The 106,047-nt window shown below is 66.7% G+C and carries 130 protein-coding genes, 1 tRNA gene and 2 pseudogenes (2 of these 133 running past the window's edge); 61 read left to right on the forward strand and 72 right to left on the reverse strand.

Translation table 11 applies throughout. The annotated features are described in order from the left end of the window. Together AC1RTO_RS13600 and AC1RTO_RS13605 are read left to right on the forward strand one after the other, a co-directional pair. Positions 1–112 carry the 3' end of a DUF427 domain-containing protein gene (locus AC1RTO_RS13600; RefSeq protein ID WP_493161356.1) on the forward strand. Its footprint begins 173 nt before the window's first position, so only the last 112 of its 285 coding nucleotides appear in the window; the start codon falls outside the window, past its left edge; the stop codon is at positions 110–112. 72 nt (positions 113–184) lie between these two features. Further along, positions 185–328, forward strand: coding sequence for a DUF3892 domain-containing protein (locus tag AC1RTO_RS13605; RefSeq protein WP_493161602.1), 144 nt, complete (start codon positions 185–187; stop codon positions 326–328). Positions 329–380: 52 nt separating this feature from the next. Here AC1RTO_RS13605 and thiC read toward each other — a convergent pair whose 3' ends face one another. From thiC to AC1RTO_RS13630, 5 genes are all read right to left on the reverse strand, one after another. After that, positions 381–2,279: a phosphomethylpyrimidine synthase ThiC gene (gene thiC / locus AC1RTO_RS13610; RefSeq protein ID WP_493161357.1), complete on the reverse strand. Its 1,899-nt coding sequence runs from the start codon at positions 2,277–2,279 to the stop codon at positions 381–383. A gap of 251 nt (positions 2,280–2,530) precedes the next feature. Next, positions 2,531–3,514, reverse strand: a complete 984-nt coding sequence (locus AC1RTO_RS13615) for a ferritin-like domain-containing protein (RefSeq protein WP_493161358.1) — start codon at positions 3,512–3,514, stop codon at positions 2,531–2,533. 54 nt (positions 3,515–3,568) lie between these two features. Beyond that, positions 3,569–4,684 carry a ferritin-like domain-containing protein gene (locus AC1RTO_RS13620; RefSeq protein WP_493161359.1) on the reverse strand — a complete coding sequence of 372 codons (1,116 nt, stop codon included), beginning with the start codon at positions 4,682–4,684 and terminating at the stop codon, positions 3,569–3,571. Between the two features lie 227 nt (positions 4,685–4,911). After that, positions 4,912–6,021, reverse strand: coding sequence for a ferritin-like domain-containing protein (locus AC1RTO_RS13625; protein ID WP_493161360.1), 1,110 nt, complete (start codon positions 6,019–6,021; stop codon positions 4,912–4,914). Between the two features lie 13 nt (positions 6,022–6,034). Then, entirely contained in the window at positions 6,035–7,048 is a 1,014-nt protein-coding gene (locus AC1RTO_RS13630; RefSeq protein ID WP_493161361.1) for a ferritin-like domain-containing protein, read from the reverse strand. A gap of 221 nt (positions 7,049–7,269) precedes the next feature. Here AC1RTO_RS13630 and AC1RTO_RS13635 point away from each other — a divergent pair, with 221 nt between their 5' ends. Beyond that, a complete protein-coding gene (locus tag AC1RTO_RS13635; RefSeq protein WP_493161362.1) occupies positions 7,270–7,848 on the forward strand; it encodes a sigma-70 family RNA polymerase sigma factor in 579 nt (192 codons plus the stop codon). Between the two features lie 10 nt (positions 7,849–7,858). Continuing rightward, positions 7,859–8,608, forward strand: a complete 750-nt coding sequence (locus tag AC1RTO_RS13640; protein ID WP_493161363.1) for an anti-sigma factor — start codon at positions 7,859–7,861, stop codon at positions 8,606–8,608. A gap of 80 nt (positions 8,609–8,688) precedes the next feature. Here the strand turns inward: AC1RTO_RS13640 and AC1RTO_RS13645 are convergent, their stop codons facing one another. The 4 genes from AC1RTO_RS13645 to AC1RTO_RS13660 form a co-directional block, all read right to left on the reverse strand. Then, positions 8,689–9,579, reverse strand: coding sequence for a MipA/OmpV family protein (locus AC1RTO_RS13645; protein ID WP_493161364.1), 891 nt, complete (start codon positions 9,577–9,579; stop codon positions 8,689–8,691). A 67-nt stretch (positions 9,580–9,646) separates the two neighbouring features. Next, on the reverse strand, positions 9,647–10,063 hold the full coding sequence (locus AC1RTO_RS13650; protein ID WP_493161365.1) for a DUF2141 domain-containing protein: 417 nt from the start codon (positions 10,061–10,063) through the stop codon (positions 9,647–9,649). Continuing rightward, positions 10,002–10,820, reverse strand: a complete 819-nt coding sequence (locus AC1RTO_RS13655) for a sterol desaturase family protein (protein ID WP_493161366.1) — start codon at positions 10,818–10,820, stop codon at positions 10,002–10,004. Before AC1RTO_RS13655 ends, AC1RTO_RS13650 begins: the two co-directional genes overlap by 62 nt. 52 nt (positions 10,821–10,872) lie before the next feature. Beyond that, positions 10,873–11,379, reverse strand: coding sequence for a GNAT family N-acetyltransferase (locus AC1RTO_RS13660; RefSeq protein WP_493161367.1), 507 nt, complete (start codon positions 11,377–11,379; stop codon positions 10,873–10,875). A gap of 78 nt (positions 11,380–11,457) precedes the next feature. Between AC1RTO_RS13660 and crtY the strand changes: the two genes are divergently transcribed. The 6 genes and pseudogenes from crtY (at position 11,458) to AC1RTO_RS13690 (ending at position 16,718) form a co-directional block, all read left to right on the forward strand. Further along, complete coding sequence (gene crtY, locus AC1RTO_RS13665) at positions 11,458–12,624, forward strand: lycopene beta-cyclase CrtY (RefSeq protein ID WP_493161368.1); 1,167 nt, start codon at positions 11,458–11,460, stop codon at positions 12,622–12,624. 25 nt (positions 12,625–12,649) lie between these two features. Then, the gene (locus tag AC1RTO_RS13670; RefSeq protein ID WP_493161369.1) at positions 12,650–14,125 is read left to right on the forward strand and encodes a phytoene desaturase; all 1,476 of its coding nucleotides are present in this window, start codon (positions 12,650–12,652) and stop codon (positions 14,123–14,125) included. 95 nt (positions 14,126–14,220) lie between these two features. Then, positions 14,221–14,466: pseudogene (locus AC1RTO_RS13675) on the forward strand (endonuclease domain-containing protein); the annotation flags it as partial. A gap of 126 nt (positions 14,467–14,592) precedes the next feature. Next, entirely contained in the window at positions 14,593–15,153 is a 561-nt protein-coding gene (locus AC1RTO_RS13680; protein WP_493161603.1) for a septal ring lytic transglycosylase RlpA family protein, read from the forward strand. Between the two features lie 52 nt (positions 15,154–15,205). Further along, positions 15,206–15,787, forward strand: a complete 582-nt coding sequence (locus AC1RTO_RS13685; protein ID WP_493161370.1) for an LOG family protein — start codon at positions 15,206–15,208, stop codon at positions 15,785–15,787. Then, entirely contained in the window at positions 15,777–16,718 is a 942-nt protein-coding gene (locus AC1RTO_RS13690; RefSeq protein WP_493161604.1) for a phytoene/squalene synthase family protein, read from the forward strand. Before AC1RTO_RS13685 ends, AC1RTO_RS13690 begins: the two co-directional genes overlap by 11 nt. Before the next feature lie 8 nt (positions 16,719–16,726). Here AC1RTO_RS13690 and AC1RTO_RS13695 read toward each other — a convergent pair whose 3' ends face one another. Further along, positions 16,727–16,957, reverse strand: coding sequence for a hypothetical protein (locus AC1RTO_RS13695; RefSeq protein WP_493161371.1), 231 nt, complete (start codon positions 16,955–16,957; stop codon positions 16,727–16,729). A gap of 96 nt (positions 16,958–17,053) precedes the next feature. On the opposite strand from AC1RTO_RS13695, the gene AC1RTO_RS13700 reads away from it, so the two are divergent. After that, on the forward strand, positions 17,054–18,910 hold the full coding sequence (locus AC1RTO_RS13700; RefSeq protein ID WP_493161372.1) for an ABCB family ABC transporter ATP-binding protein/permease: 1,857 nt from the start codon (positions 17,054–17,056) through the stop codon (positions 18,908–18,910). Positions 18,911–18,919: 9 nt separating this feature from the next. Here AC1RTO_RS13700 and AC1RTO_RS13705 read toward each other — a convergent pair whose 3' ends face one another. Continuing rightward, the gene (locus AC1RTO_RS13705) at positions 18,920–19,849 is read right to left on the reverse strand and encodes a hypothetical protein (RefSeq protein WP_493161373.1); all 930 of its coding nucleotides are present in this window, start codon (positions 19,847–19,849) and stop codon (positions 18,920–18,922) included. A 149-nt stretch (positions 19,850–19,998) separates the two neighbouring features. On the opposite strand from AC1RTO_RS13705, the gene recQ reads away from it, so the two are divergent. The 3 genes from recQ (at position 19,999) to AC1RTO_RS13720 (ending at position 22,725) form a co-directional block, all read left to right on the forward strand. Then, positions 19,999–21,768: a DNA helicase RecQ gene (recQ, locus tag AC1RTO_RS13710; protein WP_493161374.1), complete on the forward strand. Its 1,770-nt coding sequence runs from the start codon at positions 19,999–20,001 to the stop codon at positions 21,766–21,768. An 86-nt stretch (positions 21,769–21,854) separates the two neighbouring features. Further along, positions 21,855–22,289, forward strand: coding sequence for a protein tyrosine phosphatase family protein (locus AC1RTO_RS13715; protein ID WP_493161375.1), 435 nt, complete (start codon positions 21,855–21,857; stop codon positions 22,287–22,289). A 7-nt stretch (positions 22,290–22,296) separates the two neighbouring features. Further along, entirely contained in the window at positions 22,297–22,725 is a 429-nt protein-coding gene (locus AC1RTO_RS13720; protein ID WP_493161376.1) for a hypothetical protein, read from the forward strand. Positions 22,726–22,763: 38 nt separating this feature from the next. Here the strand turns inward: AC1RTO_RS13720 and AC1RTO_RS13725 are convergent, their stop codons facing one another. Beyond that, positions 22,764–23,837, reverse strand: a complete 1,074-nt coding sequence (locus AC1RTO_RS13725; RefSeq protein ID WP_493161377.1) for an alkene reductase — start codon at positions 23,835–23,837, stop codon at positions 22,764–22,766. 52 nt (positions 23,838–23,889) lie between these two features. Between AC1RTO_RS13725 and AC1RTO_RS13730 the strand changes: the two genes are divergently transcribed. The 6 genes from AC1RTO_RS13730 (at position 23,890) to AC1RTO_RS13755 (ending at position 29,910) form a co-directional block, all read left to right on the forward strand. Beyond that, positions 23,890–24,840, forward strand: a complete 951-nt coding sequence (locus tag AC1RTO_RS13730) for a DMT family transporter (protein ID WP_493161378.1) — start codon at positions 23,890–23,892, stop codon at positions 24,838–24,840. Further along, positions 24,837–25,490 carry a COQ9 family protein gene (locus AC1RTO_RS13735; protein ID WP_493161379.1) on the forward strand — a complete coding sequence of 218 codons (654 nt, stop codon included), beginning with the start codon at positions 24,837–24,839 and terminating at the stop codon, positions 25,488–25,490. Before AC1RTO_RS13730 ends, AC1RTO_RS13735 begins: the two co-directional genes overlap by 4 nt. A 77-nt stretch (positions 25,491–25,567) precedes the next feature. Further along, positions 25,568–25,858: a FeoA family protein gene (locus AC1RTO_RS13740; protein ID WP_293875966.1), complete on the forward strand. Its 291-nt coding sequence runs from the start codon at positions 25,568–25,570 to the stop codon at positions 25,856–25,858. 3 nt (positions 25,859–25,861) lie between these two features. Next, positions 25,862–27,721, forward strand: a complete 1,860-nt coding sequence (gene feoB, locus AC1RTO_RS13745; protein WP_493161380.1) for a ferrous iron transporter B — start codon at positions 25,862–25,864, stop codon at positions 27,719–27,721. A gap of 18 nt (positions 27,722–27,739) precedes the next feature. Continuing rightward, positions 27,740–28,318 (forward strand): single-stranded DNA-binding protein, encoded by a 579-nt coding sequence (ssb, locus tag AC1RTO_RS13750; RefSeq protein ID WP_493161381.1) that lies wholly within the window; start codon positions 27,740–27,742, stop codon positions 28,316–28,318. Between the two features lie 20 nt (positions 28,319–28,338). Continuing rightward, positions 28,339–29,910, forward strand: coding sequence for a sensor histidine kinase (locus AC1RTO_RS13755; protein ID WP_493161382.1), 1,572 nt, complete (start codon positions 28,339–28,341; stop codon positions 29,908–29,910). Positions 29,911–29,916: 6 nt separating this feature from the next. Here AC1RTO_RS13755 and AC1RTO_RS13760 read toward each other — a convergent pair whose 3' ends face one another. The 4 genes from AC1RTO_RS13760 to metX form a co-directional block, all read right to left on the reverse strand. After that, entirely contained in the window at positions 29,917–30,324 is a 408-nt protein-coding gene (locus AC1RTO_RS13760) for a response regulator (protein WP_493161383.1), read from the reverse strand. Positions 30,325–30,418: 94 nt separating this feature from the next. Next, a complete protein-coding gene (gene metW / locus AC1RTO_RS13765) occupies positions 30,419–31,009 on the reverse strand; it encodes a methionine biosynthesis protein MetW (protein WP_293875962.1) in 591 nt (196 codons plus the stop codon). Beyond that, a complete protein-coding gene (locus tag AC1RTO_RS13770; RefSeq protein ID WP_493161384.1) occupies positions 31,006–31,449 on the reverse strand; it encodes a GNAT family N-acetyltransferase in 444 nt (147 codons plus the stop codon). The genes metW and AC1RTO_RS13770 overlap by 4 nt, the downstream gene beginning before the upstream one ends. Further along, complete coding sequence (gene metX / locus AC1RTO_RS13775; protein ID WP_493161385.1) at positions 31,446–32,561, reverse strand: homoserine O-acetyltransferase MetX; 1,116 nt, start codon at positions 32,559–32,561, stop codon at positions 31,446–31,448. Before metX ends, AC1RTO_RS13770 begins: the two co-directional genes overlap by 4 nt. Positions 32,562–32,622: 61 nt before the next feature. Here metX and hisC point away from each other — a divergent pair, with 61 nt between their 5' ends. Both hisC and AC1RTO_RS13785 read left to right on the forward strand, forming a co-directional pair. After that, positions 32,623–33,717: a histidinol-phosphate transaminase gene (gene hisC, locus AC1RTO_RS13780; protein WP_493161386.1), complete on the forward strand. Its 1,095-nt coding sequence runs from the start codon at positions 32,623–32,625 to the stop codon at positions 33,715–33,717. Beyond that, positions 33,717–34,622 (forward strand): prephenate/arogenate dehydrogenase family protein, encoded by a 906-nt coding sequence (locus AC1RTO_RS13785; RefSeq protein ID WP_493161387.1) that lies wholly within the window; start codon positions 33,717–33,719, stop codon positions 34,620–34,622. Before hisC ends, AC1RTO_RS13785 begins: the two co-directional genes overlap by 1 nt. 20 nt (positions 34,623–34,642) lie before the next feature. Here AC1RTO_RS13785 and AC1RTO_RS13790 read toward each other — a convergent pair whose 3' ends face one another. The 4 genes from AC1RTO_RS13790 to ftsE all read right to left on the reverse strand — a co-directional run bounded on the left by AC1RTO_RS13790 (position 34,643) and on the right by ftsE (position 37,455). Continuing rightward, complete coding sequence (locus tag AC1RTO_RS13790; RefSeq protein WP_493161388.1) at positions 34,643–35,329, reverse strand: lysophospholipid acyltransferase family protein; 687 nt, start codon at positions 35,327–35,329, stop codon at positions 34,643–34,645. Beyond that, positions 35,326–35,862, reverse strand: a complete 537-nt coding sequence (locus tag AC1RTO_RS13795) for a YdcF family protein (protein WP_493161389.1) — start codon at positions 35,860–35,862, stop codon at positions 35,326–35,328. The genes AC1RTO_RS13790 and AC1RTO_RS13795 overlap by 4 nt, the downstream gene beginning before the upstream one ends. Continuing rightward, the gene (locus AC1RTO_RS13800; protein ID WP_493161605.1) at positions 35,859–36,677 is read right to left on the reverse strand and encodes a cell division protein FtsX; all 819 of its coding nucleotides are present in this window, start codon (positions 36,675–36,677) and stop codon (positions 35,859–35,861) included. The genes AC1RTO_RS13795 and AC1RTO_RS13800 overlap by 4 nt, the downstream gene beginning before the upstream one ends. Positions 36,678–36,744: 67 nt before the next feature. Next, positions 36,745–37,455, reverse strand: a complete 711-nt coding sequence (ftsE, locus tag AC1RTO_RS13805; protein WP_293875955.1) for a cell division ATP-binding protein FtsE — start codon at positions 37,453–37,455, stop codon at positions 36,745–36,747. A gap of 172 nt (positions 37,456–37,627) precedes the next feature. Here ftsE and AC1RTO_RS13810 point away from each other — a divergent pair, with 172 nt between their 5' ends. Beyond that, on the forward strand, positions 37,628–38,377 hold the full coding sequence (locus AC1RTO_RS13810) for an MJ0042-type zinc finger domain-containing protein (protein ID WP_493161390.1): 750 nt from the start codon (positions 37,628–37,630) through the stop codon (positions 38,375–38,377). On the opposite strand, the gene AC1RTO_RS13815 is transcribed toward AC1RTO_RS13810, so the two are convergent. Next, positions 38,349–39,716: an MATE family efflux transporter gene (locus AC1RTO_RS13815; protein WP_493161391.1), complete on the reverse strand. Its 1,368-nt coding sequence runs from the start codon at positions 39,714–39,716 to the stop codon at positions 38,349–38,351. The two genes, AC1RTO_RS13810 and AC1RTO_RS13815, sit on opposite strands and share 29 nt — an antisense overlap. Positions 39,717–39,847: 131 nt before the next feature. Between AC1RTO_RS13815 and AC1RTO_RS13820 the strand changes: the two genes are divergently transcribed. Together AC1RTO_RS13820 and AC1RTO_RS13825 are read left to right on the forward strand one after the other, a co-directional pair. After that, positions 39,848–39,934: transfer RNA gene (locus AC1RTO_RS13820), tRNA-Leu, on the forward strand. Between the two features lie 185 nt (positions 39,935–40,119). Continuing rightward, on the forward strand, positions 40,120–40,584 hold the full coding sequence (locus AC1RTO_RS13825) for a hypothetical protein (RefSeq protein WP_493161392.1): 465 nt from the start codon (positions 40,120–40,122) through the stop codon (positions 40,582–40,584). A 432-nt stretch (positions 40,585–41,016) separates the two neighbouring features. Here the strand turns inward: AC1RTO_RS13825 and AC1RTO_RS13830 are convergent, their stop codons facing one another. Further along, a complete protein-coding gene (locus AC1RTO_RS13830) occupies positions 41,017–41,346 on the reverse strand; it encodes a hypothetical protein (protein WP_493161393.1) in 330 nt (109 codons plus the stop codon). Positions 41,347–41,483: 137 nt separating this feature from the next. Between AC1RTO_RS13830 and AC1RTO_RS13835 the strand changes: the two genes are divergently transcribed. The 3 genes from AC1RTO_RS13835 to AC1RTO_RS13845 all read left to right on the forward strand — a co-directional run bounded on the left by AC1RTO_RS13835 (position 41,484) and on the right by AC1RTO_RS13845 (position 44,538). Next, positions 41,484–42,230 (forward strand): DUF3800 domain-containing protein, encoded by a 747-nt coding sequence (locus tag AC1RTO_RS13835; protein ID WP_493161394.1) that lies wholly within the window; start codon positions 41,484–41,486, stop codon positions 42,228–42,230. Beyond that, positions 42,230–42,724 (forward strand): hypothetical protein, encoded by a 495-nt coding sequence (locus tag AC1RTO_RS13840; protein WP_493161395.1) that lies wholly within the window; start codon positions 42,230–42,232, stop codon positions 42,722–42,724. The genes AC1RTO_RS13835 and AC1RTO_RS13840 overlap by 1 nt, the downstream gene beginning before the upstream one ends. A gap of 338 nt (positions 42,725–43,062) precedes the next feature. Then, positions 43,063–44,538 carry a hypothetical protein gene (locus AC1RTO_RS13845; RefSeq protein WP_493161396.1) on the forward strand — a complete coding sequence of 492 codons (1,476 nt, stop codon included), beginning with the start codon at positions 43,063–43,065 and terminating at the stop codon, positions 44,536–44,538. Here the strand turns inward: AC1RTO_RS13845 and AC1RTO_RS13850 are convergent. From AC1RTO_RS13850 to AC1RTO_RS13885, 8 genes are all read right to left on the reverse strand, one after another. After that, on the reverse strand, positions 44,419–44,931 hold the full coding sequence (locus AC1RTO_RS13850; RefSeq protein WP_493161397.1) for a hypothetical protein: 513 nt from the start codon (positions 44,929–44,931) through the stop codon (positions 44,419–44,421). The genes AC1RTO_RS13845 and AC1RTO_RS13850 overlap by 120 nt on opposite strands. Positions 44,932–44,998: 67 nt before the next feature. Beyond that, positions 44,999–45,355 (reverse strand): hypothetical protein, encoded by a 357-nt coding sequence (locus AC1RTO_RS13855; RefSeq protein WP_493161398.1) that lies wholly within the window; start codon positions 45,353–45,355, stop codon positions 44,999–45,001. Positions 45,356–45,357: 2 nt separating this feature from the next. Continuing rightward, positions 45,358–45,594, reverse strand: coding sequence for a hypothetical protein (locus tag AC1RTO_RS13860; protein WP_493161399.1), 237 nt, complete (start codon positions 45,592–45,594; stop codon positions 45,358–45,360). Between the two features lies 1 nt (position 45,595). Next, entirely contained in the window at positions 45,596–45,841 is a 246-nt protein-coding gene (locus AC1RTO_RS13865; RefSeq protein WP_493161400.1) for a hypothetical protein, read from the reverse strand. A gap of 2 nt (positions 45,842–45,843) precedes the next feature. After that, the gene (locus AC1RTO_RS13870) at positions 45,844–46,548 is read right to left on the reverse strand and encodes a hypothetical protein (protein WP_493161401.1); all 705 of its coding nucleotides are present in this window, start codon (positions 46,546–46,548) and stop codon (positions 45,844–45,846) included. Next, positions 46,545–46,985: a hypothetical protein gene (locus tag AC1RTO_RS13875; RefSeq protein WP_493161402.1), complete on the reverse strand. Its 441-nt coding sequence runs from the start codon at positions 46,983–46,985 to the stop codon at positions 46,545–46,547. The genes AC1RTO_RS13870 and AC1RTO_RS13875 overlap by 4 nt, the downstream gene beginning before the upstream one ends. Before the next feature lie 4 nt (positions 46,986–46,989). Beyond that, positions 46,990–47,628 carry a hypothetical protein gene (locus AC1RTO_RS13880; protein ID WP_493161403.1) on the reverse strand — a complete coding sequence of 213 codons (639 nt, stop codon included), beginning with the start codon at positions 47,626–47,628 and terminating at the stop codon, positions 46,990–46,992. 3 nt (positions 47,629–47,631) lie between these two features. Continuing rightward, positions 47,632–47,907 (reverse strand): hypothetical protein, encoded by a 276-nt coding sequence (locus AC1RTO_RS13885; RefSeq protein WP_493161616.1) that lies wholly within the window; start codon positions 47,905–47,907, stop codon positions 47,632–47,634. 159 nt (positions 47,908–48,066) lie between these two features. Here AC1RTO_RS13885 and AC1RTO_RS13890 point away from each other — a divergent pair, with 159 nt between their 5' ends. Continuing rightward, positions 48,067–48,327, forward strand: coding sequence for an XRE family transcriptional regulator (locus AC1RTO_RS13890; protein ID WP_493161404.1), 261 nt, complete (start codon positions 48,067–48,069; stop codon positions 48,325–48,327). A 640-nt stretch (positions 48,328–48,967) separates the two neighbouring features. Next, on the forward strand, positions 48,968–50,029 hold the full coding sequence (locus tag AC1RTO_RS13895; protein ID WP_493161405.1) for a hypothetical protein: 1,062 nt from the start codon (positions 48,968–48,970) through the stop codon (positions 50,027–50,029). Between the two features lie 87 nt (positions 50,030–50,116). Here the strand turns inward: AC1RTO_RS13895 and AC1RTO_RS13900 are convergent, their stop codons facing one another. Beyond that, the gene (locus tag AC1RTO_RS13900; protein ID WP_493161406.1) at positions 50,117–50,425 is read right to left on the reverse strand and encodes a thermonuclease family protein; all 309 of its coding nucleotides are present in this window, start codon (positions 50,423–50,425) and stop codon (positions 50,117–50,119) included. On the opposite strand from AC1RTO_RS13900, the gene AC1RTO_RS13905 reads away from it, so the two are divergent. Then, on the forward strand, positions 50,394–50,579 hold the full coding sequence (locus AC1RTO_RS13905) for a hypothetical protein (RefSeq protein WP_493161407.1): 186 nt from the start codon (positions 50,394–50,396) through the stop codon (positions 50,577–50,579). The two genes, AC1RTO_RS13900 and AC1RTO_RS13905, sit on opposite strands and share 32 nt — an antisense overlap. Before the next feature lie 45 nt (positions 50,580–50,624). Here AC1RTO_RS13905 and AC1RTO_RS13910 read toward each other — a convergent pair whose 3' ends face one another. Further along, positions 50,625–51,566 carry a hypothetical protein gene (locus AC1RTO_RS13910; RefSeq protein ID WP_493161408.1) on the reverse strand — a complete coding sequence of 314 codons (942 nt, stop codon included), beginning with the start codon at positions 51,564–51,566 and terminating at the stop codon, positions 50,625–50,627. A 940-nt stretch (positions 51,567–52,506) separates the two neighbouring features. On the opposite strand from AC1RTO_RS13910, the gene AC1RTO_RS13915 reads away from it, so the two are divergent. Further along, positions 52,507–52,857 (forward strand): HIRAN domain-containing protein, encoded by a 351-nt coding sequence (locus tag AC1RTO_RS13915; RefSeq protein WP_493161409.1) that lies wholly within the window; start codon positions 52,507–52,509, stop codon positions 52,855–52,857. Positions 52,858–52,888: 31 nt separating this feature from the next. On the opposite strand, the gene AC1RTO_RS13920 is transcribed toward AC1RTO_RS13915, so the two are convergent. Genes AC1RTO_RS13920 through AC1RTO_RS13935 form a run of 4 tightly spaced genes read right to left on the reverse strand, consistent with a single transcriptional unit; the run spans position 52,889 to position 53,864 of the window. After that, positions 52,889–53,083: a DUF6961 family protein gene (locus AC1RTO_RS13920; protein ID WP_493161606.1), complete on the reverse strand. Its 195-nt coding sequence runs from the start codon at positions 53,081–53,083 to the stop codon at positions 52,889–52,891. Positions 53,084–53,098: 15 nt separating this feature from the next. After that, positions 53,099–53,317 (reverse strand): hypothetical protein, encoded by a 219-nt coding sequence (locus AC1RTO_RS13925; protein ID WP_493161410.1) that lies wholly within the window; start codon positions 53,315–53,317, stop codon positions 53,099–53,101. A 14-nt stretch (positions 53,318–53,331) separates the two neighbouring features. Beyond that, a complete protein-coding gene (locus AC1RTO_RS13930) occupies positions 53,332–53,595 on the reverse strand; it encodes a hypothetical protein (protein WP_493161411.1) in 264 nt (87 codons plus the stop codon). A 44-nt stretch (positions 53,596–53,639) separates the two neighbouring features. Beyond that, positions 53,640–53,864, reverse strand: a complete 225-nt coding sequence (locus AC1RTO_RS13935) for a hypothetical protein (protein WP_493161412.1) — start codon at positions 53,862–53,864, stop codon at positions 53,640–53,642. A 275-nt stretch (positions 53,865–54,139) separates the two neighbouring features. Here AC1RTO_RS13935 and AC1RTO_RS13940 point away from each other — a divergent pair, with 275 nt between their 5' ends. From AC1RTO_RS13940 to AC1RTO_RS13960, 5 genes are all read left to right on the forward strand, one after another. Beyond that, positions 54,140–54,922, forward strand: a complete 783-nt coding sequence (locus AC1RTO_RS13940; protein ID WP_493161413.1) for a hypothetical protein — start codon at positions 54,140–54,142, stop codon at positions 54,920–54,922. A gap of 5 nt (positions 54,923–54,927) precedes the next feature. After that, positions 54,928–58,350 (forward strand): hypothetical protein, encoded by a 3,423-nt coding sequence (locus AC1RTO_RS13945; RefSeq protein WP_493161414.1) that lies wholly within the window; start codon positions 54,928–54,930, stop codon positions 58,348–58,350. Between the two features lie 19 nt (positions 58,351–58,369). After that, positions 58,370–58,642, forward strand: coding sequence for a hypothetical protein (locus AC1RTO_RS13950; protein ID WP_493161415.1), 273 nt, complete (start codon positions 58,370–58,372; stop codon positions 58,640–58,642). A gap of 45 nt (positions 58,643–58,687) precedes the next feature. Further along, the gene (locus AC1RTO_RS13955) at positions 58,688–59,209 is read left to right on the forward strand and encodes a hypothetical protein (protein WP_493161416.1); all 522 of its coding nucleotides are present in this window, start codon (positions 58,688–58,690) and stop codon (positions 59,207–59,209) included. Between the two features lie 334 nt (positions 59,210–59,543). After that, positions 59,544–59,693, forward strand: coding sequence for a hypothetical protein (locus AC1RTO_RS13960; protein WP_493161417.1), 150 nt, complete (start codon positions 59,544–59,546; stop codon positions 59,691–59,693). A gap of 583 nt (positions 59,694–60,276) precedes the next feature. On the opposite strand, the gene AC1RTO_RS13965 is transcribed toward AC1RTO_RS13960, so the two are convergent. After that, positions 60,277–60,603 carry a hypothetical protein gene (locus AC1RTO_RS13965; protein ID WP_493161418.1) on the reverse strand — a complete coding sequence of 109 codons (327 nt, stop codon included), beginning with the start codon at positions 60,601–60,603 and terminating at the stop codon, positions 60,277–60,279. Positions 60,604–60,865: 262 nt separating this feature from the next. On the opposite strand from AC1RTO_RS13965, the pseudogene AC1RTO_RS13970 reads away from it, so the two are divergent. Then, positions 60,866–62,241 (forward strand): annotated as a pseudogene (locus tag AC1RTO_RS13970) (transposase). Positions 62,242–62,390: 149 nt separating this feature from the next. On the opposite strand, the gene AC1RTO_RS13975 reads toward AC1RTO_RS13970, so the two are convergent. From AC1RTO_RS13975 to AC1RTO_RS14055, 17 genes are all read right to left on the reverse strand, one after another. After that, positions 62,391–62,852, reverse strand: a complete 462-nt coding sequence (locus tag AC1RTO_RS13975) for a hypothetical protein (RefSeq protein ID WP_493161419.1) — start codon at positions 62,850–62,852, stop codon at positions 62,391–62,393. Positions 62,853–62,868: 16 nt separating this feature from the next. Beyond that, a complete protein-coding gene (locus tag AC1RTO_RS13980) occupies positions 62,869–63,048 on the reverse strand; it encodes a hypothetical protein (protein WP_493161420.1) in 180 nt (59 codons plus the stop codon). A gap of 9 nt (positions 63,049–63,057) precedes the next feature. Beyond that, positions 63,058–63,291: a hypothetical protein gene (locus AC1RTO_RS13985; RefSeq protein WP_493161421.1), complete on the reverse strand. Its 234-nt coding sequence runs from the start codon at positions 63,289–63,291 to the stop codon at positions 63,058–63,060. After that, entirely contained in the window at positions 63,288–63,509 is a 222-nt protein-coding gene (locus AC1RTO_RS13990; protein WP_493161422.1) for a hypothetical protein, read from the reverse strand. Before AC1RTO_RS13990 ends, AC1RTO_RS13985 begins: the two co-directional genes overlap by 4 nt. Beyond that, on the reverse strand, positions 63,506–63,727 hold the full coding sequence (locus AC1RTO_RS13995; RefSeq protein WP_493161423.1) for a hypothetical protein: 222 nt from the start codon (positions 63,725–63,727) through the stop codon (positions 63,506–63,508). The genes AC1RTO_RS13990 and AC1RTO_RS13995 overlap by 4 nt, the downstream gene beginning before the upstream one ends. A gap of 48 nt (positions 63,728–63,775) precedes the next feature. Next, entirely contained in the window at positions 63,776–64,159 is a 384-nt protein-coding gene (locus tag AC1RTO_RS14000) for a DUF5681 domain-containing protein (RefSeq protein WP_493161424.1), read from the reverse strand. Between the two features lie 250 nt (positions 64,160–64,409). Further along, on the reverse strand, positions 64,410–64,862 hold the full coding sequence (locus tag AC1RTO_RS14005; protein ID WP_493161425.1) for a hypothetical protein: 453 nt from the start codon (positions 64,860–64,862) through the stop codon (positions 64,410–64,412). Then, entirely contained in the window at positions 64,855–66,309 is a 1,455-nt protein-coding gene (locus tag AC1RTO_RS14010; RefSeq protein ID WP_493161426.1) for a DUF3987 domain-containing protein, read from the reverse strand. Before AC1RTO_RS14010 ends, AC1RTO_RS14005 begins: the two co-directional genes overlap by 8 nt. A 113-nt stretch (positions 66,310–66,422) precedes the next feature. Next, entirely contained in the window at positions 66,423–67,409 is a 987-nt protein-coding gene (locus AC1RTO_RS14015) for a DUF7146 domain-containing protein (RefSeq protein ID WP_493161427.1), read from the reverse strand. Further along, positions 67,406–67,888 (reverse strand): hypothetical protein, encoded by a 483-nt coding sequence (locus AC1RTO_RS14020; RefSeq protein WP_493161428.1) that lies wholly within the window; start codon positions 67,886–67,888, stop codon positions 67,406–67,408. Before AC1RTO_RS14020 ends, AC1RTO_RS14015 begins: the two co-directional genes overlap by 4 nt. After that, a complete protein-coding gene (locus AC1RTO_RS14025; RefSeq protein ID WP_493161429.1) occupies positions 67,885–68,115 on the reverse strand; it encodes a hypothetical protein in 231 nt (76 codons plus the stop codon). Before AC1RTO_RS14025 ends, AC1RTO_RS14020 begins: the two co-directional genes overlap by 4 nt. Beyond that, positions 68,112–68,429, reverse strand: a complete 318-nt coding sequence (locus tag AC1RTO_RS14030; protein WP_493161430.1) for a hypothetical protein — start codon at positions 68,427–68,429, stop codon at positions 68,112–68,114. Before AC1RTO_RS14030 ends, AC1RTO_RS14025 begins: the two co-directional genes overlap by 4 nt. Continuing rightward, positions 68,426–68,626, reverse strand: a complete 201-nt coding sequence (locus AC1RTO_RS14035; protein WP_493161431.1) for a hypothetical protein — start codon at positions 68,624–68,626, stop codon at positions 68,426–68,428. Before AC1RTO_RS14035 ends, AC1RTO_RS14030 begins: the two co-directional genes overlap by 4 nt. Positions 68,627–68,834: 208 nt before the next feature. Next, positions 68,835–69,002 (reverse strand): helix-turn-helix domain-containing protein, encoded by a 168-nt coding sequence (locus AC1RTO_RS14040; RefSeq protein ID WP_493161432.1) that lies wholly within the window; start codon positions 69,000–69,002, stop codon positions 68,835–68,837. Positions 69,003–69,125: 123 nt separating this feature from the next. Continuing rightward, a complete protein-coding gene (locus AC1RTO_RS14045; RefSeq protein ID WP_493161433.1) occupies positions 69,126–69,830 on the reverse strand; it encodes a hypothetical protein in 705 nt (234 codons plus the stop codon). Further along, a complete protein-coding gene (locus AC1RTO_RS14050; RefSeq protein WP_493161434.1) occupies positions 69,827–71,182 on the reverse strand; it encodes a tyrosine-type recombinase/integrase in 1,356 nt (451 codons plus the stop codon). Before AC1RTO_RS14050 ends, AC1RTO_RS14045 begins: the two co-directional genes overlap by 4 nt. Before the next feature lie 101 nt (positions 71,183–71,283). Continuing rightward, on the reverse strand, positions 71,284–71,751 hold the full coding sequence (locus AC1RTO_RS14055) for a hypothetical protein (protein WP_493161435.1): 468 nt from the start codon (positions 71,749–71,751) through the stop codon (positions 71,284–71,286). 233 nt (positions 71,752–71,984) lie between these two features. On the opposite strand from AC1RTO_RS14055, the gene AC1RTO_RS14060 reads away from it, so the two are divergent. The 5 genes from AC1RTO_RS14060 to AC1RTO_RS14080 all read left to right on the forward strand — a co-directional run bounded on the left by AC1RTO_RS14060 (position 71,985) and on the right by AC1RTO_RS14080 (position 77,545). Continuing rightward, positions 71,985–73,052, forward strand: a complete 1,068-nt coding sequence (locus AC1RTO_RS14060) for a type III polyketide synthase (RefSeq protein ID WP_493161607.1) — start codon at positions 71,985–71,987, stop codon at positions 73,050–73,052. Further along, positions 73,049–73,738 (forward strand): methyltransferase domain-containing protein, encoded by a 690-nt coding sequence (locus tag AC1RTO_RS14065; protein ID WP_493161436.1) that lies wholly within the window; start codon positions 73,049–73,051, stop codon positions 73,736–73,738. Before AC1RTO_RS14060 ends, AC1RTO_RS14065 begins: the two co-directional genes overlap by 4 nt. Next, on the forward strand, positions 73,717–74,799 hold the full coding sequence (locus AC1RTO_RS14070) for an NAD(P)/FAD-dependent oxidoreductase (RefSeq protein ID WP_493161437.1): 1,083 nt from the start codon (positions 73,717–73,719) through the stop codon (positions 74,797–74,799). Before AC1RTO_RS14065 ends, AC1RTO_RS14070 begins: the two co-directional genes overlap by 22 nt. Positions 74,800–74,837: 38 nt before the next feature. Next, positions 74,838–75,233 carry a peptide-methionine (R)-S-oxide reductase MsrB gene (msrB, locus tag AC1RTO_RS14075; protein WP_293875949.1) on the forward strand — a complete coding sequence of 132 codons (396 nt, stop codon included), beginning with the start codon at positions 74,838–74,840 and terminating at the stop codon, positions 75,231–75,233. A gap of 125 nt (positions 75,234–75,358) precedes the next feature. Beyond that, positions 75,359–77,545 (forward strand): transglycosylase domain-containing protein, encoded by a 2,187-nt coding sequence (locus AC1RTO_RS14080; protein WP_493161438.1) that lies wholly within the window; start codon positions 75,359–75,361, stop codon positions 77,543–77,545. On the opposite strand, the gene AC1RTO_RS14085 is transcribed toward AC1RTO_RS14080, so the two are convergent. The 3 genes from AC1RTO_RS14085 to AC1RTO_RS14095 are packed head-to-tail and all read right to left on the reverse strand — an operon-like array spanning position 77,521 to position 79,226. Beyond that, entirely contained in the window at positions 77,521–78,195 is a 675-nt protein-coding gene (locus tag AC1RTO_RS14085; RefSeq protein WP_493161439.1) for a M48 family metallopeptidase, read from the reverse strand. The two genes, AC1RTO_RS14080 and AC1RTO_RS14085, sit on opposite strands and share 25 nt — an antisense overlap. Next, positions 78,192–78,620 carry a YcgN family cysteine cluster protein gene (locus tag AC1RTO_RS14090; RefSeq protein ID WP_493161440.1) on the reverse strand — a complete coding sequence of 143 codons (429 nt, stop codon included), beginning with the start codon at positions 78,618–78,620 and terminating at the stop codon, positions 78,192–78,194. Before AC1RTO_RS14090 ends, AC1RTO_RS14085 begins: the two co-directional genes overlap by 4 nt. Positions 78,621–78,629: 9 nt before the next feature. After that, positions 78,630–79,226: an SCO family protein gene (locus tag AC1RTO_RS14095; RefSeq protein WP_493161441.1), complete on the reverse strand. Its 597-nt coding sequence runs from the start codon at positions 79,224–79,226 to the stop codon at positions 78,630–78,632. Positions 79,227–79,288: 62 nt separating this feature from the next. Here AC1RTO_RS14095 and AC1RTO_RS14100 point away from each other — a divergent pair, with 62 nt between their 5' ends. Next, complete coding sequence (locus tag AC1RTO_RS14100) at positions 79,289–79,885, forward strand: ankyrin repeat domain-containing protein (protein ID WP_493161442.1); 597 nt, start codon at positions 79,289–79,291, stop codon at positions 79,883–79,885. Positions 79,886–79,910: 25 nt separating this feature from the next. On the opposite strand, the gene AC1RTO_RS14105 is transcribed toward AC1RTO_RS14100, so the two are convergent. Both AC1RTO_RS14105 and AC1RTO_RS14110 read right to left on the reverse strand, forming a co-directional pair. After that, entirely contained in the window at positions 79,911–80,576 is a 666-nt protein-coding gene (locus tag AC1RTO_RS14105) for an HAD family hydrolase (protein WP_493161443.1), read from the reverse strand. After that, positions 80,573–81,241, reverse strand: coding sequence for a YggS family pyridoxal phosphate-dependent enzyme (locus AC1RTO_RS14110; RefSeq protein WP_493161444.1), 669 nt, complete (start codon positions 81,239–81,241; stop codon positions 80,573–80,575). Before AC1RTO_RS14110 ends, AC1RTO_RS14105 begins: the two co-directional genes overlap by 4 nt. A gap of 21 nt (positions 81,242–81,262) precedes the next feature. Here AC1RTO_RS14110 and AC1RTO_RS14115 point away from each other — a divergent pair, with 21 nt between their 5' ends. Beyond that, positions 81,263–81,787, forward strand: a complete 525-nt coding sequence (locus AC1RTO_RS14115; RefSeq protein ID WP_493161445.1) for a thiamine phosphate synthase — start codon at positions 81,263–81,265, stop codon at positions 81,785–81,787. 164 nt (positions 81,788–81,951) lie between these two features. On the opposite strand, the gene AC1RTO_RS14120 is transcribed toward AC1RTO_RS14115, so the two are convergent. After that, complete coding sequence (locus AC1RTO_RS14120) at positions 81,952–82,632, reverse strand: hypothetical protein (protein WP_493161608.1); 681 nt, start codon at positions 82,630–82,632, stop codon at positions 81,952–81,954. A 261-nt stretch (positions 82,633–82,893) separates the two neighbouring features. Here AC1RTO_RS14120 and AC1RTO_RS14125 point away from each other — a divergent pair, with 261 nt between their 5' ends. From AC1RTO_RS14125 to holA, 4 genes are read left to right on the forward strand one after another with little or no spacing between them, the layout of a single operon-like run. Beyond that, positions 82,894–83,337: a DUF3576 domain-containing protein gene (locus AC1RTO_RS14125; protein WP_254288074.1), complete on the forward strand. Its 444-nt coding sequence runs from the start codon at positions 82,894–82,896 to the stop codon at positions 83,335–83,337. Positions 83,338–83,345: 8 nt separating this feature from the next. Further along, positions 83,346–85,859, forward strand: coding sequence for a leucine--tRNA ligase (leuS, locus tag AC1RTO_RS14130; protein ID WP_493161446.1), 2,514 nt, complete (start codon positions 83,346–83,348; stop codon positions 85,857–85,859). Further along, entirely contained in the window at positions 85,856–86,359 is a 504-nt protein-coding gene (lptE, locus tag AC1RTO_RS14135; RefSeq protein WP_493161447.1) for an LPS assembly lipoprotein LptE, read from the forward strand. Before leuS ends, lptE begins: the two co-directional genes overlap by 4 nt. After that, the gene (gene holA, locus AC1RTO_RS14140) at positions 86,356–87,375 is read left to right on the forward strand and encodes a DNA polymerase III subunit delta (RefSeq protein WP_493161448.1); all 1,020 of its coding nucleotides are present in this window, start codon (positions 86,356–86,358) and stop codon (positions 87,373–87,375) included. Before lptE ends, holA begins: the two co-directional genes overlap by 4 nt. 2 nt (positions 87,376–87,377) lie before the next feature. Here the strand turns inward: holA and AC1RTO_RS14145 are convergent, their stop codons facing one another. From AC1RTO_RS14145 to AC1RTO_RS14175, 7 genes are read right to left on the reverse strand one after another with little or no spacing between them, the layout of a single operon-like run. Beyond that, complete coding sequence (locus AC1RTO_RS14145; RefSeq protein WP_493161449.1) at positions 87,378–88,124, reverse strand: dienelactone hydrolase family protein; 747 nt, start codon at positions 88,122–88,124, stop codon at positions 87,378–87,380. Next, a complete protein-coding gene (locus AC1RTO_RS14150; RefSeq protein ID WP_493161450.1) occupies positions 88,124–89,035 on the reverse strand; it encodes a ParB/RepB/Spo0J family partition protein in 912 nt (303 codons plus the stop codon). The genes AC1RTO_RS14145 and AC1RTO_RS14150 overlap by 1 nt, the downstream gene beginning before the upstream one ends. Next, entirely contained in the window at positions 89,032–89,814 is a 783-nt protein-coding gene (locus AC1RTO_RS14155) for a ParA family protein (RefSeq protein WP_293875935.1), read from the reverse strand. The genes AC1RTO_RS14150 and AC1RTO_RS14155 overlap by 4 nt, the downstream gene beginning before the upstream one ends. Next, a complete protein-coding gene (rsmG, locus tag AC1RTO_RS14160; RefSeq protein WP_493161451.1) occupies positions 89,811–90,428 on the reverse strand; it encodes a 16S rRNA (guanine(527)-N(7))-methyltransferase RsmG in 618 nt (205 codons plus the stop codon). The genes AC1RTO_RS14155 and rsmG overlap by 4 nt, the downstream gene beginning before the upstream one ends. Beyond that, positions 90,425–92,260 carry a tRNA uridine-5-carboxymethylaminomethyl(34) synthesis enzyme MnmG gene (mnmG, locus tag AC1RTO_RS14165; protein WP_493161452.1) on the reverse strand — a complete coding sequence of 612 codons (1,836 nt, stop codon included), beginning with the start codon at positions 92,258–92,260 and terminating at the stop codon, positions 90,425–90,427. The genes rsmG and mnmG overlap by 4 nt, the downstream gene beginning before the upstream one ends. Before the next feature lie 54 nt (positions 92,261–92,314). Continuing rightward, complete coding sequence (gene mnmE, locus AC1RTO_RS14170; RefSeq protein ID WP_493161453.1) at positions 92,315–93,589, reverse strand: tRNA uridine-5-carboxymethylaminomethyl(34) synthesis GTPase MnmE; 1,275 nt, start codon at positions 93,587–93,589, stop codon at positions 92,315–92,317. Next, positions 93,589–93,822, reverse strand: a complete 234-nt coding sequence (locus tag AC1RTO_RS14175; RefSeq protein WP_493161454.1) for a DUF6489 family protein — start codon at positions 93,820–93,822, stop codon at positions 93,589–93,591. Before AC1RTO_RS14175 ends, mnmE begins: the two co-directional genes overlap by 1 nt. 71 nt (positions 93,823–93,893) lie before the next feature. Between AC1RTO_RS14175 and AC1RTO_RS14180 the strand changes: the two genes are divergently transcribed. Further along, a complete protein-coding gene (locus AC1RTO_RS14180; RefSeq protein WP_493161455.1) occupies positions 93,894–94,616 on the forward strand; it encodes a dienelactone hydrolase family protein in 723 nt (240 codons plus the stop codon). A 42-nt stretch (positions 94,617–94,658) separates the two neighbouring features. Here the strand turns inward: AC1RTO_RS14180 and AC1RTO_RS14185 are convergent, their stop codons facing one another. The 4 genes from AC1RTO_RS14185 to hemE all read right to left on the reverse strand — a co-directional run bounded on the left by AC1RTO_RS14185 (position 94,659) and on the right by hemE (position 98,444). Next, on the reverse strand, positions 94,659–95,363 hold the full coding sequence (locus tag AC1RTO_RS14185) for a TerC family protein (RefSeq protein ID WP_493161609.1): 705 nt from the start codon (positions 95,361–95,363) through the stop codon (positions 94,659–94,661). A gap of 179 nt (positions 95,364–95,542) precedes the next feature. Beyond that, the gene (gene rho, locus AC1RTO_RS14190) at positions 95,543–96,799 is read right to left on the reverse strand and encodes a transcription termination factor Rho (protein WP_293875928.1); all 1,257 of its coding nucleotides are present in this window, start codon (positions 96,797–96,799) and stop codon (positions 95,543–95,545) included. 179 nt (positions 96,800–96,978) lie between these two features. Continuing rightward, a complete protein-coding gene (locus AC1RTO_RS14195) occupies positions 96,979–97,425 on the reverse strand; it encodes a CopD family protein (RefSeq protein ID WP_493161456.1) in 447 nt (148 codons plus the stop codon). Continuing rightward, on the reverse strand, positions 97,425–98,444 hold the full coding sequence (hemE, locus tag AC1RTO_RS14200) for a uroporphyrinogen decarboxylase (protein WP_493161457.1): 1,020 nt from the start codon (positions 98,442–98,444) through the stop codon (positions 97,425–97,427). The genes AC1RTO_RS14195 and hemE overlap by 1 nt, the downstream gene beginning before the upstream one ends. Positions 98,445–98,809: 365 nt before the next feature. Here hemE and AC1RTO_RS14205 point away from each other — a divergent pair, with 365 nt between their 5' ends. The 11 genes from AC1RTO_RS14205 to AC1RTO_RS14255 all read left to right on the forward strand — a co-directional run bounded on the left by AC1RTO_RS14205 (position 98,810) and on the right by AC1RTO_RS14255 (position 105,835). After that, entirely contained in the window at positions 98,810–99,628 is an 819-nt protein-coding gene (locus AC1RTO_RS14205) for a pyruvate, water dikinase regulatory protein (protein ID WP_293875925.1), read from the forward strand. A 130-nt stretch (positions 99,629–99,758) separates the two neighbouring features. Next, positions 99,759–100,352, forward strand: a complete 594-nt coding sequence (locus AC1RTO_RS14210; protein ID WP_493161458.1) for a Maf family protein — start codon at positions 99,759–99,761, stop codon at positions 100,350–100,352. Then, positions 100,349–101,161 carry a shikimate dehydrogenase family protein gene (locus tag AC1RTO_RS14215; protein WP_493161459.1) on the forward strand — a complete coding sequence of 271 codons (813 nt, stop codon included), beginning with the start codon at positions 100,349–100,351 and terminating at the stop codon, positions 101,159–101,161. Before AC1RTO_RS14210 ends, AC1RTO_RS14215 begins: the two co-directional genes overlap by 4 nt. Next, on the forward strand, positions 101,158–101,763 hold the full coding sequence (gene coaE, locus AC1RTO_RS14220; RefSeq protein WP_493161460.1) for a dephospho-CoA kinase: 606 nt from the start codon (positions 101,158–101,160) through the stop codon (positions 101,761–101,763). The genes AC1RTO_RS14215 and coaE overlap by 4 nt, the downstream gene beginning before the upstream one ends. 7 nt (positions 101,764–101,770) lie before the next feature. Further along, positions 101,771–102,463: a DNA polymerase III subunit epsilon gene (dnaQ, locus tag AC1RTO_RS14225; protein WP_493161461.1), complete on the forward strand. Its 693-nt coding sequence runs from the start codon at positions 101,771–101,773 to the stop codon at positions 102,461–102,463. A 50-nt stretch (positions 102,464–102,513) separates the two neighbouring features. Beyond that, a complete protein-coding gene (gene hpf, locus AC1RTO_RS14230; RefSeq protein WP_493161462.1) occupies positions 102,514–103,125 on the forward strand; it encodes a ribosome hibernation-promoting factor, HPF/YfiA family in 612 nt (203 codons plus the stop codon). 69 nt (positions 103,126–103,194) lie between these two features. Next, positions 103,195–103,659, forward strand: coding sequence for a PTS sugar transporter subunit IIA (locus tag AC1RTO_RS14235; protein WP_493161463.1), 465 nt, complete (start codon positions 103,195–103,197; stop codon positions 103,657–103,659). Further along, the gene (locus AC1RTO_RS14240) at positions 103,649–104,104 is read left to right on the forward strand and encodes a PaaI family thioesterase (protein WP_493161464.1); all 456 of its coding nucleotides are present in this window, start codon (positions 103,649–103,651) and stop codon (positions 104,102–104,104) included. The genes AC1RTO_RS14235 and AC1RTO_RS14240 overlap by 11 nt, the downstream gene beginning before the upstream one ends. 7 nt (positions 104,105–104,111) lie before the next feature. Next, a complete protein-coding gene (locus AC1RTO_RS14245) occupies positions 104,112–104,438 on the forward strand; it encodes a DUF1491 family protein (protein WP_493161465.1) in 327 nt (108 codons plus the stop codon). A gap of 153 nt (positions 104,439–104,591) precedes the next feature. Next, on the forward strand, positions 104,592–105,275 hold the full coding sequence (locus AC1RTO_RS14250) for a cell wall hydrolase (protein WP_493161466.1): 684 nt from the start codon (positions 104,592–104,594) through the stop codon (positions 105,273–105,275). A 62-nt stretch (positions 105,276–105,337) separates the two neighbouring features. After that, positions 105,338–105,835, forward strand: coding sequence for an MmcB family DNA repair protein (locus AC1RTO_RS14255; RefSeq protein ID WP_493161467.1), 498 nt, complete (start codon positions 105,338–105,340; stop codon positions 105,833–105,835). Positions 105,836–105,851: 16 nt separating this feature from the next. On the opposite strand, the gene ribA is transcribed toward AC1RTO_RS14255, so the two are convergent. Continuing rightward, on the reverse strand, positions 105,852–106,047 hold the final stretch of the coding sequence (gene ribA, locus AC1RTO_RS14260; protein ID WP_493161468.1) for a GTP cyclohydrolase II. It continues 863 nt past the right edge of the window; the window shows 196 of its 1,059 coding nt (coding positions 864–1,059); its start codon lies beyond the right edge, outside the window — the gene reads right to left on this strand; its stop codon occupies positions 105,852–105,854.

Genomic DNA, 106,047 nt, shown 5'->3' on the forward strand with positions numbered 1-106,047 from the left:
GGACGGCGCGGAGAACCGCGACGCGGCGTGGTATTATCCGGCACCGAAGGACGCGGCGCGGGAAATTACCGGGCGGGTGGCGTTCTGGAAGGGCGTCGACGTGCGGGGCTGATACGCCGATTCTATAAGGGCGCATCCGGGGCGGCCATACCTTTGAGGGTAGCGCCTCTTGGTATTGGTCGGATTGCTGAACACCTCTCCGGCATGCTTCCATGGCAATACCGTTCAGGTAATTGTAGCGCGTAGCGTGTCGGGCAACAAATATCTCAAGACGCAGAACGACGGAGAGCAGCCTAACAATCTGCTCAGCCTGCCGGAATGCCCATAATAAACGATCGATTGCCAAAGCGGCCCCGTCTTCACGACGGGGCCGCAAAGCGTCACTCCGCCGCAGGCAGGTAAACCTCGCTGCCCTTCTCGCGGAACCGCTCGCTCATCTGCGCCATGCCGGCTTCGGCATCCGCCACCGAGCCCGTGCCATTCGCAAACAGCGCGCGGTCCGCGTCAGCCTCGTCGGCCGCGAGGAACGTATCCGCCGGGGCGTTCTGCTTCGCAGCGAAGTCGCGGACTTCCTGCGTGATCTTCATCGAGCAGAATTTGGGGCCGCACATCGAACAGAAATGCGCGGTCTTGGCGCCTTCTGCCGGCAGGGTCTGGTCATGGTAGGATTCGGCCGTATCGGGGTCGAGGCTCAGGTTGAACTGGTCGCGCCAGCGGAAGTCGAAGCGGGCGCGGGACAGCGCGTCGTCGCGCATCTGTGCGGCGGGGTGGCCCTTGGCGAGATCGGCGGCATGGGCGGCGAGCTTGTAGGTGACGACTCCGACCTTGACGTCGTCGCGGTCCGGCAGGCCGAGATGCTCCTTGGGGGTGACGTAACACAGCATCGCGGTGCCGTACCAGCCGATCATCGCGGCGCCGATGCCGCTGGTGATATGGTCATAACCCGGCGCGATGTCGGTGGTGAGCGGCCCGAGCGTGTAGAAGGGTGCCTCGCCGCACACTTCCAGCTGCTTTTCCATGTTCTGCTTGATCTTGTGCATCGGCACGTGGCCGGGCCCTTCGATCATGACCTGCACGTCCTGCGCCCAGGCGCGGTGGGTCAGTTCGCCGAGCGTGTAGAGCTCGCTGAACTGCGCCTCGTCGTTGGCATCGGCGATTGATCCCGGGCGCAGGCCGTCGCCGAGGCTGTAGGCGATGTCATAGGCCTTCATGATCTCGGTGATCTCGTCGAAGCGCTCGTAAAGGAACGATTCCTTGTGATGCGCGAGGCACCATTTCGCCATGATGCTGCCGCCGCGCGACACGATGCCGGTAACGCGTTTCGCCGTCATCGGGATGTAGGGCAGGCGGACGCCGGCGTGGATCGTGAAATAGTCGACGCCCTGTTCGGCCTGTTCGATCAGCGTGTCGCGGAAGATCTCCCACGTCAGATCCTCGGCAATGCCGCCGACCTTTTCGAGCGCCTGATAGATGGGGACGGTGCCGATCGGCACGGGGCTGTTGCGGATGATCCATTCGCGCGTGTCGTGGATGTTGCGCCCGGTGGACAGGTCCATGACCGTGTCCGCGCCCCAGCGGATCGACCAGACGAGCTTGTCTACCTCTGCCGCGACGTTACTGGCGACCGCGGAATTGCCGATGTTGGCGTTGATCTTGACGAGGAAGTTGCGACCGATCGCCATCGGTTCGGATTCGGGGTGGTTGACGTTGTTGGGGATGATCGCACGGCCGCGCGCCACTTCGTCGCGGACGAATTCGGGTGTCACGTAATCGGGGATCGCCGCGCCGAAGCTTTCGCCGTCGCGCTTGTAATCCTTCAGCATCTCGCGTCCCAGATTCTCGCGGGTCGCGACATATTCCATCTCGGGCGTGATGATGCCGCGGCGGGCATAATGCATCTGGCTGAGGTTCATTCCCGCCTTCGCGCGCAGCGGGCGGCGGACGGTGTTGGGGAATTGCGGCACGCCGCCGGACCGGTCCGGGCCGAGCTGGCCGTTGTCTTCGGGGCGCAACTCGCGGCCGTCATAGGCCTCGACGTCACCGCGCGCCTCGATCCACTGCCGGCGCAGCTGCGGCAGGCCCGCCATGATGTCGATGCGGGCGTCGGGATCGGTATAGGGGCCCGAGGGGTCGTAGACGCGCAACGGTGGTTCGCCCGACGACGGGTCGAGATGGATCTCGCGCATCGCGACGCCGAGCGGACCGACATGGACCTTTTTCGATCCGCGAATGGGACCGGTGGTGACGCCGATTTCGGTGCGGGCAGGAACGTCGGCCATGTGTCGTCTCTCCAGTATCGGAGCGAGGACGGATCACGGGTGGCGACCGCTCCCTCCCTCCGCCGGTGTCAACCGGATCAGGTTCAGCGGGTCGAAGGCTGCGGCCTTCCTCTCAAGCGCGGCATCGGACCCGTCAAAGCAACAGTTTGAAGGGACCCGGTTAGCGCTCCCCCGGGGATAGCGCGGTTGTACGCGCTTCGGAGACATGCGCCAACGAAAAAGGGCCGCCCGGCGGGGCGGCCCTCGATCGCTCAGCCGCTGGCGGCGGAGGTGCGAATGTTGCCGGCGATGCCGGAGGGGAAGAACCCGCCCGCGGCGACCGCTGCCTTGTTGAGATAGACGATGTTGAGCACCTGCCCCGTCGAGCGACTGTAGGCGAGGCCGTTCGTGTCGGCGGGCACGATGTTCGCGGTCGTCGCGTCGCCGATGGCCTGATCGATGTCGCTGGCGCCGTCGAGGCTGTCGCGGGCATCGGAGATCAGGCGGGCGTTGGTGAAGATCGACGGGGCGTCGATGCCCTTGCGGTACAGCACCGAGCGGATCAGCCCGGCGTGATAGCTTTCGGTGGCAAGGATGCCGGCCGCCGCCTCGATGAAGGTCTTGTTGCCGATCAGTGGCGAGGCGCCCTTGTAGGCGGAGACACCGACATCCTCGAACAGATAGGCGCCAAGCAGGAAGTTGATGTCGTTGGCGTAGGGATTGAACACGTCGCTCGCCCCGACGACGTTGGCGGCGCGGGCCGCGGCGGTAAAGGCACCGGTCGCGTCGCCGGCGATGTTGATCGCGGGCATCGCCACTGCCGAGCCGCCGAGGACGGTCTTGAGGAAGGTGACGTGCTGCACCTCGTCGAGCGCGATCTCGCGCGCATATTGCGCGACGATCGGGTCGGAGAAGGGCACCGCCGCGCCGCCGGTGACCGTGCCGACGGTGCCGACGCCACTGGTCAGCCCTGCGGACAGCGGCTGGCCGAACGCCGCCCAGCTGTAGAATTGCGCCTCGAGATATTCGAGATTGAGCGCGAAGTTGAGGATGTCGGCATCCGCGGCGACCGACGTCGCCGTCGAACTGGGCGATGGCGTCGGCGTCGGGTCGTCACCGTCGCTGCCGCAGGCGGCGAGCAGGGCGAGGCCGCCGGCCGAGGCAGCAGCACCGCCGGCATAGCGCAGGAAGTTGCGGCGTTCGGCACGGCGGGCGGCGATCGCGTCAAGGATGGTGTCGGTCGGAAGGTCGGTCATCGGGTTCAATCCCCTGAATGCTTTGAAGAACGCAGCTGGCGGATCAGCGCCGGATCAGGAGACGGTGGCCGCCTTGATCGTGCCGTTGAGGCCGGACGGGAAGAACCCGCCCGCGCTCGTCGCCGCGGCGTTCAGATAGACGATGTTGAGCACCTGATTGGGGCTGCGGCTGTAGGCGATGCCGTTCGCGTCGGTCGGCATGATGTTCGACACCGCGAAGGTCGGCGTCGGCGTCGCGGTCGCCGTGGGCGTTGGGGTCGGTGTGGGCGTCGGCGTCGCAGTGGCGGTCGCCGTCGGCGTCGGGGTGGGCGTCACCTGGCCCGGCGCGGCGCTGGTGCCCGGCGTGATGCCCTGGTCGATCTCGGTCCCGCCGTCGAGGCTGTCGCGCGCGTCGGACACCGACTGGACCTGCGCGATCAGCGTCGATCCCGTCGCGATGCCCTTGCGGTACAATTCGGTGCGGATCGTCGCGGCGTGATACGCCTCGACCGCCAGGATGCCGGCCGCCGCCTCGATATAGGTCCTGGTCAGCAGCGGCGCCGCGCCCTTGTAGGCCGTAACGCCGACATCCTCGAAGATGAACGCGCCGAGCAGGAACGTCTCGTCGTTGAGGTAAGGATTGAACGTCTGGCCCGCGGTGATGAGCTTGGCGGCGACCGCGGCGGCGGAAAAGGCGCTGTTCGGCCCGACCGAAATGTCGATCACCGGCTGTGCGACCGCGACCGTGCTGCCGAGCGCGTTGCGCAAATAGGTGACGTGAGCGAGCTCGTCGGCGGCAATCTCTCGGGCGTAACGCGCGATTACCGGATCGCTGAACGGCACCTGCGCACCGCCGCGCACCGCGCCGGGCGTTCCCGCACCCGTCAGCAGGTTCGCGGGCAGGCCGGCGCCGGTGGTGGCATAGGCGTAATATTGCGCCTCGAGATATTCGAGGTTGAGCGCAAAGTTGAGGATGTCCGGATCGGTATAGACCGGGGTTGGCGTCGGTGTCGGCGTCGCCGTCTGCGCTCGCGCCTGATCGGCCAGCGTCAGCGCGGACGCCCCCGCGGCGGTGACCGCCATGGCGCCGATCGCGGTCTTGAAGAAATCGCGACGCTGTTCGCGACGCGCGACGCGGGCGTCGAGCGCCGCGGTCAGGATGGCGCTGTCGATATCGGTACGGGCGGTCATTACTCGGGTTCTCCCCATCGCGCGGGCGGTTTGCGCGCCGCCCAGGATAGCCCTGCCGTTCCGCATCCCGCCCGGTGCGTCAACCCCGACCGCGCCGGAATCGGCCGATCGGACGGACCAAGCGGAGGAACCGCCAACGAAAAATCCTCCCCCGACGCCCGTAAGGGCATCGAAGGAGGATCGATCATCGGCGCGCCAGGAGGGTGGCGCGCCGAAGGCGGGGACGATCAGCCGAGACCGACGGTGAAGGCCGGGTTCGGGTTGTTGGTGCCGGCAGGGAAAAAGCCGCCGCTGGTGCGGTTGGCGCCGGTGGCGTTGAGGTAGACGATATTGTGCACCTGTTGGGTGGTGCGGCTGTAGGTGAGGCCATTCACATCGGTCGGTACGATGTTCGACACGCCGGTCGCGAGGACACCGATGTTGGTGCCGCCGATCCCCTGGTCGGTATCGCCCGTACTGGCAGTGGTGCCGTCCGGCGAGGCGCTGCCCGCGGTCGGCGTGGTGCCGCCCGCCAGCGTTCCCGTGGCAGTGCCGTCGGCGGCATCGCGCAGGTTCGAGATCTGCTGCGCCTGAGTGATGAGGTCGCGGTTGGTGACCCCCCGAGCGTAGAGGATCGTGCGGACCAGACCGGCGTGATAGGCCTCCGCCGCGAGAATTCCCGCCGCCGCATCGAGATACATCGCCGAGATGACCGGCGATGCGCCCTTGTAGGCGGTGACGCCGACGTCCTCGAAGATATAGGCGGCGAGCAGGAAGTTGGTCGGGTTGAGATAGGGATCGAACGTCGCCGTCGCGCCCGAGATCACGCCCGCCGCACGCGCCGCCGCCGAGAAGGCGCCGTCCGCGGTGCCGGAGATGTTGATCGCCGGCTGCGCCACCGCCGCACTGCCGAGCGCGGTACGCAGATAGTTGACGTGCGCGATCTCGTCATAGGCGATCTCGCGCGCATATTGGCCGATCAGCGGATCGCCGCTGAAGTCGACCGCGCGCGGGAAGCCGGCACCCGAACCGGTCACCACCGACCCCTGCGTGCCGGTGCCGGTCAGCGATGCGGCCGGCAGGCCGGTGCCGAAGGCGGCATAGCTGTAGAATTGCGCTTCCAGATATTCGAGGTTGAGCGCGAAGTTGAGCACGGCGACGTCGGTGCTGACCGCCGGCGTGGGGGTCGGCGTCGGGAACGGCGTCGACATGGCATCGTCGTCACCGCATGCGGCGAGCAGCGACAGACCACCGACGGCGGCGACGCCGCCGACCGCGGTCTTCATGAAGGCTCGGCGCGCGTTGCGACGGGCGGTGGTCTTTTCGATGATCTCGAGGATCGATGTCTCGTGGGTCATAATCTCGCTCCCCTCAGTTCGCGCCGCTGGAGCGGATCGCAGTGTTGCCGTTGTTGATGCCGTTGGGGAAGAACCCGCCTGCGGTCACCGATCGGGGATTGAGGTAGACGACGTTAAGCACCTGCGCCGGGGTCCGGCTGAAGGCGAGCCCGTTGGTATCGAGCGGCACGATGTTCGACACGGTCTGGCCCGACACCGTCGTCGGCGAGATGCCTTGGTCGAGATCGGTGGTGCCGTCGACCGAATCGCGCAGGTTCGAGATCGCGTCGGGGTTGGTGCGCAACGCCGGCACGGTCAGGCCGCGCGCATAGAGCGCGGTGCGGACGATCGCGGCATGATAGGCCTCGACCGCGAGGATGCCGGCGGCCGCCTCCAGATAGGTCTTGTTGTTGATGAGCGCGCCGGCCGCACCCTTGTAGGCGGTGACGCCGACGTCCTCGAAGATGAAGGCCGCCTGCAGGAAGCTGTTGTCGTCGGCATAAGGATCGAAGCCGGTCAGCGGCGGCGTCGTGCTGGCCGCCGCGGCGGCGAAGGCGCCGCCGGCGGCGCCCGAGATGTTGATCGTCGGCTGCGCGGCGATCAGCGCGTCGCTGGTACCGGTGCCGCGGATCGCGGCGCGCAGGAAGGTGACGTGGGCGATCTCGTCCTGCGTGATCTCACGCGCATAGGCGGCGATCGCGGGATCCGTGAAATTGACGCGGCGAGCCGATCCGGCACCCGTACCGGTGACGACCGCACCCTGCGTGCCGACGCCGCCGGTGAGCAGGTTGTTGGGCAACCCCTGTCCGGTCGAGGCGTAGCTGTAGAATTGCGCCTCGAGATATTCGAGGTTGAGCGCGAAGTTGAGCACGTCGACTTCCGACGGACCGGTCGTCTGCGCCTGCGCTTCGCTGGCCAGCGACATCGCCGCGGCACCGGCGGTGGCGACCGCCGCCATGCCCATCACGTTCGTAAAGAAACCGCGGCGTTCTTCGCGCCGCCTCGCCCGGGCGTCGAACGCCTCGATGATCTGATCCGTCTGGGTCATGGTCAGCAACCTCCCTCACCTTAGTCGGTCGCACCGCCGTCGTTCCGCCACCCTGACGAGCCGATCCACGGGAAACCACCGGCAGCTACGCGCCGGATGCGGGAAAAGATGCCAGCAACAAAAAGAAAAACATTGATCTCAACACGTTGCAACGCAGCAAATATCCGGGCCCACGCGCGGATGTATTGCGACGCCGGTCAACTGCGGCTAGCCTTTCGTCCGTGCCGCACCCCGATCATCCCCGTCTTGATACCGCCCGGGCGGCATTGGTCGAGGCGTTGATCCGCACCGGCCGACACGATCGCGACGCCTTTCGCGACGTCTATGCGATGACGTCCGCGAAGCTTTTCGGGATCTGCCTGCGTATCTGCGTTGACAGGCAAGGTGCCGAGGACGTGCTGCACGACGTGTATCTTACGATCTGGAACCGGGCGGACGGCTATCAGCCGGGACGCGCGAGTCCGATTTCCTGGCTGGCGACAATCGCGCGCAACCGCGCGATCGACTGGCGCCGGCGCCAGGGCCGCGGGCGCGTCGCCCCGCTGGACGAGGCCGACAGGGTCGCCGACGGCGCGCCGCGACAGGATGATGCGCTGCTGGCCGAGGAGGCGCATGCCCGGCTGCACGAATGCCTGGAGGGGATCGAAAGCCGCCAGCGCGGCGCGATCCGCAGTGCCTTCTTCGGCGGGCTGACCTATGCCGAGCTGGCCGAGCGGCAGGCGGTGCCGCTGGGGACGATGAAATCCTGGGTGCGACGCGGCCTGCTGGCGTTGCGGGGGTGCCTCGATGCCGGCGCCTGAAGACCCAACCATGGCCGATTCCGGCATGCCCGATCCCGATATGATGGCGGCCGAACTGGCGCTGGGCGTGCTGGAGGACGACGAGCTCGCCGTCGCGCTGCGCCGGCTGGTGCACGAGCCGGCGTTCGCCGCGGAGGTCGAGCGGTGGCGCGACTGGCTGGCGGCGCTGTTCGCGGACTGGCCGGCGGTGGATACGCCCGCCGGGATGGCGGCGCGGATCGAGGCGTCGATCGACCGGTCGCAGAGCGGTGGCGTGGCCGGTGACGCGGGGGCAGGTGACGCGGGAGCGGCGAACGACAACCAGCGGCGGTGGCGGATGCTGGCGCTGGTGGCAAGCATCGCGGCCTGCCTGTTGCTGGCGGTGACGACGATGCTGGCGCTGCGGCCGGCACCCGTACCGGTGCGCATCCCCGTGCCGGTCGCAGGGCCGGCACCGCTGATCGCGGCGATGGCGCCGACCGGCGCGGGCACACCGGTCGCCGCCGCTTACGATCCCGCGAGCGGCACGGTGCGCATCGCCGGTGCGGTCGACGTGCCGGCCGGGCGCTCGGCCGAACTGTGGGTGATCCGCGGCACCGACGCGCCGCGTTCGCTGGGTGTTGTCGCGGATGCGACGCGGGCCGAGCTGACCGTACCGGCCGCCTTGCGCGACGTGATCGGGGTGGATGCGGTGCTGGCGATCTCGATCGAGCCGGCCGGTGGTTCGCCGACCGGTGCACCGACCGGACCGGTGGTGGCGGCAGGCAAGCTTAGCGGGTGACCGGACGAGCCCCGGAACGGGTCCAGGGCGTCGCGGGGTGACCGGGCGGGGCGCGTCGATCCGTCCCCGCCCCGTCGTCGTCAGAAGGTGTAGGCGAGCCCGACCGCGCCGAGCCACTGGTTCTTCGACCCGGCGATACCGACCAGCGGGCTGTCGGCGAAGTCGTTGAGCATGCGGCGATAGGTGCCGCCGGCGACGACCTTGAACCCCTTGAGCAGATTGCCGGTCAGCGAATAGGTGGCGAGGCCGCCGAGCGTATAATTCTTCCAGCCGCCGCGCGCATTGTAGCTGGGCAGGCCGCTGGCGATCGTCTGCGTCGGCGACACCGAGAAATAGGTGGTCGCATAGCCGCGGCCGGCACGCTCGGCCGTACCGAACAGCGCCACCGCCGCCTTGGTGCTGAGCGGCGTGATATAGTTGACGCTCGGCTGCCAGATGCCGCTGTCGTGTGCGTTGCTGACGTCGTGGCGATAGCTGACCGTCACCGACAATTTGTCGTACGGGCTGGTGATGACGCCGGTCTTGCCGATGCCGACATAGCCGCCCAGTTCGATTGCGGTATCGACCTTGCCGAGTGCGCGGACGCGGGGATCGTCGATGTTCTTGAGGCTGTTGCGGTTGAAGTTGACCACGCCGATCGGGCCTGCCTGCAGGTCCCAGGTCGTTCCCGGCCGATTGGGGATCAGGTCGACGCTCAGCCGGTTGCCGGCGAGCGTGAAGCTGAAGCCCTTGATCGAGCCGATCGCGGCGGGTGCGGGCGTCCAGCGATAGTCGTTCGAGCCTTCGTAATCGGTCAGGTAGACCCCGGCGGCGCCGATGGTGACCGAATCACGATCAAGGTCGAATTCGGCCGCGGTGTTCGCGACCGACCCGGTGCCGGGCGGGACGCCCTGAAGGTCCTGCGCGAACGCCGGGGCGGTAAACGTGACGGCAGCCGCGAGCGCGAGCGGCAGGAAGATCTTGGCGGACAAAGGGGAGGCTCCAAACCTGTTACGAGGCCGTAACGCGGTCAGGTCCGTTATTATCCGGTCGATTGTGTCAGAAGATGTAACGCATCGTGATCTGTTGCTGATTTGCATCACTGGTCACCGCGAAGCGGGCGGCGGCGAAGCGCGGCGGCCCGAAGCGGATCGCGGGATTGCGCGAGAAGCCGAAGCCTTCCTTGGGGATGCCGGCAAAGGTGTCCAGCTTGGCGTTGCCGTTTTCGTCGTGGATCACCGCGACCGCATAATTGCCGAGCGGCAGGCCGTCGAAGCGCATCGCATGTGCGCCGGCCGGGACCGAGCGGGTGACGGCATCGGCATCGTCAACGCAGGCGGGGAAATTGTCCGGGTCCGCAGTCAGGCAGACGCGCAGCATCCCCTTGGCCGAGCGCATGTGATCGACGCCGACGTCAAGCCGCGCGATCGGCGCCGCGCCGAGGACCAGCGCCGCCGCCGGCAGCAGCGCGGTCATCCGCAACGCCATGGTGACGGGCCGCCGCCCGGGCGTGCGTGCGTGCGAAGTCGCCGATGCCGCGATCGGTGCCGCACAAACGATCCCAGAAACGGAAGTAGAGCCCATAATTGCATCCATATTGTTCATGGTGGCGTTGGTGATGACTGGCGGTGATAAGCCATCCCCCCAATGGCCCCCGCCACATGAATCTCGGAAAAACTTCCCAGCCCATGTGATTGGTCACGCCCATAACCGTCATGACCGCCAGCACGAAGCCCAGAGCGCCGACATGGATCGGAATTACCAGCACCAGTAGCGGAATTGCCACAGCGCCGGTCACCGCCTCCAGCGGGTGAAACGCCATCGCCGCCCAGGCGGTCGGCGGGCGGCTGGCGTGATGGACGGCGTGCGCCGCCCGGAACACCGCCGGCCGGTGCATCCAGCGATGCGTCCAGTAGAACCATGTATCGTGGAGAAACAGATAGATGCCGACCGACACCGGCAGATACCAGAGCGGGAAGGCGTGGACGTCCTCATAGATCCGCGTCCAGCCGTGCGCCTTCCACCCCCAGGCGAGCACGCCGGCGGGGATGCCGTAGATCGCCGCCGAGGCGAGACTCCACGCGACCTCGCGCCGCATCTGCGCGTCGAGCCCGGTGTAGAGGCCGGGGTGGCGCACCCGCGTCGCCGCCGCGAAGGCGCCCGAGACGATCAGATAGCGCACGCCGACGATCAGCGTCATCGCCAGCGCGGACAGGGTGATCGCGATCAGCATGGCGGCGAGCTTAGCCGAGTTCGGCGCGCGGGGATACACGCTGCCCGGCGGGTCAGCGTTCGAACACCAGCGTCGGATGATCGCGATAGCGCGCTTCGCGCACCTGGACATAGCCGAGCCGCGCCGCCAGCCGGAGCGAGGGCGCATTGCCCGGATCGATGATGCAGGTGGTGCGTGCGATCCCCTGCCCCGTCGCCCAGGCGAGGATCGCGGCGAGCGCCTCCGCCGCATAGCCCTTGCCGTGCGCCGCCGGGGCCAGCGCCCAGCCCATCTCCGGCCACGCCAGCGGCGGATCGATCGCCCGGCGCGATTCGAGCAGCCCCGCCTCGCCGGCCAGCGCGCCGTCGGCATCGCGCAGCACCCAGCTGCCATAGTCGAACAGCTGCCACTGACCGACCGAGCGGAGCAGGCGCAGCCACACGTCCTCGCGCGACCGGGGCACGCCGCCGATCATCGCATAGACCGCGGGGTCGCCCCACATCGCGGTCAGATCGTCGAGGTCCCCGGGCGCGTGGCCGCGCAGGATCAAGCGGTCGGTGCGGAGCGTCGGCACGGTCATGGCCCCATGTGTAAGTCGTGCGGCGGGCATGCGAAACCCGGTTCTCGCACGGAACGCTTTGGGCTAGGCGCGACGACGATGGGTAGGACGATCCCTTGCGACGTGGCGATCGTCGGCGGCGGGCTGGCGGGCGGCCTGATCGCGCTCGCGCTGCGGGCGAAGCGCCCCGATCTCGACGTGCGGATTGTCGAGGGCGGGACGACGCTGGGCGGCGATCACGTCTGGTCGTTCTTCGGCAGCGACGTCGCCACCGCCGACCGCTGGCTGGTGTCGCCGTTGGTGGTGCATGCGTGGCGCGGCTATGACGTCGCCTTTCCGAACCTGACGCGGCAGATCGACGCGACCTATTATTCGCTGACCAGCGAGCGGTTTGACGCGGTCGTGCGCACGGCACTGCCCGCGCATGCGGTGATGACGGGCCGGAAGGTGCTGGCGGCGTCGGCGACAGCGGTGGTGCTCGCCGACGGCGACCGGATCGAGGCGAAGGGGGTGATCGACTGCCGCGGGCCGGGCGACCTGTCGGTGCTCGAACTCGGCTGGCAGAAGTTCGTTGGACAGGAACTGGCGCTGGCGCAGCCGCATGGCGAAACGGGGCCGCGGGTGATGGATGCGACCGTCGCGCAGATCGACGGCTATCGCTTCGTCTATTGCCTGCCCTTCGCCGAGGACCGCATGTTCGTCGAGGACACCTATTACAGCGACACGCCGGGGCTGGACGGGACCGCGATCGGCGGGCGGATCGCCGATTACGCGCGCAGCCGGGGCTGGCAGGTCGATGCGGTGGTGCGCGGCGAGGCGGGCGTGCTGCCGATCACTTTGGGGGGCGATTTCGAGGCCTATTGGCGCTCGACCGGCGCCAACGTCGCCAAGGCGGGGATGCGCGCCGGGCTGTTCCAGCCGGCGACCGGCTATTCGCTGCCCGACGCGGTGCGACTGGCCATCGGGCTCGCCGGCGAGGCGGATCTGTCGGGTGCGGCGCTGGCGCGCTTTACCTATGGCCATGCGCGGGCGGCGTGGCGGCGGGGGGCCTTCTATCGCATGCTCAACGCGATGATGTTCCGCTCCGGCGATCCGGCGGAACGTTGGCGCATCATCGAGCGCTTCTACCGGCTGGACCCGATGCTCATCACCCGCTTCTATGCCGGGCGGTCGAGCTTCAAGGACAAGGCGCGTATCCTGACGGGCAAGCCACCGGTGCCGGTGGCCAGCGCGATCAGGGTGTTGCGGACGACCGCGTGGCGCTGAGCCACCGACAGGGATGGAAACGAATATGAAGTCGGCGATCGTCATCGGAGCGGGATTCGGCGGATTGGCGCTGGCGATCCGGCTGCAATCGGCAGGGGTGCAGACCACCATCGTCGAATCGCGCGATAAACCGGGCGGTCGAGCCTATTATTGGGAGCGCGACGGCTTCACCTTCGACGCCGGCCCCACCGTTATCACCGATCCCGCCTGCCTGCAGGAATTGTGGTCCCTGACCGGGCGCGACATGGCCGAGGACGTGACGCTGCAACCGGTGACGCCCTTCTACCGGCTCAACTGGCCCGACGGCACCAATTTCGACTATACCAACGACGAACCGCTGCTGCAGCGCGAGATCGGCAAGCTCAACCCGGCCGACATCGCAGGCTATCACAAGTTCCTCGAATATGCCGAAGGCGTGTACCGCGAGGGCTATGAGAAGCTCGGCCATGTCGCCTTCCTCGACTTCGCGTCGATGATAAAGGCGGCGCCGGCGCTGGCGAAATACCAGGCGTGGCGCTCGGTCTATTCGATCGTGTCCAAATATGTGCAGAACGAGAAGCTGCGCGAGGCGCTGAGCTTCCATACCCTGCTGGTCGGCGGCAATCCGATGACGACCAGCGCGATCTATGCGCTGATCCACAAGCTGGAGCGCGACGGGGGCGTCTGGTTTGCCAAGGGTGGCACCAACCGGCTGGTCGCCGGGCTGGTCGCGCAGTTCCAGCGGATCGGCGGCACGCTGCGGCTCGGCGATCCGGTCACCGCGATCGAGACGCTGGGCGACCGGGTGACCGGCATCCGCTGCGCCAGCGGCTGGAGCGGCGAAGCCGATGCGGTCGCGGCGAACAGCGACATCATGCACACCTATCGCGACCTGCTGTCGACCTCGCGCAGCGCGCAGCGGACGAAGGCGCGGCTGGAGCGCAAGAGCTATTCGCCGTCGCTGTTCGTCGTCCATTTCGGCATCAAGGGCGCCTGGCCCGGCATCCCGCACCACATGATCCTGTTCGGCCCGCGCTATAAGGGGCTGCTCGAGGACATCTACGACCATGGCGTGCTGTCGGAGGATTTCTCGCTCTACCTCCACCACCCGACCGTCACCGACCCGTCGATGGCGCCCGAGGGACATTCGACCTTCTATGCGCTGGCGCCGGTGCCGCACATGGGCAAGTTCCCGGTCGACTGGAACGAGGTCGGCCCGATCCTCGAAAAGCGTATCCTCGACGAGGTCGGCCGGCGGCTGATCCCCGACATCCACGAGCGGATCGTTACCAAGTTCAGCTATGCGCCGAACGACTTCGCCACCGACCTGAAGGCGCATCTGGGCAGCGCGTTCAGCCTCGAGCCGGTGCTGACGCAGAGCGCCTATTTCCGCGTCCACAACCGCGACGATGCGATCCCGAACCTGTATTTCGTCGGTGCGGGCACGCATCCGGGCGCGGGAATTCCGGGCGTGGTGGGAAGCGCCAAGGCGACCGCGGCGCTGATGTTGGGCGGGCGGTGAGAGCCTCCCCTCCCTGACCAGGGAGGGGCCGGAGGTGGGTTGCTCTCCGCATGGCAATCGGCCAGCCTCGGGCGATGCCGCGGATCGCCCCTCGCATGACCGCCAATGCACGCGCGCTGCGTACCAACGCGACCGAGGCCGAGCGATTGATATGGCTGCGCCTCTGGTCCTTTCGCCCGCGGTTGACCCGGCAGCTTCCGGTCGGGCGCTATATCGTCGATCTCGCCTGCCGCAGCGCGAAGCTGGCGGTCGAGTTCGACGGGAGCCAGCATGCCGATCATGCAGCCGATGTGACGCGGACAGTGTTTCTGGAAGGCCTCGGCTGGCGTGTCATCCGCTTCTGGAATTCCGATATGGTGGGCAATCCGGATGGCGTGGCAGCAGCGATTCTGGCAGCCGTCGAGGCATACGGCGGGCCAACCCACCCCCGGGCCCCTCCCTTCCCGGGAGGGGAGAGGGAGGGACGCATGACGCTCAGGCATAAACTCGGCCTTCCGGCCCTCGCCCTCTCGCTCGCACTCGCGGCCTGCGGTGGCCGGTATCGGCCGGTGAGCGATTCTCCGGTCACGATCGGGCGGCCCTATACCGTCCGTGGCGTCACCTATACGCCAGCCGCCGCGCCGACGTATGACGCGCTCGGGTTGGCGGGCTGGTACGGGAACGAGTCCGGCGACCGCACCGCCAATGGCGAGAAATTCCGAGCCAAGGCGGTCACCGGTGCGCATACCACCCTTCCTCTGCCGAGCTATGTCGAGGTGACGTCGCTGGACACCGGCCGGACGATCCTCGTCCGCGTCAACGATCGCGGACCGTTCGCGCGCGGGCGGATCGTCGATCTGTCACGCGGCGCGGCCGATCTGCTCGGCATCCGTGCGGTCGGCACCGCGGCGGTGCGGGTGCGGCGGGTCGATCCGCCGGAGCGCGACCGCGCGCGGTTGCGCGACGGCAAGGCCTCCGCCGCGCGGCCCGATGCGCCGGCCGGCGAGCTCGCCGCGCTGCGCGATCGCTGGCGAACGGGCGCGCGATGAAGCGGTGCAGGCGATCTTGCCCGCGCCGATCCATCGGCGTAGCGGCAAGGGCATGAAACGCCTTGCCATCTATTGCGGCTCCGCCACGCCCGCCGACCCCGTCTATATCGAATCCGCCCGCGCGATCGGGTGCACGCTCGCCGAGCGCGGCATCGGCGTGGTCTATGGCGGTGGCCGGCTCGGCCTGATGGGCGCGATCGCCGACAGCGCGCTGGCGGCGGGCGGCGAGGTGATCGGCGTGATCCCGCAGGCGCTGGTCGATGCCGAGGTCGCGCACCGCGGCCTCACCGAACTCCACGTCGTCTCCGGGATGCACGCGCGGAAGGCGGCCTTCACCGACCTTGCCGACGGTTTCGTCACCATCCCTGGCGGCACCGGAACGATGGACGAATTGTGGGAGGCGCTGAGCTGGGCGCAGCTCGGTTACCATGCCGATCCGGTCGGCCTGCTCAACGTCGCGGGCTATTACGACCATCTGATCGCCTTCTGGGCAAAATCGGCGGAGGTAGGCTTCCTGCGGCCGCAGCATCGCGACCTGCTGATCGTCGACGACACGCTCGACGGCCTGCTGGCGAAGATGGCCGCGCACGTGCCGACCCAGCCGATCGTGCGGATGAAGACGTCTGACCTCTGAGGCGCTGCCCTCCCGCGACGCCATCGTCGCGACCGCGCACGAATCGATCGCACGCGGATCGAAGAGCTTCGCCGCGGCAAGCCTGTTGTTCGATCCCGTGACGCGCGAGCGCGCCTGGCTGCTCTATGCCTGGTGCCGCGCCTGCGACGATATCGCCGACGGGCAGGACCATGGCCACACCATGTCGGTGGTCGAAGACGCGCCGCAGCGGATCGCGGCGATGGCGACGCTGACCGATGCGGCGCTCGCGGGACGGGCGATCGGCTTGCCCGCCTTCGACGCACTGCGCATCGTCGCCGGCGAGACGCGGCTGCCGGCGCGCTACGCGCACGACCTGATCCAGGGCTTCCGGCTCGACGCGGAGGACTGGCGGCCGCGGACCGAGGACGATCTGCTCACCTATTGCTACCATGTCGCCGGCGTCGTCGGCTGCATGATGGCGGTCATCATGGGCGTCGACTCGGACGATGCGGCGGTGCTCGACCGCGCCTGCGACCTGGGACTGGCGTTCCAGCTGTCCAATATCGCCCGCGACATCGCCGAGGATGCGGCGGCGGGGCGCTGCTACCTGCCGACCGACTGGCTGGCGGAGATGGGGATCGCGCCGGACGCGATCATGGCCGATCCGGCGAAGCTGGCCGTGCTGGCGAAGCGCCTGACCGACCGATCCGCGCAATTCGAGGCGAGCGCGCGGATCGGCACGCGCGCGCTGTCGTTCCGTTCGGCCTGGGCGGTGCTCGCCGCCGCGGACATCTATGGCACGATCGGGCGCAAGGTCGCCGGTCGCGGCGCAGCGGCATGGGACCTGCGGGTGACGACGTCGAAGGCGGAAAAGCTGCGTTTCATCGCGCAGGCGTGGCGAAATGCACGGGGCCGAAAGGGACTGGCGGACGTGCCGCGCGATCCGACGCTATGGCACCGGCCGGCCTGACCCGATCGTCAGAGCTTGCGCACCTTCGCATCCGCTTTGGCGATCTGCGCGCCGGCGGTGCGGCAGGCGGCACCGATCATCGGATAGGGGACGTCGGTGTTGCGGGCGAGCTGGTCGGGCAGCGCCGCACGGCATTGCGCCATCGACTGGTAGCGGGTCGGGACGATCCGTGCCTCGCTGCACTGGACGTTGCCGTCCGCGCAGCCCATGATCGCCATGACGTAGAACAGGGGTTCCATAAGCGCCTCACTCTCACGCGGTAAAATCCGCGGGGGTGGCATTATGTTCCGCGGGCTCGCTTTCGCCGTGGGCCGGACGCGCCTACATGCAGCGCAATGCCTCCCGCCGATCCGACCAGCCACACCCGCGCCGACCAGCCGCTGCTGCCGACCCTTCGCCGCTTCCTGCCCTATCTCTGGCCCGCGGGTCAGGCGGGGCTGAAGGCGCGGATCGTCGGCGCGATGACGCTGGTGGTGATGAGCAAGCTCGTCCAGGTGTTCGGCGCCGCCTATACGCTGAAATACGCAGTCGACCGCATGGCCGTCGGCGATCGCGGGCTGGCGACGATCGTGATCCTGCTGGTGGTCGGCTATGCCGCCTCGCGCTTTGCGACGACGCTGTTCGACAACGCCCGCAACGCGGTGTTCGAGCGCGTCGGCCAGGATGCGACGCGGCGGCTGGCGGCGAACGTCTTCCGCCACCTGCATGGCCTGTCGCTGCGCTTCCATCTGGAGCGGCGCACCGGCGCGGTGACCAAGGTGGTCGAGCGCGGCACCAAGAGCATCGATACGATGCTGTATTTCCTGCTGTTCAACATCGCACCGACGGTGCTGGAACTGGCGCTGGTGCTCGGCATCTTTTGGCATAGCTTCGGCTGGCCGCTGGTCGCGGCGACGGTGGCGATGGTCGCGGTCTACATCCTGTTCACGCAGAAGGTGACCGACTGGCGCAACGCGCTGCGCGCGCGGATGAACGACCTCGACACCGGCGCGGTGGCGCATGCGGTCGATTCGCTGCTCAATTTCGAGACGGTCAAATATTTCGGCGCCGAGGAGCGCGAGGCGAAGCGCTACGATGCGGCGATCGCCGCTTATGCCGCCGCGGCGACCAAGTCGGAAAACAGCCTCGCGTGGCTCAACGTCGGGCAGGCGCTCATCACCAATGTGATGCTCGGCGGCGGCATGGCCTATGTCGCCTGGGGGTGGAGTCAGGGGCGGTTCTCCGCGGGCGACGTCGTGTTCGTGTCGACCCTGCTCGCGCAGCTGTTCCGCCCGCTCGACCTGCTCGGCATGGTCTATCGCACGATCCGGCAGGGGGTGATCGACATGGCGAGCATGTTTGCGCTGATCGACACGCCGGCCGAGGTGGTCGACGCGCCGGGCGCCGCGCCGCTGGCCGTTGGTAAGGGCCATGTCCGGTTCGAGAACGTCCGCTTCGGCTACGATCCCGGGCGCGTGATCCTGCACGGGCTCGACCTCGACATTCCTGCCGGCAGCACCGTCGCGGTGGTCGGGCCGTCGGGCGCGGGCAAGTCGACGCTCGCGCGGCTGATGTACCGTTTCTACGACGTCGGCGAAGGCCGGATCACGATCGACGGACAGGATATCCGCGACGTGCAGCAGGCATCGCTGCGCGCCGCGATCGGCATCGTGCCGCAAGACACGGTGCTGTTCAACGACACGATCGGCTACAATATCGCCTATGGCCGCGAGGGCGCCGGCCGCGCCGAGATCGAGGGCGCGGCGCAGGGCGCGGCGATCGCCGGCTTCATCGAGCGCCAGCCCGAAGGCTATGACACCCGCGTCGGCGAACGCGGCCTCAAGCTGTCGGGCGGCGAGAAGCAGCGCGTCGCGATCGCGCGGACTTTGCTCAAGAACCCGCCGATCCTGATCCTCGACGAGGCGACGAGCGCGCTCGACAGCCGGACCGAGGCGGACATCCTCGCGACGCTGCAGGCGATCGAGCGTGGCCGCACCACGATCGTCATCGCGCACCGCCTGTCGACCGTGGTCCATGCCGACCAGATCGTCGTGCTCGACGGCGGCGTCATCGCCGAACGCGGCACGCATGGCGAGCTGCTGCGGCGCGGCGGCCTCTATGCCGAGATGTGGGCGCGGCAGGCGCAGGAGCGCGACGACGACGTCCCCGGCGCGAGCGCCAATGACGAACGGGGTGCGCTGGCGGCGGAGTGAGCGGCCGCGTCAGCCGGCGCAGGTGAGGTGGACGAGGCCCGCATCGCGGTCGAACACGATCGACGAGCAATGTTGCAGCTGATCCGCGCCGAGTGAGAGCGTGTCGCGGCGCATGTCCCGCTTCTTGCCCTTTGCGGTCACCAAGATCTCGTCGGGGTCAGGGGCGGGCGCCGGCGTGTCGGCATCGCGGATCACGCTGGCGTTGCCGATATCGTCGGTGCGAACCCCGAGCGACGCGATGCGCAATGGCCCCAGTGCGAACGGTTTGCCCAGCGTCATAGTCCGCACCGGGCGCTCGATGCCGAAGAATATCTCGGTCGGCACCGCCGCCCCCGATACGCTGCCGTCGTGCAGCGCCGCGATGCGGACCGCCGCTCCCGCAGTCGCCAGCGACCGGGGGTGATGAGGATCAAAGCGCAACCGCATCGGCGCGCCGCCGACCTCGATCTCCGCATAGGTCGGACTGAAATTGCCGAACAATCCGAACGCCGCCGATTCATGACGCGCCTTGAACGTCGTCGTCGTCTCACCCGGCCGGGCTGCGCGCAGCTGAAAACGGACGACCGGATCCGCCAGTGCCGCCGGCCCGACGCTGACGTCTACTCCTGGTGCGAAGGGCCGCTTCGCCCAGCCGACGCGGCGCTCGACCTGGCCATCGCCCAGGTCGACCGGCACCTTCTGCGTGCGCGTCATCACGGACGTGCCGCCGACGACATAACCGATGCTGATCCCCCACTTGCCCTCTAGCTTCAGCTTCGCCCGCTCGGCCAGCGCAAGGTCGATCAGCGGCATCGCCGGTGCCGCCGGGTCGATGCGCACCCGCGCCGGCACGCCTGCGACCTGTCCGGCGGCGACGTCGCCGCCGCTCACCACCCGCTCGTGCGGCGGACCGGCCGCCCCTGCCAGCAGGAGGGCAGCACCGATCGTCATTCGCAGCATTGTCATTCTCCCACGTGCGAGGCGCAGGGAAGGTGAGGATCATGTCGTTTCGGTGGCGCATCAAAGGCTGATCCGCCCCCATCGCGGATAATGGTCGGCGCGGTCCGCCGGGTGGCGTCGTCGTGATCGACCGCCTACATGCCCGAACGATGATCCCCGATCCCCTGCCCACCCTGTCGCGCGTCTTCGGCTTTCCCGGTTTTCGCGGTGTGCAGGCGGACGTGGTCGAGCGGGTGCTGGCGGGCGAGCGGACGCTCGGCGTGATGCCGACCGGCGCGGGCAAGTCGCTCTGCTACCAATTGCCCTCGGTGATGCTGGAGGGGACGTGCGTCGTCGTCAGCCCGCTGATCGCGCTGATGCACGACCAGCTGCGCGCCGCCGAGGCGGTCGGCATCCGCGCCGCGACGCTGACCAGCGCCGACCAGAATCGCGCCGAATCGATCGCGCGGTTCAGGGCGGGCGAGCTCGACCTGCTCTATATCGCGCCCGAACGTGCCTCGACCGGGCATTTCCGCGAGCTGCTCGGCAGCGCGAAGCTCAGCCTGTTCGCGATCGACGAGGCGCATTGCGTCAGCGAATGGGGCCACGATTTCCGCCCCGACTATCGCCTGCTCGCGCCGCTGATGGATGCGTTTCCGGACGTGCCGCGGCTGGCGCTGACCGCGACGGCGGACGCGCATACCCGCAGCGACATCCTGCAGCAGCTCGGCATCCCGCAGGACGGGCTGATCGTCTCCGGCTTCGACCGGCCCAACATCCGCTATGCGATCACCCCCAAGGCGAACACGTCGAAGCAGATCGCCGACGTCATCGCCGCGACGCCCGGCCCCGGCATCGTCTACGCGCAGACCCGCGCTGCGACCGAGAAGCTGGCCGAGGCGCTGGCGCGGACCGGGCGACCGACGCGGGCCTATCATGCCGGGCTCGACGCGCACATTCGCCAGAAGAACCAGGCCGATTTCGTCGCGAGCGAAGACATGGTGATCTGTGCGACGGTGGCGTTCGGCATGGGGATCGACAAGCCGGACGTCCGCTTCGTCGCGCATGCCGGGCTGCCGAAATCGATCGAGGCCTATTATCAGGAGACTGGCCGCGCGGGGCGCGACGGCGATCCGGCGGTGGCGCACCTGTTCTGGGGCGCGGAGGATTTCGCCCGCGCCCGCCAGCGCATCGGCGAGGTCGAGCCCGAGCGGCAGGCCGGCGAGCGCACCCGGCTGGCGGCGCTCGGTGCGCTGGTCGAAACGGCGGGGTGCCGCCGCCGCATCCTGCTCAAGCATTTCGGCGAGGACCGGCTGGAGGATTGCGGCAATTGCGACAATTGCCTCGGCAGCCCCGATGCGGTCGACGCGACGCAGACCGCGATGAAATTCCTGTCGGCGGTGTTCCGCACCGGGCAATTGTTCGGCGCGGGCTATATCGAGCAGGTGCTGCTCGGCCAGTCGACCGAGCGCAGCGTCGATCGCGGGCATGAGGCGCTGTCGGTGTGGGGGATCGTCGAGGGCGAGGAGGCCGCGCTCGTCAAGCCGGTGGCGCGGCAGCTGCTGCTGCGCGACGCGCTGCGCACCAATGCGCATGGCGGGCTGGAGTTCGGTCCGGGCGCGCGCCCGATCCTGAAGGAGGGCGCACGGGTGACGCTGGTCGTGCCGCCGAAGCGGACGCGGTCGCGGAAGCGGGAGGCGGGCGTCGCCGCCAATCCGGCGGATAATCCGCTGTTCGAGGCGCTGCGGACCTGTCGCCGCGACCTTGCCAAGACGGCGGGCGTGCCGCCTTATGTGATCTTCCACGATTCGGTGCTGCGCGACATGGCGGCGCAGCGGCCGGCAAGCCGCGCCGAGCTGATGCACCTGTCGGGCATCGGCGCACGCAAGCTCGACGCCTATGGCGATGCCTTCCTCGACGTGATCCGCGCCATGGCGTGAGGCCGGCGCCGCACGATCTGCCGCAAACCTATCCAAAGCCGACCAAAACAGCTGACGCGCCACGGCTGATCGCGTATCGGCACCGGATGGCCGACATCCGCACCATCAACGAATCCGTAAGCGTCGCTCCGCAAATCACGGTCGACGACATCGCGGCGATCAAGGCGGCGGGGTTCGTCGCCATCGTCAACAATCGTCCCGACGAGGAAGAGGCGGGCCAGCCGGCCGGCGACGCGATCCGCGCCGCGGCGGAGGCGGCGGGGCTTGCCTATGTCGCGATCCCGATCACCCATGCGGGATTCTCGCACCCGCAGATCGATGCGATGACCCAGGCGCTGACCGCGGCCGACGGCCCGGTGCTCGCCTATTGCCGGTCCGGCACGCGAAGCTGCAACCTGTGGGCGCTGGCCGCGGCCAAGGCCGGGCGCAACCCCGACCTGCTGGTCGGCCAGGCCCGCGCCGCCGGCTACGACCTTTCGGGGATGCGGCCGACGCTGGACGCGCTGGCCGGCGGGCAGTGAGCCCCGCGTGATCGACGACATGCTCCTTATCGGCATTACAGCGGGCGTGGTCGTCACGCTGGCCGTCGTCGCAATCGCGTGGCGACTATTGCGCCGGCGCACGACGCGGATCGCGAGCCCCGAAGAGGCCGCGGAAGCGGCGGAACAGGCGCTCGCCGGCTTCGATACGCAGGGTGCGGTGGTCGGTGCCGATGGCGGCGGCGCGCTCGCGGTCGACCGTGCCGGCCGCGTCGCGGTGATGAAGCGCGACGGCAAGAGGATGGCGGTGCGCGAGGTCGCCTGGGTCGCCCTGCGCTCCACCGCCGAGGGCATTCTGATCGACACTGGCGAGCGCCGGCTGGGCGAGATCTTGGTCGCCGGCGTCGACGCGCTCGACGTCCGCCGCCTCGCCCCCGCGGACCTCAAGCGGCTCGTCCCGGAACTGCGCCGCGCCTGACCATGCCCCCTCCCGCAACGGGAGGGGGCAGGCCGCCGTTACGCCGCCTGCGTTTCGAGGGCGGGATAGTCGGTGTAGCCTTCGGGGCCGGTCGAATACCACGTCTTCATATTGTCGGTGTTGAGCGGCGCGTTGCGGCGGAAGCGTTCGACGAGGTCGGGGTTGGCAATGAACTTGCGGCCGAAGGCGATGCCGTCCGCCAGTCCCGAATCGACGTCCGCCTGCGCGGCATCGAGCCCGTAATCCTGGTTGAGGATCAGCGGCCCCTTGAACACCTTGCGGATCTCGGGGCTGAGCTTGGGCACGTCGCTGCTGCCGAAGGTGCCGTCAGGTGCCTGTTCGCGCAGCTCGAGGAAGGCGATGCCGAGCGCGTCGAGCGCGGCGGCGGCGGGGACGAAGACGCTGACGGGATCGCTGTCGTCCGCCCCCTGCGTCTCGCCGTTCGGCGACAGGCGGATGCTCGTGCGGCCCGCGCCGATCGCGTCGATGACGCGCGCCACCGCTTCGCGCATGAAGCGGATGCGGTTTTCCGGACTGCCGCCATATTCGTCGTCGCGCAGATTGGTGCCGTCGCGCAGGAACTGGTCGATCAGATAGCCATTGGCGCCGTGCAGCTGGACGCCGTCGAAGCCGGCGCGGATCGCGTTCGTCGCGGCCGAGGCATAATCGTCCTGCGCGCGCTTGATGTCGTCCAGCGTCGCCGCCTGCGCCTCGCCATAGGGGTTTTCGGGCTTGTGATAGGGGGCGCGCGTCGCCGAGGACGACAGCGGCGTCATCCCGATCACGTCGGGACGCGACAGCCGGCCCATGTGCCAGATCTGCGCGACGATCCTGCCGCCGGCCTCGTGCACCGCCGCGGTCACGGGCTTCCACGCCTCGACCTGCGCCTCGGTCCACAGGCCCGGCGCGTTGGGCCAGCCGAGCCCCTGCCGGCTGATGCCGGTGCCTTCGCTGATGATGAGCCCGGCGCCCGCACGCTGGCGGTAGTAATCGACCATGATGTCGGTCGGCACGTGATCGTCGGTGGCGCGACCGCGGGTCAGCGGCGACATGAGAATGCGATTGGCGGCGGGGATGTCGCCCAGCTGGATGGGATCGAAAAGGCTCGGCATGGTTGCTCCGTAAGTGGCCTGACGAACGGGAAATAGGGGGCTACAGGGCGGCATGCATCAGGCACGGACCCCAAGAAAAACTGTCCCGGCGGCAACCGCGACGGTTGACGTTACGGCAACCGTCGGTCTCGCGTTTCTCGCCCTGGTGATCGGCAATGTCGCGCTGGCGTTCGGACCATGGTTCGTCCGGCTCGCCGATGTCGGGCCGGTGGCGGCGGGATTCTGGCGGATCACGCTGGCGATGCCCTTGCTCGCCGCACTGGCGCTGGCGCGGGGCGCGCGGCCGGTGGCGATGACGCGCGGCATGTGGGCGATGCTGGCGATCGGCGGCGTCGCCTTCGCCGCCGATCTGGCCAGCTGGCACCTCGGCATCCTGCGCACGACGATGACCAATGCGACGCTGTTCGGCAATGCCGCCATCCTGATCTATCCGATCTACGGCTTCCTCGCCGCGCGTACCTGGCCGACGCGGACGCAGGGGATCGCACTGGGGCTCGCCGCGATCGGCGCCGGGCTGCTGATGGGGCGGTCGTATCAGGTCGATCCGCGCAACTTCGCCGGCGACCTGCTTTGCATCGTCGCCGGCATTCTCTACACCGTCTATTTCATCGTCATGGCGCAGGTGCGCGCGACGATGCGACCGCTACCGGCGCTGGCGCTGGCGAGTGCGGCCACCGCCTTGCCGCTGCTGCTGTTCGCGCTGCTGCTGCACGAACAGGTGATGCCGCAGCACTGGGCACCGCTGCTCGGGCTGGCGCTGGTCAGCCAAGTGCTCGGGCAGGGCTGCATGATCTTCGCGCTCGGCCAATTGTCGCCGCTGGTCGTCGGCATCGCGCTGCTGATCCAGCCGATCGTCGCCGGCGCGGTCGGCTGGATCGAATATGGCGAGCGGTTGCAGGGACCGGATTGGGTCGGCGTGGCGTTGGTCGCACTGGCGCTGGTGCTGGTGCGCCGCGCCGAGGTTGCGCCGGCGAAGACGGTAGCGCAGGAGGTGGGATCATGACGCAGGACCTGACACTCGACGAGATCCGCGATGCCCTCGCGCCCGGCATCGCCGACAATGCCGCGTTCGACGGCTGGGGCGACGCGGCGCGCGACATGGCGGCGGACGCGGCCGGGATCGATCGCGACGTGGCGCGGCTCGCCTTCCCGAACGGCGCGGTCGACATGATCGATGCGTGGTTCGCCGCGATCGACCGGCAGATGGCGGAGCGGCTGCCGGCGGAGGCCTTGGCCGCGATGAAGATCCGCGAGCGGATCACCGCACTGGTCGAAGCGCGACTCGATGCGGTGGCGATCAACCGCGAATCGCTGCGCCGTGCGGTCGCGATCCTGGCGCTACCGCAGAACCTGACGCGCGCGGCGCGGCTCGGCTGGCGCAGCGTCGACCTGATGTGGCGCATGGCCTGCGACACCGCGACCGATTACAACCATTACACCAAGCGCACGATCCTGCTCGGCGTCTATGGCGCGACGGTGACGGTGTTCCTCGACGACGACAGCGAAGGCCATGCCGATACGCGCGCGTTCCTTTCGCGGCGGATCGACGGGATCATGCGCTTCGAGAAGGGCAAGGCGGCGTTCGTGAAGCGCTACGAGCATCGCCCCAGCCTGTCGCGCTTCGTCGGCCGGCTGCGTTATCCGGTCGTCTAGGGCGGTCGTCCGGGCGTGCGGCGAAGCGAGCCGGTGCGGCTTTACTCCCACGACCGTAAATGATAATCACTCGCAGCATGGATATGTCGCGTACCGTCGTGCCCGCCGCTCACACCGTCCTCGATCTCGTGTCGCTGCCGCGTCGCCAGCCGGCGACCGTCGCCGCGATCGACTGGACCCGACTGGCGCTGCCCGAGGCGCGGCGCCTGCGCGAACTCGGTTTCGATGAGGGCGTGCCGGTCGAGGTGCTGCACCGCGCCTCGCTGGGCGGCGGGCCGATCGCCTGCCGGATCGGCCGGATGACCGTCGCGCTGCGGCGTGCGGTCGCGGGTGCGATCCATGTCGCCCCGGCGCTACCCGCCGAATAACCGGTGCACGCATCCCCGCTGGTCGCGCTGGTCGGCAATCCCAATGCCGGCAAGAGCGCGCTGTTCAACGCGCTGACCGGCGCGCGCCAAAAGGTCGGCAATTATCCCGGCGTCACCGTCGAGCGCCATTCGGGCCGGCTGGTGCTCGACGACGGCCGCCCGGTCGAGCTGATCGATTTGCCCGGCGCCTATAGCCTCGAACCGTCCAGCCCCGACGAGCGCGTCACCCGCGACGTCGTCACCGGCGCGAGCAGCCTCGAACGGCTGCCCGACGCTCTGGTCGTGGTGGTCGATGCCGCCAATCTCGACAACCATCTCCGCTTCACGCTGCAGCTGATCGCGCTCGGCCTGCCGGTGGTGGTCGCGCTCAACATGGTCGACCTCGCCGAGCGCGACGGGCTGACGCTGGATGCGGCGGTGCTGGCGCGCGAGCTCGGCGTGCCCGTCGTCCCCACCGTCGCGGTGCGCAAGCGCGGCCTCGATGCCCTGCGCGCGGCGCTGGACGATGCGCTCGCCGGCGGGCCCCGGCGCTCGCCCGACATCGGCGCGGGGACGCAGGACGACATCGTCCACTTGCAACGCCGCGCCCGGCAGATCGCCACCGCGGCGACCGTGTCGGAGACGGCGGGGCGCCGCTGGGCGCATATGCTCGATTCGGTGGCGCTGCATCCGGTGGCCGGGCCGCTGCTGCTGGTCACCATCCTGTTCGTGATGTTCCAGGCGGTATTCACCTGGGCGAGCGTACCGGCGGATGCGATCGATGCCGGCTTCGGCTGGCTGCAGGATGCGATCAAGACCGCGATGCCCGAAGGCTTCGTCCGCTCGCTGCTGACCGACGGCCTGATCGCCGGCGTCGGCGCGGTTATCGTCTTCCTGCCGCAGATCCTGATCCTGTTCCTCTTCATCCTCGTCCTCGAATCGTCGGGCTATATGGTCCGCGCCGCGTTCCTGATGGACCGGCTGATGGCGACGGTCGGCCTGTCGGGCCGCGCGTTCATCCCGCTGCTGTCGAGCTTCGCCTGCGCGGTGCCCGGCATCATGGCGACACGGACGATCGACGACGAGAAGGACCGGCTGACCACGATCCTGATCGCGCCGCTGATGACGTGCAGCGCGCGCTGGCCGGTCTACACGCTCATCATCGGTGCGATGATCCCCAACACGCCCTTGCTGCCGTTCGTCCGGTTGCAGGGGGTGGTGATGTTCGGCCTGCTCGTGATCGGCATCGCCGGCGCCTATGTCGCCGCGCTGATCCTGCGCCGCACCGTCACCAAGGGCGCCTCGTCGGGCTTCATGATGGAGATGCCGAAATACCAGGTGCCGCGGATCGGCGACGTGCTGATCGGCCTGTGGCAGCGCGCAATCATCTTTCTGAAGCGCGCCGGCACGATCATCGCCGCGACGACGGTCGTGCTGTGGCTGCTGCTCAGCTTTCCCAAGCCCCCCGAGGGCAGCGGGATCAGCCCGGTCGATTATTCGATCGGCGGGCGCATCGGCCATGGTATCGAATATGTCGTCAAGCCGATCGGCTTCAATCGCGACATCGCGCTGGCGCTGCTGCCGGCGATGGCGGCACGCGAGGTCGCGGTGTCGGCGATCGGCACCGTCTATGCGATCGATGATGCCGAAGGCAGCGGCGCCGACCGGATCACTGACCAGATCCGCGGCCGCTGGACGCTGCCGACCGCGCTCGCCTTCCTGATGTGGTTCGTGTTCGCGCCGCAGTGCATCTCCACGATCGCGGTGACCCGGCGGGAAACGAACGGGTGGAAATGGCCGCTGTTCATGGTTGGCTATTTGTTCGCCGCCGCCTACATCATGGCCGGGATCACATACTGGCTGGCGGTGTTCGCCGGCCTCTAGACAGTTTCGGGGCAAGTCATGGCGGGCAGCGTCAACAAGGTCATTCTCGTCGGCAACCTGGGGCGCGACCCCGAATCGCGGGCGTTCCAGAACGGCGGCAAGGTCGTCAACCTCCGCATCGCCACGTCCGAATCGTGGAAGGACAAGATGTCCGGCGAGCGCAAGGAAAAGACCGAATGGCATTCGGTCGCGATCTTCAACGAAGGGCTCGCCAACGTCGCCGAACGCTTCCTGCGCAAGGGGTCGAAGGTTTATATCGAGGGCGCGCTGCAGACCCGCAAATGGCAGGACCAGCAGGGCAACGACAAATATTCGACCGAGATCGTGCTGCAGGGCTTCAACAGCGTGCTGACGATGCTCGACGGCCCGAACGGTGGCCAGGGCGGCGGCGGCGGTGGTGCCGGCGGCGCGCGCGGCGGCGGTGACGACTGGAGCGGCGGCGGCGACTTCGGCGGCGCGGCGTCCGGTGGCGGCTATGGCGGTGGCGGCGGCCGGTCCGGCGGCGGCAGCGCCCCGGCGGGCGGCGGCGCGGGCCGCGGCGGCTTCGGCCAGGGTGGAGGCTTTGCCGACGATCTCGACGACGACGTGCCGTTCTGAGCACGCCGCCAGCCACCCCGATGCTCGATCCCGACCTGCTGTGCGGCGGCGCGCCTGTCGCGCACCCCGCACCGGTCGCGCGCGGCTGGCAGGTCGACGAGGCGGTACGCGCCGCCGCGATGCAGACCTATGACCTCGAATCCTTGCGCAACAGCGCGGCGCTGAAACGGATCACCGATTTCGCCGCTGCGCTGTGCAACACGCCGGTCGCACTGGTCAGCCTGGTCGAGGAATCGCGCCAGACCTTCATCTCGCGCACCGGCCTCGACCTCACCGAAACCTCTCGCGAGACGTCCTTCTGCGCGCATGCGATGCTGGAGGACCAGATCATGGTCGTCCCCGACGCGACGCACGATCCGCGCTTCGTCAACAATGCGCTGGTTACCGGCGACCTGCACATCCGCTTCTACGCCGGCGCGCCGCTGGTGTCGGACGATGGCATCCCGCTGGGGTCGCTGTGCGTGATCGATACCGAACCACGCGAGGGGCTGACGCCGCTGCAGTTGCAGGGGCTGGCGACGCTGGCCGACAACGTCATGGCGCGGCTGCGTGACAGCCGCGACGCCGCCGCATGGCGCGCCGCCGAACGCGACACCCGCCGCCAGCTGTCCGACAGCGAGGACCGGTTCCGCACGCTCGCCGACACCATGCCGCAGATGGTCTGGTCGACATTGCCCGACGGCTATCACGATTATTACAATGCGCGCTGGTACGAATTCACCGGCACGCCGCCCGGATCGACCGATGGCGAGGGCTGGAACGACGTCTTCCATCCCGAGGATCAGGAACGCGCATGGAGCGTGTGGCGCCATTCGCTGACCACCGGCGATCCCTATCAGATCGAATATCGCCTGCGCCATTTCGACGGCACCTATCGCTGGGTGCTCGGCCGCGCCTTGCCGATCCGCGATGCCGACGGCCATATCACGCGCTGGTTCGGCACCTGCACCGACATCCACGAGCAGAAGCTGGCGCTGCACGAGCGTGAGGTCATCAGCCAGGAGCTGTCGCACCGGATCAAGAACATCTTCGCGGTGATCTCCGGCCTGATCTCGTTCGCGGCGCGCAGCCGTCCGGATTTCGCGCCGATCGCCGCCGATCTGCGCCAGCGGATCACCGCGCTCGGCCGCGCACACGATTTCGTCCGCCCGCACAGCCCCGCGTCGCGCCCGTCGGCGCAACAGGACAGCCTGCACGGCCTGCTCGGCGAATTGTTCGAACCCTATCGCCGCAGTGACCGGCAGCCGCTGGCGATCACCGGCGACGAGATCGCGATCGACGACCGGTCGGCGACGCCGCTGGCGCTGCTGTTCCACGAGCTGGCGACCAACGCGACCAAATATGGGGCGTTGTCGACGCATGAGGGCGTGGTGGAGATTGCGATCAGCCGCGACGACGATCGAGCGACGCTGCGCTGGACCGAGCGCGGCGGGCCTGCGGTGGTCGCGCCGACCGGTCCGCAGGGATTCGGCAGCCAGCTGATCGAACTGTCCGCGGTGCGTCAGCTCGGCGGCACGGTGTCGCGCGACTGGCGGCCCGAAGGACTGGTGATGACGGTGCAGATCCCGCTGACGGCGTTCAGTCGCCCCTGAGGGCGATCAGCCGGCGGTCGGCCGCAGCAGCACGATATCGTCGTTGGCCGGCGCGGCGAGGCCGGCATCGTCGCTCGCCATCGCCGCAGCCGCCAAGATCGCCGCCTCGCTGAACGGCTTGCGGATATAACCGATCGCACAATCGCCCCCGCAGTCGATCTGCGACGGGTTGGCAGTGACGAACACCACCTTCACCCCGTAATCGCGCGCCATGCGCTCGGCGATGCCCGGTCCGGTGGCGCCGTCGCGCAGATTGACGTCGACGAACGCGAAGCCGCATCCCGGCGCCGCTTCGATCGCGCTGGCGCTATCCGCGGCGATCGCGGCGACGTGATAGCCCGCATCGATCAGGATACGCTCAAGGTCGAGGGCTACGAAAATCTCGTCCTCAACGATTAAGGCTGTCTTGGTCATGGTGATCCTAGGCTTGGCCTTGCCAAACACAGATCAACCACTTTGGTTCCATGATCTTAGCCCGCCATGTTCGAAACGGACATGTTTTCGTGCTCTAGCGGCGCAGCAGGAACACGGCGTGCTGCGCGAGCAGATTGGCCGCCGCGGAGCTGCGCTGGCGATCTCCGGACAGGAACCAGGCGTCCTCCACGACGACGCGCCGGGCATGCAGAAAGGCGCGGAAATCGTCGATCGTCACATGATGGATGTTGGGCGTGTCATACCATTGTTCGGGCAATTGCCGCGTGACGGGCATCCGCCCCCCCCACAGCAGCGACAGCCGGATGCGCCATTGCGCAAAATTGGGAAAGCTGACGAAGGCGCGTGCGCCGATGCGCAACAGATGGTCGAGCACGAGGTCAGGGGCGCGCGCGGTCTGCAACGTCTGGCTGAGGATCGCATAATCGAAGCTGCGATCGGGATAGCCGGCGAGATCGACGTCGGCATCGCCCTGGATCACCGACAGCCCGCGCGCGACCGCGGCGGCGACGTTGCCGGCGTCGATCTCCAGCCCGCGCGCATCGCAGCCGCGCCGGTCGCGCAGCGCCGCCATCAGCGCGCCGTCGCCGCAGCCGACGTCGAGCACCCGCGCGCCCGGCGCGACATGGTCGGCGATCACCGCCAGGTCGGGACGGAGCAGGCTCATCGCGCCGCCCGCAGCATCGCCGTCGCCTCCGCCGACAGCCGCTCCATGTAGCGGTCGGGCCGCAGCGGCGTGTGAAAGCCGAGCGCCTCGTACACGCCATGCGCGTCGGCAGTGACCAGCGCGATCCGGCGGATGCCGGCGAACGCCGGGTGATCGACGAACCAGCCGACCATGCGGCGCCCCAGCCCCTGCCCGCGCGCGCCCTCGTCGATCCACACGTCGGCGATCCAGGCGAAGGTGGCGTGATCGGTGATCGCGCGCGCGAAGCCGACCTGCTCGCCGCCATGCCCGTCGTCACGATAGGCACCGAGGCAATGCGACCCCGCGATCGCACGCTCGACCAATGCGCGGTCGATGCCGGGCGACCAATAGCTCGACGCGAGCCAGCCATGGATGCGCGCGACATCGAGCCGCGCGCGGTCGTCGTTCAGCGCGATCATCGTCCCCCCTTCAGGAAGCCGTCGACCACCCGGTTCATCTCCGGCGCGTCGAGCAGGAAGGCATCGTGGCCATAGGGGCTCGACAGTTCGACGAAGCTGACCGGCGCGCCGGCGGCGTTGAGCGCCTGCACGATGCTGCGCGATTCGACCGTCGGATACAGCCAGTCGGTATCGAAGCTGACGAGGCAGAAGCGCGCGGCGGTGGCGCGAAAGGCGTTGGCGAGCATCCCGCCATGTTCCTCGGCGAGGTCGAAATAGTCCATCGCACGGGTGATGTAGAGATAACTGTTGGCGTCGAACCGGTCGACGAAGCTCAGCCCCTGATGGCGCAGGTAGCTTTCCACCTGGAAATCGGCATCGAAGCCGAAGCTCTTGGCTTCCCGCGCCTGCAGCCGCCGGCCGAACTTTTCGGTCAGCCCCGCCTCGGACAGATAGGTGATGTGCGCCGCCATCCGCGCCACGGCGAGGCCGGCGGCGGGTGGTTCGCCGCCGTAATAGTCGCCCCCCTGCCATTTCGGGTCGGCCATGATCGCCTGCCGCCCGACCTCGTGGAACGCGATGTTCTGCGCGGTGTGGCGCGCGGTGGAGCCGATCACCACCAGCGCGTCCATACGGTCGGGGAAGGTCGCGGCCCAGCTGAGCGCCTGCATGCCGCCCATCGATCCGCCGACCACCGCCTTCAGCCGCGTCACCCCGAGATGATCGAGCAGCATCGCCTGCGCGCGTACCATGTCGCGGATGGTGATGACCGGGAACGCCATCCCCCATGGCCGTGCCGTCGCCGGGTTGACGCTCGCCGGGCCGGACGAGCCCATGCAGCTGCCGATGACGTTGCTGCAGATGACGAAATCGCGCGCCGGGTCGATCGGCTTGCCCGGCCCGATCATCCGCGTCCACCAGCCGGGCTTGCCGGTGCGCGGATGATCCGACGCGACATGCTGGTCGCCGGTCAACGCATGGCAGACGAGGATCGCATTGCCGCCGTCGGGTGCGAGCGTGCCATAGGTTTCATAGGCGATCTCGACCGGCGACAGCAGCACGCCGCCGTCGAGGCGCAGCGGCCCCGGCAGCGTGACGTGGCGCCCAGTGCCGAACCGCTGATCGTCGCTCATTGCCGGGGTCGCTACGGCGCTCTTCTTGTCAACGCAAGCACCCGCCCGCTAAGGCCGCGTCATGACCGTACCTGCCCCCAAGCCCTGGATCATGGGCATCGCCCCCTACGTCCCCGGCCGCGCCACCAGCGAAGACGGCCGCAAGGTCGCCAAACTGTCGTCGAACGAGAATCCGTTCGGCACGCCCGAGGCGGCGCGCAGCGCCTATCGCGACGCCGCGATGCATCTGGAACGCTATCCCGACGCCGCCGCGATCGACCTGCGCGCCGCGCTTGCCGCGCATTACGGGGTCGAGGCGGAGCGGCTGATCTACGGCACCGGATCGGACGAGGTGCTCCACCTCGCCGCCGGCACCTTCGCCGGGCCGGGGGACGAGATCGTCCACGTCCGCTACGGCTTCGCGGTGTACGAGATCGCGACGCGGCGCGTCGGCGCGACGCCGGTGGTGGTCGCCGATCGCGACTATGCGACCGACGTCGATGCGATCCTGGCCGCGGTGACCGAACGGACGAAGCTGGTCTTCGTCGCCAATCCGAACAACCCGACCGGCACCTATTCGACCCGCGACGAAATCGCGCGGCTGCATGCCGGCCTGCCTTCGTCCGTTCTGCTGGTGCTCGACCAGGCCTATACCGAATATCTCGATCCCGAGGACGACGACGGCGGGCTGGACCTCGCCCGGACGCAGCCGAACGTGCTGGTGACGCGCACCTTCTCGAAGATCTTCGGGCTGGCGTCGGAACGGGTCGGCTGGGGCTATGCCGCGCCCGCGATCATCGATGCGATGCACCGCATCCGCGCGCCCTTCGCGTTCAGCGTCGGCGCGCAGGCCGCGGCGATCGCGGCGCTGGGCGATGCCGGCTTCGTCGAACACAGCCGCAGCCACAACCGCACCTGGCGCGGCTGGTTCGCCGAACAGGTCGACGCACTGCCCGGCCTGCGCGCGGTGCCGAGCAAGGCCAATTTTGTGCTGGTGCTGTTCGACGGCGCGCTGAGCGCCGAGGTCGCGTACAAGGCGCTGATGGCGGCGGGCTATGCGACCCGCTGGCTGCCGGGTCAGGGCCTGCCGCATGGCCTGCGGATCACGATCGGCACCGAGGCGGAGATGCACGACGTCGTCGCCGTGCTGCGCGCCGAGGTCGAACGGGCCGCCTGATGCTGCCCTTCGCACGCGTCACCATCATCGGGCTGGGCCTGATCGGATCTTCGGTGGCGCGCGGCGTGCGGGCGGCGATGCCGACGGTGCGGATCACCGGCTATGACGCCGATCCCGACGTGCGCGCCATCGCCGACCGGATCGAACTCGCCGACGATATCGCCGACAGCGCCGGTGCGGCGGTGATCGACGCCGACCTCGTCATGCTCTGCGTCCCCGTCGGCGCGATGGGTGCGGTCGCGGCGGAGTTCGTCGACGACCTGCCCGCCGACGCGATCGTCAGCGACGTCGGCGGATCGAAGGAGAGCGTGCTCGCGGCATTGCGCGCGGTGCTGCCCGATGCGACGATCGTCCCCGGCCACCCGGTCGCCGGCACCGAGCACAGCGGCCCGGAGGCGGGGTTCGCGACCCTGTTCCGTGGCCGCTGGTGCATCCTGACGCCCGAGGACGGCACGCCCGACGCGCCCGTGCTGCGGCTGCGCGCCTTCTGGGAGGCGCTGGGCGCGCAGGTCGAGGTGATGACCCCCAAGCACCACGACCTCGTGCTCGCGGTGACCAGCCATGTGCCGCACCTCATCGCCTATTCGATCGTCGGCACCGCCAGCGACCTCGAGGAGGTGACGCAGTCGGAGGTCATCAAATTCTCCGCCGGCGGGTTCCGCGACTTCACCCGCATCGCCGCCTCCGACCCGACGATGTGGCGCGACGTCTTCCTCAACAATCGCGAGGCGGTGCTGGAGATCCTCCAGCGGCTGACCGAGGACGTGACGATGCTGCAACGCGCGATCCGTTGGGGCGATGGCGAGCAGTTGTTCGACCTGTTCACCCGCACCCGCGCGATCCGGCGGTCGATCATCGAACAGGGCCAGGACGACGCCAAGCCGGACTTCGGTCGCAGCCACTGACGCAACAGGCGCGTCCATGCCTAGCCGCGATCGAGCACGTTGATCGCGGAGTGAACGCGCGCCTCGATCTCGGCGCGGGGCAGGCCGGCGGGGATCGCGTCGCCGAGCCGGATCGTCACCACGCCCGATCGCTTCGCCCCCTGCTTCGGCCATACCACGCCGGTGTCGAGCGCCACCGGCACCACCGGCATGCCCAGCGCGCGATACAGGCCGGCGAAGCCCGATTGCAGCGGCGGCTGCTCGCCCGGCGACACGCGCGTGCCCTCCGGATAGATCAGGATCGACCGCCCCTCCGCCTTCAGCGCCTTGGCGGCGCGCATCATCGATCGCAGCGCGCTCGCCGAGGCCTCGCGATCGGCGACGATCCCGCCATAGCGCATCGCCGCCCAGCCCCAGAACGGTAGCCGGCTGAGTTCGCGCTTGATGACCATCGCCGGGCCGCCGAGCACCAGCTGCAGCTCCAGCGTTTCGAACATCGCCTGATGCTTGGCGGCGTAGAAGATGGCGCCATCGGGCACCTGCCCCTCCACGACCACGCGGATGCCCATGACGGAGCGGTACAGCAACCGGTGCATCCGCGCCCAGACATGCGCATGCCGCATCACCGCCGCACGGCCGAACAACGCCGACACCGGTACGGTGAGCACGATCGGCACGGACAGGCCATAGAACAGGACCGTGAAGATCAGGGTCCGCAACCGGTTCATGCACCCACTCCCAGCCACAGCGCGACGCGCCGCAGGATCAGCTTGTTGTATTCGTTGACCAGGGTGCCGAGCCGCGGCGTACTCGGCACGCCGTCGCCGAGCACGCGCACGCCCGGCCCCATCGCCGCGCCCAGTTCCATCCGCGCGCGCGGCACGTGCCAGTCGGAGGTGACGAGCCGGATCGTGCGATAGCCGTGGGTCTTGACCCAGGCGGCGGTTTCCTCGCCGTTCGAGCGCGTGTCGACCGCATCCGCGCCGAGATCGATGCAGCAGGCGAACAGCGCCGCCGGCGTGCGATATTCGCGCGCGAGGTCGATCGGCCGCACCCCCGGCGCGACGCCGGTGACGAGCATTCGCCGCGCCTGATGCGCCTGCAGCAGCGCGATGCCGCGGTCGATCCGGCCCGCGCCGCCGGTCGGCACGACGATCGCATCGGTGGTGTTGCCCTCCAGCGGGCGCGGCAGCAGCAGCATGAACACGGCAAAGCCGAGGCACCACAGCAAGGCGACCAGCCCGAGCAGCCGCGTCATCATAGCGCCTGCCTCAGCGCGCCGACGATCGTCATCCGCGCCGCCGCGGTCGCCAGCACGACGAAGCCGACCGGGAGCAGCACGAGCAGCGCCCAGTCGCCCGCCCCCAGAGTGATGCCGCCGAGCAGCTCGGACCCCAGCGCCGCCAGTCGCGTGCCGAGGAAGGCGAGCACCGCCAGCGCCGCCGCGCCGCCCGCCGCGGCACCGATCGCGGCGTCGAGCGCGATCCGCCGCTGGAACAGCCGCGCGACCTGAAGGTCGGTCGATCCGAGCATGTGCATCACCTCGATCGTCGCGCGATGCGTCTCCAGCCCGGCCCGCGCTGCCAGCACGACGACCGCGGCGGTGGCGGCGAGCATCAGCATGACGAGGCCGAGCGCCAGCCAGGTCAGCGTGTCGAGGAAATCGCCGACCGGCGACATCCAGCGCTGGTGCTGGTCGACGCGGCTCTGGCCGCTGATCCGCTTCACCGCGGCGACCACGCGGTCGGGATCGGCGCCGGCGGCGAGGTCGACGTCGATCATCGCCGGCACCGGCAGGTCGGCATCGGCGCCCGTGCCGCCCAGCCACGGTTCGAGCAGGTGTGCGAGCGCGGCGCGATCGACCGGCGTCGCGCGCCGCACCCCGGGCAGCGCGCGCAGCACGCCGAGCGTGCGCGCCGCCAGCGCATCGCGCGCGACCGGACTGCCCTCCACCACCTGCACCGTCAGCCGCCCGGCCAGCTGCAATTCCAGCGACCGCGCCGACTGCCGTGTGCCAAGCCCGAGCGCAGCGGCGAGCAGCGTCAGGAACAACATGATCGCCATGACCCAGGTCATCGCGCGCAGGCCGCCCGCCTCGTCGAGGACGCGCCGGTCCGCCCCGCTCACGCCGCCGGCCTTGCGGTCATGCCTGCCCCCGCGGCGGCGGCGGATAGCGCAGCGACCCGGTCGGATCGTGCAGCCGGCCCTTGTCGAGCCGCATCATCTGCGCACCCGGCACGCGGTTGAGCAGCTGGAAATCGTGCGTCGCGACGACGACGGTGGTGCCGAGCTTGTTGAGCGATTCGAATAGGTGGATCAGCCGGTCGGCCATGTCGGGATCGACGTTGCCGGTCGGTTCGTCCGCGACCAGCACCTCCGGCCGGCCGATCACCGCGCGGGCGATCGCGACGCGCTGCTGCTCGCCGCCCGACAGCGTCGCCGGTCGCGCGCGCGCGCGTTCGGCGAGACCGACCCAGGCCAGCATCTCGCGCACCGGCTGTTCGATATCCGCCTCGGGCATGCCGGCGACGCGCAGCGGCAGCGCGATATTGTCCCAGGCGGACAGGTGCGGCACCAGCCGGAAATCCTGAAACACCACGCCGATCCGGCGGCGGAATCCGGGCAGGCGGCTGCGCGGCATCGTCACCGCATCCTCGCCGAACAGCCGGATGATGCCGCGGCTCGGCCGCTGCGCGAGGTAGAGCAATTTGAGCAGCGAAGTCTTGCCCGCGCCGCTTGCGCCGGTCAGAAAATAGAAGGCGCCGCTGCCCAGCGTGAAGCTGATGTCCGACAGGGTTTCCTGATCGGTGCCATACCGCAGCCCAACATTTTCGAACTGCACGATATTTGCCATGAACGTGGCCGCGACCGCTCCAACAGGACGCCGGGAGGGCAACCTCCAGGCCTTGCAGACTGCCTTCGCATGCGCGGCGCGCGGCTTCAAGCTTGCCAGCATGGCGGCTCACGTGCTTAGAATCACCCGCGTTGCGGTCATCGTTCCGCGACCCGTCCGTGAAGCGTTGCGCATGATCCTCGAATGTCCCGAATGCAGCACCCGCTACCTGGTGCCCGATAGCGCGATCGGGGCCGAAGGACGCACCGTCCGTTGCGCCAATTGCCGGCACAGCTGGTTCCAGGACCCGCCGCTGCCCGAGGCGCCGCCACCGGCACCACCGCCGCCCGTACCGGCGGAACCGGCGACCGACGAGGACGAGGAGGGCGTGCCGCCGTTCCTCGAACCCGCCGCGATCCCCTCCACCCGCGCCGCGCCGGTGCCGGAGCCGGTGATCGTCCCGCCCCCGGGCGGCTTCGACGCCTTCGCGCATCGCCCGCCGTTCCGGAACCGCCGCAACACGTCGCGGCGCTGGACGGTGATCGCGATCCTCGCCGGGCTGCTGATGATCGCCGGCGTCGGCGCGATCCTGTTCCTCGGCGCCCCCGGCCTGCTGGCCGGGATCGGCCTGCCGGTCGGCACGGAGGAATCGCCGCTGCGGCTGAAGGACAATCCGATCGAGCGCCGCGAGCTGGAGAACGGATCGGAACTGTTCGCGGTCAGCGGCCGGGTCACCAATCCCTCCGGCGAACGCCAGCGCGTGCCGGACATCCGCGCCGAGCTGCGCGATGCGCAGGGCCGGATCGTCTACAGCTGGACGATCACGCCGCAGCAGCGCACGCTCAATCCCGGCGGGTCGATCGACTTCAATTCGGCCAAGCTTGACGTGCCGTCAAATTCGAAGCGTCTGGAGCTCAGCTTCGCCGGAGAAGGCGCGAACTGACCAGCGCGAATCGCGCGCCGTGGAGGATCGCGGCGGCGAGCATGCCCGCGCCCGACGCCCAGACGAGCGCGATCGGTCCGATGCCGGCATGGACCAGCCACCAGCCGACGCCGCCGGTGACGACGAAATAGGCGAGGATGCTGTTGACGCCCGCCACCACCTGATCGCCCAGGCTGCGCAGCGCATAGACCAGCACGACCTGGATACCGTCGAAGACGACGAACGGCGCCCAGCGCGGCAGCATCGTCGCGGCGATGCGGTGCACCTCCGCCGTCGCCGGGAACAGCGCGACGATCGTCCCCGCCCCGGCCGCGAGCAGGCCCGCCCCGAGGCCGAGCGCGGCGACGGCGAGCGCGACGGCGATCAACGTCCGCCGCACCGCCGCCGCCGGCTGCCCCTCGCCGACGGCATTGCCGGCCCGCACGCCCGCCGCCGATCCCAGCCCAAGCGCGACCGCGAAGGTGACGTTGTGCATCGAGAAGACGATCTGGAAGCCGTGCGCCGCCGCATCGCCGAGCTGCGTCGAGAGCGCGATCAGCACCGAGAAGCCGGCAAGCTCCAGCCCCGACGCCACCGCCGGGACGATCCCGAAGACGGCCAGACGCCACGCCCCGCGCGGCACCGCGATCCAGGCTGCGCAGTCGAAGCGCAGCACGCCGCGGTCGCGCGCGCGCGGCAAGGTGACGACGCTCGCCACCATGCCCGCCGCGCCGAGCAGCGAGGCGACGCTCGTCGCCAGCGCCGCGCCAACCGCACCCAGCGCCGGCAGTCCCATATGCCCGGCGGACAGGGCCCAGGCGAGCACGGCGTTGACCGGCAGCACCGACAGATTGACCACCGTTACGCGGCGCGGCCGGCTGACCCCTTCGAGGAAGAAGGCGGCGGCGACGCTGACCAGCTGGAATGGATAGGCGATGGCGAAGGCGCGCACGACGCGCGCGCTGTCGTCGATCCGATCGGCGGCGACGCCGAGCAGCGCCAGCAACGGTTCGGCGAAGGCGAGGAAGATGCCGCCGATCGCCAGCCCCAGCACCAATCCGAGCAGCAGCCCCTCGCGCAGCACGCTGCCGGTCCGCGGCAGGTCGCCCGCGCCGTCCGCGCGCGCCGCCATCACCAGCACCCCCGACAGCCACGCGAGGCCGGTGACGATCCCGACGAAGCCCAGCGCCCGGCTCGCCCCCAGCGCCGCCACCTCCTCGGTCGAGACGAGGCCGACAACCATCACGTCGGTCACCTGCAGCAGCGTCCAGTTGAGGCTGGTGAGCATGACGGGCCAGGCGAGCGCAAGCAGCCGCCACGTCTCCGCGCGCGTCGTCAGGGTGGGGTGCGTGGCGGCCATGGCGGGGCGCTAACCGTTCGCCGCGACGACGAAAAGCGCGATTGCATGAAAAGGGACGTTGCGGAGCCCGAAACGCTTTGCTAGGGGCCTGCGCCTGCCAGATGCCGGCCCAGCCCGGCGTTCTCACACGTGCGGCCGTGGCGGAATTGGTAGACGCGCAACGTTGAGGTCGTTGTGGGCGAAAGCCCGTGGAAGTTCGAGTCTTCTCGGCCGCACCACTCTCTCACCGCTAAGGTGTTGAGAATGCTAGACTTTCTAGCGCAGCAGGGCTTCTGTCCCCCACATTGATCCCCACACCCGCAGCCGGTTACGCGCGAACATCCGCGAACAACGGCGTAGTTGGTTACCCGCGGCCAACCTGTCCTGCCTATCGTCCACCCCTTGCCTGGCAGAGGAAAACGTGGTGGACGACCCATATTCGATAACGCCGAAAGAAGCTCTTGGCTTGATCGAGGCCGTTGGTGTTGAGGACGCCGCCAAGCTCATCCGAGATTACGCAGCCGCAGGACTGGTCCGGTCATATGCGCTGCGACAGATTACGATTGATGCGAAAGGCAGCCGACATGAGGTCCGCGGTGGAAGAGTGCCACCCTCCACATGGGAGCGGATCATTGCCGCTGACGTCGATCAGGATATTTGGAGTGGCGGCACCGCGCGACTACCGGGATCGGACTTGATCGGCGGAGATCCCGCCATTCACGTCACTGCCGTTGCCTTCCACTCAGACGACATCAACCGCCTCGCTGATCACCAGCATCTGCAACCCTCAATCCAACGTACCGTATCGCCAGCAACACCGACCCTAGGCAGCGATGCCGACGCAGCATCGACACCGAAGCCGATAAAGAAGCAGCAAGCCCCGATCTGACCGCGCTGCACTCCGGGGCGCTGTTGCTGACGGTCAATCAGACCATGGCCGCACTCGCGATCGGGCGGACCAAAGTCTACGAGTTGATCAACGAGGGCACGCTTGAGAGGCCTGATGGCGGAACTCGGGTCACTGCTGACAGTGTCCGAAGGTACGCCGGGCTTGCCGGGTAGCGCCTAAGGTAATTTGCAGCGTCACTTAGTCTGCGGCGGCAAGCCCCAGCTACGATCATCGTCATCTATCCGTTTATCGAAATTGAGGGCCTTTGCGATGTGATGAGGAATTACGAACCGCTTCCATTGGTCGGGCTCCAGCAGAAAGGCCGGGATAGGCACCGGTTGGCCAGCAAGGCCTGACGCGGTCGCGCCCAGCGCCATTGCGACATATGTGTGAGCGCCGTCGAGTATCTGGTCGTTGCCGATCCCCGCCGCATCACGGCCCACGATCCGGTCGAGCGTCGTGCTGGATCGTGTGATCCATGAGGCGATGGCGATCCACCGCCCCGCTCCTGATCAGGTCTTCAGCTCGTTCCCAGTCCATCGGCATAACGGCTGGCTCCAGATTGACCGTTGCCCAAGTCCGCATCGAGTAGACATCGAAATAGATGTGCTGATCCGGCGTGTCGCCGTCGATCCGGTAGACTTCGGTCGCCGCGGTGCCGGCCTGCTTCAGGTTTCGCGCGATGCGCTTCCCCACAGGGTGGTTGATGACGGTCTTGCGTAGCGCTTTCTTGTCAAGGCGGCGTTCGTTCCGGCTGCTCATCCCTGAACGTTAAAATTTTGGTCCACCGGTGTCGATCACCTAAGGCGTTATTCGATCTGGAATTTAGCTGGGTACGACCGCCTACCAACAGCATACCTTGCCTATAAGCTCGAGTATGGCTTAGCTGCTTCTGCAGTATGAGGTGGTCGGTGGAAGTTAGCATATTCTGTGATGAGTCGTGTCACCTAGAGAACGACCGAAATGACGTCATGCTTCTGGGCGCGCTTTGGTGTGACACTGGTCAGGTTAGAGCGATCTCTGAGCGAATCCGGGGGATCAAGCGTCATCACGGCTTGCAGGTTCCAGACGGTTTGTCCCGAGGGTTTGAAGTAAAATGGTCGAAGGTCGGACCTAGCAAAGCCGAATTTTATCTTGATCTAATCAGGTTCTTCGTAACCGATGACCGCCTCTATTTTAGAGGGGTTATCGTCAACGAAAAGCGGTCACTCGATCATAAGGGCTTCACTCAGACTCACGATGATTTTTATTACAAGATGTATTACCATCTTCTTGTGAGGATCATCGAGAACGCCGGCAACAGCTATAATGTCTATCTCGACATTAAAGACACTCAAGGCGGTCCGAAAACGCGGAAGTTGCACGAATATCTCTGCAACCGCATACATGACCATGCCTGCGAGACATTGAAAAAGGTTGAACAGGTCCGTTCGGATGAGTCCGAGCTTATGCAGTTGTCGGATTTGATCCTAGGTGCAGTATCGTATTACAATAGGAATTTAGACTCCAGTAAAACGAAGCTACAGCTTGTTGATGCATTGGCCACCTATGGGCGGCAATACGCAAGAGACTTACGAGAAACTTCCTATCTCTCTGAACGCAAGGTAAACTTGCTTTCGTGGCGCCCTTCGGCCGGCGGATACTAATGGCCTATCCGGACCTGATATGCCTGGAAGATTTTGGCGGCAATCCGCAGGCTCACATCAACGCCGTTTATGAAGCCTACATCAACGAGGTAGTGAACGCCCGGCTTTCCTTCCTGGGCACCCGTCTCTCGTTTAAGTATGCACCCGCTACTGACGACAAGGGGTTTGCCTTCTGGCATGCCGTCCAAGAGGAAGGTGAAACGCGCGCCGAGGACGATCGCTTCATCGACCCCCGACGTTGCGAGCGTATAACCTGGCCAGCCTATATGATTAGGAACGCGCAACCAGATGGACGTGGCGACGTCCTGTGGTGGCGCGTCAGGCGTAATGGTCGTAAACGCGTTGTGATGTGGCTCGAAGCGGACAACTACGCGCTCATACTCGAAGATCGCGGCACCTTTTGGCTGTTTTGGACGACGTATACGGTGCGATCTGGCCGGGCGCGGCAGTTCGCTGAACAGCATGCTGCGTATTGGCGCGCACCTTGGGAATGAGCGACCCCAAATGACAAGGGCCGCCCCGAAAGGCGACCCCGTTGCTCCTTCTACACATGGCAGATGAGACCGCCTCTATATAGCGGCAGAAATGCTAAGATTCAACTTTTTGTTGATTTTCTGAAAACGCACGGTTTTCGGTGGTTTGCGCCAGTCTTACCCCGTCTTTGTTCCTGATCAGGACGCGAACATCGCGTCTACGCTGGCCTGCATCAGCATCGCACAGGGCACGGGCAGGTAAGCGCTCCTCCCCTCCTCGACACGGTGACGTGGCTGCGGCAAGTTGGCTCGCTGAAAAAGGGCATGGCAGGATGGGGTGGCTAACCAGGTTATTCAGCGTGGCGGTGCTATTCGTCGCATCACCGTCATATGGTGACAGCTGGATACCGGCGATGCGAACGAGCTATCTCTCGCCTGACAAGGGGACGCGTTTCACCGTGATCCCTCGCGAGCTGGCGGATCAGCTCTCCTATTTTAGCGATAAGGTGGATGGGAAGGAGGCCGCAGGGCAACGCCCTGGCGGCGCACCGCGGGCACTCGGCATTCTCGAGCGGCGGTCCGGGACCGTTTGGAAGAGGATTTGGCAGGCCCCGCTAGTCAATGACGTAGCTCCGGTGAGCGCCTTGGTTACGAACGGCGGCGGACATGTCATCACCTTCGACAACTGGCATTCAGTTGGCTTCGGCGACAACGTGGTGGTGATTTACCGTCGCGATGGAGGGCTTTTGCGGTCGATGAAGCTGACCGATATTCTTCCCGAGGATTATGTCAGGGCGCTGCCGTCCACCGTAAGTTCGAGGTGGTGGGGTGGCGAACATATGCTGTCGCGTAACGGCCAGCAGGTAGTGCTCAAAGTCGTAGTGCCGAGCGGCAGCGGTTCGATAGGTTCGCCTCCACGCGGCTACGTCAACGTAAGGATTGATCTTGCCACAGGGGCAGTGGCGCCGCTCACCGACGCAGCATGGACACGGGCTATGGCAGCCGCCGCGCCCCTCGCCGCTCGGTCGAAGGCCGAAGAGGCCGCTTGGCGGGCTGGCCTGATTGCTCCGCTCACCCCGCCGTCGAGCACTGCGAATGCCGAGTGGAACCGGTACATGTACCAGGCGGTCCGTCGCCTTGCTCCGCGAAGGCCACACGGAGGATTTGATCCTGTTTGGATCCTCCCGGCGTCCGGCACACAGGAATATGCGGACAGGTCGAAAGCCATCCGCGAAGTCTTCGCTGAATGGGACGAGAAAAGCGATCTCGCTTTCGCCAGTCCGACGAATCCTGGCGCCTTGGCGCGGTTGCTTGCCGAGAGTGCGCAGGCGGCCCCTGCCGGCTATCTTACCGGGTCGCGCTTGTTCGTTGCGCTGCCGCCGGCATTCGGAGGTGGAGTCAGCGATGCACTGAGCCGCACCGGTGCCGCCGTGATTATCTTTGATCCTGCCGTTCCAATCCCCCAACGACCCGAGGAATTACGCAAGATCGACATTGCTCCGGAACAAGCGCAGGCAGCGTCAGCTCGAGCCACAGCGGACGCGCGCCGGTTCGAGGCGGATGCGATACGTCTCGACAAGCTCGCTCCACCCGAACCGAAGACGGCAGCAACGGACACCAAGGAAATGGAAGTGATGGCCGACCATCTTGAGGTAGAGGCGGACAAGGCGGCCTCTCCGGTGGGCCGCAATCCCAATCGAACTGATGTCGAAACGTCACGATACAAACATAGCCTCGACAATGGCCTGCATCAGGACGCCCCGCGGCACCGGCACGCTGACCGATGTGTAGCTAGGATTTTCGGCACGCCGCTGGCCGTACAGCCCGATCCATGATCGCCCATGCTGACGCCATGCACGCTGTAGCGCCGGCACTGGCAGGAGAACGCAGGTGGCGGCTGGCGCGTGGGCATAGGCGATGAAGTCGCAGGCCAGCGGCTTCTGCACCCAGCCGGGTGACTGCCGCGCCTCGTCCGACCATCGCTCCAGCAGCACGTCGGGCCAGTCTTGTGTCCTGATCTTCTCGTCCACCGTGTAGGTCCGGCCGCACGACAGCGTCAGCAGGCGATCGATCCCGCCGCGCTGTGCCCACCCGTCATGCTCGACAGCAACAGCGGACATCAGAGTTGGAAAGGCCCGGCGATAGATCGGGATCCACCAGTCCGGGCCGTATTGCGCAGCGGGGTCGTGGCTGTCCGCGAACCGGTGGACACGGCCGAAGCCCGCCACCTGCGATCTGCGGGCGACAGGCCGGTGTTGCAAAGGCCGGGGTGATGCCGGCTGCCACGTGGCGGGGCTATTCGTAAGCTCGCTCCTGTTCCTGAAAGTGGTCGTCCTCACCGGGATCGCTGACGGGGCAACCGGGGTATCCCAGCCAGTTGGCGCTGTGATCGACGAAGTCATCTTCCCCTCCGGTGCCGTCCAGCTCATCGCCGTTCGCCTCGACATCGGTATCACCGTCGAGTTCATCCATGCGATCGATCAGCCGTTCGGTCAGGCGCGACAACTCGGCTCGAGGTAGCGAAGGAATAGAGGCGAGCAACTGCGCCGCCGTCACCACATCATCGCGTCGAGACCACTGCCGCCGCAGCCGGCGAGGCCATGGCGCCCCCTTGCGGTGACCAGCGCGGGGCACGGGATGCATCAGGCCCATAGTTACCCCTCCCCGTTCTGGCGGCGTTCGATCGTGACGCGCACCGCCTCCGCACGATCAGGGTGGCCCACGATCTGCGCCATCAGCGGCGTCAGCTCATCGGCAGGGCAATGTTCAACTACCAGCCACAGCTTGCGACCGGATGCGAGGGCGTAGCCGCCGCCGATCTGGACAAGGTTGTTAAGCCAAGCGGTGGGATTGAACGTGGATGCCCGCGGCGGTTGGACCTGCGTTGCCATGTCAGCGATCCCCGATCTGCGATAACGGCAGCGCATCGCCAGTCACCTCGGCAAGCCTTTGATCCCACCAGTCAAGCATGAACCCTTTGACGTGCCATGCGCGCTGTGTCGGATCGAGGACCGATCGCTCGGCCCGCAGGGTGCGGACGTGAAAGATGGCTTCCTCGCGCTCTGTGGCGTCGGCTGGCAGTGCGCCGGCAGTTACGCGTGTCGCACGGTGCTGCGGGAATTGAATGACGTTTCCCATGCTCACGCCTCCCCACCGGAGAGGCGGCGCACGTCGTCGCGGACGATCTGCTGGTATTTGTCGGGGTAGCTTTCGAACGCCCCGACATATTCCATGTGATCGAGCTTCGCGCCCAGGTCGAGGGCGTTCATGACCGGAAACGCGAGGATGGCATCGGTCGCCGCGTGGATAGGCTCCCACAGGGCGTTCTCCTGCTCGCTCAGGCCGCGAACATTCCATTGCCGGTCGATGCGGGCGATCTTCCGTTCCCGCCACTTCGCGGCGATCGTCAAGCGACGCGCTGCGCGGTGCGTGTCCTGCCACCGCGGGTCCGTGCTTTTCCGCTCGAACGGTATCAACATGATGCCCTTGCACCGTGCCACGTCACGCGGGTTGGCCGTGCTGTAGGTGTGCGGGGGAGTGTCCTCGTCCAGATGGTTGCGATAGCCCCGCACGGGGATCGTGGTATGAGGCACCGCCTCAACGGCGGATCGGTGGGCGTCGATTGCCGGGTTCCACGTCGTGTCGTACCAGCGGTCTAGCGTGCGGTCGGCGGCGACATACTGGTCGAGTAGGCGGGCAAGCTCCAAGCTGATGCGCTGCGGGCCGGCACCCTTCGCTTCACCGGCGAGGGCAACGCACCCGGCAACGGCGGCAGCGCCGGCACCGTAGGCGAGCGCGCCCGTGCCGAGACGCAGGAGGGAGCGGCGGGTGGTGTTCGTGCTCATGCTGCGTCCCTGCAATTGTGGTTGCGCTGGATGGGGGCTGCGCTAGCCTGACGACGAAGCGCCTCCCAATAGTCCGGCGGGTCCATGTGATTGATTGGTGCGCGCAGGGCGCGGAGGCGGCGGGCCACCTCAAGCTCGACCGACTGCTGTTGGAGGGCGTTTTGGATGAACGGCCTCGTCTTGGGATCGGGGTCGCGCGCCAATGCGATCTGGGCGCGGGCAAGCCATTTCTCAATCTTGTCCAAAGGGTCGAAGATTGCGGTGGAGAGGTAGAAGGTGCGGCGTCGGCCCTCGGAGATCGCTTGCGCCATCGCCTTGTCGATGGTCGCCCGCTCATGCTGCATTTCCGCGCGTAGTTCTTCGCGGACTTCGGAATCGGTTAACGCGCAGGGGCGAACGAGAGCGGCCATAAACGCGCTGGTCTTGGTGGTGTTCATCGGATCAGCCCTCCAAACCGGCGACACGGCGGGCGTCGGCGTGCAGTTCCTCCAGCCAATCCATGCCATCGCTCATGTCGTGTTCGATCATGAAGGCGAGTTTGGCGGCGAGGTCGTAAGCGGTGCTGACCGGGTGCAGGGCGACGTCATACTGCGCGGTGCAGCATGCGGTCCCCAGCTGGTCGCTGCGCTCGACAGCCGCCGTACAGCCGGTGTCCCGCCTGATGCGCTTGGTGGCGCGATCCCGACGAAGTTGGGCGGCGGTAAGCGCACGTGCGTGAACCAGACCGGCGCCGGTCATGTCCTTGCCCTCGCGGGCCATATCTACGATCGAGCGGGCGATTGCGACGGTGCTGGGCTTGTCGGTCGACCAGATGACTTGTCCGCCGCTGACGCTCGGACCAGCGTGGACGGTCGTATGGGGCAGCGCCTCGATAGCAGCGTGCGCCTTGGCCTTCGCGGGCAGGTAGACGTCGCGCTCATGGTCCGCCAGCGCGAGGGACGCTTGCGCGGCTTTATTGATCAGCGCAGCGAAGTCTGGCGAGAGTGTGGGCGCGGCGATCGCAGGCGTGACGCCGCACGAGGCGATAACGATGGCGGGGAGCGCCGCAGCGCCCCCGATGATGTGACGACGGTTGAGCATGAATCAGCCCTCCCGCGCCATGAGGCAGCCGTTGGCCGGGTGCCGAGTGAACAGACGTTCGCAGGCGTCGGAGGCGATCACCGCCTCTATCGCGCGCTGCTGACGCTGGTTCGTCGCGCGGTGTTCAGCGGCGAGCGAGCGGGCGTAGGCGCCGGCGTTCCCGGTGCGCAGGTGAAGCCGCGCCATATCGATGGCGCGAGCGGTGCTCTTGCTTAGTCCGGTAGATGTGCGCGTGGTCTTGGCCGGGCGCACGTCGGCTGTTAGGGTCGTCATAGCCATTATCGTTCCTCCAGAACGGTGGTGGTCAGACCGGGTTTGGAGGGCTCAATCTCCGCTCCCGGTCGCTCTGGTACTATGAGTACCACTTGCCGCAGTTGTTCGCAAGCCTTCGCTGACGTTCGCGCTTCACCTATTTTCATCAGGTGGTATGCCGCCGCGATGCACCTGACCGCCGCCCAATGCCGCGCAGCCCGAGCGTACCTCGGTTGGACTGCGGCCGATGTCGCCGCCGCCGCGGGTGTCGGCATCATGACGGTCAAACGGCTCGAAGGCGGGCAGCCGATGAACGCGGCATCGATCGGCAAGATCGTCGGAGCCTTCGCGGCAGGTGGCGTCACCTTCATCGCCGCCGGGGAGTCGTCCCCGGACGGCGGCGACGGTTTCCGCGTGGCGGTTACGAGCTCCGCTGACGCGCGGTGACGATCGGCTGCCAGTGCTGGTGGATGATGATGTGACACGGGACGCAGAGCGCCCGCATAAACCGCCAATCGTATCGAGCAGGATGCCGATGGGGCAGATCGTGATGCGCCTCCGCAGACGGGCGCTGACCGCACCGGTGGCAGGTGGGGTGCGAATCGAGGTATAGCTTGTTGCGCTTCTGCCGGCTGTTCGGCGTCTCGGTGCGCCCGCGTCCGCGCCAGTTCCTGGGATTGCTCATTTCATTTTCTCCATCGCCCATCAGGGGCAATGGTCTTCCAACTGTATCTGGATCGGCGGCATGGGCCGTCCCTCACGAGCGGCGCAGCGGCGACCCAAGGTCCGCAGACGGACCGCCCAGAGCGCCCGCGGGCGCGACCGGTGCCGATTCCGGCAGCGGAACTTGATCCAGCTATGAATGACGAAGTGATCATCATTCAAAGCAGCTGATGTGTGGCGTGCCACGGATCAGCGGTATTGCGCCTGAAGTTGAGCTTCGAGGGACGCGGCCTTGAGGCAGGCGGTGACATCTTCGTCGCTCATCCAACCCCTTCGATGGCCGGCTACGACATGAATGAAAAACACGTTCTTTTATCTCGTTGCCGTGCATAAAAGGCGTGTCGAGCAACGCACAGGAGGATCCATGCTCGACAAGCTTTTGAAGACCGTCAACCGTCTGGTGGATAGGCATGCTGCGGAGGCCGAGGGGCTTCGCGCCAATGTCGAACGGGAGCGTGCCGGCGATCACGCCCGCCAGCACGCTGGTCGCGAGTTCCAGAATCCAGAAGGTTATACGACGCCACTGCGCAAGAATGCGGAGAACTCGCAGGTGGCGTACGCGCGGGCCCGCAAGGCGTTCGAGAAGGATGGCGGTCTTCGCGCGTTGGCCAATTACATGGCCATGGAGATCGCTCGGCAGCGCCGGGATGAAGCGGTCGTGGCGCTGAAGAAACACGAGGCCGAGGAAGCGCAGCGCCTCGCGACTGGGGTCCATAAGGAGGTTGCAGCCTTCTTCGCGTTGATGTTCCGCGATGGCGTCGAGCCGCGGCATCTGGCTAATGTCAGCGAGGACGTCCGGGTCATCATCTCCGATCTGATCCGCTGGGACGGCCACGACTGGGATCGCGTCGGACCCGACTCTCCTGTGCAGCAGGTCATCGCGATTTACAGGCACCGCGCGAAGGTCCGGCCCGGCCGGATGGGCGACAAGGCTCGATCGCAGCCGTGCGAGGCAGGCAGCGACGACCCCAACCTGTATCGCTTCGGTGACAACGAAGATGGTCCTGCCAATCGGCCCCTCGACAACGAGCAGGCGCCCGATGAGCCGCTGGCGGTGGTGCCTGCGGATGTCGTGATCGCTGATGCGGTTCCTTATGCTTTGCCGGTCAATCTATCCCCGGGCACGGTCAAGCTGTTCACCGAGATGGCCACCTCGCAGGTGGCGATCGATCCCGACTGGGATCTGGGCATTCGGCTGGCGTCGAACGGGTATGACGATCAGCGCAACATCAAGGACATGATCGAGGCCCTTGAGGGGATGTGGCAGCCTGATTGGGTGACGCCGTTCGTCTTCTTTATCGACGCCGCTCGTCGCGGCGGCCTAGGGGCCGGGCGTGCGGCGTACAGGGATGCGACTATTCGCCGCGCGGCAATGCAGATCGCGTGCGAGTATGGCGTCGCTCCGGCACCGGGCGTCGCGGCCTGATCATCGACACTCGCCCATGCCGTACTGACGCCAATACCTAGTCCACCGTATCGCACCGCCTGCCGCGATGGCCGCGCACGATAGTGATCAGCCATCCGGCAGGGTGCACCGCGCGACCACACGGTTGTAGCTCTTGCCGACCGGCTGGCAGGAAAGCCGTTTGCCAAGGACGAGGCTAGAGACGATCCGCTGGCTGCGAGCGGCGGCGTGGTCGTCGCATCGATAATTCGTGCGGCGAGCATCAGGCCGGCGGCATGGCTCGGCGTTCTTAAAGTCCGGCGCCTGGATGCCGGCGACGCGCACCTTCTCGCCGGATCGACACCATAGCGGGGCGTCACCGTCATGGACGCGGACGACATCACAGATGAACGCCGGCAGCGCGGCGGCGGCCAACATCGTGCCGATCATCGATCAGGACGGCGAGGATGACGCGCTACTGTATCTTCAGAACCGCAGCATCGAGAGACGCAACGAACTGGACGCCTGCTCGATCGTCCACGCTACGCGCTACACGTCCGCTGACTTATCCAAAGTTGAGAACGGCGCCTAATTATTGAAAGCTAACCAAGGGTTACGCCGCTCCGCGGCAGAACCTTTATTGCTGACTCGGCAGCAGCGTATCCACGCCGCGAGCCGCCACCGCCCAGCGGTACACCGCATCGGCTATGTAGAGACGAAATTGGGTGGGATCGACCTTCACGTTTGGAGAATTGCCGACGCAAACCCTTGCTCGATCTATTAGAGCTTCTTGTAAATCACCAAGCCGTGCTCCTCCATCGCTCATCGCAAGGCGGACGGCTAATCTCGGTTCCACACGCACAACACATACGGCAACTTCGAAATATTTATAATCCTCGCGCAGCCTAAACCGATTCCTAGGCACCTCGCGTAAGTTGAAGCGCGATTGTACTACCGGATCATTGGTTTGCGCCTTGGTCAGCTTGAGATCGGGTGCATAGCGCTTCAAAGTTTCAACTGTGAAGGCGCCGCGATCATATATCGAAAACCCTAACGGGCTTGCAGATGTTTGGCCGGATATGCCGGTAAAATCTCCAGTATCACCCGGTACGGAAATTTGGCTACCAATAGCCCTTTCAACATCCTTTTTACTTGTCGGTGGGCCCGTAAATGTAAGTAACTGTGGACTCTCTCCGCACGTTATATTTGATCGTACCAATCGATCCTGCGAAACGGTATAACTTGCCGTGTTGACTTCACCATCCACTACCGCTTGCAGCATTTTTATGCTCGACAGTCGTCCCCGCAGGGCGCACTTTGCAAGGCGCTCCGAATATTCATATTTAACTCTATTATCTACTGTATTTGTGGCAGTCGGCACGCCGGTCCGGGTATCCAGCTTTTTACGCTTGCGGTAACCCTCGACAATGATGTCATCTGGCACAGAATCTTGAGGATGAGAATCAACTGGCCGCGTGCTAGGCGCACCCACGTTCTGTGCTGCGCCCTGCTGCGCTGGCGCGAGCATCAAAGAGTGAGATGCCAATATCGTCGATGCCATGAGGTAAACAATGCTCATCTAACGATGCTGCCTCAATTGGCTTCACTTGACAAGCCAAGTAATGAGAGCGTCCATTTCAAAGGGTGTCAGCGACGCGGACGATCTTGACGTGAGCCTTTCGTCCTTGCAGTTCTCCATAACGGAGAGCAGGAACCGCACTCCCGATGCTTCATATCGACTGTCTGAGAAACGCCTATCTACAACCGCGCAATCCCACGGTATCTGCGCCGCCAACGGGAATGCGCTCAGCGTCAGAAATGTGGCATGCCATATCGCGCCGACTTCTCTAGCGGAAGGTGGTGCTTGATGTAAGCTATCCCGCTACAGTGAAGGTGCTCGGCTAGGGGCTTAAGCGGCGTTGCGTTATCCAAGACAAATGGAATGGCGAGGCTCGCGCCGCTTTAAGCGTCAAGCTGGCGCTGGTTTTCGTACCGTGACAACGAGCGGCTCCCTATCAATTGACCACAATACGTTTCATGCATGTCCACCTGATGCAATGGTGATCTGGCGGGAACCTTGAAAGGTAGACATCATTGACGTCGTTCAATGAAGGAGATCAACCGATGATCATACGCACGGGAATGGCAGTCTTCGCCGCCGCGACGCTCGCGAGCGCCGGTTTGGCCCAAACGTCTGGCAGCACCGGTACAAGCTCGCCTACGAACAGTGGGGCCGGCACGGTTGCAACGAGCGCTGACGACGCAGCTAGGGCGCAGTCGCACGCAGAGATGCCGCTGGCGCCAGTGTTAACCGAAAAAGAGCAGGCCACTCTTGCAAAATGCAAAAAGATGGATCCTATCCAGCAGGGTCAAAGCTCGAAGTGCTCGGCCGTTCTGACAAAGTCGGGCGCGAAAGACCCGGCGAGGGATCGCGGCCCCGGCCCCAGCCATTAACACCATTACTGAGTCGAACAGGAACCAAGGGCGGCGGTATCCTCCTGTGCCGCCGATCCGAAGCGATGATGACGCTGCCCGGCGAATCGATCAAGTTGATCCGTGAGCCGAAAAACAAGCACGATAGCAACGCTATCGCGGTGATGAGCCCGCGCGGCGTGCAACTTGGCTACATCAATGCTGAGAGGGCGCCGTACATCGGCGGGCGGATGGCCCGCGGTGAGGATGCCGAGGCGATCTTTCAGGCGCTTGATGGCGGGTTGGCATTCATCCGGGTTCGATTTGGGGGTGGCGCGCCGACGTTGCCGCCGCCGTCGGACAAGCCGCCTTCGCCCCCACGGCCACCTCGGCGATCGGAGCCGTACGACCCGCACGCATTCTATCCGGACGAGGACGGCCCGGAATGGGGGGCGTGATCCCGAACGCCGTTTACCGATCCTTTGCGTATCAGAATCTCACGCCGGCACCCTGACGGAGCAGATCGTACTTCGCCGCGACCGCCTTCCACAATGCGACCGCGTCCCATTCGCCGGCGATCGCTGCGCCACCTATCTGCTCGGCAATGTGTCTTGGTGCCCCGCCCCCGTGGTCCTGTTCGACCTTAAGCGCGATGGCCCATAGCTCGTAATCGGTTGCTATCAGATCATTCGCCGCGGATCACCTCCGGCCAAACCCCGCTGTGCTGTTCTCGCCGCTGTCCGTCCGGTCGCGACCAGCCAGTACGTTCTCCAACTCGACCAGCGTGTGCGGCACGTCGAGGTGCTGCGCACCGAGGAACAGGCGCGATCCATCGCCCTCAGGCACGGCATGAGTCAGCTTGTCGATGTCCACCAGCGCCTTGCCCGAGGGCAGCATCTCAATCTGAACGAACCTCATTTCTTGATCCTCGGTTAGACGTTGAAACTGACATCGGTGATGTAGAGTTGCTCGACGCATTGTTCAGCGGCCCAAGCCAAGCCCACGTTCTCGGCTTCCTCGCGCGACACGTACGAAGGCAGCCCCATCAAGGCGACAGACTCGGCTTCCTCCCCATCGCCACACGTGATGAGCGCGGCGCCTTGCAGCTCGAAAGTGCCGTCAGGCTTTTCCTCGATGCTTATGCAGTCCGCTTCATCAGGCGCCCGCTGGCCGCTCGGTAATCTCGTGATCTCCATCGCTCATCCTTCTCCCTGACACACGATTGCAGAAGTTGCGTCGGTTACACCTGCTCCTCGTCCGGATCGAACGCAGCACGAGCCGCTTCGCCAGCTTTCTCCTCCTTGCCGTCCGTCTGATCGGCGCGACCAGTGTCGCTCTGTCCTTTCCCGTCATCGGACTGGTCAGAGATCGTGCTCTTGTCGACAGATGACGTCGCAGCTTTATCGATGGCCTGCCCTCGATCGTCCGAGCTGGAGCTGCCGTTCGCGTCATGATCTTCGGACATCGTATTCTCCTATTCCGCAGCCCAACGCCCGACACATAGTTTCGGCAGCCGCTGCTGCCTGTCACCAATAACCCTGTTCAGGGTGCAGGGTTCGCGAGGGGCTACGATAGTGGGGGGGGGAGGACCGCAAAAAGCGCGAAGAAAATGGCGGGTATCAATAGCCACAGCATATCTCAGAACCATGTACTATTGCACCGACTGACAAGATGAGGTAGTTAATCATGGTCGAGTAAAGCGCCCCCGGCAGCGCATCCTGAAGTAATAGGATGCCGCTTGTGGATGATTTCCGCATGGGACCGATCGACTACTCGAGTCAGCTAACGAAAATCAACATGCAGCCCTTGATGCAAGGGCTCGCTCTACGAAATGAACGGCAGCAGCTAAAAGAGGCGCAGGCCGAACGTGCCGAGCGCAAGCACCTCGCGGAAGCCAAGTTCACCCAACAGCAGGACGAGGATAAAGTCTGGCTTGCCGATCTGGCGGATCTGTCAGCCAATTTTTCGCCAGAGAAGCTGCGGAACACGATGTGGAAGCACGCCGACAAGCAGGAGGCATTGGCGAATGGCTTCTCCACATACAGTCGTCACGTTCAGCAGGATGTGATCAAGTCGACATCCAGCGTCTTGAGTGCGCTTGCGAGTGGCAACACGGAACTTGCTGGGAAGGTTCTTAACGAACGCCGGGCTGCGCTAGCGAACGGCAACATCAACAGCGATCAAACTGATGCGTTGTACCGGTTGGTGAAGTCGGCAGATCCCGCTGACCGGCAGAAGGCCTACGCCATGCTCGGCACAATCATGTCAGGCGCGGTCGGTCCCGAACACGCCGCGGGGATGATGGAGACGATGGGGATCGGCGCGAAAGCCGAGGACCGCCGCCTCGATAATGATCGTCAGGCTGCGGCTGCGGCAGAGACTGCTCGTCATAATCGAGCCAGTGAGGGCGTGGCCGCCGGCAACCTCCGATTGTCTCGGCAGCGTGAAGGCCGAGTGTCGCGCAACGTCGGCAGGGCTGGAGCCAAGCCTGCGAAACTCCCCGCCGGCTTCATCATGGATTGATGGTCATGGAAGAAGACGAATACGGCACCCCGCCCGCAGCCGAACCGGCCGCACCCGTCGATCCGCTCGAAGGTCGTACGGCCACCAACCCGAAGACCGGGCAGAAGGTCGTCTATCGTGCCGGCGCCTGGCATGCCGTCGAAGGCACTTATGGTATGCCGCTGCCGGACACCACGGCGAAGAGGGTCGAGGACGATGTTTCGGTCTATGCCTCGCTGAAGAATGCCTCCGGCGGCTTCAAGGACGAATTCGCCGGCAACACCATCACCGGCGAGCTGGAAAACAAAATGCAAGGCGCGACCGGCTGGGGTTCGGAGGGGCAACGGGACTGGTGGGCTAAATTCCGGTCCGCCGACAACCTGATCCGCAACCAGCTATTCGGTGCCGCCCTGACGCCGGCTGAGAAGCAGGCGTACGAGGCGACGACCGTCGATCCGTCGATGGACCCAGGGGAGGTGAAACGGAATCTCGCCAGTGGACAGGAGATCGTCCGTAGCGCGTTGGCGCGCCGGACCGCGTACCTGAAAGAGAATGGCTACCGGGCGTCTGCGGTTGACGCGCTGCTGGGGGAATATGCGCCCGATCTGTCGCCGAAGCCGCAGCAGAAAGACGGGCAGGGTTCGGCGGATCAGCCGGCTGCCAATGCGTCGGCCACGCGCGGTACTCCGCCCGCGGCCCGCCCGATCGATCCATCAGGACAAGGCGACATCGGTTTCGCTAGCCGTGACGCGGCCGAGGCAAACAGCCGCCCGGATGGGTCGGACGCCTATGTGCGCGAGGTGAACGCCGGTATCGCCAGCGGCACGATCAAGAGCACCGACGACCTGATCGCCGTCGCCGCGAAATACAACTTCAGCTTTCCCGACCGTGCTGCGGTGGACAAGACGTTTGAGGCGCTAAAGAAGGGCGCACGGTTCGGCGGGGCAAGCCCTGCGGAGATGCCAGTCGACATATCGGCTGATCGCGGGAAGTCGGCCGTCGGCGACACGGTAAAGGCCTTCGCGCGCGGCATTCCTGCTGTCGTGGGATTGGACGACGAACTGAACGCTGGCGCTGACGTGCTTCTGAACGGTGCTGACTGGAAGCAGTCGCTGGCCCGTGAACGCGCGATCCGCAACTACGACGAAGACAACCATTTCTGGGCGCGTCTTGGCGGCGAGATCGTAGGTGGCGGCGGCATCGAGGCAGGCATCGCTCGCGCCGCGCGGGCCCTGACTGCGGAAACGGCGGCCCGTGTGGCAGCCCGGTCGATGATGCGTGCGGGCGGCACTCGGACAGAAGCGATCACGGCCGCCAACCAGGCCTATGCCATCCGGCTGATGCAGCAAGGTGCCGCTGTAGGCGGCGTTCAGGGGGCGGGTGCCAGCGACGGCGGGTTCGTCGATCGCGCGGCTGGCGGTGTCGCAGGCACGGCCATTGGCGCAGCGATCGGCGGCGCGACAGGCAAGGTGGCCGGTCGATTCAGGACGCTGATGGAAGCGCGGAAGCAGGGTGCGACGCAGCCCGCGGTCAGTCAGGCAGCCGAGATTGCCCGTCTTGCCGACGAGCAGGGCATTTCGATCCTGCCGCAGGACATCGGTGGCCCCGGCGTCGGGCGAATGACACAAGGCGCGGCGCAGACACCATTCGGCGGCCGCGTCATCAGCGAGGCGTCGGAGCGGCTCTACAACAGCTTCCGGAACCGTGTGTCTGCTGTCGGCGGTGACGCAGATACGTTGGCCGATGTCGGCGGGACGATGAAGGGGCGATCGGCCGCTTTAGCAGAGCGCGAAGGCATTCGAGCTGATGACACCAGCGGTGCTGTCCAGCGCGCCGTCGGCAGCCCTGACGACATGACGGGAGCGGGACAGGTGGTTCAACGTGGCGTCGCGCGCTTCATGGACGAGACGGCAGATCGGGCGAGCCAGCTCTATGCACGTGTGCCGATCCCGGGCGGAGCGGAAGCTACGGTTGGTGCAACGCGTGGCGTGCTGCGCGACCTGAATGCCGGCATGCGGAGCAACCCCGAGCTGGGAGCGATGTTCGAAAGCCCGCGCCTACAAGGCTATCTGCGGGCGCTGACGCCCCGCACAGACGATCAGACGGGGGAGGTCACGCACACAGGCACCCTGTCGTGGCAGGATCTTCAGGAATTCCGCACCCGCGTCGGCGACATGCTCGACGACCCGCGGCTCTCGGACAAGATCGCGCCACGCCAACTCCGCGCCCTATACGGAGCGCTGTCCGACGATATGGAGGCGACGGCCCGAGGCCAGGGCGAGAACGCGCTGCGGTACTGGCGGCGTGCGAACACTTATTATGCCGCCCGGATGAAGCGGGTGAACGACACGCTGTCGATGGTGGTCGGTGAGCGCCGCGATAAGACGCCGAACGAAGCAATGGCCAAGTTACAGACCATGCTACGCGCTGGGTCAGGTGACGATGCCGCGTCCTTTGGCAGGGTCATGCGGTCTATCCCGACCGAAGACGCTCAGATCGTCCGTGCCACAATCGTGAACGACATGCGGGGTGGCCGGCAGTTCGACCCGGCGGAACTGTCGAAGCGCTCGGATCAGCTATCGGAACGTGGAAAGTCGGCGCTGCTCCCCCAGACCGGGCTACGGTCGATCATGGACGACGCATCCGACCGGGCCGCAGCCGCATCGCGTGACCCGCTGGCCAAGCTGAGCGGTGAGCAGGCGTATCTGGCGTTGGAGAAGCTGGCCAACAATCGAGGCGACAGTGTCGAGTTCAGGCGGCGGCTTGCAGGAATGTCGGCCGACGAGGCGTCGGCCGTACGGTCGCTGTTCGTTCATCGCATGGGGTTGGCCGGTGCCGGAGCGCAGAACGCTGAAGGGGATGCGTTCTCAATCGCAAAGTTCCTGACACGGTGGAGCGAGATGACGCCGCAAGCAAAGCATACCCTCTTCGGAGACGCTGATATGCGGAACGACATGAACGCGCTGGCGGTCATCGCCGAACGTGTGAAGGGATCGGAGAAGCTACGCGGGTTCAGCAACACCGGTGGCGTCGACATCGCAAACAAGACGGGCATGGGGCTAGTATCGGCGGTGCTGGCGTTTGCCACAGGCCACCCGATCGTCGGCGTCGGGCTGGCATTGCCGTCCGCATATCAGCGGCTCAGCGCGGAGGTTCTCACGTCGAAAGCCATGCTACGATGGCTGTCCCGCGCGCCCAAGAAGCCGAACGTCGGTGCACAGCGCGCCCATATCGAGCGCCTCGGCAAGATCGCGAGCGCGGAGCCGGCAATCGCCAACGAGGTGTTGCAGCTCCAGTCGCGGCTTCGGTCGGCGTTCGCCTCGCCGCTACCGACACAGATCGCAGCGGAAGAACGCCTCGACCGCCGGCCAGCACCAGAACAGCAGCGGCCCGCCAACTATCCATCCGACCAGCTTCGCGCGCCTGCTCACGCAGCCGCCATGCCATAGAACAGGAGGGCAAACTATCATGGTCGACCTGTTCCCGCCTTGCCGAGCAGGCGATGTCATGCTGCGCCTCTGCAACCTGTCGCTAAACGGGCGTCAGGCCCAGTGGGACGCTATTGTCACAGAGCTTTCGGGTAGCGCAGGGCCGTTGATGGCGCAGGCTGCACTGGAGATGGCGTTGCCTGCGGGACAGGAAGCGGAACTCGACCGCAGCGCCAGCCGGAGTGCGATCAACGCGCGGGCCAACGGCGTGCTTGCCGGCCTTGTTGCCGAGGGTTCCGCCTGCCTACACTGAGCGCATCGGCTCAGCTACGAGCCGTGCGACCGGGGAGATCATCGGATGTATCCGCATCAGGTCCGTGGCTTTTCAGGAACTGTCCGATGGCAGACGTCGGACGCCCGCACGTACGACACCAAGGCGCAGGCCATGGACGCTCAGGCAGTGCTTGGCCCGCGATCGGACACCCTAGCGGCGTACGAGGAGGCGTTCGACCGACTTTCTAGACGGCAACGCTGGCTGATCCGGCGCGACGATTTTCTGGTCGCTCACTTCGGGTTGTTCTTGGCGGTGGTGGTCGGCTTGATCGCAGTCTCGCTGGTTACCGTCGGCTGGCAGTCCTTACGCTGGCTGCAGAGCGGCGTTTGGCCAAAGCTCGCATGGTCGGATGGCTTGGCCATGCTCGGAATCGATCACCCTCGCGCCGCATGGGTTGGTGTGGATAGAATGATCGACTGGGTTCTGGATCTGCCCTTGACGATACTGCCGATCGCCGCAGCATTGCTGCTTGCGTGGTTGGTGCTCCGGGGTGACGACACCCCAGCCTTGCATGATGCTAGGCAGCTGCTTGTTCGGCAACGTTAGCAAACGTTAGCAGTAGTGATTAAACCATGTCCGGTTGTCGGAAGAAGCCTATTAAGCGACTAGCTGTGTGACGCGAGCAGAATTTAGCGTCCTGTAATTAGAACGGGCTCCAGAATGACGTCTCTTTCACTCCTTGCTGTGATAAGATGTGTTTAACAGCCTCCGCACTCCCGAAGGTTGCAACTGGATCAACACAGTGTCGATCAAATAACTCCTTATTCGGCCTCGCTGCGTTAAACCGATCGGTTACTGCTTGAGATCTTCGGCCGTATACATCCAACACGATTTCGTGGGCTACTGGTGCCATCCGTTTTAGGCGAGCGTAGGAGTCCGTGTGAAAGCCAGTCTGCCGGGTGCCGGAAAGAGTTTGCCAGCTTCCATCGATCTGTTCGACAGCGGCGAACACTTCGTCGTGCCACCTGTGAGCCGCGATTTCAGTTTCCGGTCGAACGTGCGCCAAGGCCTGCTTTCGAATAGCGATTAGCAGCTTATGATCGGCGCGCTGATCAGGCGTTAGCCTACCCTCGTCCAACTGAATCGACCCTCGCTCCCCCGACTTGCCGCTTGTTGACGTGGCTCTGACGTAAAGTCCTATTCCCGTCATTAAAAGAGACCGTTTTATTGTCTCTCTATGTAGGTTCGACGAGACCGTGAAATCTGACGCCATAACATCACAGCAGTCTCTCGCCTGACGAAGGTCGCTTAAACATGATTGCGCTCTCCACGCTTGGTCGAGTGCGAAGCGCAGTTCCTTACCTCCCTTCTTCCTATCGAGATCGGCTGCTAGGGCGTAGAGATCAACAAACCGCGGCATTTGGCTAACCATGCTCAATCTCCCTATGAGGCGGAGATACCCTCCGTCATGGCAATGGTTCTTAGCCATTTCGCGTGCCTGCTATACACGCAATCTTGGGAGTGATACCTGTTCCCGCTTGCCACGCATTTGCTTGACCTTGGCGGAAGATAACCTCCCGGCATCCGCAGAATGCACCCTGCCCTAAGCTCGACTGCCGTCGATCTGCCAAGAATTACCCGCGCCGCACCCACGAATGTCCGATTGTGGGAGGTTAGCTGCCTTTCCCGTGCAACCTTGGATCGACGCGCGAAGCGACTGGTAGCGGGTAGCTTTCTAAAACCTGCGCCGATCCGATCGGAGTAGCCGAGGTGTAGTAGACAACCCAACGATCACCCCGACGAGGCATGGCGGTTCCATCGTCGCACGCCGCACTTCCCCAGCCACGATCGAAAGTGACCAGTTCTGGCGACCCGTCACTGACGATCATTTTTTCCACTTTTGCCGTGACCCGCCAAGGTTTCTGATAATTGGCGTTAATCCGCTGTAGCTTCTGAATAACTGGATTGGAAAGGTGGCGGGCATCGGTGACGCGCACCAATGCTACCCGAAGATCGGGCCGCCCCGCGTAAACGTCTCTAACTCGCTGCTCTGGTGACCTGAATAATCGGCAGGCTTGTGCTGGAAGTGCAAACCCGAAAGCAGCGAGGGCGGCACACAACGCCAATGTCTTTTTTCGCTTCATCCGATCAACCTAGCATGGAACGAAACGTCCGCAATTGGGGGATTGTGTTGAAAAAGACGGGCTTGCAGTGGTGTTGGTGGTCTGATTCACTTGCCGCGAGGTGAGCGGAGACGGGCTGATGATGGGCGAACGGACGGTAGCGCAGGAGGCGCTGTTCTACAGCTTCAGCCTGGAGCGGCATGTGCCGGCGGATCATCTGCTGCGCTCAATCGACCGGTTCGTGGACCTGTCAGGCATCCGCGAGGAGCTGAAGCCCTTCTACAGTGACACGGACCGCCCCTCGATCGATCCAGAGCTGATGACCCGGATGCTCATCATCGGCTATTGCATGGGCATCCGGTCCGAGCGGCGGCTGTGCGATGAGGTGCATCTGAACCTGGCCTATCGCTGGTTCTGCCGGCTGGGGCTGGACGGCGACGTGCCGGACCATTCGACCTTCTCGAAGAACCGGCACGGGCGCTTCCGCGACAGCGACCTGTTGCGCCGTTTGTTCGAGACGACGGTAGCGCGCTGCATGGCCGAGGGGCTGGTGGGCGGCGAAGGTTTCGCGGTCGACGCCAGCCTGATCCGCGCCGATGCCAATCGTCAGACCGGCGGTCCGGGCAGCGACGGCGTGCCGCCGGACGCCGACAGCCGTGCGGTGCGCGAGTATCTGGCCGTTCTCGACGATGCCGCGTTCGGCGCAGCGACACCGGTGGTACCGAAGTATCTGGCACCGGCCGATCCGGCATCGCGGTGGACCAGCGCGCATCGCGGGCCGGCCTTCTACGCCTACTCGACCAACTATCTCATCGACCTCGACCATGCCGTCATCATGGACGTGGAAGCGAGCACCGCCGTGCGCCAGGCCGAGGTGACCGCATGCAAGCGCATGATCGCGCGGGTGCAGGACCGCTTCGGCGTCTGGCCCGAGCGGCTGGCAGCCGACACCGCCTACGGCTCGGCGGAGATGCTCGCCTGGCTGGTCCATGAGCGCGACATCCAGCCGCACATTCCGGTGTTCGACAAGTCCGCCCGCCGCGACGGCACGTTCGAGCGCGATGCCTTCACCTACGACCATGACGACGACAGCTACGTCTGCCCGGCGGCAAGCGCCTGCGCCCCAGGAACCGCAACTTCTCAACCTCCCGGAGCGATGTCGGTCAGGACGGCTTCATCCGCTATCGCGCGCGACAGCAGGACTGCGGCGGCTGCGCCCTGCGACAACGCTGCACGCCCAACATGCCGGCGCGCAAGGTCACCCGGTCGGTCCACGAAGGGGCTCGCGACCTTGCCCGCGATATCGCCACCACCGACGCCTACGTCACTTCCCGCCGCCAGCGGAAGAAGGTCGAGATGCTCTTCGCGCACCTCAAACGCATCCTGAGGCTCGATCGATTACGCCTGCGGGGTCCAAACGGTGCCAGGGACGAGTTCCATATGGCAGCCGCCGCCCAGAACCTCCGCAAGATGGCCAAGCTCATCCCGATGCCGACGCAGCCGCTACCTGCCTGAGCCGGTCAGCCCTGTTCAGCACAAACCCTCGGCCGCTTGCACCCCGCCAACATCCGACTTCTTCAACACAATCAGGCGAAAGCGGAACGTCTGCTGCTGGGCGGACGCGGCGAACCAGTGTCGCATCGCCAGCCGATTGACGCCATGCATCAACAGGAAACGGTAATAGTCGCAGCCAACACATCATCGACGTTGCTGACACCCAAATCGGCAGCCCCCTGACGCAGCATGCCGGCCCCGATCTCAAGAAGCACGACATGATCTTCGTCGGTCAGCACCAGCCCGGCATCGACGATGATCTCCGCATTCTGCTTCGCCGCCTCGGCCCAGAAGGCTGGATCCTTCCAGTCGATACGGTCCTGCTGCGCCACCGCGGACATCAGCCACAGCACCTCGTTCACCCGCGCCTGCCGGTCGTCGAACGGAACGGAGGGTAGCTGGGCCGATTGAACGCCGGCAGCATCATCGATCGGCCACCCTGTCGTCTTTGCCAAGCCGCGCGCATAGTCGGCAGCCTGATCGGCGGTGGCAAACTCGCGGTTGAAGGCGAAGTCTGGACGCGATGGATCGATGAAGACCCAGCACCGGCCATCCAGCGCCGGGATCGTCATGCAGATGGTGATAGGATCAGACATGACACGCACCCCGCGGATCGACGAAGTTGACGGTCAACAGCATCTCGTTGGGCCGGAGCGGGGGATCGATGTCGGGCCGCGGGCGACTATCGTGCGTGAACACGACCCGAGCGGAAACGGGGTGTTCGGGCTTGGCGGCTTCAAGTCGGCCGATGCGGCGCTGCATGTTCATGGTGCTCTCCTAAATGTTGTCGTCACCGGGCAGCATGCAGGCGAGCAGACGCTGCTGTGCCGGGTTGCGGGTAGTCTCGATGGCGCTGCGATAGGCAGTGGGGTTCATGGCCGACGGGAAGGCATCACAGGCCGCGGCGTGCGTGTCGGCATACCGTTCGATGGCGGCCTCGCGTTCGCTCTCGGTCACGAAGCTCGCCCGATGCTGCGCCTCCAGCCTGGTGATGCGGGATTGCAGCGTCATGCTGGCGCTCCCCGTGCAATCAGCCAGTCCCGCGCTTCCGGCGAAACACGCGACACATCGACAGACGGTCCGGCCTGCACGCGCTGCCATTCGGCGTCAGCCTCCGCCTGCTCGTCGTCGGTCAGCGTCTCGCCGAGCCAACGTCGGATGTAGAGAGGCAGGCTTCCCGCGTTGTCTTCCAGCCGGTCGAGCCGCTTCAACAAAGCGGCGCGCGTCATGCCGCTCGTCCTTCATTCGCCAAAAAGCCGGCGCTCCACTGCTCCCAGCGCAGCCAATCAGCCGGCGTGATGACGGTCCCATTGTCACCGGCGACTGCCGCCAGCCCCGCGATCCTCGTGGTCACCCGTGACGCATCAGCACTATTCTGCGCCTGGCGCTGGTCCTCGGTCCCGCGTTGCTGCTCCAACCGGTCTAGCCGCGTGTTGATCGTCCGCATCAGTTCTTCTCCTCCAGGGCGGCGATGCGGCGTTCCAGCTCGCCCACCTCAATGAATGTTTCGATGTGCAGTTAGGAGGGTCATCACCCTGCCCGCTTCGTCTGGCGTTACGTCGCCAGCGCCGACAGCGGCGAGCACCGCCGCGGATGCATCGACCACGTCGGACGCGCTCTCGATCTTCGGTAAATCAATCGTCACCGGCGCATCCTTGCGTGGCGGAACCAGCCGTTCGAGGCACAGTCGCAATGCGACGCTGTCGCCTTCCAGCGCCCGCTCAACGGCCTTCCGGGTGAGTGCCTCCGCCTCGCCGTTCAACAGCGCCTCGGCCGCCATGGTAGCGCGGCTGCGGGTACCTTTCGGCTTTCCAGGGTTTCCCGGCTTGAAGCGGGTATCCGCGCCCGATTTTACGGGCTGATTGCGGGGCTCTGTCATGCGTGCGTGGTCCTGCGGCTTGATACGATGACGGGGTGCCCGTGACGGGCAGTATGATCGGCAAGAGGCGACCTATCGGCGCTATTGGCACTATTGGCACTATTGGCATGGCCGTCGCGCAGCCCGCTGAGCCTCTTTCGAAATAGATAGATAGATGACTTTTCTAGCCTACGCCGCGCGAGGGCTGAGGGCGTCAGATTGAGCGCGGGTGTCCGTGCCAATAGTGCCGATAGTGCCAATAGCCCCCCGATCACCGGCCGAACTCCCACAGCATGACGGGCGCGACGGTCGGGTGTGTGCCATGGCCCATGCCACCACGGGTGAAGGCGGCGCGTCGGTCACCGTCAGCAACGATGGTGCGATGCTGATCCAGCAAGACGATTGAGCGACCACGCAGCCAGACGGCCAGCCCGGAAAATTCCCAATCGTCGCGCGGGCCGATCCCCAACAGGTCGCCAGCCGACCAGCCCAACGCCATTGCGTTCGCCGCCCACCCACCGCGGGCGATCTCCAGCGCGTTGCGGACAATCCTGCGCCAGCTATCTGCCTGCTCGATCTTCCTCGGCGCAGGCATGTACTCCAGCGCCCGCAGTGATGCGGCGAGGTCGTCGGGCAGGCCGAACGTTTCCGCAATCGGCGGCAAGGGGGCGGGCTGCTCATGCCTCTGGGCTACGGCAGCCGCTACATCGCGCCAGCTACCCATTGGCCACCTCATGCACCGCCGGATTGACGAGGAAGTCCTTGCGCGGTTTGCCGGGGCTATCGCCCTCGCGTGCTGGCATGGACCGCAGCCAGCCCGCCTCAACGAGCGCCTCCGTTGCCGTCTCCACGTCGGCCGCTACCTTCAAAGTCGCGATGCCGGCGGTGCGACGGACATCCCGCGCGTTGATGCGCTGCACCTTCGTTTTCAGGATGTAGCGCGCCAGGGCGGCAGCGTTGCGCTCTTCCTCCGGCAACGCCGCATCACCGAACACCCTGAGAGCGGAGGGCTTGGCATAATCGTCGACGAACCCGAGCACTGACACCAGCGTCGTCAGGCTGATCGTGTCCGGCTCGCGGTCACCGTTCGCCGCCCAGGACATCAGCTCGACGACCAGCGCCAGCCGCAGCACCATGCCCCGCAGCTTCCCTACGAAACCCTTGTACAGCGAGGATGCCTCGCGGACGGCCGCGTCATTGTCGCGGACCCATGCCTCGAACACATCGGCGGCATCGTCGGCGAGCAGCAGCACCCGCGCGTCGATCCGGCCGTCTTCCAGCCGCGGCGCGTCGAGTTGCTGAAGGCGGCGGTACATGCTCTCTAGCTGTTCGGTGTCGGCGATCTGGCGCGGACGCTGGTACAGGATCGGATCGGGCCACACCCACAGGAAGCGCGGGACCAGGCCGTCGTCCGCCGTCTTCAGGAGGCATTCGCGCAGCTTCTCGGGCTGGATGCCGCCAAGGACGGTCACCCCGTTGAACGGCACGAACAGCGGCCCCGCCTTGTTGCTCTTGCGGTCGATCACATGCGGCCGACCACCGTATGCCTCCAACCAGAACTCGCGGCCGCCCGGCGAATACCGGTCGAAGCTCATCAACCAGGCAGCGAGCTCGTCGCGTAGGTGCAGGGTGCCGTTCGGGTTGCCGGCCAAGATCTCGCCGAGGGCCTCAGGCGTTGCGTCCTGCACGACAAGGCGGGGACGCTGCGGCTCGTCCGGCTCGACAGCCGCGGTCGGCATCGATGGCGTGGCGACGCCGTCCTTGGTCGCCGCCTTCACCTGTGCCTGCCATTCGGCACGCTCGGCCTTGGCCCGCTCGTTCTCCGTCTGCCAGCCGATCAACCGCGTCTTGTGCCGTTCGGCCAGCTCCGTTTCCATGCCCCGGAGCGGGCTGGTGGCAGCGTCGATCGCGGGCGACTTGTTAGACGAAGGGTCACCGACGGGCGCGACCCACAGCACGCAGGGCTCCTGCCACTGCGGCGTGGTGGTGTACGGCTGCACCCGACGTTTCGCCCCGACGAGCGAGGCGACGACGCCAAGGACGCCAACCGCAACATAGTCGACCGGTGCACCGGCCCCCGCCGCAAGGTCGCGGATAAGCGGCCACAGCGATCCGAAGATGTCGGTGGGCATGACTGGAGGCGTGGTGCGCCCGCCCGTCAGGATCGTCATGTCGGGTGATGGCCAACGGTTCGAACGACGAGGACGAACGACGGTGCCGCCATCGAACGGCTCAGGCGAGAACGGGCGAGCGTCTTCGTATGCTGCCTGGAATGCTGCGGCGTTCACGACCGCACCCCCATCAGCTCGGCATTGAAGTCCTTGTAACCACGGGTCGGCCGCATGATGCGGGTGGCAAGCCCTGCGCTGGCAAATGCCGCCGCCGCCTTTGCGGCCGCAAACTCCCCGGCATCATCACCGTCCGCACCGATCACGATGGCGCGCGTTACCGGAGCGAATGCCATCTGCGGCATCATGGACGTGCCGGCCGCAACCCAGACAGAACGGCCCAGCGCCTGAGCGAGGGTCAGCCCATCCTCCAGTCCCTCGGTGACGAGCATGCTGGCTGAGGGCGGCTCGAGTTGGATCGCCCCACCAACGACGTTGCCGAGGCTGTACTTCACCTTTGGCTTTCGGTCGCTGGCGGTCGCCCTCACGGCTGCCTTACGGCCGTCCTCGGTCAGATAGGTGCGTTGCAGTCCTGCCAGCGCACCCGACGGATCTGTGACGATCGCGATCAGCGCGGGCAGCAGCCCTGGTCCATTGGCTGCCAACACGCCGTTGCCCTCCATTCGAGGCGGCGCGAGGCGTGCGAACCGCAGCGTGTGCGGCAGATCCAGCGCGATCCCGCGCGATCGCAGATACACCGCAGCCGGCGTCCCTTCGATCGGCACGGATTCGTTGACGATCCGCTGCGCCACCGGCCGCATGTCCGCCTTCGGTTTGGCCGGTGCACGCTGCTGCTCCAGTTCACGCAGCGCTCCACCGTCCAGCATCTCGATCGCTCCGGGCAACTTAACGCCATAGGCCTGCTGCACGAAGTCGAGCACGTCGCCCGACCAGCCGCAGCCGAAGCAGTGCGCCCGACGATCGTCCGCGTATATCGTGAACGACGGGGTGCGATCCGCGTGGAACGGGCAGCACGCCTTCAGCTCATTGCCCGCCCGGTGCAGCTTAACACCCGCCTTCGACGCGACGCCCGATAGGGGGAAGCGATCGCGAATCCCGGTGACGACGCGCGCCAAGTCGTTGCTGTCCATACGGCGGCTCATGCGTACCGCTCCCGGATCGGCATGCCATGCTCGACGGAAAGACGCCGCGCATAGTCGGAGGCTTTGTGCGACAAGCGCCAGAACACCCCGACACCGCCGCCACCGGCTGGAGCCTTCACCCCGACGACGTAGCCGCCCACGACCGGGAAGGTCACGACGGACCAATGATCCACCTCGTCACCCAACCCGCGCAGAGTGATCAGCCGCGCCGACTTCGGCAGGCCGTAAGCCCGCTTCTCATCGACGGTGAGCGTCAGGCGCGGAGCAATGCGGCCAGACTTAATGGGCTGCGCTCGATACCATGCGTCGAGGGTGGCCGGGAGAGTTGCACCTTGCTCGGGCTGGACTGGGATGCCCGAACGCTTCACGGCCCGGGCACGCTCGATGTCACGCCAACGCTGGAGGCTGACCGCGGCCACTGCTCGACGCTGAACGGCCTGCGGCTGACGATCCGCGATGGAGAAGACGACAGCGCTCATAGGTCCACCACCAACATGTTGAGGCCCGTCCGGCGGGCAACGCGGCGGATGAATTCATTCCGCGCGCGCTTGTAGGCGGGCAGGTACTTCCGGCCTTTCCGGCCGTACGGGATGCGCGGCTGCCACTCGGCATCGAGTTGCCCGTTCTTCATGCTGAACGTGACGGTGAGGCCGTCGCCCAGCGGCATAGCTTCGCTGGCCATGTTCACGGTGTGGGGATCGGTCATGCCGCCTGCTCCCCCTGTTGGACATCAGCCACCCACACGATTGCACGGCAGCCAGACACGTTGTGCCGGCGCTTCCCGCTGTCGCGGATGCGGCGATCGTGCTTTAGTTCGGTCGTGCGTGGCTGCACGCTGTACCGGGGCATGCCGAGCGCCCCGGCAATCTCGTCGGTGGTGAGGCCGTAGCGGCCAGCTTCAAAGATCGCCTTGTACACCATGCGGCGGAGCGGCCCGGCAATGTCGGCGATCATTTCGGCTGCTGCGGTGGAGGTGTCGTTCCCACGGTGGCCCGGAGTGGCGGGGTAGGCGGCCATCATGCCTCACCCCCTGCATCCAGCCGCGGATAGCCCGCTCGGTCGAGCAGCTTACCCAACCATTCGGTCTGCGCGTCCGCAAGGGGCGTTGGATCGACAACGCACTGGCCGAGGAACGATCCTGCACGACGGGTCAGCCCGACACCGCTGGTCAGGAGCAGCATCGCTGCGCCGCGACGCGCCTGGAATGCGTCATCCATGCGCTGCCTCCCAAGCAATGCTGGCGATCAGTTCGGCTCGTATGCCGATGATCCCAAGCAGCCGAAGTCGTTGCAGGCGGAGAGATGTGGTGCTATCTACGTTACTGCTGTTGCTGACGTAATTCGCGGTACCCCGTACGGTCTTGCCGGACCTGCGGGGTGCTTCGTTTTCAGGCCGAAGCGCAACCTTTGCTGTAGCCATCAGCGTTCAAGCGGCCTGATCCACAAGGGCGCGGATGCTGTCGGTCTTCACCAAGGTGCGGCGGCCGATCTTGACCGTCTGGAGTTTTCCAGCACCAATCAGTTCGTAGATCTTGGTATGGCCAAGGCCTAGAACCTTTTTCGCTCCATCTACTGTAACCGTGAGGGGTTCCATTTTGTCGCTCCTGAATGCTGGCGGTGGCCAGCGGGCGACAGCGAATTAGCGCGTTCTTTCGCGGGAAATCCAAGGACTCAATCTGGCAATCTCGTCCGGGCGGAAATCACCACTCCCATCGGACTACGCCGCGTAGCCCGCTTGCCGTTTAAATATCCGGCCGGATCTGGTCACCGCTGATCGCCAGTGTGCATCACCAACGACGCCTACGCGGCGAAGGTCTTCAGACCCATGATAGCAATCCATACGGAGGCGATCGTTGATCGGTTTGGCCCCCCAAGTCGCGATGGCATCGCTCGTCCAACGCGACATTGTATCCCATTCCTGTCCGAATGCGTCCGCTAGAGCCGAGTGCCTATCGACGGTCGCGATGCCCAATCCATCTAGGTACGCGTTCCAACGATTAGCTCGAAACTTGGCGACAAGCAGCCTCACCTTTTTTCGGTATCCCGGCAGCTTCGCAGTCAGGACGGGTGCGTCGCCCCGAGCGATGGACTCGCACTCGTCGGCCAAAGCCTCGAAGCTGTCCTGACGCGCGTTCGGCATGATGCCGGCAAACAGCTGAGCAGGCCAATGTAGACGATCAGCCAAGGCTAGCAGGTGATCCTTCCGATCATCAGACGAGGCAGTGCCGTAGGCAAGGGTGAGCACCTCAGGACCACACATCAGCGCGGATATATCGAGAGTATGGGCGAGTAGCTTGCGGGCCTCTAATCGACGCCATTCCGCGGGTGCCGCAGTCCGAGCTTCGAAATGCTCCTTCATGTAAAAAAAGGTGGAGACGTCTTCGAGTGCCTCGTCCTCAGTGATGGTGCGATCTTGCGTCATGCGATCTGCTCCATCGCCTTTCCGTTGATCACAAAGCTCCCCCAAGCTTCCAACAAGGTTCTCCGCATCTCGATGAAGTTCGTTCGCTTGTAGGCGCGCACCACCTTCTCCGGCACGACATGCGCCAGCGCCGCCTCGGCCACCGCATCAGGGATATGGCTCATTCGCTCGGCGGCCCAATCTCGAAACGAGCTGCGGAAGCCATGCGAGTCGTATCGGAACCCAGCGTCACGCAGCATTTTGTTCATGGTCATATCCGAGAGCAGCCCCCCTTGTCGGCCAGGGAATACCAGATCGTCTGGCTTGACCGTCCGCTCCGCCTGCATCCGCTCCAGTAGGGTCACCGCCGCAGAGTTCAGGGTGACGGTATGCGCCACGCCACCCTTCATCATGTCGGCTGGGATGCGCCATTCCCGAGCGGGGATGTCAATCTGTCCCCAGCGTGCACCCCTCGCCTCGCCTGGCCGAACCGCGGTAAGCAACTGAAAAAGCGTGACGCGTCGCCCATAGGTCTGAGCCTTACCGCTAAGGACAGCCACAAACTTCGGGACGTCGGTGTAGGGCATAGCCTTATAGTTGCCGCCCTTCGGCTGCCGCGGGAGGGAAGCGGTCACCGATTTGACCGGTGCCTCGGTCGGTCGCCACCCTTTCGCATGAGCGAAGTTGAGCACCCGGCCAATCCGCTGTCGTACCTTGCGGCCCATGTCCGGCTTGCTGGTCCAGATCGGCTCCAGAACCTTGCTGATGTCGCTCGCGGTGATCACGTCGACACGGTGATCACCGATAATAGGGAATGCGTGCAGCTCCAGCGATCGGAGGAACGTCGCTGCATCTTTCTCTTTCCGTCCATCTTTCCACGCAGCGTGCGCGTCCTTGGCCGCGTCACGGAATTTGGGGATGCTGCGTCGCTCACGGTCACGCTCGAAGATGGGATCAAGGCCGGCCTTGGTCGCCTCGCGCAGCATGCGGGCCTTCTCACGCGCCTCACTAAGGGTCAGCAGCCGACGGTTCATCAGCGGGATTTCTATTGGCGATACCTCACCCTTCCCGACGGAACGCGGCGAGATGTCGGCCGTGCCTAGCCCGACGTCCTGACGCTTGCCTTCTTTCTGGATGCGCAGCACCCAAGAGCGTGCACCGGTGGGGGACACGTACAGGTACAGCCCCTGCCCGTCGTGATGCCGACCAGGCGCGGCATTGCGAACCGCTGGCGCCGACAATCGGAGTGTATCTTTCCCACCTTTCATTCCCACACTCTTGCGCGGTTGGTGGCGAACGTCAACGAACAATAGCGGAACGATATTCCAGAACGCCGAGGGAACAGCGTGGGCTGAACGATCAGCAGCGAACAACTACGAACATCAAGTTAGATGCATCTCGGCCGCACCACTTTTTCAGTCGGAACGGATCATCCGCTACCGCGCCTCCTCCGGGCGCAGGGGCCCGACCGGCGTCAGGCGGCGCCGAGCCGACGCAGATAGGCGGTCACCGCGGTACAGCCCTGATCGCTCAGCGAGATTTCCATGCGCCGGCGGTCGATGGGGTCGATGACCCTGTCGATCAGCTTCAGCTTGTGGAGGTGGTCGATCCAGCGCTGCGACGTCGTCACCGGTGCATGCGCACTGGCGACCAGCGTCTTGACGTTCATCGTTCGCCGCTCTTCCTGCGCGACGAACAGCGCGAGCAGCATGTCCCAGGCGGGCTCGTGGAACAGTTCGGCGGGAAAGTGATCGAACCGCGCCATCCGCTGCGCGAGCAGCTGCTTGGCGAGTTCGCGCGGATCGAGCGTCGCCGTGCCCATCGGCACGCCGGCGTCCGGCTCCAGCGTCAGCCGATCGGCGCGCGATCCGAATTCAACGGCAATGGCAGAGAGTTGCGTAGTGAGGTCCTTGACCAGACCGGCAATGGACTCATTGGGCACGTCGCATTCCCCGTCGCGTCGTTGGCGGCGGCGAACTTATCATTCGGTTGGCGAAAAACACAAGCATATCGGGTATATGGCAGCTTTGGTCCTATCCGGTGCGGCCCCATCGCCCGCGCCGTGCCTGCGGCATCCCGTGCTGCGTCCTCTGCTGCATCCTTGTCAGGTCGTCGAACGTTGCTCATCCTCCCATATCCCGCGGACCTGCCCCGCGGACCGGAAGGACCAGGCTGCTGCCCGCCGACATCGCTCATCTGAATGCCGTCGGCACCGCCGTGCCGCCCCATGACGTGCACCACGCCTTCATCGCCTGGGCGAGCGACCGGGTGGACGACCGGGCGCGGCCGCTGTTCGCGCGGATGGCCGCGCGCGCCGGGATCGCGCATCGCTGGTCGGTGCTGCCCGGCGTCGGCGGGGCAAGCGCGGTGGAGGCGGGCGGCTTCTACGCCGACGGCATGCCGGGCACCGCCGCGCGCATGGCGATCTATGCCGATGCGGCGCCGGGGCTGGCACTGGCGGCGATCGATGCGCTGGGCGAACAGGTCGGCCTCGACGGCATCACCCATCTGGTGGTCGCGAGCTGCACCGGCTTCGTCGCCCCCGGGATCGACCAGATCATCGCCGCGCGGCTGGGACTGTCGTCCGCCGTGGAACGCCTGCTGATCGGCTTCATGGGCTGTTACGCGGCGATCGTGGCGCTGCGCAGCGCCCGGCATATCGTCCGGTCGGACCCGGCGGCGCGGGTGCTGGTGGTGACGGTCGAACTGTCGTCGCTGCACCTGCAGCAGGAGGATGCGGTCGAACCATTGCTGGCGATGCTGCAGTTCGGCGACGGCGCTGCGGCGGCACTGGTTAGCGCGGACGCGACCGGCATCGCGCTCGGCCGTCCGTTCGCCGCCAACCTGCCCGACAGCGCGGCGCTGATCCGCTGGACGATCACCGACACCGGCTTTGCGATGCATCTGGACGGTGCGGTGCCGGCACGGATCGGCACTGCGCTGGCCGAGCCCGGCTTCGTCGCCACGATCACCGGCGGCACGCCGCCCGCCGACCTGTTCTGGGCGGTCCATGCCGGCGGTCGTTCGATCCTCGATGCGGTGCAATCCGCGCTCGCCCTGCCTGCCGATGCGCTCGCGGCGTCGCGCGGCGTGCTCGCCGACAATGGCAACATGTCGTCGGCGACGCTGATGTTCGTGCTCGCGCGCCTGCTCACCGATCCGCCCGCCGCGCACGCCGGCGTCGCGCTCGCCTTCGGACCTGGCCTCGCCGCCGAAGGGCTCCACCTGCGATTCGTGGCATGACGCTGGCGACGCGGGCGCAGGCCGAGGAACTGATGGATGCGGACGACCTGCCCGCGGACACCTATGCCGCGGTCGTCGCCGACCTCGCCCGCGTCAACGTCGTGACGCTGGCGGCACGACCGACGCTGGCGTTCCTCGACCGGGTGACGCGTGGACGGACGGCGCTGCGGCTACTCGACGTCGGCTATGGCGATGGCGACATGCTGCGCCGGATCGCGCGCTGGGCGGCGCGGCGCGGCATCGCGGCGGAGCTCACCGGGATCGACCTCAATCCGCGCAGCGAGGCGGCGGCGCGTGCGCACACGCCGCCCGGCACCGCGATCACGTGGCGGACCGGCGATTATGCCGAGCTGGCCGGCGGCGGCTGGGATGCGATCGTCTCCAGCCTGGTCGCGCATCACATGACGCAGGCGCAGCTCGTCGCTTTCTTGCGGTTCATGGAGGCGGAGGCGGCGCGCGGCTGGCTGGTCAACGATCTGCACCGCCACCGTTTCGCGCATGCCGGCTTTCCGCTGCTCGCCACGCTTGCGCGCTGGCATCCGATTGTGCGCCATGACGGCAGGCTGTCGATCGCGCGCTCCTATCGCCCCGCCGAATGGCCGCCGCTGCTCGCCGCGGCGGGCGTCACCGACGCGCGGGTGTTCCGCGCCTTTCCGTTCCGGCTATGCGTCGAACGGCTGCGCTGATCGTCGGCGGCGGCCCGGCAGGGTCGGCGGCCGCGATCCGGCTGGCCGCGGCGGGTGCGCGGCCGTTGCTGTTCGAGCGCCATCCCGACGCCGATGCGCTATGTGGAGGGTTCGTCAGCTGGCGGACGCTCGAACGGATCGCGGCGCTGGGCGTCGATACCGACGCGCTCAACCGCGACCGGCTGACTCAGGTGACGATCTTCGCCCGCGGCCGCATCCGCGAAGCCGCGCTGCCGCGGCCGGCGCTCGGCGTCTCGCGGCGGCGGCTCGACACGCTGCTGCGCGACGCGGCGCGGCGCAGCGGTGCAGCGATCGAGACCGGCGTCACCGTCCGCCATGTCGAGGGGCTGACCGCACATCTCGCCGACGGTGCCGCGATCGCCGCGGAGGCGCTGTTCCTCGCTACCGGCAAGCACGACCTGCGCGGCCTCGCGCGCCCGGCCACGGCGCGCGGGCCCGATCCGACGCTCGGCATCCGCGTCCGTCTGGCCCCCGCCCCGGCGCTGCGCCGCCTGCTCGCCGGGCGGATCGAGTTGCACCTGTTCGAATCGGGCTATGCGGGGATTGCGCTGCAGGAGGACGGCAGCGCCAATCTGTGCATGGCGGTGCACCGGTCGCGGCTGCACGATGCCGGCACCCCGGCAGACCTGCTTGCGGCACTGGGGTGCGAGCTGCCCCGGTTCGGCGATCGGGTCGCGCATCTCGCCGCCGACGCGCCCGTCGATGCGATCGCCAACGTCCCTTATGGCTGGCGCCAGCGCAGCGGCACCCCCGGGCTGTTCCGGCTCGGCGACCAGGCGGGCGTCATCCCTAGCCTGGCGGGCGAGGGCATGGGCATCGCACTGGCAAGCGGCATCGACGCCGCCGAGGCGTGGCGCGACGGCGGTCCGGCCGCGGCGGCGGAGTGGCAGGCGCGGTTCGCGCGCCGTCTCGCCCGGCCGATGGCGGTCGCGGGCGCGGTGCGCGCCATCGCCGAGAGCCGCTGGTCGGCGCCCGTCGTGGCGATGATGCCGGCGCGACTGATCCAGGTCATGGCCCATGCGACCAGAATGACCCCATGATGGTTGACGCAGCCCCCTCCCCTCCCAAGATTGGCCTTATGGATCAGCTGAACCTTTCGGAAACCGAGTGGCGCAAGCGGCTTACGCCGGCGCAATATCATGTCCTGCGCGAAGCGGGGACCGAACGCGCCTTTGCCGGCGCGCTCACCGACAACAAGGCGGACGGCACCTATGCCTGCGCCGCCTGCCATCTCGAGCTGTTCGACAGCGCCGACAAATACGACAGCGGGTCGGGCTGGCCGAGCTTCACCCAGCCGGTCGCGGCCGACCGCGTCGCGGATCATACCGATACCAGCCACGGCATGACGCGGACGGAAACGCGCTGTGCCCGCTGCGACAGCCATATGGGTCATGTCTTCCCCGACGGCCCGCCTCCGACCGGCCTGCGCTATTGCATGAATTCGATCGCGCTGGAGTTCCACGCCCGCAAGTAAGGGCGCCCGCGGGCTGCCCGCTCCGGCCGGTGCGGGGCGGGCGGGACGGACACGGACGTCGCGCAGGACGTGACGCGGCCACCGCTTGTAGCGGGCGCGGTTAACCGGTAATCGCCACGGTCTTCATGGCCCGTGCGCGTACCCCCCGCTCCGCTCCCGTTCGCCGCTCGCCTTGGCGTCGGCGGATCGTCGTCACCCTCCAGATCCTGATCGGCCTCGGCGTCCTTGCGCTCGGCGCGCTCGCCATCGCCGTCTATGTGGCGCGGTCCCAGCTGCCGAGCTTCGACGAGCTCAAATCCTCGCCCAACGGCCAGATGATCCGCGTCCATGCCGCCGACGGCAGCGTGATCGTGTCGATGGGGCCGAGCTATGGCGAATGGCTGGCCTATGGCCAGATCCCGCGGGTGATGCGTGACGCCACCGTCGCGGTTGAGGATCGCCGTTTCTACAGCCATCCCGGCGTCGACCCGCTCGGCATCGCGCGCTCGGTGATGGTCCGCTACGAACGCGGACGCTGGATCCAGGGCGGATCGACGATCACCCAGCAGCTGGCGCGCAACGTCTTCCTCAACAACCAGAAGAAGTTCGGCCGCAAGTTCCGTGAATGGATCCTCGCGCTCGCGCTGGAGCGCAAGTTCAGCAAGGAACAGGTGCTCGAACTTTACTTGAACAAGGTCTATTACGGCGGCGGCGCCTATGGCATCGACGCCGCCAGCCGCAAGTTCTTCGGCCATGGCGCCGAACGGCTGAGCCTCGCCGAGGCGGCGGTCATCGCCGGGCTGGTCAAGGCGCCGTCCAATTATTCGCCGACCGCCGATGCGCAGGCCGCGGTCGGCCGCGCGGGCGTCGTGCTCGATTCGATGGTCCGCTATGGCGCGATCACGCAGGGACAGGCCGACGATGCCAACCCCCGGTCGCTGGAGCTGGCGCCCGAACCGCGCCAGAACAGCGCGCGCTATTTTACCGACTGGGCGCTGCCGCAGCTCGATACGCTGATCGACGAGACCGAGGCGCCGCTCGACGTCTGGACGACCCTCGACCTCGGCATGCAGCGCGACGCCGATGCCGCGGTCCGCGCCAATGCGCCGGCGGGCGCGCAGGGGGCGCTGGTCAGCCTCGACCGCGACGGCGCGGTGAAGGCGATGGTCGGCGGTAAGGATTACGTGTCCTCGATCTACAACCGCGCGACGCAGGCGCAGCGGCAGCCGGGGTCGGCATTCAAGTTGTTCGTGTATCTCGCGGCGCTGGAGGCGGGGCACAAGCCCGAGGATACGGTGGTCGACGAGCCGGTGACGATCGACGGCTGGAGCCCGCGCAATGATTCGCGGCGCAATTCCGGATCGGTGACGCTGCGCACCGCCTTCGCCTATTCTCTTAACACCGTCGCCGCCAAGCTGGGGCAGGAGGTGGGCTTCACCACAGTCGCCGACATGGCGCGTCGCTTCGGTATCACCACGCCGGTCAACACGCACCCCTCGATGGTGCTCGGCACCTCCGACGTCCGCCTGATCGACATGACCCGCGCCTTCGCCAGCGTCGCCAACAAGGGCGTGGCGATCACGCCCTATGGCATCACCAAGGTCACCGCGAACGGCCAGACGATCTACACGCACGAGGTCGATCGCAGCCGCGTGCTTGTCGCGCCCTATGTCGCGGCGCAGATGACCGACCTGCTCCAGACCGCGGTCAACACCGGCACCGGTCGCGCCGCGCAGATCGGCCGCCCGGTAGCAGGCAAGACCGGCACCACCAGTTCCTCCAAGGACGGCTGGTTCCTCGGCTTTTCCAGCGGCCTCACCACCGGCGTGTGGATGGGCCGCGACGATGCGCGCCCGATCAGCGGCCTGCACGGCGGCACCGCCCCGGCCCGCGCCTTCGCCGCGTTCATGAAGCCCGCCACCGCCAGCCGCCCGATCGAACAGTTCGAGACGCAGGTGACACTGCCCGAATGGCAGCTGGAGCCGGACGAGGAGAGCTATTTCGGCCAGCCCGACAATGGCGGGATGATGGTGGACGAGGACGGCAATCCGATCCCGCAACAGTCGCGCGACGAGGAACAGCAACTGCAGGACGACACCGGCGCGCCGCCCGCCCCCGCCGCCCAGCCGCAACAGCAGCTCGACGATCTGATCGATCGCGTCACCGGCCGCGACCAGCCCGGCACCGATCGCCGGGAGGAACGTCGGGACGATCGGCGCGACCCAGCGGTCCCGGGCCGCCAGCCGCTAGCGCGCGACGACCGCCGCGATCCGAATGCGCCAGTCCGCCAGCCGCTGCCGCGGCCGGTTCAGGACGATCGCCCGATCCAGTGAAGCCCCGCCCCGTGCGTGCGCAGCCAGGCGCGCGCCGGGGCCGGATCGCTGCCGTACAGCCGCTCGACCAGCGCGTGAAACGCAGGCGCATGGTTCATGTGGACGCGATGCGCGACTTCATGCGCCACCGTCGCGCGCAGCACCCAGCCGGGCGCGAGGATCAGTCGCCAGCTGTAACGGATGACGCCGTCATGCGCGCAACTGCCCCAGCGCCCGCGCGCATCGCCGATCGCGACCTTGCTGACGATCACGCCCGCCTTGGCGGCATAAACGGCGGTTTCCGCGACGAGCCGATCGAGCGCCTGCCGCTTCAGCCACGTCTCGACGCGCCGCGGCAGCGTATCGAGCGGCCCGGATAGCGACAGCGTCTCGCCGACCAGCTCGACCCGCCGCCGGCTGCCCGGTTCCCAGACGATCGTCAGCGAGCGGTCGGCGACGGTCAGCACCATGCCCGGCCCATAGGGGCGCGGCTGGGGCAGGCGGGCACGCTGTTCGGCGATCCATTCGACCTTGCCCTGCGCCCAGGCAAGCGCCGGCTTCAGCGCCGCGCGCCGCGGCACCACCAGCCGCGCGACGCCGCTCGCCGGATCGAGCGACAGCCGGATGCGCCGCGCGGTCGGATGGCGGACGACCTCGAACGGCGCGCTCACAATTCGCGGTCGACGATATGGTTTTCGAGGTCGCCGACGTCGTCCTCGCTGACCGTCCAGCCTCGCACCGAGATGCCGGCGGTGTGCACCGATTCCCGGTCGCCGCTGATGAGGTAATGCCAGTCGCGCAACGGCTCGCCCGCGGCGCGCAGGCGATAGGCGCAGGTCGACGGCAGCCAGTCGATCCCGCGCACGTTGCCCGCGGTCAGCCGCACGCATTCCGGCACATAGGCGCGGCGATTCTTATAGTCCGAACAGAAGCCGCTGCGCCGGTCGAGCAGGCGGCAGGCGACGTTGGTCGCCACCACCTCGCCCGTGTCCTCGTCCTCCAGCTTGTGGATGCAGCATTTGCCGCAGCCGTCGCACAGCGCTTCCCACTGGCCGCGGTCGAGCTGCTCGATCGGCAGCTCCCAGAATCTAACCATGGTATGTCGTCATTTCGCCCAGCGCCTGATCTCGTCCGCCACCGCCTGCGGCCCCTTGTCCGACGGCAGCAGCGCGAGCGGCTTGCCGTCCGGGTCCATCAAATAGCTGGTGCGGCTGTGGTTCACCAGATAGCCGCCGCCGGGCTGCGGGTCGCCCTTCCCCGCGAACACCCCATAGGCCTTCGATATCGTGGCGATCTGCGCCGGCGTGCCGGTCAGCCCGACCATGCGCGGGTGGAAGCTGGCGACGAAAGTCTTCAACACCGCGGGTGTGTCGCGGTCGGGATCGACGCTGACGAAGACCGGCGCGATGCGTTTGGCGAGTGCGGGATCGCTCGCGTCGAGCATCGCCAGCCCCTTGCCGATCGCCGCCGCATCGGTCGGGCAGACGTCGGGGCAGAAGGTATAGCCGAAATACATGATCCGGTAGCGGCCGGCGAAATCGCGGTCGGTGACGGTGCGGCCGTCCTGGTCGGTCAGCGTGAACGGGCCGCCGATCTTCGCACCCGCCAGCGGCGGCGTTTCGGTCGCGGCGGGCTGGCAGGCGGTGAGCGCAGCAGCGATGGTGACGGGGACGGCGAACGGGACGAGGCGCAGAATGTTCATGACCGCGCCAGCTGTGATCTGTTACCGACAGGGCTGCAAGTTTCGTCTTTGAGGGACCGTCCATGATCCGCCCGCACCTCCTCTCCGCCCTCGCTCTCGTCACGCTCGCGGTGCCGGCGGCGGCGCAGCAGCAGTCGGAAAGCTACAAATTCCTCTCCGCGATCGAGAAGGAGGACGGCAAGGCCGTCACCACGATGATCGAGACGCCGGGCAGCACGATCATCAACACCAAGGCGGTGACGACCGGCAAGGGTGCGCTCCACATTCTGGTCGGCCATTCGGGCAGCATGTACGTCCAGTATCTGCTGCAGCACAAAGCCGATCCGAACATCCGCGACGCCAAGGGCAACACCCCGCTGATGCTGGCGGCGATGGCAGGGCGCGAGGATCTCGTCGACCTGCTGCTGACCTACAAAGCGAACCCGAACCTCGCCAATTCCTCGGGCCAGAGCGCGCTGATCCTCGCGGTCAACGCCCGCAACGAGGCGATCGCGCGGACGCTGATCGCCAAGGGGGCCGATCCCGACCAGACCGACAATATGGCCGGCCTGTCGGCACGCGACTATGCGCTGCGCGATTCGCGCAACCCGGTGATGGTCGCACTGTTCAAGGATGCCCCCAAGAAGGTGCGCGTGCAGGTGTCCGGCCCGAAGTTCTGAACCGCCGGCGGTGGGTCGGGGCGCTTCAGATCCCGACCAGCCGCGCCACCGCCGCGAAGTCCGTCGCGACCGCGTCGACGCCGATCGTCAGCAGCCGCGCATCATGGCCGATGCCGCAATGCGTGCCCGCGCACAGGCCGATGACATAGCCGCCGGAGGCCACCGCCCCGGTTGCGCCGACCGGCGAGTCCTCGATGATCGCGCAATCGGCGATGTCGACCCCCAACGCCCGCGCCCCGTGCCAGTAGAGGTCGGGGGCGGGCTTGCCCTTTTCGACATGCTCGCGGCCGCTGTAGATATGGTCGCCGAACGCGTCGTCCAGCCCGATATGCTCCAGATGCCGCCGGATCCAGCGCGTCGGACTGGACGACACCACCGCGCGCGGCAGGTCGGCGGGCAATGCGCGGACGAACGCCGCCGCGCCCGACACCGCATCGATCCCCGCCGCCATCGCGCGCGCATCCTCCGCCTCGCGCGCCGCCTCGAACCCGGCCGGCAGCGGGCCGCCGATCCAGCGCTCGATCGCCGCGCGAAAGTCGGCGCCGGCCAGCCCCATGAAATTGGCCATCGAATCCTCCGGCGTGGTCAGATGCCCCGCCGCGGTCAGCCATTCGGCGATCTGGCGATTGCCGGCATATTCGCTCTCGATCAGCACGCCGTCGAAATCGAAGAGCAGCCCGCGAAACCTCATGCCCGCGCTCCGAACAGCGCGCTGCCGACGCGCACATGCGTTGCGCCTAGCGTCACCGCAGTCTCGTAATCCGACGACATGCCCATGCTGAGCCCGGTCAGCCCGGCGTCGCGCGCCAGCTTCGCGAGCAAGGCAAAATAGGGTGCGGGTTCGAGGTCGGCGGGCGGGATGCACATCAGCCCGGCAACCGGCAGGTCCGCGGCGCGCGCGCGATCGAGCAATGCCGGCAGGTCCGCGATCGGACAGCCGCCCTTCTGCGCTTCGGCGCCGATATTGACCTGCAGGAAGCAATCGGGCCGGCGCCCCGCCTTCGCCATCGCGGCGGCGAGCGCATCGACCAGCGACGCGCGGTCGACCGCGTGGATCGCGTCGAACAGGGCGACCGCCTCGTCCGCCTTGTTCGACTGCAACTGGCCGATCAGGTGGAGCGTCGCATCGGGATAGGACTCGCGCAGCGCCGGCCATTTCGTCGCCGCCTCCTGCACCCGGTTCTCGCCGAACACGCGCTGGCCCGCCGCCAGCAGCGGCACGATCGCCTCGGCCGGATGCGTCTTCGACACCGCGATCAGCGTCACCCCGGCGGGTTCGCGACCGGCGATACGGGCAGCGTGGGCGATGACGGCGGTGACGGCGTCGAGCGGGGTCGGGGGAGTGGCAGCGATCATGCGCGCCGCTATAGCGAGCCGGTGGCCAATCTGAACCGCAATTGCGCGCCCCGCCGCCACGCCTGGCTGATGACCGATACGCGGATCGGCGACGCGCTGCTGCCGAGCCTACTGGCGCTGCCGCCCGGGGCGGGCGTGGTGTTCCGCCATTACGACCTGCCGCGCGCGGAGCGGCATCGGCTGTTCCTGCGCGTGCGGCGGCTGGCGCAGGCGCGCGGCCTGCGGATCAGCGTCGCAGGCGGCCTGCCGGGGGCCGGGGCGCATAACGGCCGACGCGCCTTGACCCATGCGGCGCACGATCGTCGTGAGGCGATGACGGCGATGCGGGCGGGCGCGACATGGCTGTTCGTATCGCCGTTGTTCTCGACGCGATCGCACGTCGGTGCGACGCCGCTGGGAGTGCGCAGGGCGTTGCCGATCGCCTGCGGGCTACGGGCCCAGGCCATCGCCCTGGGGGGCATGACCGCGAAACGCTGGCTGCGATTGCGCCGCTATGGCTTCGCCGGCTGGGCCGCGATCGACGGGCTGGTCGTCACCCGCCGCTAGGACCGATCGATATTCAGCCCTCACGGCCTGCAAATGGCGGTTTCACATGGTTCCGGTACTCACGTGCCGGCAGTACGCTGCGCTCCGGGTCACGCGAAGCGACCGTTTTCGGCACGTCATCGTCTGAATGTCGATCTGCCCGGAGCGGCCGGCGATCCGCCGGATCAGAAGCGGAAGGCGGTGCCGACGTAGACCGACTGGCTGTCGCGCCGGGTGTCGTCGAGCCGCGCCAGCCGCTCGCGATCGGAGCGATAGCGCATGCCCGCGGTGACATCGAGGTTGCGGGTCAGCGAATAGGAGCTGCTGACGTCGACCGAATAGCTCGGCAGTTCCTGCGTCAGCTTCGGCGTGTTCTCGAGCGGGCGATCGGCGACCGCGACGATGCGGCTGCTTGCGCGTCCGGTGCGATAGCTGAGCGCGACATCGGTCGATTCGCGGCTACCCGGGATCGGACCGAGATCGACACGGTTGACCGCGCCGGATACGGCGAAGCGCTTCCAGCCCACCGACACGCCCAGGTTATAGGCGATCGGCTGGATGCCGACGGTCGGCGTCGCCGAAGCGCCGGTGCGGCTGGCATCGACCAGCGCCGTGCGGTTGGTCCGGGCGCGGACCGCAACGGTCACAGCGCGCTTGTCGCGGGCCTCTGCAGGCGTGAAGCGGAAATCGGCGCCGTCGAGGCCGCCACGGGCAATCGCCGCGGCGAGGCGCGGATCGGCGGCCGCCGGCGTGAACGATCCGGCGAAGCGCGACGTGATCGCCCGCTTGGCCGGTTGTGCGCGTTCGCTTGCACCGAAGGCAGGCGCGACGACGACGCCGGTAGCGACCAGCGCTCCCGCCATCATCACAGTCACTGCACGCCCCACGGCACGCTTGGCAAACACTAGCAGTCCCCTCGACTCCCGCTGCAACGCGCCTAACACGATTCCGGCCCGTGCCAATATGGAAGCGTTGCTGCCCGACGCATCATTTTGTCCGACTGTTGCAATAGGCACACAGATTCTGGAACGTCGCGCCACCATTCGCCGCCGCCAAGCGTCGCTTGCGGGTGCCCCCCCGCATCTATAGAGCGAGAGCGCCCTTTTTATCGCAGGACAGTTTCGCCCATGATCCGCTCGTTGCGCACCGCCCTCATGGTCGCCGCCATCGCCCTGCCGCTCGCCGCCTGCGGCGGCCGCGGCGGCAATGCTGTCGCCAAGACCGACCTCGCCGCCTCCAAGGTCACGACGATCGGCGTCAACGCCTATCTGTGGCGCGCCAGCCTCGACACCCTGTCGTTCATGCCGCTGGTGCAGACCGATTCCAACGGCGGCGTCATCGTCACCGACTGGTACGTCAATCCGCAGGTCCCATCCGAGCGGATGAAGGTCACCGTGTCGATCCTCGACCAGGACCTGCGCGCCGATGCGGTGCGCGTCGCAGCGCTGCGCGAGGTCAACCGCGGCGGCCAGTGGGTGTCCGCTCCCGTTGCCGCCGCCACCACGCAGAAGCTCGAGGACGTCATCCTCACCCGCGCCCGCGACCTGCGCCGCGCCTCGATCGCCGGATAAGCGCCATTATGGTTACGCGTTTCAACGCGCTGAAGGCGGACCAGACCTGGCAGAAGGTCTGGGACGATCGCCAGACCTTTGCCGCCCGCGACCATAGCGGCAAGCCGCAGACCTACGTGCTGGAGATGTTCCCCTATCCTTCGGGGCGCATCCACATGGGCCATGTCCGCAACTATACGATGGGCGACGTGCTGGCGCGGTTCCGCCGGATGCGCGGCTACGAGGTGCTCCACCCGATGGGTTGGGACGCGTTCGGCATGCCCGCCGAGAATGCGGCGATGGAGAAGGGCGTCCACCCCGGCACTTGGACGCTCGCCAACATCGAGACGATGAAGGCGCAGCTGAAGCGCCTCGGCTTCGCGCTCGACTGGTCGCGCGAGTTGGCAACGTGCAAGCCCGATTATTACGGCCACGAACAGGCGCTGTTCCTCGACATGTTCGCCGCCGGGCTGGTCTATCGCAAGGAATCGGCGGTCAACTGGGACCCGGTCGACATGACCGTGCTCGCCAACGAACAGGTGATCGACGGCCGCGGCTGGCGATCGGGCGCGCTGGTCGAGAAGCGCAAGCTCAGCCAGTGGTTCCTCAAGATCACCGACTTCGCCGACGAACTGATCGAGGGGCTCGGCGCGCTCGAACACTGGCCGGACAAGGTCAAGCTGATGCAGGAGAACTGGATCGGCAAGAGCCAGGGCCTCACCTTCGGCTTCGACGTCTCGGAGGGCGGGCGGGTCGAGGTCTTCTCGACCCGGCCCGACACGATCTTCGGCGCCAGCTTCGTCGCGGTCGCCGCCGATCACCCGATCGCGCAAGGCATCGCCGACCGTCCCGAGGTCGCCGCCTTCATCGCGCTCTGCAAGCAGGGCGGCACCACCGCGGCCGAGCTGGAGACGCAGGAAAAGCTCGGCTTCGACACCGGCCTCACCGCGGCGCATCCGTTCGACGCAACCCGGCGGTTGCCGATCTACATCGCGAACTTCGTGCTGATGGACTATGGCACGGGCGCGGTCATGGGCGTGCCGGCGCACGATCAGCGCGATCTAGACTTCGCCCGCAAATACGGGCTGGCCGTGCAGCGCGTCGTCTCCGACGGCGACACGACCGATGCCGTTTTCGCCGGCAACGAGGCCTATACCGGCCCCGGCGCGCTGGTGAATTCGCATTTCCTCGACGGCATGGACGTGGAGGACGCCAAGCGCGCGGTCATCACCCGCGCCGAGGCGGGCGGCTGGGGCAAGGGCTCAACCGTGTTCCGCCTGCGCGACTGGGGCGTCAGCCGCCAGCGCTATTGGGGAACGCCGATCCCGATCGTCCACTGCGCCGATTGTGGCGCGGTCGCGGTGCCCAAGGAACAGTTGCCGGTCGTGCTGCCGGAGGACGTGTCCTTCGCCGTGCCCGGCAACCCGCTCGATCGCCACCCGACGTGGAAGCATGTCGATTGCCCGTCCTGCGGCAAGCCCGCCGTGCGCGAAACCGACACGCTCGACACGTTCGCGGATTCGAGCTGGTATTTCATCCGCTTCGCCAGCCAGCCCAAGGACCGGCCGTTCGACCGCGCCGTCGCCGAAAGCTGGCTGCCGGTCGGCCAGTATATCGGCGGCGTGGAGCATGCGATCCTCCACCTGCTCTACGCACGTTTCTGGACGCGGGCGCTCCGGCATCTGGGCCTGCTCGACATCGCCGAACCGTTCACCGGCCTGTTCACACAAGGCATGGTGACGCACGAGACGTACAAATCGTCGGACAACCGCTGGCTGTCGCCCGACGACGTTCGTGACGGGATCGAGGTCGCGACGGGCAACCCGATCACGGTCGGCCGCGTCGAGAAGATGTCGAAGTCGAAGAAGAATACCGTCGATCCCGAACCGATCGTCGATCAATACGGCGCCGACGCGACCCGCTGGTTCATGCTATCCGATTCCCCGCCCGAACGCGACCTGCCGTGGAGCGAATCGGGGATCGAGGGCGCATGGCGCTTCGTCCAGCGGCTGTGGCGGCTGTTCGACGGCGACGATGCCGAACCCGGCGCCGAGGGTTCCGGGGGGGGCGACGACCCCGCGCTCGACCGCAAGCTGCACCAGACGATCCTCGCTATCGAACAGGATATCGAGGCGCTCGCCTTCAACAAGGCGGTGGCGCGGATCTACGAACTCTGCACCGCGATCGAACGCGCCGCGCCCTCGCCGTCGCGCCGCACCGCGATCCACACGCTGATGCTGCTCGTCTCGCCGATGGTGCCGCACGTCGCCGAGGAGGCATGGGCCGCCAGGGGTCTCGACGGCCTGATCGCCGACGCCGCCTGGCCGCAGGTCGATCCGACGCTGCTGGTCGAGGACGAGGCGACGATCGCGATCCAGGTCAACGGCAAGCTGCGCGACACGCTGACCGTGCCGAAGGACCTGTCGCGCGCAGAACTCGAGGCGCTGGCGATGGCATCCGACAAGATCGTCCGTATCCTGGACGGCAAGGCCCCCAAGAAGGTGATCGTCGTGCCCGGACGTCTGGTGAATATCGTCGCATGAGGCGCCTGCTGCTCCTCGCACCGCTCGTGCTGGCGCTCGCCGGCTGTGGCCTCAAGCCGCTCTATGGCGGCGGCGCAGGCGGGGCGGTCGCCGCCACGCTCGCCAATGTCGAGGTCGCACCGATCGACGGCAAGTCGGGCTGGCTGATGAGCAACGCGCTCCGCGACCGATTGGCGGCGAGCGGCACGCCGCAATACCGGCTCGACGTGCGGCTCGACGACCGGATCGCCGGCTTCGGCGTCCGCCGCGACGACAGCATCACCCGCGAACGCCGCACGCTGCGCGCGCGCTATCAGTTGGTGAGCCTGACGGATGGCAGCGTGCTGATCGATGCGACCGCCGGGTCGGATGCCGGGATCGACGTCGTCCAGTCGGAATATGCGACGATCGCGGCGGAGAATACCGCGCTGGAGCGGCTCGCGGGGATCGTCGCCGACCAGATCGTCGCCCGCCTCGCACTCTATGTGCAGCGCCGCGGCACCCCCGAGGCCCCGCGGTGAAGGCCAATGCGCGCGACATACGGTCCGCGCTCGAACGCCCCTCCCCCGACATCCGCCTCTATCTGCTCCACGGTCCCGACGGGTCCGCGACCGCCGAACTGGCCGGTGTCCTCGCCAAGGCGATGGGGCCGGAGGCGGAGCGCGTCGACCTCGACGGCGCGGTCTTGCGTTCCGATCCGGCGCGCCTGTCCGACGAGGCCGCCTCCCTGTCGCTGTTCGGCGGCGCGCGGCATATCCGCGTCTCCCCTGCCGGCGAGGAATGTCTGGAAGCGTTCACCGCGCTGCTGGCCGCCGAACACGCCGGCAACCCGGTGGTTGCGCTGGCCCCCACGGTCAAGTCGACGGCGAAGATCGTCAAGCTGGCGATCGATTCGCGCCGGGCGATGGCCTTTGCGGCCTATGAGCCCAGTGTGGCCGATCTGGAACGGCTCGCGGCCGGGATTGCACGCGACCACGGCCTGCGCCCCGGCGGCAGCGTCGCGGCACGGCTGGCCGCCTCCTGCGGCGGCGATCGCGCGGTGCTGGCGCGCGAGGTCGAAAAGCTCGCGCTGTTCCTCGACGCCGCGCCGGATCGGCCGCACGATCTGGACGATGCCGCGCTCGACGCGATCGGTGCCGATCTGGGCGAGGCGGAGATGAGCCAGGTCGTCGACGCGGTCGTTACCGGCCACACCGCAATGCTCGGCGCCGAACTCGCAAAATTGGGCGAGGCCGGCACCTCCCCTATCCCCTGGCTGCGGCTGCTCGCCCGCAAGCTGATGACGCTCGCCGAGATGAAGGCGGAAATTGACGCGGGCGCGACGCAGGATACGGTCTTCAAGCGCCACCGCATCTTCTTCCGCGAGGAACAGAGCATCGCGCAGGCGTTGCGCCGCTGGAATCCGGCGATGCTGTCCACCGCCCTCACGCGCGTCCGCCACGCCGAGCGTGCGGTGATGGCGAGCGGCAATGCCGGAAGCGTGCTGGCCGACCATGCGCTGACCGAGCTGACCCGCGGCCTCGAGCGCCGCGGCTGAGATCAGCGCGGCGTCAACACCCGCGCGAACAGCGACAGCGCCCAGCCCGTCGCCTCCGCGAACAGCGCCGGATCGTACCGCGGACCCTCGTCGCGCAGAAACGCATGCTGCGCGTTGACCTCATGCCATTCATAGGTCGCGCCGACCGCCTCTAGCCGCGCGCGGATCGCCTCACGACCGGCGAAAGGCACATGCGGGTCCTGCCGCCCGAAGACGAACAGGGTTTCGGCCTGCAATTCGGCCATGCGGGCGAGGCTGTCGTCCGACCGCCCCTCGCCCAACGTCCCGGAATGGATATTGGTCGGATAGAACAGCACCGCCGCCGCGACGCGCGGATCGAGCGCCGCCCGATAGGCGAGATGCCCGCCGAGGCAGACGCCGACCGTCCCCAGCCGGCCGTTGCATGCGGGATGGGCCGCCAGCGCATCCAGCGTGCGCGTGGCATCCGCATCGAACGCCGCCACCGGCTTGGCGAACTTCAGCGCATTGCCGCGATCGGTGCCTGCCGTATCATAGGCCAGCACCGTCCCCGGTGCCTCGTAGTCATGATAGACCTCCGGCACCGCGACGACATGGCCATGCCCTGCGAACCAGGCCGCCAGTCGCCGGATCGGCGCGGTGACCTGATAGATCTCCGAATAGAGTACCAGCCCTGGATAGCGGCCCGCGTCCGCCGGGCGGAACCAGTGCACCCGCATGACGCCGTCAACCGCGGGCAGATCGTCATGTTCGTCCGATCGCAGGATCATCAGATCGTATCGCCGGTCAGGCGCTGGCAGACCATGTCGAGCTGGTCGAGCGTCGCATAGGTCAGCGTCAATGTGCCGCCCTTCTCGCTATGCGCGACACGGACGTGCAGGCCGAGCAGATCGGACAATTGCCGTTCCAGCGCGGCGATATCCGCATCCGGCGCCGCGGCGGGCGCGGGGTGGCGGCTGCCACCGCCCCCTGCCCGTTCGGGTTTGGCGCCCTTGGCGAGCTTTTCGGTTTCGCGCACCGACAGGCCGCGCGCGACCACCTGCTCCGCCAGTGTCTCGACGTCCCGGGCGCCGAGCAGCGCGCGGGCATGCCCCATCGACAGCGATCCGTCGGTCACCCGATCCTGCACTGCCGCCGGAAGTTCCAACAATCGCAACAGGTTGGCGACATGGCTTCGCGATTTGTGGACGATCTTGGCCAGCGCCTCCTGCGTATGGCCATAATCGCCGGCAAGCCGCTGATAGGCTTGCGCCTCTTCGATCGCATTGAGGTCCTGACGCTGGATGTTCTCGATCAGCGCGATCTCGAGCGTCTGCGCATCGTCGAAGTCGCGGACGACGACCGGTACCTCGTGCAACCGTGCGCGTTGCGCCGCGCGCCAGCGGCGTTCGCCGGCGACGATCTGATAGTCATGGCCGTGCGGGCGAACGACGATCGGCTGGATCAGGCCGCGAGACGCGATCGATGCCGCCAGCTCGTCGAGCAGGGCATCGTCGAAATGCCGGCGCGGCTGGTCGGGATGCGGCGACAGCGCGCTGACCGGCAGCATGCGCACGCCGGTCGGGACGCTGCCTTTCGCGCCCGGCGCGACGGGGGCTTCGCTCGCCATCTCGCCGAGCAGCGCGCTCAGCCCGCGGCCGAGCCCGCCCGGTCGACCGGCCCGCTTCGACGCATCGCTCACGCCGCCACCGCCGTCGTCTGCGGCAGGCGCGCGATCAACTCGCGCGCGAGATCGATATAGGCCTGCGAGCCGGAGCAGCGGTGATCGTAGATCAAGGCCGGTAGTCCGTGGCTTGGTGCTTCGGACAGCCGCACGTTGCGCGGGATGACCGTATCGAACACCACCCGCCCTAGCACCGCGCGCACGTCGGCCGACACCTGTTCAGTCAGCCGGTTGCGGCGATCGTACATAGTGAGCGCGACGCCGAGGATGGCGAGGCCGGGATTGAACCGTTCGCGGATCCGCTCGACCGTGGTCAGCAATTGCGAGAGCCCTTCCAGCGCGAAGAATTCGCATTGCAGCGGCACGAGCAACTTATCCGCGGCTACCATGGCGTTGATCGTCAGCAGGCCGAGCGACGGCGGGCAGTCGATCAGGATGATGTCCCACCGACCCTTCACCTGCGCCAGCGCCCGGTCGAGCCGGTGGGTGCGATGATCGAACTCGACCAGCTCGATCTCCGCGCCCGACAGATCCTGCGTCGCGGGCACGAGGTCGAGACGGGGAACGCGGGTGGTGATGACCGCATCCGCGATCTCCGCCTCGCCGACGAGGACGTGATAGCTCGACCGACCGCGCTGTGCGTGGCCGACGCCGAGCCCGGTCGAGGCGTTGCCCTGCGGATCGAGATCTATCAGCAGCACGCTCTTACCGGTGGCAGACAGCGCCGTGGCGAGATTGATCGCGCTCGTCGTCTTGCCGACGCCGCCCTTCTGATTGGCCACCGCAATAGTCGTCATCGTGCAGGTCCCCTGCTGCGCTCGACGATCAGGATCGAAGAATCCGGATCGGTCACGGAGTGTTTCACGTGGAACAATCGGGTTCGGTCATGTCGGAGAATGTCGAACTGGTCCGGCTCGATCCGCCCCCGAGGCAATATCCACCGCGTGCCCGGTGTGGCGCAATGGCCTGCCGCTTGCAAAAGCTTTTCGACGGATGCGACCGCGCGGGCTGAAATAACCGCGAACTGCCCTTTCACCACTTCGACCTTGCTGGCGAGGACAACCGCATTGGCGATGCTCAACCGGTCGACGCAATCGTGCAGAAAGTCCGCGCGCTTCTTCCGCGGTTCGACCATCGTCACCGGTCCGTCGCGCAACAGCGCCACAACGATGCCGGGGAAACCGCCGCCTGTGCCGATGTCCAGCCATGCGCCGATCGATTGTTCCACGTGAAACAATAGCTGTGCCGAGTCCAAGCCGTGCCGTACCCAAATGGTCGGAATCGTGGAGGGTGCGATGAGGTTCTGCCGTTCGTTCTCATCGCGGACGAGGTCGAGGAATGCCGCCACCCGCTCCGTCTTCTGCTCGCCGAACCGGTCGGCGATCACTGCCTTGGCTTCGTCCTCGGTCATGCTGCCCGCCGTTGTGCATAGAGATAGATGGCAGACAGCGCTGCCGGCGTGACCCCGCGCACCCGCGATGCAGCCCCCAGCGACCCGGGCTGTGCGGCGGTCAGCCGATCGATCATCTCGTTCGAAAGACCCGGTATCGCGGCATAGTCCAGTCCGTCAGGGAGCGGCACCGCCTCCTCCCGCCGCATCCGCGCCACCTCGTCGGCCTGCCGCTCCAGGTAAGGCGCATAACGCGCATCTTCAACAATCTCACCCAACACCGCCTGCTCCCCCACCACGAACGCCTCCGGCGCGATCAGATCGAGCGTCACGGATGGCATCCGCAGCCAGTCGTAGAGACTGCGCCGGCTGCCATCCTGGGCCACCTGCACGCCGGCTCTCGCCATATCCGAAGCAGTGCGTTCCGATGCCAGCAGCGTTCTCACCTGCGATCGTTCCGCCTCCCGGCGGCGCTGGTGGGCCTTTCGTTTACTTCCCAGACAGCCCAGACCCGCGGCCGTCTCGCCCAGCCTGGTTTCGGCATTGTCAGCGCGGAGGGACAGCCGGAATTCAGCACGGGCGGTGAGCATGCGATACGGCTCCGTCACGCCCTGCAGCACCAAATCGTCGATCATCACACCGGTGTAGCTTGACGCGCGATCGAGTACGCAGGGATCCAGATCACACGCCTCAGCTGCCGCGTTCAGCCCGGCAACCAGTCCTTGCCCGGCGGCCTCTTCATATCCGGTGGTGCCGTTTAGCTGCCCTGCGCAATAGACACCGGGGATCGCGGCGAGCGCTAGCCGCGCGTCCAGCGCACGCGGATCGAGGTAGTCGTATTCGACCGCATAGCCGGGCATTGTGATCGTGGCGCGTTCGAGCCCAGCGATACTGCGGATCATCGCCGCTTGGACATCGGTCGGCAGCGAGGTGGATAGACCGTTCGGGTAGACGGTCGCATCGTCCAATCCCTCGGGTTCGAGGAAAACTTGATGGCCGTCGCGGTCGCCGAAGCGGTGGACCTTGTCCTCGATCGACGGGCAATAGCGGGGCCCCTGCCCCTCGATCGCCCCACTAAATAAAGGCGACCGGTTGAGGCCGCTGCGGATGGCATCATGAGTTGCGGCATTGGTGCGGGTGATCGCACAAGCGACCTGCGGCAACAGTCGCTCGCCGGTCATCGGCGACATTGTCCACGGGTCGGTATCGGAGGGCTGCTCCTCCAATCGACCCCAGTCGATCGTGCGGCCGTCGAGCCGTGGTGGCGTCCCCGTCTTGAGCCGTTCCAGTGGCAGCGCCAGCGCGCGAAGCTGCTCGGCGAGCTTGCGGGCCGGGCGCTCGCCGATCCGCCCGCCTTCATGCCGTTCGTTGCCGCGGAACATTCGTCCGCCCAGGAAAGTGCCGGTGGCAAGGACGATTGTCCGACTGTGGATGTGGCTACCGTCTGCCAGCACGACCCCCTTCGCACGGTCGCCGGTCAGCACCAGCGCGTCAACGTCGCCTTCAACGATCGTTAGGCAGGTTTGGGTTGCGAGCATTTGCTGGATCGCGCCGGCGTAAAGCCGCCGGTCAGCCTGCACCCGGGGGCCGTGCACCGCCGCGCCCTTGCTGCGATTGAGCATGCGATAGTGGATCGCCGCGGAATCGGCGGCACGGCCTATGAGGCCATCGAAGGCGTCGACTTCGCGTACGATATGCCCCTTTCCCAGCCCGCCGATCGCGGGGTTGCACGACATCGCGCCTATGTGGCGGCGGCCGTGGCTGATAAGCAGGGTGTTGGCTCCACGCCTCGCGGCGGCTGCGGCGGCTTCGGTGCCAGCATGGCCACCGCCGACGACGATCACGTCATACATAATTTGCGCCTAAGCGAGAGCCGCGGTCAGGTCAAAACTGTTCCACGTGGAACATCACTTGCCGATGCAGAAGCTTCCGAACAAGGTATCCAGCATCGCTTCTGTCGCGTCGATGCCCAGAATTTGCCCAAGTGCGCGAGTAGCAAGACGCAGCTGTTCACCAAGGATGAGCGGGTCATCTTCGTTCTCGTCGAGCGTCGACAGGGCTCGCCGGCACGCGTCCCGTTCGCTTTCACGAAAGGCAAGCGCGTCGCCACGCGGCATCAGGTGTTCGGCACGATCGGCGATGATGCGCCACAGCTGCTCAATACTGGCTAGATCGCCCTGCGAGACGGCGACCTCCGCGTCCGGCACCGGTGCGCGACCCGCCTGGTCCGCCCGCGCCCTCACCCAGATCGCGCCGGGCCGTGGCGGCTCGTCGTCTCCAAGCCACAACAGGATATCCGCGCGGGCGACCGACGCTTCGGCGCGCGTCACGCCGATCCGCTCGACGGGATCGGCGCTCTCGGTCAACCCGGCGGTATCAGTGAGGACATAGACCAGCCCCGCGCGCGTCACCGTCGCCTCGATCCGATCGCGCGTTGTTCCCGCGATCGGCGACACGATCGCGAGCTCGCGCTGGCTTAACAAATTAACCAGCGTCGACTTGCCGCTGTTCGGCGGACCAGCGAGAACGACATGCACGCCGTCGCGCAACCGCTCGACTGCGGGGTTGTCGAGCACCGCGCGAAGATCGTTGGCCAGCGCCACTTTACCTGCACGGATCGACGCGAGCGCGGCATCATCGGCGGCGACATCGTCTTCATCCGCAAAGTCGAGCTGCGCTTCGGTCAGCGCTGCCAGCATCGCCAGTAGATCGAGCCAGCCGCGCACGCGCTGGCTAACGATGCCCTCGGCCGCCGCCAGCGCTGCGACCCTTTGCCTCTCGGTGTCGGCGGACAGCAGATCGGCAAGACCCGACGCCTCGGCGAGATCGATGCGGCCGTTGGCAAGCGCGCGCCGGGTAAACTCGCCGGCAACGGCGGGCCGTAACCCGGGCTGCACCGCCAGCGTCGCCAATACTGCGGCGATCACCGCGCGGCCGCCGTGACAATGCAGCTCGGCGAGATCCTCACCCGTCGCCGTCGTCGTCCCGGGAAAGGTCAGCACCAGCGCGCGATCGAGCAAGGCGCCGCCATCGCTACGCAACGCCCGCACCCGGGCGCTGCGCGCGGGCGGCAACGATCCGGCGATGCGCGCCACGGCCGCAAACGCCTGCGGACCGCTTACCCGTATAACCCCGATCCCCGCCGGCGCCGCGCCGCTCGACAGCGCGAAGATCGTGTCCATCAATTGCCCGTTTTCGTCGCCTGCTCGAACATCTGCCGCCACATGGCGAAACCGGCCTCGCTCATCGGCGCCCAACTTTTCATCATGTTCTCGAGCAGTTCCGGGCGGACCTGCCCGTTCATCGTTTCAAGCAGCGATGCGATGTAGCGTTCGTGCAGCGGCGTGAGGTCGGGCAGCCCCATCGCACGACGCGCCTCCTCCGGGGTCAGATCGATATCTACCGTCACCTTCATCGCATCGCCCCTTGAGCAGCCCTGTCGCGCATTGCATAGCCCAGTACGTTCCGACGCGCGAGAGGACCCCCATGGCCAAGACCATCCAGATCGAGACACTCAACGGCAACGGTACGTTCGACGCCTATGTCGCCGAACCGGCCGGAGCCCCCAGAGCGGCGATCGTCGTCATCCAGGAGATATTCGGTGTGAACGCCGGTATCCGCAGCAAGTGCGATTCGCTGGCGGCGGACGGCTATCTCGCCATCGCCCCCGACCTATTCTGGCCGATCGCCCCGGGGGTGCAGTTGGATCCTGATGTGGCTGAGGAAATGCAAAACGCGCTGGGGCTGATGGGGAAGTTCGACCAGAATGCCGGCATTCGCGATATCGAGGCGACGATCCGCGTCGCCCGCGGCATGCTCGACGACGCGCTTGCCGGCACCGGCCTCGTCAGCAAGGTCGGCGTCGTCGGCTATTGCCTCGGCGGGCGCCTCGCCTTCATGACCGCGGCGCGGACCGACGTCGATGCCTCGGTCGGCTATTACGGCGTGGGCATCGACGGCCTGCTCGACGAGAAGCATGCCATCGCCAGGCCGGTGCTGCTCCATGTGCCGGAGGAGGACCATTTCGTCGACAAGGCGGCGCAGGCGGCGATGCACGCCGGCCTCGACGACCATCCGAAGGTGACGCTGTACGATTACCCGGGCGAGGATCACGGCTTTGCGACGGAGTTCGGCGATCGGCGCTCCGATGCCGCTGCCGAGCAGGCGGACGCCCGTACCGCGGCCTTCTTCGCCGAGCATCTCGGCTGATCGACCAGAACGAAAAAGGGGGGCTCGACGGCCCCCCTTCCCTTATCCGAACAGCTTGATGACCCCGACATTGGGATCGACGACCCCTTCGTAGATCATCTTGCCGGCGACGTAGAGGATCACCAGCAGGCCGATATAGGCGATCCAGCGATAGCGCTCGATATACTTGGCGATCAGGTTGGCGGCGATGCCCATCAGTGCGACCGACAGCAGCAGGCCGATGATGAGGATGCCGGGATGGTCGCGCGCCGCGCCGGCGACGGCGAGCACGTTGTCGAGGCTCATCGACACGTCGGCGACGGCGACCGCCCAGGCGGCGGCGGCGAAGCTCTTGGCCGGACGCAGGCCGGCGGTTTCGTCACCGTCGATCTCGGGCGATCCGGCATTGTGGTTCTCGCGCAGCTCGCGCCACATCTTCCACGCCACCCACAGCAGCAGGATGCCGCCGGCGAAGATCAGGCCGATGACGCCGAGCAGCCAGCTGACCGCCAGCGCGAAGATGATCCGCAGCACCAGCGCTGCGAGAATGCCGATCAGGATGACCTTCTTGCGCTGGTCGATCGGCAGGCCCGCCGCCAGCGCACCGACGACGATCGCATTGTCGCCGGCCAGCACGATGTCGATCATCAGCACCTGAAAGAACGCCGACAGCGCGGTGGGGCTGGTGATGTTGGAAAAGTCGTTGACGATATGCTGCCAGATCTCGGCCGGAGACCCCGGCCCGCTGGCGGCGGCGGCGCTCAGCATGGCGATGATGGACACGTTTCACACTCCCGGTTGACGATCAGGTCCATAACGCAGCAACGCGCGAAAGCCATGGGCTCCCGCGCGTCGTGGTATCGGATCGGCACTTGGCTGGGCGGACGCGGGCAAAGCCACGTTTGGCCCCGGGTCCAGCCGCTGGATGCGACGGGACCCCCGACCGGCTATTGGTTCATGCTGTCGAAGAAATCCTCGTTGGTCTTCGAGTTCTTCATCTTGTCGAGCAGGAACTCCATCGCGTCGATCGTCCCCATCTGCATGAGGATGCGGCGCAGCACCCACTGCTTCGACAGCTTGTCCTTGTCGACCAGCAGCTCTTCCTTGCGGGTGCCGGACTTGCCGACGTCGAGCGCCGGGAAGACGCGCTTGTCGGCGACCTTGCGGTCGAGGACGATTTCCGAGTTACCGGTGCCCTTGAACTCTTCGAAGATCACCTCGTCCATGCGGCTGCCGGTGTCGATCAGCGCGGTGGCGATGATCGAGAGCGAACCGCCTTCCTCGATGTTGCGCGCCGCACCGAAGAAGCGCTTGGGCCGCTGAAGGGCGTTGGCGTCGACACCGCCGGTCAGCACCTTGCCCGACGACGGCACCACGGTGTTGTAGGCGCGGCCGAGGCGCGTGATGCTGTCGAGCAGGATCACGACGTCCTTCTTGTGCTCGACCAGCCGCTTGGCCTTCTCGATCACCATCTCGGCGACCTGGACGTGGCGCTGCGCGGGTTCGTCGAAGGTCGAGGACACGACCTCGCCCTTCACCGAGCGCTGCATGTCGGTCACTTCCTCCGGCCGCTCGTCGATCAGCAGCACGATCAGGAACACCTCGGGATGGTTGTCCGAGATGGCGCGGGCGATGTTCTGGAGCATCACCGTCTTGCCGACGCGCGGCGGCGCGACGATCAGCGTGCGCTGGCCCTTGCCCTGCGGCGACACGATGTCGATGACGCGCGCCGATTTGTCCTTCTGCGTCGGATCGGCGGGATCGAGCGTCAGCTTCGATTCCGGATAGAGCGGCGTGAGGTTGTCGAAGTTGACGCGATGGCGGACCGCGTCGGGATCGTCGAAGTTGACGGTGATGAGCTTGGTCAGCGCGAAATAGCGCTCGCCGTCCTTGGGGGCGCGGATCTCGCCCTCGACGGTGTCGCCGGTGCGCAGCCCGTGTTTGCGGACCTGGTTGGGCGAGATGTAGATGTCATCCGGCCCGGCCAGATAATTGGCCTCCGGACTGCGCAGGAAGCCGAAACCGTCCTGCAGGACCTCGATCGTGCCGAGGCCCATGATCTGGTCGCCATTTTCGGCCTGTACCTTCAGGATCGCGAACAGCAGATCCTGCTTGCGCAGCGTCGAGGCGCCCTCGACCCCCAGCTCTTCGGCCATGCTGACCAGCTCGGCGGGGGTCTTTTTCTTCAAGTCTTTGAGATGCATGGAAAAATCCGAATGCGTAGTCGGGGGAGATAGCTTGGGTCGGCGAAGGAACCGCAGCGACGAAAAGCTGGAGAGGAAACGCGGAGCGACCGGACGGCCGCTCTACGCGAGAGCAGGAGGTAAGAGGGGGCGGCCGGTTCGTCAAGCGGATTGGCGCGCGGGGTCCGACGAGGCCGCCGTCAGAACGGCTTTACGAACACCAGCACGACGATCACCGTCGCCGCCAGCGCCGGCACCTCGTTGAGCATGCGCAACCGCCGCCCGTCGAACCGCATCACGCCCTTCGCGAGCTTGCGCGCATAGCCGACCGCCCAGCCGTGATAGCCCGACAGCAGCAGCACGAAGAGCAGTTTCGCATGCAGCCACCCCTCGCCCCAATGCTGGCCGATGGTGGCGAGCAAAAGCCCGAGCAGCCACACCGCGATCATCGCCGGGGTCAGGATGATCGCGCGGATCTTGCCCTCGCGCTCGACCCACGATGCCGCTTCGTCGCTCCGTCCCGCGACCAGCGCCTCCTGATGATAGACGAGGTAGCGCGGCAGCATGAACAGGCCCGCCATCCAGAAGATGACGAAGATCACATGCGCCGCGACGATCCACAGATAGGCACCCGCCAGCACGTCCATCACGATCCCCTCACCCGCGCGACCAGTTGCTCGACATGCGCGATCGGCGTGAACTGGCCGATGCCATGGCCGAGGTTGAAGACATGCGGCCGGTCGGCGAAGGCCGCCAGCACCCGGTCGATGCCGTCGTCGAGCGCCGCACCGCCGGCCATCAGGGCGAGCGGGTCGAGATTGCCCTGCACCGGCAGCCCCGCCGGCAGCACCGCATTGGCCCAGACGGGATCGACCGTCTCGTCCAGTCCGATCGCATCCACGCCGGTTTCGCGCGCATAGGCGGGCAGCTTGCCGCCCGCGCCCTTGGGAAAGCCGATGATGCAGGCATCCGGGCAGCGTGCGCGCAGACCCGCGACGATCGCCGCATTGGGGGCGATCACCCAGCGTTCGAACTGTGCCGGCGACAGCGATCCCGCCCAGCTGTCGAACAGCTGTACCGCCTCCACCCCCGCGGCGATCTGGCGCGCGAGATACTCCACCGTCATTGCGACGATCGCATCCACGATCGCCTGGAACGCGCCCTCGTCGGCATAGGCAAAGCCGCGCGTCTCATGCTGGTCCTTCGATCCCTGGCCCGCGACCATGTAGGTCGCCACCGTCCACGGCGAGCCGGCAAAGCCCAGAAAGGTGGTCTCAGGCGGCAGGACCGCGGCGACCCGCTCGCATGTGCCATAGACCGGTTCGAGGCGCTCAGGCGCCCGTTGCAGCGCGTCCAGCGCGGTATCGATCAGCGGTGGCGTCAGCCGTGGTCCCTCGCCCGGCCCGAAGGTCAGGTCCTGCCCCAGCGCCCAGGGCACCATCAGGATGTCCGAGAACAGGATTGCCCCGTCGAAGCCGAAGCGCCGGATCGGCTGCACCGTCACCTCCGCCGCCGCATCGGGATCGGTGGCGAGCGCAAGGAAGCCGCCCTTCTCCGCCCGCAGCGCGCGATACTCGGGCAGGTAGCGTCCGGCCTGACGCATGAGCCACATCGGTGGCACGGCCGGTTTCGCACCGCGCAACGTCGCGAGGAGCGGCTTGTTCACAGGATCGGACAGGGCCTTCTTCCTATTAAAGAATCTTGAGAAAGGATGATGCAGTGGTTGGCATGTGGATAACGGGATAAGCGGTTTCATGCCCTAACCACCCACAGGTTGACCGGCAAGGATCGCCGATTCCCCGGGGATTCGGGATCGGCCGTCCCCGTCATCCACAGGCTGTGGATAAAACCATGCCCTGTGTGTGCAAATGTGGACAATATGCGGGTTGTCCACGGCGCGACGGCGGGTTGGCGAGGGTGCCGACTTATCCTATCCGTTCCGCCCATGTTATCCACAGAACCGTGCCTGTCGTCGGAACCCTCGCTGAGGACGCGGGCCGGCACCGCGTCCTGCGCGGGAGGGCGGGTGATATGATGCGCCTCCACCTCCATCTGCTGTCGGATTCCACCGGCGAGACGCTGGAGAACATCGCCAAGGCGGCGCTCGCGCAATATGACGACGTCGAGACGGTCCGTCATTTCTGGCCGATGGTCCGCACCGAGGCACATCTCGAACGCATCCTGCAGGAGATCGCGCAGAACCCGGGTCTGGTGATCTTCACCCTGGTCAACGTCGCCACCCGCCGCATCCTCGAACAGCGCTGCCTTGCCCTGGGCCTGCCTGCGGTCGCGCCGCTCGATCCGGTCAACGATGCGCTGTCGGGGTTGCTCGGCCAGCAGGCAAAGGCGCGTCCCGGTCGCCAGCACGCGCTCGACGCCGCCTATTTCGCGCGGGTCGATGCGATCCAGTGGACGATCGCGCATGACGACGGCATCGCGTCGGAGGATTGGGAGGAGGCAGAGATCGTCCTCGCCGGCGTCTCCCGCTCGTCGAAGACGCCGACCTCGATCTATCTCGCCAATCGCGGCTGGAAGACCGCGAACATCCCGATCGTCGTCGAGAGCCCGCCACCGCGCATCCTGTTCGGGCTGAAGAATCCGCTGGTCGTCGGCCTGACCACCAGCGCCGACCGGCTGATCCAGATCCGTCGCAACCGGCTGCTGTCGCTCAACCAGATGCCCGACACCGCCTATGTCGAGGAGGAGGCGGTGACGCGCGAGATCGCCTATGCCCGCCGCATGTTCGCCGACAACGGCTGGCCGGTGATCGACGTCACCCGCCGATCGATCGAGGAAACCGCAGCGGCGATCATCGCGCTCGCCAACCAGCGCAAGGCGGGGGTGGTGTGATCGACCACCGCGTCCCGAGGTCGTCATCCCCGCGCAGGCGGGGATCCGCCGACGCGATCGCCTCGCCTCGATCATCGCCATCAGCCAGTTTGGATCCCCGCCGGCGCGGGGATGACGAAAGCATCATATCATGACCCCCCTGCTCCTCGCCTCGCAGAGCGCGTCGCGTCGCGCGATGCTGACCGCCGCCGGCGTGCCGTTCGACGCGACCGCGGCGGGCGTCGACGAGGATGCCGCCAAGGCGGCACTGGCCGGATCGAAGCCGCGCGACCTCGCCGATGCGCTCGCCGAGCTGAAGGCGGTGAAGGTCAGCCTGCGCCAGCCCGGCCGGCTCGTGCTGGGCAGCGACAGCGTCGTCGCGCTCGCCGACGGCACGTTGCTCGACAAGCCGGAAAGCCGGGAACAGGCCGCCGAGCACCTCGCCCGCATGTCCGGCGCGCGCCACGACCTGTGGAGCGCGGCGGTGATCGCGGAGGGCGGCCGCCCGGTCTGGCGGCATGTCGAGGCGGCGCGGATGCACGTCCGGCCGCTCTCGCCCGCATTCATCGATGCGTATCTCGACCAGGAATGGCCGGCGATCAGCGGCTGCGTCGGCTGCTACCGGATCGAGGGGCCCGGTGCGCAACTGTTCAGCCGCATCGACGGCAGCCAGTTCACCGTGCTCGGCCTGCCGCTGCTCAACGTCCTCGACTATCTCCGCGTCCGCAAAGTGATCCCCGCATGACCCGTCCTTATGCCGAAGTGATCGGCGATCCGATCGTCCAGTCCAAATCGCCGGTCATCCACGGCTTCTGGCTCGACCAGCTCGGGCTCGACGCCGAATATCGCAAGACGCTGGTGACGGCCGACGACCTGCCCGCGTTCTTCGCGCAGCGCCGCGAAGACCCCGACTGGCGCGGCTGCAACATCACCATGCCGCACAAGCTCGCCGCACTCGACCATGTCGACGATCGCGGCGACGTGCGCGGCGGGATCGGCGCGATCAACACCGTCTTCCGTGGCGAGGACGGCACGCCGGTCGGCACCAACACCGATGCCGGCGGTTTCTATGCGCCGCTCGCCGGCTTCGACTTCGCCGGCAAGCCGGTGACGGTCATCGGTGCGGGCGGCGCGGCGCGGGCGATCCTGTTCGCGCTGGCGCGGATGGACGTCGGCCCGGTGACGATCATGAACCGCAACACGCTGAAGGCCGGCGTGCTGCTGTCGTCCTTCGGCCTCAAGGGGCAGGCGCTGCCGTTGCAGCCGGTGGCGCCGGCATCGGCGCTGCTGGTCAACGCCAGCACGCTCGGCATGACCGGCCAGCCGCCGCTCGACCTCGATCTCGGTGCGCTCGACGCGGAGGCGGTCGTCTACGACATCGTCTATTCGCCGCTGGAGACGCCGCTGCTCGCTGCCGCGCGGGCGCGCGGGCTGGAGACGGTCGACGGGCTGGAGATGCTGATCGGTCAGGCGGCGCTCGCGTTCGAGCTGTTCTTCGGTGCGGCGCCACCGCGCGATCGCGACGACGACTTGCGCGACCTGCTGCTGGCATGACCGGACGTCCCCTCACCCTGGGGCTGACCGGTTCGATCGGCATGGGCAAGTCGACGGTGGCGGCGATGTTCGCCGACGAAGGGGTTCCGGTGTTTGACGCCGATGCCGCGGTCCATCGCCTGCAAGGGCCGGGCGGCCGGGTCGTCGCCGCGATCGGGGCGGCGTTTCCCGGCACCACCGGCGCGGGCGGCGTCGACCGCCCTGCCCTCGCCGCCGTGGTGCTCGGCGACGATGCGGCGATGAAGCGGCTGGAGGGAATCGTCCATCCCGCGGTGGGCGAGGAGCGCTCCGCCTTCCTCGCGGCGAACGCCGCCGCGCCGCTGGTCGTGTTCGACATCCCGCTATTGTTCGAAACCGGCGGCGACCGCGCGGTCGACAGGATCGCGGTCGTCTCCGCCGCCCCCGACGTGCAGCGCACGCGGACGCTCGCGCGGGCCAACATGACGCCCGCCAAGTTCGACGCGATCCTCGCCCGCCAGCTGCCCGACGCGGACAAGCGCGCCCGCGCCGATTTCGTCATTCCCACCGACGTGTCGCTCGATCGGACGCGCGACACCGTCCGCCATGTGATCGCTTGCATGGCGCCCGCCACAGGCGGATAGAGGTGGCATGCGCGAAATCGTCTTCGATACCGAAACCACTGGCCTGAGCTTCGCCGGGGGCGACCGGCTGGTGGAGATCGGCTGCGTCGAGATGGTCAACCGGGTCGAGACCGGCCGCACCTTCCACGCATATTACCATCCCGAACGCAACATGCCGGCCGAGGCGCAGGCGGTGCACGGCATCTCCGAAGCCTTCCTGAGCGACAAGCCGAAGTTCGCCGAAGCGGCCGACGCGCTGATCGACTTCCTCGGCGATGCGCCGCTGGTCGCGCACAATGCCGGGTTCGACTTTTCCTTCCTCAACGGTGAGCTGACCCGCTGCGGGCGGCAGATCGTCCACATCAATCGCATGGTCGACACGCTGCAGATTGCACGCAGCCGCCATCCCGGCGCCAAGCATACGCTCGACGCGCTGTGTTCGCGGTTCGGCGTCGACCGGTCGCATCGCGTGCTGCACGGCGCCCTGCTCGATGCGCAGCTGCTCGCGCAGGTCTATGTCGAACTGCTCGGCGGTCGCCAGATCGGGCTGGGGCTGGTCAGCGATGCGCCGGTCGTCGAATCGGCGCAGATCGTCGTCCGCCGCCCGGCGACGGTGCGGCCGCCGCGCACGTTCCGGCCGTCCGATACGGAACTTGCGGCGCATGCGGCGTTTGTTTCCAAGTTGCAGGATCCGCTTTGGGGGGTCGCGGCGTTCGAATAACGCCAATCGGGTGAAGGCCAACAGGCCAGCTCACATCAATGGAGAAGACAATGGATATCCGGATCTCTGGTCATCAGGTCGCGACCGGCGACGCGCTCAAGGATCATGTGAGCGACCGGCTTCAGGGTATCGCCACGAAATATTTCGCCCGCGCCCTCTCGGCAGAGGTGACGTTCGGCAAGGGGCCGCACGACGTCGGCTTCAAATGCGACATCGTCGTCCACGTCATGAAGGGGCTGGTGCTCAAGGGCAGCCATCAGGCGCAGGAGGCGCATCTCGCCTTCGACGGCGCGGCCGCCAAGATCGAGACGCAGCTGCGCCGCTACATGCGCCGCCTGAAGGATCGGCATGCCAGCGAGGCGGCGGCGATCCAGGAGGACATGGGCTATGACAATGCCGGCTATACGCTGTTCCAGGAAACGGTCAGCGAGGAGGATGTCGGCGACGCGCCGCTCATCATCGCCGAAACCCGCGTCGATATTCCCGATGCCAGCGTGTCCGATGCGGTGATGATGCTCGATCTGCGCAACACCGCCGCGCTGTTGTTCAAGAATGCCGGCACCGGCGCCTACAACATGGTCTATCGTCGCGGCGACGGCACCATCGGCTGGGTCGAACCGCAGCGCCAGACCCAGCAGGCCCAGCAACCCGCCGCCAGCTGATCTGTTGCAACCCCGCCGGATCGTCTACGGGACCCGGCGGGGTCCTTTTCTTCGAAATTCGAGTCAGCCATGAACGACTTCAGCGATCTGCTGCGCCCGGAGGCGGTCTACAAGGACGTCGCCGTCGCCCATAAGAAGGCGCTGTTCGTCCAGCTCTGCACCGCCACCGACGCGCTCGGCCTCGACGGGCGGCTCACCGCCGAACGGCTGGCGGCGCGCGAGAAGATCGGATCGACCGGCTTCGGCGGCGGCGTCGCCATCCCGCATGCGCGGCTGCCGGAGATCGATACGGTCACCGGCGTGTTCATGCGCCTCGCCCAGCCGATCGAATTCGACGCGGTCGACGATCTGCCGGTCGACCTCGTCTTCATGCTGGTGTCGCCGGTTGATGCCGGGGCGGAGCATCTGAAGGCGCTCGCCCGCGTCTCGCGCCGGCTGCGCGACCGGACGTTCCTCGCCAAGCTGCGCGGCGCGGGGTCGCCGGATGCGCTTTATGCGCTGTTCACCGCCGATGCGGCGCGCGATGCCGCCTGACGCGGGCGCGGGCGCGCATTTCCGCAGCCTCGAATCGCTCTACGGCGCAGCACCGATCAACCGCCTGTTCGATTCCCGGCTGGAGATCGTCGAGGCCGGCGTGGCGCGCATCCATTTCCAGCTCGACGAACGGCATTATCATGCCGCCGGCGCGGTCCACGGCACCAGCTACTTCAAGATGCTCGACGATGCCGCCTTCTACGCCGCGAACAGCCTCGTCACCGACCGGTTCCTGCTGACCACCGCGTTCAACCTGCTGCTCACCCGTCCGCTCAAGGCGGGGCCGGTGGTTGCCGAGGGGCGCTGGATCAGCGGCAAGCGGCGCGTCTATGTCGCGGATGCGCGGCTGATCGATGCGGATGGCGAGGAAGCGGCGCGGGGCACCGGCACCTTCATGCGTTCGCAGATCGCCTTGTCCGGCCTGCCCGGCTACCGTCCCGCGTGACCGGGCGATGACCGCCCGCCTGCCGACGCACCTGACCATCGGCGTGCTCCTGCGGCGGGTCAACGACGCCGGCGGCATCGCGATGGTCCGCGCCAAGGGCGACCCGCAGGGTGGCGCGATCCTGTTACTGATCGAGGATCGTTCAGGTCCCGTACGGGTTCTGGAACGCACGATCGGCATGGATGGAGCAATATCCCTGACCGATTCGGTCCCATCCGACGGCGCCGAATCCTATTGGCGGCGGCGGCGGATGAACGATCCCGATCTGTGGGTCGTGGAACTGGACATCCCGGAAGCCGAACGGTTCGCCGCTGAAACGATCCTGTCGAATTGACACATGACGCTGCTGTGACGATGGCCTCGCGCACAGTGAAAGCGCGTTGTGCCGCGCCTGGGTGCGATCCGGGTCGGTGACGCAGTCGGGGGGATGCCCGGACGATCGGCCAGCCGATCGGGTCCGTGGTCCAACCGCATATCGAATACGTTAATGACGATTATGCAGCGCGCCGCGGCCATCGCGGTGATGACTTTTTCTCTGGCGGGCCTCATCAGCCACAGCTCGCCAGTCCGGGCCTCGGACCTCAATCGCGGTGCGATTCCGGCTCCGACCTCGACTCTTCAGGGTAACAACCTCGCGGCCCCCGTATCGGTTCCCGCAGTCGACACCCCCGCTCCTGCTGCCAGCGTCACGCCGCAGTTCGGCCCCGCCCAGGCGGTGATCCAGCCCCTCCCCGCGGTCGCGATGACCGAAGACGACGATTACGACAGCCTCGCCGAAGCCGTTGCAGCGCAGGATAGCGCGCAGGTCGACGCGACGCAGCGCTGCCTCGCCGGCGCGATCTATTTCGAGTCCAAGGGCGAGCCGCTCGCGGGCCAGCTCGCCGTCGCCAACGTCATCATCAACCGTTCGAAGTCGGGCCGTTTCCCGGCCGACGTCTGTTCGGTCGTCAAGCAGCGCGGCCAGTTCAGCTTCGTGCGCGGTGGCGAGATCCCGTCGATCGACGAGGGCCGCACCGCCTGGCGCACCGCGCTGGCCGTCGCGCGCGTCGCACTCGATGCGGAATGGGACAGCCCCGCTCCCAAGGCATTGTTCTTCAACACGCCGGATCGTCGCCCGGGCGGTAACGTCACCAAGATCGCGATGATCGGCAACCACGTCTTCTATCGCTGATTTCGACCGGCGATGCCGGCGGGGCTCTTGCTCCGTTCGCTGAATGTTCCTAAGCGGGGGTCATGTTGGACATGGCCCCCGCTTCGTGTCTGGATGGCGGCGATCCCGCGATCTGCGCCGCCGATGTCGCCCGCGGCGTGACGCGGATGCTGCTCCGTCACGACCTCACCACTATCCCCGAAGTCCCGGTGGAGGGCGGCCGCCGTGCCGACCTGATGGCGATCGACGCGCGCGGGCAATTGGTGATCGTCGAGATCAAGGTGTCGCGCGCCGATCTGATGGGCGACGGCAAATGGCCCGATTATCTCGGCTCCTGCGATCGCTATTACTGGGCGGTGCCGGCCGGGTTCGACACCACGCCGCTCGACGGCCATGCCTTCCTGCCCGAACGGACCGGCGTGATCGTCGCCGACCGCTATGATGCGGCGATCGTGCGCGAGGCGCATACCGTGCCGCTGCCGGCGCATGTGCGCAAACGCTGTACGCTTGCCTTCGCGCGGCGGGCGGCGCGGCGGCTGACGGGGTTGATCGATCCGGAGGCGCTGGCGCTGTCGGCCTGAGCGTCGAAGCGCCCCGTTACAATTGGTGGCCGGTACGGTCGCGCTTGGTCGCGAGATAGCGTTCGTTGTGCGGATTGGGCGGCAGCGCGTGCGGCACCCGCTCCGCGACGTGCACGCCGGCCGCTTCCAGTCCCGCGACCTTGGCGGGATTGTTGGTCAGCAGCCGCACCGCGCGCTGGCCGAGCAGGTCGAGCATGCGCGCCGCCACGCCG

It is taken from the genome of Sphingomonas sp. GW821-FHT10F09, assembly GCF_058809195.1.

Coding starts and splice junctions, on each gene's coding strand:
- AC1RTO_RS13985 (WP_493161421.1), bottom strand. CDS start 63,291: ATGACGCTGCAATCCCGCATCACCAGGCTGGAGGCGCAGCATCGGGCG.
- crtY (WP_493161368.1), top strand. CDS start 11,458: ATGGGTAGGACGATCCCTTGCGACGTGGCGATCGTCGGCGGCGGGCTG.
- AC1RTO_RS13950 (WP_493161415.1), top strand. CDS start 58,370: ATGGTCGACCTGTTCCCGCCTTGCCGAGCAGGCGATGTCATGCTGCGC.
- AC1RTO_RS13700 (WP_493161372.1), top strand. CDS start 17,054: ATGCCTCCCGCCGATCCGACCAGCCACACCCGCGCCGACCAGCCGCTG.
- AC1RTO_RS13905 (WP_493161407.1), top strand. CDS start 50,394: ATGAACGCCGGCAGCGCGGCGGCGGCCAACATCGTGCCGATCATCGAT.
- AC1RTO_RS13890 (WP_493161404.1), top strand. CDS start 48,067: ATGCACCTGACCGCCGCCCAATGCCGCGCAGCCCGAGCGTACCTCGGT.
- AC1RTO_RS13925 (WP_493161410.1), bottom strand. CDS start 53,317: ATGAGGTTCGTTCAGATTGAGATGCTGCCCTCGGGCAAGGCGCTGGTG.
- AC1RTO_RS13870 (WP_493161401.1), bottom strand. CDS start 46,548: ATGAGCACGAACACCACCCGCCGCTCCCTCCTGCGTCTCGGCACGGGC.
- AC1RTO_RS13760 (WP_493161383.1), bottom strand. CDS start 30,324: ATGACCAAGACAGCCTTAATCGTTGAGGACGAGATTTTCGTAGCCCTC.
- AC1RTO_RS14090 (WP_493161440.1), bottom strand. CDS start 78,620: ATGGTTAGATTCTGGGAGCTGCCGATCGAGCAGCTCGACCGCGGCCAG.
- AC1RTO_RS14035 (WP_493161431.1), bottom strand. CDS start 68,626: ATGGATGACGCATTCCAGGCGCGTCGCGGCGCAGCGATGCTGCTCCTG.
- AC1RTO_RS13865 (WP_493161400.1), bottom strand. CDS start 45,841: ATGGGAAACGTCATTCAATTCCCGCAGCACCGTGCGACACGCGTAACT.
- AC1RTO_RS14195 (WP_493161456.1), bottom strand. CDS start 97,425: ATGGACGTGCTGGCGGGTGCCTATCTGTGGATCGTCGCGGCGCATGTG.
- AC1RTO_RS13895 (WP_493161405.1), top strand. CDS start 48,968: ATGCTCGACAAGCTTTTGAAGACCGTCAACCGTCTGGTGGATAGGCAT.
- AC1RTO_RS13915 (WP_493161409.1), top strand. CDS start 52,507: ATGATGACGCTGCCCGGCGAATCGATCAAGTTGATCCGTGAGCCGAAA.
- AC1RTO_RS13730 (WP_493161378.1), top strand. CDS start 23,890: ATGCATCAGGCACGGACCCCAAGAAAAACTGTCCCGGCGGCAACCGCG.
- AC1RTO_RS13990 (WP_493161422.1), bottom strand. CDS start 63,509: ATGACGCGCGCCGCTTTGTTGAAGCGGCTCGACCGGCTGGAAGACAAC.
- AC1RTO_RS14005 (WP_493161425.1), bottom strand. CDS start 64,862: ATGGGTAGCTGGCGCGATGTAGCGGCTGCCGTAGCCCAGAGGCATGAG.
- AC1RTO_RS13815 (WP_493161391.1), bottom strand. CDS start 39,716: ATGGCCGCCACGCACCCCACCCTGACGACGCGCGCGGAGACGTGGCGG.
- AC1RTO_RS13885 (WP_493161616.1), bottom strand. CDS start 47,907: ATGGCTATGACGACCCTAACAGCCGACGTGCGCCCGGCCAAGACCACG.
- ftsE (WP_293875955.1), bottom strand. CDS start 37,455: ATGGCAAATATCGTGCAGTTCGAAAATGTTGGGCTGCGGTATGGCACC.
- AC1RTO_RS13785 (WP_493161387.1), top strand. CDS start 33,717: ATGCTGCCCTTCGCACGCGTCACCATCATCGGGCTGGGCCTGATCGGA.
- AC1RTO_RS13725 (WP_493161377.1), bottom strand. CDS start 23,837: ATGCCGAGCCTTTTCGATCCCATCCAGCTGGGCGACATCCCCGCCGCC.
- AC1RTO_RS14120 (WP_493161608.1), bottom strand. CDS start 82,632: ATGATGGCGGGAGCGCTGGTCGCTACCGGCGTCGTCGTCGCGCCTGCC.
- recQ (WP_493161374.1), top strand. CDS start 19,999: ATGATCCCCGATCCCCTGCCCACCCTGTCGCGCGTCTTCGGCTTTCCC.
- AC1RTO_RS13715 (WP_493161375.1), top strand. CDS start 21,855: ATGGCCGACATCCGCACCATCAACGAATCCGTAAGCGTCGCTCCGCAA.
- AC1RTO_RS13855 (WP_493161398.1), bottom strand. CDS start 45,355: ATGGGCCTGATGCATCCCGTGCCCCGCGCTGGTCACCGCAAGGGGGCG.
- AC1RTO_RS13980 (WP_493161420.1), bottom strand. CDS start 63,048: ATGAACATGCAGCGCCGCATCGGCCGACTTGAAGCCGCCAAGCCCGAA.
- AC1RTO_RS13650 (WP_493161365.1), bottom strand. CDS start 10,063: ATGACCGCGCTGCTGCCGGCGGCGGCGCTGGTCCTCGGCGCGGCGCCG.
- msrB (WP_293875949.1), top strand. CDS start 74,838: ATGGATCAGCTGAACCTTTCGGAAACCGAGTGGCGCAAGCGGCTTACG.
- AC1RTO_RS14095 (WP_493161441.1), bottom strand. CDS start 79,226: ATGAACATTCTGCGCCTCGTCCCGTTCGCCGTCCCCGTCACCATCGCT.
- AC1RTO_RS13630 (WP_493161361.1), bottom strand. CDS start 7,048: ATGACCCAGACGGATCAGATCATCGAGGCGTTCGACGCCCGGGCGAGG.
- AC1RTO_RS13770 (WP_493161384.1), bottom strand. CDS start 31,449: ATGATCGCGCTGAACGACGACCGCGCGCGGCTCGATGTCGCGCGCATC.
- AC1RTO_RS13685 (WP_493161370.1), top strand. CDS start 15,206: ATGAAACGCCTTGCCATCTATTGCGGCTCCGCCACGCCCGCCGACCCC.
- dnaQ (WP_493161461.1), top strand. CDS start 101,771: ATGCGCGAAATCGTCTTCGATACCGAAACCACTGGCCTGAGCTTCGCC.
- AC1RTO_RS13660 (WP_493161367.1), bottom strand. CDS start 11,379: ATGACCGTGCCGACGCTCCGCACCGACCGCTTGATCCTGCGCGGCCAC.
- AC1RTO_RS13880 (WP_493161403.1), bottom strand. CDS start 47,628: ATGCTCAACCGTCGTCACATCATCGGGGGCGCTGCGGCGCTCCCCGCC.
- AC1RTO_RS14030 (WP_493161430.1), bottom strand. CDS start 68,429: ATGATGGCCGCCTACCCCGCCACTCCGGGCCACCGTGGGAACGACACC.
- AC1RTO_RS13670 (WP_493161369.1), top strand. CDS start 12,650: ATGAAGTCGGCGATCGTCATCGGAGCGGGATTCGGCGGATTGGCGCTG.
- AC1RTO_RS13735 (WP_493161379.1), top strand. CDS start 24,837: ATGACGCAGGACCTGACACTCGACGAGATCCGCGATGCCCTCGCGCCC.
- AC1RTO_RS13935 (WP_493161412.1), bottom strand. CDS start 53,864: ATGTCCGAAGATCATGACGCGAACGGCAGCTCCAGCTCGGACGATCGA.
- AC1RTO_RS13830 (WP_493161393.1), bottom strand. CDS start 41,346: ATGAGCAGCCGGAACGAACGCCGCCTTGACAAGAAAGCGCTACGCAAG.
- lptE (WP_493161447.1), top strand. CDS start 85,856: ATGAGGCGCCTGCTGCTCCTCGCACCGCTCGTGCTGGCGCTCGCCGGC.
- AC1RTO_RS14010 (WP_493161426.1), bottom strand. CDS start 66,309: ATGACGATCCTGACGGGCGGGCGCACCACGCCTCCAGTCATGCCCACC.
- AC1RTO_RS13810 (WP_493161390.1), top strand. CDS start 37,628: ATGATCCTCGAATGTCCCGAATGCAGCACCCGCTACCTGGTGCCCGAT.
- AC1RTO_RS13800 (WP_493161605.1), bottom strand. CDS start 36,677: ATGACCTGGGTCATGGCGATCATGTTGTTCCTGACGCTGCTCGCCGCT.
- AC1RTO_RS14155 (WP_293875935.1), bottom strand. CDS start 89,814: ATGACGACTATTGCGGTGGCCAATCAGAAGGGCGGCGTCGGCAAGACG.
- AC1RTO_RS14235 (WP_493161463.1), top strand. CDS start 103,195: ATGAACGACTTCAGCGATCTGCTGCGCCCGGAGGCGGTCTACAAGGAC.
- AC1RTO_RS13795 (WP_493161389.1), bottom strand. CDS start 35,862: ATGATGACGCGGCTGCTCGGGCTGGTCGCCTTGCTGTGGTGCCTCGGC.
- AC1RTO_RS13835 (WP_493161394.1), top strand. CDS start 41,484: ATGAGGTGGTCGGTGGAAGTTAGCATATTCTGTGATGAGTCGTGTCAC.
- AC1RTO_RS14100 (WP_493161442.1), top strand. CDS start 79,289: ATGATCCGCCCGCACCTCCTCTCCGCCCTCGCTCTCGTCACGCTCGCG.
- AC1RTO_RS14175 (WP_493161454.1), bottom strand. CDS start 93,822: ATGAAGGTGACGGTAGATATCGATCTGACCCCGGAGGAGGCGCGTCGT.
- AC1RTO_RS13680 (WP_493161603.1), top strand. CDS start 14,593: ATGACGCTCAGGCATAAACTCGGCCTTCCGGCCCTCGCCCTCTCGCTC.
- AC1RTO_RS13875 (WP_493161402.1), bottom strand. CDS start 46,985: ATGAACACCACCAAGACCAGCGCGTTTATGGCCGCTCTCGTTCGCCCC.
- AC1RTO_RS14105 (WP_493161443.1), bottom strand. CDS start 80,576: ATGAGGTTTCGCGGGCTGCTCTTCGATTTCGACGGCGTGCTGATCGAG.
- AC1RTO_RS13655 (WP_493161366.1), bottom strand. CDS start 10,820: ATGCTGATCGCGATCACCCTGTCCGCGCTGGCGATGACGCTGATCGTC.
- AC1RTO_RS13910 (WP_493161408.1), bottom strand. CDS start 51,566: ATGAGCATTGTTTACCTCATGGCATCGACGATATTGGCATCTCACTCT.
- AC1RTO_RS14205 (WP_293875925.1), top strand. CDS start 98,810: ATGATGCGCCTCCACCTCCATCTGCTGTCGGATTCCACCGGCGAGACG.
- AC1RTO_RS14000 (WP_493161424.1), bottom strand. CDS start 64,159: ATGACAGAGCCCCGCAATCAGCCCGTAAAATCGGGCGCGGATACCCGC.
- AC1RTO_RS13975 (WP_493161419.1), bottom strand. CDS start 62,852: ATGACGATCCCGGCGCTGGATGGCCGGTGCTGGGTCTTCATCGATCCA.
- AC1RTO_RS13695 (WP_493161371.1), bottom strand. CDS start 16,957: ATGGAACCCCTGTTCTACGTCATGGCGATCATGGGCTGCGCGGACGGC.
- AC1RTO_RS14180 (WP_493161455.1), top strand. CDS start 93,894: ATGGCCAAGACCATCCAGATCGAGACACTCAACGGCAACGGTACGTTC.
- AC1RTO_RS14145 (WP_493161449.1), bottom strand. CDS start 88,124: ATGATCCTGCGATCGGACGAACATGACGATCTGCCCGCGGTTGACGGC.
- AC1RTO_RS14185 (WP_493161609.1), bottom strand. CDS start 95,363: ATGCTGAGCGCCGCCGCCGCCAGCGGGCCGGGGTCTCCGGCCGAGATC.
- hisC (WP_493161386.1), top strand. CDS start 32,623: ATGACCGTACCTGCCCCCAAGCCCTGGATCATGGGCATCGCCCCCTAC.
- AC1RTO_RS13840 (WP_493161395.1), top strand. CDS start 42,230: ATGGCCTATCCGGACCTGATATGCCTGGAAGATTTTGGCGGCAATCCG.
- AC1RTO_RS14015 (WP_493161427.1), bottom strand. CDS start 67,409: ATGAGCCGCCGTATGGACAGCAACGACTTGGCGCGCGTCGTCACCGGG.
- AC1RTO_RS13995 (WP_493161423.1), bottom strand. CDS start 63,727: ATGCGGACGATCAACACGCGGCTAGACCGGTTGGAGCAGCAACGCGGG.
- AC1RTO_RS13930 (WP_493161411.1), bottom strand. CDS start 53,595: ATGGAGATCACGAGATTACCGAGCGGCCAGCGGGCGCCTGATGAAGCG.
- AC1RTO_RS14255 (WP_493161467.1), top strand. CDS start 105,338: ATGTTGGACATGGCCCCCGCTTCGTGTCTGGATGGCGGCGATCCCGCG.
- AC1RTO_RS14070 (WP_493161437.1), top strand. CDS start 73,717: ATGCGTCGAACGGCTGCGCTGATCGTCGGCGGCGGCCCGGCAGGGTCG.
- AC1RTO_RS14250 (WP_493161466.1), top strand. CDS start 104,592: ATGACGATTATGCAGCGCGCCGCGGCCATCGCGGTGATGACTTTTTCT.
- AC1RTO_RS13740 (WP_293875966.1), top strand. CDS start 25,568: ATGGATATGTCGCGTACCGTCGTGCCCGCCGCTCACACCGTCCTCGAT.
- AC1RTO_RS14080 (WP_493161438.1), top strand. CDS start 75,359: ATGGCCCGTGCGCGTACCCCCCGCTCCGCTCCCGTTCGCCGCTCGCCT.
- AC1RTO_RS13615 (WP_493161358.1), bottom strand. CDS start 3,514: ATGACCGACCTTCCGACCGACACCATCCTTGACGCGATCGCCGCCCGC.
- ssb (WP_493161381.1), top strand. CDS start 27,740: ATGGCGGGCAGCGTCAACAAGGTCATTCTCGTCGGCAACCTGGGGCGC.
- AC1RTO_RS14215 (WP_493161459.1), top strand. CDS start 100,349: ATGACCCGTCCTTATGCCGAAGTGATCGGCGATCCGATCGTCCAGTCC.
- metX (WP_493161385.1), bottom strand. CDS start 32,561: ATGAGCGACGATCAGCGGTTCGGCACTGGGCGCCACGTCACGCTGCCG.
- AC1RTO_RS14210 (WP_493161458.1), top strand. CDS start 99,759: ATGACCCCCCTGCTCCTCGCCTCGCAGAGCGCGTCGCGTCGCGCGATG.
- hpf (WP_493161462.1), top strand. CDS start 102,514: ATGGATATCCGGATCTCTGGTCATCAGGTCGCGACCGGCGACGCGCTC.
- AC1RTO_RS14110 (WP_493161444.1), bottom strand. CDS start 81,241: ATGATCGCTGCCACTCCCCCGACCCCGCTCGACGCCGTCACCGCCGTC.
- AC1RTO_RS13620 (WP_493161359.1), bottom strand. CDS start 4,684: ATGACCGCCCGTACCGATATCGACAGCGCCATCCTGACCGCGGCGCTC.
- AC1RTO_RS13945 (WP_493161414.1), top strand. CDS start 54,928: ATGGAAGAAGACGAATACGGCACCCCGCCCGCAGCCGAACCGGCCGCA.
- AC1RTO_RS13860 (WP_493161399.1), bottom strand. CDS start 45,594: ATGGCAACGCAGGTCCAACCGCCGCGGGCATCCACGTTCAATCCCACC.
- AC1RTO_RS13790 (WP_493161388.1), bottom strand. CDS start 35,329: ATGAACCGGTTGCGGACCCTGATCTTCACGGTCCTGTTCTATGGCCTG.
- AC1RTO_RS13625 (WP_493161360.1), bottom strand. CDS start 6,021: ATGACCCACGAGACATCGATCCTCGAGATCATCGAAAAGACCACCGCC.
- AC1RTO_RS13755 (WP_493161382.1), top strand. CDS start 28,339: ATGCTCGATCCCGACCTGCTGTGCGGCGGCGCGCCTGTCGCGCACCCC.
- AC1RTO_RS14245 (WP_493161465.1), top strand. CDS start 104,112: ATGACCGCCCGCCTGCCGACGCACCTGACCATCGGCGTGCTCCTGCGG.
- AC1RTO_RS13900 (WP_493161406.1), bottom strand. CDS start 50,425: ATGTTGGCCGCCGCCGCGCTGCCGGCGTTCATCTGTGATGTCGTCCGC.
- leuS (WP_493161446.1), top strand. CDS start 83,346: ATGGTTACGCGTTTCAACGCGCTGAAGGCGGACCAGACCTGGCAGAAG.
- AC1RTO_RS14065 (WP_493161436.1), top strand. CDS start 73,049: ATGACGCTGGCGACGCGGGCGCAGGCCGAGGAACTGATGGATGCGGAC.
- AC1RTO_RS13955 (WP_493161416.1), top strand. CDS start 58,688: ATGTATCCGCATCAGGTCCGTGGCTTTTCAGGAACTGTCCGATGGCAG.
- AC1RTO_RS14125 (WP_254288074.1), top strand. CDS start 82,894: ATGATCCGCTCGTTGCGCACCGCCCTCATGGTCGCCGCCATCGCCCTG.
- AC1RTO_RS14240 (WP_493161464.1), top strand. CDS start 103,649: ATGCCGCCTGACGCGGGCGCGGGCGCGCATTTCCGCAGCCTCGAATCG.
- coaE (WP_493161460.1), top strand. CDS start 101,158: ATGACCGGACGTCCCCTCACCCTGGGGCTGACCGGTTCGATCGGCATG.
- metW (WP_293875962.1), bottom strand. CDS start 31,009: ATGAGCCTGCTCCGTCCCGACCTGGCGGTGATCGCCGACCATGTCGCG.
- rsmG (WP_493161451.1), bottom strand. CDS start 90,428: ATGACCGAGGACGAAGCCAAGGCAGTGATCGCCGACCGGTTCGGCGAG.
- thiC (WP_493161357.1), bottom strand. CDS start 2,279: ATGGCCGACGTTCCTGCCCGCACCGAAATCGGCGTCACCACCGGTCCC.
- mnmG (WP_493161452.1), bottom strand. CDS start 92,260: ATGTATGACGTGATCGTCGTCGGCGGTGGCCATGCTGGCACCGAAGCC.
- AC1RTO_RS14045 (WP_493161433.1), bottom strand. CDS start 69,830: ATGACGCAAGATCGCACCATCACTGAGGACGAGGCACTCGAAGACGTC.
- AC1RTO_RS14025 (WP_493161429.1), bottom strand. CDS start 68,115: ATGACCGATCCCCACACCGTGAACATGGCCAGCGAAGCTATGCCGCTG.
- AC1RTO_RS14040 (WP_493161432.1), bottom strand. CDS start 69,002: ATGGAACCCCTCACGGTTACAGTAGATGGAGCGAAAAAGGTTCTAGGC.
- AC1RTO_RS13705 (WP_493161373.1), bottom strand. CDS start 19,849: ATGCTGCGAATGACGATCGGTGCTGCCCTCCTGCTGGCAGGGGCGGCC.
- mnmE (WP_493161453.1), bottom strand. CDS start 93,589: ATGGACACGATCTTCGCGCTGTCGAGCGGCGCGGCGCCGGCGGGGATC.
- AC1RTO_RS14020 (WP_493161428.1), bottom strand. CDS start 67,888: ATGAGCGCTGTCGTCTTCTCCATCGCGGATCGTCAGCCGCAGGCCGTT.
- rho (WP_293875928.1), bottom strand. CDS start 96,799: ATGCATCTCAAAGACTTGAAGAAAAAGACCCCCGCCGAGCTGGTCAGC.
- AC1RTO_RS13640 (WP_493161363.1), top strand. CDS start 7,859: ATGGCCGATTCCGGCATGCCCGATCCCGATATGATGGCGGCCGAACTG.